Genomic DNA, 107,179 nt, shown 5'->3' on the forward strand with positions numbered 1-107,179 from the left:
ATTGGGCTGGCTGAACTGCTGTGCCCATTTCTCGGCTTCTTGTTGCTCATGCCCCATGAAGCTTTTGCGCTCGCCGCTGCCGCCGCCCTCTTTGCGGGGCGGGCGCGGCTTGGATGAGAGGCCGAGCTGCCTGGCCGCCCATTGGCCGAGCGCCTTTTCGTCCGGGATAAGTGCGGGGTCGACGGCAATGTCCATCGCGCTCACTTCCACCGGCTCCCCGGTTTCGATCTTCATGATGCTGCGGTGGTTGAGCAGTACGCCTGACAGGCCCAGCATGAAGAACAGAATGGCGCCCCAGAAACCGGTCCAGGCATGAACCCTCTTCAGCCAGCGGATAAAGACCGCCCGCTGCCATTTGGAGGGGACGAAGAGCAGGCCGGATTGATTGAGGCGAAAGGTCGTCAAAGGTCGGCCCATTTTCTGAGAAGATTATGGTAGGTGGCGGTGAGGCCCAGCACTGACGGGTGACTGTCGCCCAGTTCGGCGCGGGTGAGGGTGATGGAACGGTCAAAGCGGTAGAGCAGGGCCCGGTCGCCATCGTCGCGGACCATTGACTGGGTCCAGAAGAAAGCCGCCCAGCGGCTGCCGTGCGTTACGGCTTCGACCCGGTGCAGACTGTCGGCCGGGTAGAGCACCAGGTCTCCGGCATCGAACTTGACCCGCTGCTCGCCATAGCTGTCCTCGATGACCAGCTCGCCGCCTTCATAATCGGCGGGATCGCTGAGGAAGAGCGTGGAGGAGACGTCCGTCCGTACCCGCTGCCGCGCGGAGGAAATATACCGGATGGCGTTGTCGACATGGGCGGTGAAGCCCATTCCCGCATCATAGCGGTTGAACAGTGGCGGAAAGACCCGCAGCGGCAGGGCGGCGGCGTTGAAGGTCTCGTTCGACCCCAATGCGCGCAGGATGATGTCCTGCAGCGCTTTCGCCTCGGGTGCGTCCTCCGGCACCTGAAGGTTGTTCTTGGCGATGGCCGACTGCACGCCCGCAGTGACGCGGCCATCGACCCACTGGGTCTCCGTCAGAACCTTGCGGCAATGAGCGACTTCATCCGCAGAAAGCAAGGCGGGGATTCGGATCAGCATTGGCAAGCCCTTTCCGGCAACAGGACAGGACCGGCGGCTGTCGCCACCGGCCCTGCCGCCTTCTGCCGGGTCACAGCGTCAGAAGGCAATGCCAAAGCTCGCGACGAAGGTCCGGCCGGCTGCCGGCAGCACGCGACCGCCATTTACCTGAGCGTAATAGCGCTTGTCGGTGAGATTGTAGCCATTGAGCGCAATGCGGTAGTTGCTGAAGCTGTATCCTAGCAATGCATCGAACACGACATAGGAGGGCGCGACCTGCGTGTTGAGGTTGTTGAGATAGACTTTCGACTGATAGTTAAGACCGCCGCCGATCTCGAGGCCCTTGAGTGAGCCGTCCACCGGCTTCCAAGTCGCCCATGCGGAGGCGGCATGCTTGGGCACATAGCGGACCTGATTGCCGACGGTGTCTTCCACCAGACCACTGGAGAAGGATTCGCGAATCTCCGCATCGATATATGAATAGTTGGCGGTGAGCAGCAGTTCCTCGTTGACCGCGCCACTCACGCCCAACTCGAAGCCGCGAAGGCGCTGCTTGGGTTCGGTGGAGACGACCGTCGTATTGGTGGCCAGATCTGTCTCTTTCGCATTATCGCGATTGATCTGGTACACCGCAGTCTGAACCAGCAGCTTGTTGTTGAACAGCCCGAATTTTGCGCCGATGTCGAATGTCTTCGTTTTTTCGGGATCGAGATCAGCGCTACTGATCGTGCCGTTGGCGGCCAGCGCGGAAAGCGCGTCGCCATTGCCGATGGAATTACCCGGCGGCACGGCGGCTTTGCTGTAGCTGACATAGAAGCTCGCCTGCTCCGACGGTTCCCAGATGGCCGAAATCTTTGGATTCCAGAGGCTATGCTTCGCCTTGCGCGTGAAATCGCATTCGGCAAAGGTTCCGCTGACCCCGTTGCAGGTGGTTGCGGCAAAGCTGGTCTGATCCTGCTTGTTGGTGAAATGCTGGAAACGAAGCCCGGCGTTGATTGAAAATTGGGGGGTCAGCCAGAGGCGTTCGTCAATGAAGAAGGAGATGTCCGTACCCCGCGTGTCGCGGATATTGTTGAGCGTGGCCGAGAGGGCGGGCGAAGGGCTGTGGACCGGATTGAACAGGTCCTTGGGAGCCCTTGTGCCTTCATAGTTGGCCTGCGTCCGGTCGTTGGTCTGGTAGGAAAAGTCGACGCCCAGCACCAACTCGTTCCGCATTCCGCCCACCGGTTTCGTGATGAGGGCGGTCGAGACATTTTGGACGCCCTTGGTGGTCTGGTCATAGGGCCCGGGACCACCCATTGTTACCAAGGGAACAGTCGCAGCATTTCCATCGAGCAGCAGATCGCCGCAGGTGGCAGCCGGACAGGATGCCACCGTCTGCCGGAAAAAGCGCTTGTACGCACCGAGCTTTGTGTCGCTGGTAAAGGTCAGCCAATCATTGGCCTCGTGCCGGAACCTCGCGGTGAGGGTATTCACCGTCACCTTGTCGGTGTCCGCGGTATAGCCATAGAAATTGGAGCGCGGAACGCCAAGCTCGGTCACCGGGACCTCGATATCGGGAACCGCAACCCCGTTTATGGCCGGATCCGTCGTCACCGCAATCGGCACGCCATAGTCGGGAACCCGGGTTTCTTCCTGATGGAAGTAGATAAGGGTGAGGCTGGTGCGCTGGCCAATCCCAAAGCCGATGGCTGGAGCAAAACCCCAGCGCCGAGCTTCCACCGGATCACGATCCGGTGAGTCATTGGTGTGCGCCATGAAATTGAGGCGAAGCCCGACGCTGTCGGTGAGCGCCTTGTTTGCGTCGACGGTGATACGGCCATAGTTCGCAGACCCCGCCGATCCGGTCATGCTGAAGAAGTCGGTTGTCGCGGGCGCCTTGGAAACGGTGTTGATCGCTCCTCCCGACACGCCCCGGCCAAGGGCCGTGGACGACGAGCCCTTCAGGACCTCTACCGCCTCATAATTGAAGCTGTCGCGCGTAAACGCGCCGAAGTCGCGTAGCCCATCGGTAAAGATGTCATTCTTGGCGGCCTGTCCGCGAATGAAGAACTGGTCGCCATTGACGATGCCCCCTTCACCGATCTGCGTTGTCACACCCGCGACGTTGCGCAGGGCCTGCTCAAGAGACACTACCTGGCGGTCGCGAAGGGTTTCGGACGAGACGGTGGTCACGATCTGCGGCACGTCAATGACCGGCCCCCGGATCGTTGGCAGTTCCATCTTCCGCCGCTCACCGTTGACCTGAATGCCTTCTTTGGCGCGGGCCGCTACTTCGGCGTCTGCGGCGGCTGCATCGCCATCGGCGGCAAAGGCAGGTCCTGCCATCAGCATGGCGGCGGCAATGGAAGTGGGTGCGATGAAGTTTGCGGCCAAACGCGAATTATTTGACATGAATCCCCCTTTATGTGGTTGGGGACTCACTATTGCGAATCACTATCAGTGTCAACACTATTGCGAATGAGTATCAACTGAGTCTGTGAGACTATGGAAAAGCCAGAGACGTATGGCGCTCGCGAGGTTGGGAGGGTCGTCTGCCCCGATCCGCTCCAGGTCGATCTGGGCGATAAGGGCATTGACCGGAAGGTTACGCCGCTGGGCTTCCGCCTTCAGCGCCCGCCAGAAGACGGGCTCCAGGCTGATGGAGGTTTGGTGGCCGGCGATGGTGACGCTGCGCTTGACCGGGCCGGCAAGATAATCGGTCAAAACAGCTTTGCCTGCGCCGCCTCGGGCTTGAACGCTGCTCCTTCATGTTCGAGCAGCCATGCTTTTCGCGCGGTGCCTCCACCATAGCCGGTGAGCCTGCCATTGGATCCGATCACTCTGTGGCAGGGGACAACAATGCCCACCGGATTGGCGCCATTGGCAAGCCCCACGGCCCGCACGGCCTTGGGCTTCCCGATATGCGCTGCAAGTGCCCCGTAGCTCATCGTGCTACCCGGCGGAATATCGCCCAATGCTGCCCAGACCTGACGCTGGAACGGCGAACCGTTGGTTTGCCACTTGATGCGGGATAGCGCCTGATAGTCTCCGTCGAAATAGGCGTCGAGCGCATCCCTGATCGCCGTCGGCGCTGGAACGGGAAGCGTTTCGTCAGTGCCATAATGCAGGCGGAGCAGACGGCGCATTCGGGCCTCATAATCCTGGAAGTCCAGCGCCCGCAATCGCCGATCCTCGTCCGTCACCAGCAATATCGTTCCAACGGGGCTTTCATAGTGATCGAGGAAGAGGGTGGGCATGACTCTGGTCCTTTTGACGGCCTCCTTCAAAGGCGCCCTTGCGCTCGCGCAAGAAGGATAGCGTAATAGCAGCGGCAAGGGCACCCATGCTCATGAAAATTGCGACTGCCTGCAGGCCGTAGCCGGCGCTGAAAAGGAAGCCTGGGATTATCGGGGCGATGGCCGCGCCGCCCCGCCCTACGCCGATGGCAAAGCCGGTGCCGGTCGCGCGGACGTGAGTGGGGAATGCCTGAGCGAAGATGGCGTAGAAACCGACCACGCCTGCATTGGTGAACACCCCGGCAATCCCCGCCGCCAGCGCCAGTTGTGTAAGGTCCGACTGCCCCATGCCAAATATCGAGACCAGCGCCGTTGAGGCAAGAAGCACCCCGATGGTCAGCCATTTGAGTGGGAGAAAACGGCTAAGGACGCCGAATGTTATGCCTCCGGCGGCGCCCCCGACATTGGCCCATACCAATACCCCCGCCGCCGACGATGGATCAAAACCCATGTCGACGACGATCTTTGGAATCCATTTGAGGATGAAATAGAAGGTGCCGATGTGCAGGAAATAGGCCAGCGTCAGGATCAAGGTCGTGCCTATGAGGCCCGGCCGCAAAATGTCCCGCACCGAATATTTTTTTTCCGCGCTTTCCTCTGGTGGTAATGCGACGGCGGGCTCATGGCCCAGGCGGGCCAAGATGCGGTTGATCTTCTGCAGCGCGCCTTGGGGCCGCTTCCTGACCAGAAAGGCTATTGTCTCGGGAAGTGCCAACAACACCAACGGGATGAATAGCGCGGTGACTGTACCGCCGAAGAGGAAAACAGTCCGCCAATCGTGGGTCTTCAGCAGCATTGCCGCCACCGATCCGCCGATGATGGCGCCCATGGGATAGCCTATTGCCACGAGCGCCACGCAGAGGTTGCGGTTGCGGCTGTTGGAATGCTCGGCCACGGCCGCGGTGAGGGCCGCCACCATGCCGCCAATCCCGAGACCGGTGAGAACGCGCCAGACGGAAAGCGCCGCTATGCTCGACGCTGTGGTGGTCAAGAACATGCCGGCCGCCATGACGGTAAGGCAGGTCAGGATCGTCGGCCTTCTTCCCACCCGGTCGGCGACACCACCAAGAAAGATCGAGCCAAGGGCCATGCCGATCAGTTCCATGGACAGGACTATGCCTAGAGCGGCCCTGTCTATGCTCCATTCGGCCGCGATGCCGGGAGAGGCAAAGCTGATGGCTAGTACGTCGAAGCCGTCAAGCGCGTTCAGCCCGATTATGAGGGCGACGGCCGTAATCTGGCGAGCAGTCATTCTGGATTCGGCTACAATAGTCCGCGGATCGGCGGTCATTGGCATCCCCTTTTTGTCATTTGGTTTTATTCTGTTCCGGCGTCAGCGATTTTGGCGAGTAATTGAATGACTGTCCGGCGTTCCTGGGCAGTCAGGGCCGCGAGCAGCGCGTTTTCATGTTCGTCGATCAAAGCCTTCGCAACGTGAAGTTTCGCCTCGCCTGCGCTGGTGGGGTAAAGTTCCAGCACGCGCTTGTCCTCGTCCGAGGGCTCGCGTCTCAGCAGTCCATCCTCGATCAGGCTGGCGAGCAGCGGGACCATATTGGCCCGTTGGACGCCGAGGCTGCGTCCAAGCTGTGTCTGGCTGATACCCGGATTGGCGCCGACGACTGCCAGAATGGAGACCTGCACTGATCGGAGGCCGGCGGTCTCCTTAACCCTAGCTAAATAATCCGTGGCGATCACATGAGAAGCGCGACGCAACCAATAACCCACCACGCCATCCAGGAAGCTCGTGTCGATTTCGTCAGCCCGCCGCGGCTCCGTGGCAACGGAATGCGCCTCCATTTGAACCTCTCCCTTATTGTTATGATACACAGCATCTTGGCTGAGTAACGTCAATGGGAAGCAGGCAGCTTCTACTCCTAAATAGCAGGCAAGAAGCCCGCGGTCGCCTGCCTGATAGGCCGGGAAGCTGGATCGTTACGAAGTCTCATCGGTTCTGGAAGGCGGTTATCCGAGAGGCGGTACCCACTGTGGCTGATTTACAAACACTTAGCCCTATTCCAAGCTCGCTTGCACGATTCAGCCTTGTGAGACCCGCGTTTCTTAAAGCCATATGCGAGTCGGCAGGCAGGTGACATGCTCTTCAATTCCGCCACCTTTTTGTTCTTTTTTTTGCCGACGGTATTTGGCGGCTTTCTGCTGCTCGCGCATTTCGGGCTGAAGCGTCTGGCGGGATTATGGCTGACGCTTGCCTCGCTAGCCTTTTATGGCTGGTGGAATCCGCAATATGTGCCGCTGCTGCTGGGCAGCATGGCCTTTAACTATTGGGTGGGCGGCCAGTTGATGCGGCGGCGCAATCGCGCCCTGCTGCTGTCCGGGATCGCCGCCAATGTCGCGCTGCTCGGCTATTTCAAATATACCGGCTTCGCGGTGCAGACGATCGTGGATGTGACGGGGGCGGGATGGGCGGCGCCGCATATCATTCTTCCGCTCGCCATTTCCTTCTTCACCTTCCAGCAGATTGCCTATCTGGTGGATGCGAATGACAGAGAAGTGACGGAGCATGGCTTCCTCAACTATTGCCTGTTCATAACCTTCTTCCCCCACCTGATCGCCGGACCGATCACGCATCATCGTGAAATGCTGCCGCAGTTCAGCAATCCCGACCGCTTCCGTCCCAGATGGGACCTGGTAGCGGTGGGCGTGACGCTGTTCTTCATCGGATTGTTCAAGAAAGTCCTGGTTGCCGATCCGTTCGGCACCTATGCCCGGCCCGTGTTCGAGCAAGCGCGTTCCGGCGGCGTGCAATTTATCGAGGCCTGGAGCGGGGCGCTTTCTTACACGCTCCAGATCTATTTCGATTTTTCCGGCTATACCGACATGGCCATTGGCCTCGGGCTGCTGTTCGGCATTTCGCTTCCGCCGAATTTCAATAGCCCGTTCAAGGCTCGCAACATCATTGAATTCTGGAACCGCTGGCACATGACGCTGACCCGGTTCCTGACGGCCTATATCTATAATCCGATCGTGGTGGCCATGACTCGCCGCCGCGCGGCGAAGGGCAGACCGCTGCCGCGAAGGGGGAAGATGTCGTCGGAGACATTTCTTGTCCTGGTGGCTTTCCCGACGATCTTCACCATGTTCATCTCGGGCGTATGGCATGGCGCAGGATGGCAGTTCATCGTCTTCGGCCTTTTGCACGGCGTCTATCTGGTCATTGCGCATGCCTGGCGGCAATGGAAGGTGCAGCGCGGCATTCCGCTGGAAAGCAGCAATCCGGCCAAGATCGCGGCATCTGTGGGGCTTACCTTCCTGTGCGTGATGATCGCCCTCGTCTTTTTCCGCGCCGACAATGTGCCGGCAGCGATGAATATCCTTTCTGGCATGGCGGGCCTTAACGGCATTACATTTCCGCAGCGGGTTGCGGAGCTCCCATTGCTTGGATCCCTCGTTGCCCAATTGGGTCTGCCGGTTGGCGACCTGCAAGCTTTCACGCCCTCTCATGCGGTGCGGATATTCATCTTCCTGGTGGTTGTCTGGTCTCTTCCCAATTCGATGCAGTGGCTGCGCAGCTTCCCGACCGCGCTCAACCTGCGTCCATCCGCCTCATGGCTGGAGCGCTATTCGCGGCTCTTCCGCTGGCGGCCCAGCATTCCCACAGGAATGGCGTTGGGAGCGGCGTCGCTCGTCGTGATGCTTTATGCAACCTCGGTCGCGCCCACGGAATTTCTCTACTTCCAGTTTTGAAGGCGTGAGGAATGTTTCAGATGCTTGACTGGCTTCCGGCGGCAGATGACCTGTCCAGCAGGATCAAGGACGTGCTCCGGATGGACGCGTCACCGGCCGGGCAGCTCTCCGCCATACTAGCTCTGACGCAGTTCAACCGGGACATGACCGAGACCGACCGCATCGACCGGCTGCTTAACGGCTGGCTCGGCAAATGGCCAGAGGTGGACGCCGCTTCGCTGGGGCTGTCATCACTGCGCCTTGCTATTTTGGCATCGCACAGCGTCGGGCATCTCCTTCCGGCCATCCGCGTTTCCGCGCTCGGAAGGAACCTGCTCGCGAGAGTGCATGCCGGTGCCTACGGCTCTTTTCGCCAGGCCCTGCTTGGCGATGATGCGGAGCTTCGAGAGTTCAAGCCTCAGGCCATTCTTCTCGCTCTGGATAGCCAGGCGATCCTATCCAGAATAGCCATCGGCGCCGATCAGGAGGCGGAACGGCATATCGCTTCGGCGGTTCTGGAACTGCGCCATCTTTGGCGTCAGGCAAGGGAGAAATATGGCGCTCAGGTCATTCAGCAGAGCTTTCTGTCCCTCACGCCGCCGCTTTTCGGATCGTTCGACGCCCTTGTGCCGGCCTCTCCGGCGGCCATGGTGCTGGCGCTCAATCAGGCTGTCCGTGCCGCCGCGCGCGAAGACCATGTCGCATTGCTCGACGTCGAGGCAAGATTGCCGCCCAACATCGGCGGCATCGACAGGGTGGACATGGTGCGCTGGCATCACGCCAAGCAACTCATCAATCCGCTGTTCGCGCCGCTCTATGGCGATCATGTGGCGCGCATCCTTGCCGCAATCGCAGGGCGTACGCGCAAATGCCTGGTGCTTGATCTCGACAACACCTTGTGGGGAGGGGTGATCGGCGATGATGGTCCTGCGGGCATTCGTCTGGGACAAGGAAGCGCTGAAGGCGAAGCCTATCTCGCCTTTCAGCATTATGTGGACCAGCTTCGAAGCGCAGGCATCATATTGGCGGTGTGCAGCAAGAATGATGACAGCATCGCTCGCCAGGCATTTGAGGAGCATGGCGAGATGGTGCTGAAATATGCCGATATCGCCTGTTTTCGCGCCAACTGGTCGGACAAGGCGGAAAATATCCGTTCCATCGCAGGCAGCATCAATATCGGCCTGGATAGCCTGGTATTCGTCGATGACAATCCGGCGGAACGGGCCATCGTCCGGCGTGAATTGCCCGAAGTGGCGGTGCCCGAAATGCCGGCTGATATTGCCCATTACCCGGCAAGCCTGGCGGCAGCGGGGTATTTCGAGGCCGTCTCCCTAACGGCGGACGATCTCGCGCGCGCGGGCAGCTATGCCGCCAATGCGCAGCGGGAGGCGCTTTCCGCCACCACTGATCTTGAGGGTTATCTGAAGAGCCTGGAAATGACCATGCTGGCGCGGCCGGTCAGCGCAACCGATCTGCCGCGCGCCGCTCAACTCATCAACAAGACCAACCAGTTCAATCTCACCACCCGGCGCCGAACCGCTGCCGAGCTTGAGGCGTTCGTCGCCGATGCGCAAAGCCTTGGCTATTGCTTCCGGCTTCGCGACCGTTTTGGGGACAATGGCCTGATCAGCGTCATCCTCGCCCGTCCCGATCCCGCACTTGCCGCCAATGAGTTGCTGATCGATAGCTGGCTGATGAGCTGCCGGGTCCTGGGCCGGGGTGTCGAAACGGCGGCCTTCGAGATACTGCTGGAAGCAGCGCGAGAACGGGGATTCTGCGCGCTTGTGGGCGAATACCGGCCAACCGAACGCAATGGCCTCGTGGCACAGCATTATGAAAAACTGGGCTTTGTTCCCATGCCCCCGCTTCCTGGGGCGGCAGAGGGAACAGCTTTCTGGCGACGGCCAATTCCGGGGGCGGAAACGGGGACACATCATATCGCGCTGGAGGCAGCATGACCGAAGCTGAGATTTACGAAACGCTTACTGAATTGATGCGTGACATTTTCGATGAAGACGATCTCGACATCGGACCGGCCACTCGCGCCGATGATGTGGAGGGCTGGGATAGCCAGTCCCATATCTCGCTCATTGTGGCGGTGGAGCAGCGTTTCGGCATCCGTTTCCTGACATCGGAATTCGAAAGCCTTCACAATGTCGGGGAATTTGTTTCCCTGATCGAAGACAAGCTGAACCGGTCATGTTTATCGCATTAGGAAGCGCGGAGGCCGCCTCTCCCGCCATTGCGCCCCGGCGCTACATGCGGCGCTATATCGTGGCCATGGCGATCGGGGCGATATTGATGGCGGCGATGATGGTGGGCACGGCGGCCTTTCTCCACTCCCGCAACGCCCTGCCGCCGCCGCAATTCTCCAACAGCATCTGCATCGACGAGAAATTGCGGATCATGCGGGAAATGCCGCCGCAGTCGCCCAATCTGCTGGTCGTCGGGTCTTCCGTGGCCTGGCGGCACTTCAACAGCACTGCAGCCATGGCATTCGATGCCTCGCTGCGGCCCTATAATGCGGGGCTTTGCGGACAGGCCATCAATCAGACGACGGAAACAACGCGCTGGCTGTTGGGACGATTGCCGTCGGTGCGCCATGTCATGCTGCTCGCTTCCCCGCTCGATTTTGAAGATTGCGCCTCGGAGGCGAATAATCTGAACTTTTCAGATGTGGATGCCTATGTCTTTGGCGGCCAATCGGCCTGGCGCTATTATCTGCGCTACTTTGATCCAGTGACGTTCCTTTCGAACGCCCATGGTCTTGCAGCGCGGCGGAGCGATGCGGGCAGTTTCGGCACTTTGGTGATCGACCGCTTCGGTGATGGTCCCATGGAGCCCAGGCATGACCGCGGTATGTTCTACAAGGAAATGGGCTCTCATGATCCGGCCTGTTTTGCCGCACTTGGCCAGCTCGCCGCGCTTACGGGCGCTCAGGGTCAGACATTGGACGTTGTCCTTACCCCCGTGAGCCCCGATTGGGTCCAGCTTTACGACCCTGAGCGCCAGAACCTGGGTCAATTGCAGGACTCCATCAGGCGGGCATCAAAGCGTTCTGGCATTCGCTTTATCGACATGCATGACGCCTTCAGTGACGAGCAACAGTTTGTCGATGCCATTCACTTGCGCTGGTCAGCGACAGCGGAGTTCACCCGCGCTATTTTGTGATTGAGCCGTACAATCGGGAAATGGCTGCTCTTCAAAGAGCGGCCATCACTCCGCCGCCAGCAGCTCCTCTGCTCCCCCAAGGTCAACGGATACCAGCCTGCTTACGCCCTTTTCGATCATCGTGACCCCGAACAGGCGGTGCATGCGGCTCATGGTGACGGCGTTATGGGTGACGATCAGATATCGGGTGCGCGTATCATGAACCATCTTGTTGAGAAGATCACAGAAGCGCTCGACATTGGCATCGTCGAGGGGCGCGTCGACCTCATCCAGCACGCAGATCGGAGCCGGGTTGGTGAGGAAAAGGCCGAAGATCAGCGCTACCGCCGTCAAAGCCTGCTCGCCGCCCGACAGAAGCGTCAGGGTCGAGAGCTTCTTCCCCGGCGGCTGCGCCATGATCTCCAGACCGGCTTCGAGCGGATCGTCGCTGTCGATCAGCTTCAAATGCGCCTGTCCGCCATTGAAGAGGGCAGTGAAGAGCCGCTGGAAATGGCCGTCCACCGCCTCGAAAGCGGCGAGCAGGCGGGTGCGGCCTTCGCGGTTCAGATTACCGATCGAACCGCGCAGCCGGTGAATGGCCTGGGTGAGTTCCTCGCTTTCGGCCCGGCTTTTCGCCTGTTCGGCTTCCAGTTCGGCAAGTTCCTGTGCGGCGACCAGGTTCACTGGGCCGATGCGCTCGCGGTCCTGTGTCAGCTTCTCGAGCGTGTCGGATTCCTGCGGCGCGTCCTGCACGTCAGCGCTGCTGAAACAGAGCTTTTCGGGAAGGACTGGCGCAGGGCATTCAAAACGCTCGCCTGAAATCCGGCCCATTTCGACCCGGCGCTGTTCCTGATTTTCGGCACGCGCTGCCGCACCGGCGCGCGCCTCGCGGGCTGCCGCCAGCGCCTCCCCCGCCTGCGCATGTTTGACTTCGGCCTGACGCAGGCTTTCCTCCGCGCCCCGTTCCGCCGCCTGCTGCGCTTCAGCGGTTTCGAGAAGCTTATGGCTGCTTTCGTCGAGAGCGCGAATGGTGCGGGCGATGGCCTGAGGCTTGCCCTCGAGCGTCTCGCGCTGCCCGGTAATGTCTGCGGCGCGCTTGCTCATGTCCTCCATGCGGCGAGCGGCTTCGCCGGCGCGGGCACGCCAGCTACGGATTTCTGACTGCGCAGCGTTGAGGCGGTCCCGGTCAGCGCCCAAGGCGCGGTCGGTCATCGCCTGCTCTGTCTGGAGCTGGCCAACGGCAAGGCGTGCCTGCTCACTTGACTGCTTGAGCGCGGCAACCATCTGTGCCGTTTCGCCACCGTCAGGAAGGGAAGCGCGGCTACCCTGGGCGGCCTCGAATTCCGCTCTGGCAGCGGCCTCATCCTTCCGCGCTTCGGCGAGGCGAGCATCCAGCTCATCCCGACGGTCGTTCAGGCGGTCGAGCTTTGCCGAGGCTTCGTCTGCGGCGCGCAATGCTTCGCGCAGCGTCTGATCGGCGCGGCTGAGGGCGCTGCGTCCCGCCGCCAGTTTTTCGCTCGCGGCTTGCGCTGCTTCCGCCGCGGCGGAAAGGCCGGCCGCGGCGCATTCCACCTCGTTCGCGGTGTCGGGACGGGCTGCCTCAATGGCCTCCAGCCGGTTAAGGCGGATCAGCCGTTCGGCCGCCGCCGCGCCGCCCTCGACGGCGATATATCCGTCCCAGCGGCGGAGCTTGCCGTCGAGCGTGGCGAGCCGCTGACCCACCGCCAATGGCTGCCCCTCATCCACCTCGGCAACCGCGATCTGCGCAAGGCGGCGTGCCAGTTCTGGCGGCGCCGTCACATGAGAGGCGAGGGGCGTACAGCCGTTCGGAAGGGCAGGGTCGCTTTCCAGCGGCACAGCGCCCAGCCAATGCCGCTTGCCCTCGCAACCAATGGGCGCTTCCAGATCGTCGCCCAAGGCGGCGGCGAGCGCCCGTTCATAGCCCGGAGCCGCCTTGATCCGGTCAAGTGCGCGACTGCGGCCGGTGCTGCTGTCCAGCGCCTTGCGCAAGGCCGCCGCTTCGCTGTCGAGTGCGGCGAGGGCCGCTTTGGCGGAGGAAAGGGCGGACTCGGCGGAACTGCGGGCTTCGGCTGCGTCGGTACGTTCTGCCTCGGCTTGCGCAATGGCCGCCTCCGCCTGCTCGCGGTCCGCGCGGGCACGGCTCTGCAGGTCGAGCGCTGTATCGCGCGCCGCTTCCAGCGGACCAGGCTCGGGAAGGGTGGAGAGTTCCTGCGTAAGCCGCCCCACGTCCCGCTGCGCCCTGTCGAGCCGCCCGCGAGCTGCGTTCAGTGCGGCATCAGCCACACGCAGTTCGGCCTGCTCGCTCGCCTGCCTGGCCATCGCCCTGGCAAGCGCCAGTTCCCCATCGCGAGCAGCGCTTTCCGCCTTTGCAATGCGCGCGTCAAAATCGGGGCGGCTGGATTCGCTTTCCTTGACCCGTGCAGCGATCTGCCCGGCCTCGGCGGTCAGCCGCTCGATGGCTTCAGCCGCGTCATGGGCGAGCGATCCTTCCCGTGCCTTGTCCTCCTCCAGCCGGGCCGCCTGCGCCTCAAGGTCGGTGAGGCGCTGGAGGATGGAGGCTTCCTCGCTTCTGAGGACGGCCAGCCGGTGTCCAGCTTCATTCGCCGCGTCCCGCGCCTTTTGGGCTTCGCTGCGGCGGATGGCTAACTGCTTTACCGCCTCATTCTGATAAGCGGCCGCGGCCTGCTGCGCCTCATGCGCTTTTGTCACCAAAAGCTCAGCCTGCCTGGCCTCCGCGCGAGCGGCCTCGGCGGCCTTGGCGGCGTCCCGCCAGCGGGCATAGATGAGGCGCCCCTCGGCCACGCGAATCTGGTCGGTCAAGCGGCTGTAGCGTTCTGCTGCCTTGGCCTGGCGGCGAAGCTGGCTGGCGCGGCCGTCCATGTCGGCAAGAATATCATCCAGCCGCGTCAGATTGGCCTCGGTGGCACGCAGCTTCTGCTCGGCATCCTTTCGTCGCACATGAAGACCGGCAATGCCCGCCGCCTCTTCAAGCATCATGCGGCGCTCGGAGGGTTTGGCGGCGATGACGGCGGCAATCTTGCCTTGGCTGACGAGTGCAGGACTGTGCGCCCCTGTGGCGGCATCGGCGAAGATCAGCGCCACGTCCTTGGCGCGCACATCCCGGCCATTCGCCCTGTAGGCACTGCCTGCGCCGCGCTCGATGCGGCGCATGATTTCCAGTTCGCCATCCTCGCCAATCGAAATTGGGCCGGTCAGCTCATCGGATTGGCGCTCGGTGAGGATCGAGACTTCGGCAAAGTCCCGCTGCGGGCGGGTGGCGGTGCCGGCGAAGATCACATCCTCCATGCCCCCGCCGCGCATCGACTTGGCACTCGATTCGCCCATGACCCAGCGAATGGCTTCAAGCAGGTTGGATTTGCCGCAACCATTGGGTCCGACGATGCCGGTCAGGCCAGGCTCGATGCGCAATTCGGTCGGATCGACAAAGCTTTTGAAGCCGGAGAGCTTGAGGCGCCTTATCTGCATGGGGTTCTAACCCCCCGGCCACCAGCCGTCTGCCTTGCTAAGGCAGGGGCCCTGCTTCCTGCCGGTAGCATGGTTATGTGAAGCGGGGTCCCTCCCTCTGCAGGGACGACGGCAATTATCGATGCCGAGCCTCGCCCAGCATAGCCGTGCCCTGAGATGGTCCCCCCCTCCGCCAATTAGGCCCCTGCTTCGCGGAGCTTGGCCTCCAGCGCGGGCCAGGCCGACACATTGTCGAGCTTCTGCCCGTTCATGATGAAGGTAGGCGTTCCCTCAATCTCATAGGCCGTTCCAGCCTTCTGGACATTTTCCGCGAGCTTTTCGGCATTCTTCGCGTCGGCCAGGCACTGTTTCGCCTGATCCTCGGCGATGCCGCGCTGCATGACGAATTCGACAAGGCCCGTCGCTTCGCCCAGCTTTACGAAGCGTTCATTGGCAGGGGATTCCAGCGCCGCCTTGTATCCAGCCTCGCCCAGCCCCTGCGCCTTTTCAAACAGGGTCGGCTGATAGCCGAAAAGCTGATCGGACAAGGGGAAAAAGGGTTCCGCCCCGCCGCACCGGGCGAGCAGTGCCGCGGTCATGTCCAGCGGGTCGCGGATATAATTCCGCAATTCGAAGCTCACTTTGCCGCTGTTCACATATTTGTCGCGGAGAGACGGAAAGCCCTTTTCGGAAAATTCCGCGCAATGGCTGCAGGTCAGGGAGGCAAATTCAACGATCTTTATGGGGGCGTCGGGGTTGCCCATGACAAAGCCGCCATCCGCGGTGGGCTTTACCATATCCGACCAGTTGGTGCCCGCAGGGGCCGGAACCGCAGCGATAGGCTCACCACTCAGCTTGCCGTCGGAGGCGGCATCCTTGTCGCCGCAAGCGGTGAGCACGAGGGCAAGGGCCAGCGAGGACATCAGGGTCAATTTCGTCATGGGAATATGAGGCTCCGGCGATTTTTCTGCTTCTGCGCGATGCATTTACTTCAGTTGCGGGCGGGCGGCAATGCGGCTTCCAGCGCCTTCCATTCATGTACGTCCGGCAGCAGCCGGCCATTCACCGCAAAGCTCGGCGTCCCGCCGATCTTGGCGCCTTCCCAGGCGTCCTGGGTCATCGCCAGAACCTTTTCGCGGGAGGCGCGGTCGGCAAGGCAGGCCTTGAGCTGCGCCCCGGTAAAGCCGCGCTTCTGCATCAGGGCGTAAAGGCCTGTGCTCGAAGCGATATCCTCCATCGCGGCATCGATCGTCGCTGCCGGGCGTTCCTTTGAGTCATAGGTCTGCACCTGCTTCATCCAGGCGTCGTAATTGGCGAAAAGGGTATGATGATTGCCGAAGAATTTCGTCGGTCCCCCGCAGCGCGCGAGCAGGGCCGCAGTCAAGTCGTAGCGGTCACGCACGGCATTGCGGATCTCCACATTAAGCGTGCCCCTCGAAATCCAGTTCACTTTCAGCGGCGCTTCGGCGGTGTTGGTGAAATCTGCGCAATGGCTGCAGGTGTAGCTGATATATTCGACAAGCCTGGTTTTCGCGTCAGGATTGCCCTGGATATATCCGCCGATGGTCGAGAGGGACGTTCGCTTTGTCCAATCCACCTTCTCCGCAATAGCAGGCGCCGTGGCGAGAGCGAGGCCGAGGGCGGCAAGATGTAGTGGTTTCATTTGACTCTCTAACTGTATCTTTCCTCGCCGTCCCTGCCTGCGCAGGGACGACGGCGAAGGGCAATGTGATTTATGCAAGGTCCTGATTTTGTAGCGGCGATGAGCATAGGTAGGAAACCTCCCATTACCCGACCCTGGGCGGGCCGCTGGAATTGGCCAGCCCCTGCGCCAGGGATTCGAGCACCGAACGAAGCTCAGGATCGCCGATCTCGCGCAGCCCTTCGCCCATCTCCATGGGGATGGGCTTCAGCATCTTTGGCGGCGGGCGTCGCTCGGCGTCGCGGCGTTCGATCATGCCCTGCTTCATCGCCACCTTGGCGACTGCGTTATAGCCGAAAAAGCGATTCACCCGCTCGACGATTTCCGGCAGGACATGCTGCATCATCGGAGCGAAGCCGCTGGCGACGATCAGGTTGAGTGTCCCGCTGGATTTCTGCCCGACGGGGAAGCGGATGGATTCCGGGGCGGAAACCTCAGCATATTTGCTGCCGACAATGTCGCCCCAGCGAGTGACGATGCTGCTCTGGACGAATCCGAAGCGGCGAAAGGCGGCGCGGCCGATATTGGGTACGATATCGGCTATATTGCGGGCGGGCCCACCGCGCGGGCGCTCTTCCTCCTCCTGATTCTTTCCGGGGCGTTTCGTCATGATGCCCTTCATGGCATAGCGGAGGGATGCTGGTCGATGATTCAATTGATTGCGTATTCTGGAACTGTTTGCCTTGAGCCTGTCAAAGGGCTTTCCTGCCTTTGAAAGAAAGGGGCTTTGCCAAGCTCGGCCCGGCCAAATCAATGGACAATATCGCTTCGAAACTTCTCGCTCATTATGACCGGCACGCCCGCAACCTTCCCTGGCGCGCCATGCCGGGAAGCAATGCCCCCGATCCTTATCGCGTATGGCTCTCTGAAATCATGCTGCAACAGACAACCGTGGCGGCGGTGAAGCCCTATTTCGAGAAATTCACGGCGCGCTGGCCCGATGCCATGGCGCTTGCCGGTGCCGATGATAGCGAGTTGATGGCTGCCTGGGCCGGGCTTGGCTATTATGCCCGCGCGCGCAACCTGTTGGCCTGCGCGCGGAAGGTAGCGGCGGACCACGGCGGGCGCTTCCCCGGCAGCGAGGCGGAATTGCTGAAATTGCCGGGGGTGGGAGCCTATACCGCCGCCGCCATTGCCGCGATTGCCTTTGGCGCGCGCGCCGTTGTCGTGGATGCCAATGTGGAGCGGGTGGTGGCGAGGGTTTTTGCCATCGGCACACCCTTACCCCAGGGCCGTGCGGAGATTCGCGCTGCGGCCGATCGGATCACACCAGATGTCCGGGCAGGAGATTTCGCTCAAGCGATGATGGACCTGGGCGCCACTATCTGCACGGTCCGCAATCCGCTCTGTTCCCTTTGTCCTCTCACGGAAGATTGTCGGGGCAAGACGGATCCCGCTGCCTATCCGGTCAAGCCGCTGAAGAAGGCGCGGCCTGCCAAGCGGGGATATGTCTGGTGGCTGCAGGACGGTGATCATGTCTGGCTGGTACGGCGGCCGGGCAAGGGACTGCTGGGCGGAATGCGGGCGCTGCCGACCTCCGACTGGGTAACGGCGGAACCCCATTATCTGCCGCCCGTCGCTGGAGACTGGACCCGGCTCAATGCCTCCGTCTCTCATGTTTTCACCCATTTTTCCCTGACAATTCAAATAGAGTGGCTGCAGGTGGAAAGGGATTGCATGACGGATCAAGCTGGGGAATGGTGGCCAATCGAAGGGATTGAGGCGGCAGGGCTGCCGACGCTTTTCGCCAAGGCCGCCAAGGCCATAAGAGAGGAGATGCCTGATGCCGCTCGCTACCCAGCGGATAGTGTTTGACCGCCGCCACGTTCTAAGGGGCGGGCTGGCGCTCGGTCTTGCGGGGGCGCTACCGGGGATCGCTGGCGCACAGCCGGCCGGGATGCAGGACCTGCTCCCCTATCCGGCCTCCCTCTCGCTGATCATGAATTATCTGGACCGGAAGAGCTTTCCGGGAGGCGTGGTTTCGATTGGCCGGGGCGCTGAGGAACCCGATTATGTGACCGCCGGAACGCTCGCTTTCGATAGCGCCGCAGAGACGGATGAAAACACGCTCTGGCGTATTTACTCCATGACCAAGCCCGTCACCGGCATGGCCGCGATGATCCTGATCGATGAGGGCAAGCTGAAGCTGGACCAGCCGGTCGCCGACTTCATCCCGGCCTTCGCCAAGGTGCGGGTACTGGTCGATCCGGCCAAGGGGCTGGAGTCGCAGCCAGCGAAGAATGTCATGACGATCCGGCATCTGCTGACCCACAGTTCGGGGCTCGGCTATCATTTCTCCGTCCCGGATGCCCTCAAGGCGGAATATCTTCGCCTGGGCCTCATTCCAGCGCAGATATCCCGGCAAGATTTTGGCGATGACCTTATTCTCGCTCCGCCCGTGCCGCTAGCGCCGAGCCTGGAGGCGTTTGCCGACCGGCTGGCGACCGTGCCGCTGGCGGCAGAGCCCGGCACCAAATGGATCTATTCGGTAAGCCTCGACCTGCTGGGCCGGATTATAGAGCTGGCGAGCGGCATGGCGTTGGACGGGTTCCTTGCAAAACGGATGTTCGAGCCGCTGAACATGACCAGCACCTTTTTCCGCGTCCCGCAGGCGCGCAAAGCCGAACTTGCCACCAATTATGCAATGATCGGCACCGAGTTGAAGCCGGTCGATCAGGGCGCCGACTCCATCTATCTGGACGAACCCGCCTTTCCCTTCGGCGGGGCTGGCCTTGTATCTACAGCGCGGGACTATGACCGCTTCCTCGCCATGCTGGTGGGGCGGGGGGCGCTTGGCAAAACACAGATCATGTCGCCCCAGGCCGCCACTCTGGGCATGTCCAATCTGCTGCCGGAGGGAGTCAGCCTTGACCAGGAAATGGGTGCCGGCTGGGGCTTTGGCGCAGGCGGGCGCGTCGGATTGAACGGTGTGTTCAAGGGCTTCTTTGGGTGGGCCGGCGCGGCTGGCACCGTCGCCTGGGCGGACACAGTTCGGAAGGTGCGGGGCGGCGGCTATGCGAATTTCATTGCGCCCGAAAACCGGAAGTTCCAGGAAGCCGTACCTCAAGCTGTGTACAAGGATCTCAAATGACCGGAACGCCGGTCCTGGGCTTTGCCGGCGGCGTTCTGGACCGGGCGGACCAGATCCGCACCAATGCTCAAAGACTCGCTGAATCCTTTGCCGATCCGCGCGCCCGGCTGCTTGTGCTGGATCGGCTGGACCCGGTTTTGGGCGAGGAGGACGGTCTTGCATGGACCGTTCTCCCGCCTGGACAGGACCTGGGCAATTTCATCCTCCTTGGCGTCGATCAGGAGGGCCCGGCTTTCGTCGAGATAGCGGGCGATATTCCTCACGGCGGAGCCTTTGCCCCAAAGGTGTGGGAAATCGCGCCCCTGTTACAGCCCCAGGCGCTTGCGCTCTATGGCTGCGCCCGCAGTCTCGTCGACTGGCACAAGCGGCATGGCTTCTGCGCCAATTGCGGCGCACCGACTGGGGTAGCCAAGGGCGGATGGTCCCGCCTGTGCCCAAGCTGCGGCGCGGAACATTTCCCGCGCGTCGATCCGGTCACCATCATGCTGGCCGAGCATGAAGGAAAAATCCTGGTTGGGCGGCAGGAAAGATTCCCGCCCGGCCGTTACTCCGCTCTGGCGGGCTTTGTGGAGCCCGGCGAGACCATCGAGGAAGCGGTCGCACGGGAATTGTGGGAAGAGGCGGGCATCCGGACCCATAGCGTCCGCTATGTGATGAGCCAGCCCTGGCCATTCCCGTCTTCCCTGATGATCGCCTGCATCGGCCGGACCGACGACCCGGCCCTTACGCTCGACCTGACCGAGCTGGAGGATGCCAAATGGGTGGACCTTGCAGGCGTCCGCGCTGCGCTGGCAGGGGAAGCGGACGCGCCATTCCGTGCGCCCCCGCCCATGGCCGTGGCACATTGGCTCCTGCGGCATTGGGTTGAGGAGCAGGGCTGAACCCGGTCATCGAACGGCCTGAAGCAATGATCCTTGTCGCCGTAACTCTTCCACAAGTCAGCCCGATTTTCCCCCGGCCCGCAAAGTTTTTCACCGCCAGCCGCTTTCCCCATGCACAAAGCTTGCCAAATCGGCTAGAGCTGCCTCTTGTTTACGCATGGTTAATGGCCTTCATGCCAGCTAGGTGACGAACAAGGACCAAGAATGAACGACATCGGCATCATCGACCGGCCCGACGCCGCTTTGACCGCAGAGGCGCAGACCAGCGGCCTTTCCGTCGTGTCGATCGCCAAAAGCTATGACAAGCGCGCGGTCCTTACCGATGTTTCGCTGTCAGTGGCGAAGGGCGAAGTGGTGGGACTGCTTGGACCCAATGGCGCTGGCAAGACGACCTGTTTTTATTCCATCATGGGGCTGGTGAAGCCCGATTCAGGGCGCATCCTTCTGGACGGCGACGATATAACGCCGCTGCCCATGTACCGGCGGGCGATATTGGGCCTTGGCTATCTGCCGCAGGAAACCTCCATTTTCAGGGGCATGACGGTAGAGCAGAACATCATGGCGGTGCTTGAGCTTGCCGAACCGGACAAGACGGCACGCGATGAACGGCTGGAAGAGCTTCTGGGCGAATTCGGCCTAACACGGCTTCGTTCGGCCTCAGCCATGGCTCTTTCCGGCGGTGAGCGGCGTCGCTGCGAGATTGCCCGGGCGCTGGCGGCCAGTCCCTCCATCATGCTGCTCGACGAACCATTTGCCGGCATCGATCCGATTTCGATCGCCGACATTCGCGATCTTGTCTGCCAACTGAAGGAGCGGGGAATCGGAGTGCTCATTACCGACCACAATGTCCGGGAAACGCTCGACATCGTGGACCGCGCCTGCATCATCTATGACGGAAAGGTGCTGTTTGCGGGCAGCCCGCAGGCACTGGTCGCCAATGAGGATGTCCGCCGCCTCTATTTGGGCGAGGGCTTCGAGCTGTAGAATGAGTAGGGGGGCTTCGACAGGCTCAGCCCGAACGGCTTTTGCGGCTTGTAAGGCGCGCCTGCCAAAGCGGGACCGAGACTGATGGCGCTGGCTCCGCGTCTCGACCTGCGGCAGAGCCAGTCGCTGGTGATGACGCCGCAGTTGCAGCAGGCCATTCGCCTGCTTGCGCTGTCGAATCTGGAAATCGAAGCCTATATTGCCGAGGAACTGGAAAAGAACCCGCTGCTCGAGGCAGGGGATGCCGGCCCGGAGATGGAGGCAGCCCCAGCGCCCGCCGATCCTTCGGAGAATCGTCCGGACCTTCCCGACAATGCGTCGACGGACCTTTTGCTGGAGGGCGGCCATGGCGACACGGAAAATCCGCTCGATGTCGAATATGACAGCTCCGCCTTCAGCGACGACGGCACCTCCGACACTGCGGCGGCGGCCGCTGAACGGGGCGGCGGGCTGGACATGGGCGATTATGGCGGGGGCGGTTTTGGCGAGGAAGGGCCGGATTTCGATAGCTTTTCTGCGCCGGACGTATCGCTGCACGAACATCTTCTGGCGCAGGCTGGATCGGCACTCACCGGCCAGCAGATGGTGATTGCGACGCAGCTCATCGGCCAGATCGACGAGGCCGGCTATCTGGAGGCCAATCTTCTTGAGACCGCCTATCGCCTCAATGTTCCGCTGAATGAAGTGGAAGGGGTGCTGGCGGTCGTCCAGACCTTCGATCCCACTGGCGTGGGGGCACGCAACCTCGCCGAATGTATTGCGCTGCAGGCGAAGGAGGCCGACCGCTATGATCCGGCCATGGCGCGCCTCATTGATAATCTAGAGCTGCTTGGGCGCGGCGCGCTGCCGCAGTTGAAGCGCATTTGCGGCGTCGATGAGGAGGATTTCGCGGACATGATCCGCGAGCTTCGCAGCTATGATCCAAAGCCCGGCCTCAAATTCGGCGCTGATGTCAGCCAGGCGGTTGTACCCGATATTTTCGTGGTCGAACGCGGCGATGGCTGGGGAATAGAGATCAACAGCGCGACCCTGCCGCGCCTGCTGGTCAACCGCAGCTATTATGTGGAGCTGGCGCACGGTCAGCATGACAGGAATTCGAAAGCCTGGCTCGCCGATTGCCTGGCGAGCGCCAACTGGCTGATCAAGGCGCTGGACCAGCGGCAGCGCACGATCATCAAGGTGGCAAGCGAGATCGTGAAGCAGCAGGAGGATTTCTTCCGCCACGGCGTTGCCCATCTGAAGCCGCTTACCCTGCGCATGGTGGCGGAGGCCATCGAGATGCATGAATCGACGGTGAGTCGCGTCACCAGCAACAAATATCTGTCGTGCGCGCGCGGGCTATATGAACTCAAATATTTCTTCACCAGCGGCATCCAGAGCAGCGATGGTGGAGAGGCAGTGTCCGCTGAAGCAGTCAAAAGCCAGATCAAGGCCATGATCGCCGCCGAGGACCCAAGGAAAATCCTGTCGGACGATACGCTGGTCGAAATGCTCCGCGAAAAGGGCTTCGATATTGCCCGGCGCACCGTGGCCAAATATCGCGAGGCCATGGGGATTGGCTCGTCGGTCCAAAGAAGGCGGCAGAAAGCGCTGCAAAACCGCGCGGCTTAGCTGACGGCTATATACGACGCCGCTCCTGCGAAGGCGGGGGCCCCGCTCATTTCCTCGGCACCATAAAGCAAAAAAGCGGGGTCCCTGCCTGCGCAGGGACGACGGAAGGAGCAGATCACCTTCTGCACCTAATCCAATATTAACCATTGTTTGCGACACTGCCCTCTGGATCAAACTTCCGAAAGGCAAGAGCGTGTACCAAGCTCCGCGCAGCAGCGCGTGGCAGTGGGACCGTCGCGCCGCCAGACTGGCGGGCGCGGGGGTCATCAAGCTGCACCGTGTGAAACCCCTTGGCGTGGTGGCCTTCGGGACATTTCTCGCCACCTCTATATTCTATTTCGCCTACCGGCTGCCCTTGTGGAATCCGGAAGCGCCCATATTGGCGAGCCTTCTGCTCCTTGCGGAGTTGTTTGGCGTCTTCACGCTGGTCCTGCATGTCTTCTCGACATGGACGCTGGTGGAAAGGCAAGCCCCTCCACCGCCTGCGGGCTATGAGGCGGATATCTTCATCACGACGTGGAATGAATCGGTCGATATCCTGCGCTGCACGCTGCTTGCCGCAAAGCAGGTATCGCATGCCCGCGCCATCTGGCTGCTCGACGACGGCTGCCGCCCGGAAATGGAGGCGCTCGCCCGCGAGCTTCAGGTCAAATATGTCGCGCGGCAGGACCGGTCCCATGCCAAGGCCGGGAACCTCAACAATGCCCTCACTCTGTCAGATGCGCCCTTTGTCGCGATCTTCGACTGCGATCATGCGCCTTCGCCTGACTTTCTTGAGCGCACTCTCGGCTATTTCATGGACCCTTCCGTGTCCTTCGTTCAGACACCGCAGGATTTCTACAATGTGGACTCGTTCCAGCACCGCGGCTCTGCGGGCTCGAAAGAAGCCTGGCATGAACAGACCTTGTTCTACCGTGCGATCCAGCCTGGCAAGGACCGGTGGAATGCCACCTTCTTCTGCGGCAGTTGCGCCGTTATCAGACGCGAGGCGCTGGAGGATATTGGCGGCTTTGCGACCGGCACCATCACTGAGGACATGCACACCTCGCTCCGGCTTCATAAAAACGGCTGGTCTGCGGTCTATCATGCCGAAGCGCTCGCCTTTGGTCTTTCGCCTGCGAACCTGGAGCAATATTCGACCCAGCGCCTCCGCTGGGGCCGCGGGGCCATGCAGGTCTGGGCAAAAGAAGGGATACTCTTCCGGGGCCGCCTGACGCTTCCGCAGCGCATCGCTTACCTCACCTCCACCATCACCTATTTCGAAGGGTGGCAGAAGGCGATCGTCTATATATTGCCTATCCTCGTGCTCGCGACCGGCTCCATGCCGATCATCTGGACAGGCTGGCAGTTCCTCCTGGTCTTCGCGACCTGGCTGCTTTCCGGCATGGTAGTCAACGAGATCTTCAGCCGGGGCTATGCCAAGACGGTCTGGACCGAGGAATATAATTTTCTTCGCTTCGCCACCTTCATCAAGGCGACACTGGCGCTGATCCTGCCGATCAAATGGCAGTTCTCGGTCACGCCCAAGGGGCTTCAGGGGGACCTGCGCCTGCCCATCAGCCTTTGGCCGCAGATGCTGGTGGCGGTGGGCGGCATCCTCTCCATGCTGATCGGTGCCTATCGCTTCCATGAGCATCATTACATGCCCGACGGCGCTTTCGTCGCCAATATTTTCTGGGTGGCGATCAGCTCGGTGCTGGCGATCAAGGCGCTTCGCTTCGCCACGGGCAGACTGTCGCAGAGGCGTTCCGAGCATCGCTTCCCTGTCCCGCTGATCGCGCGGGTGACCAGCCGCGACGGGTCCGGCCGCGCCAAATCGCGCTATTGCATTGCGCGGGATGTGTCCTCGCTCGGCATGAGCCTGGACATCCGCCGGGGTCACAGCCAGGGCGATGTGGTGGAGGGTGAACTCATCCTTCCTGCAGGACCAATCTCCTTCCGGGCGAAGGTCATGCGCCGCTTTGCCAAAGCGTCTGGCCAGAACGAGATATTGGGGTTGCAATTCGACTGGCCAAATCCTGCCGCGGCCGATGCTCTCAACGCATGCCTCTATGGCAACGCGCTGCAATGGGATGTGAACGGCTGGGCCGAAACCCGCCGCAGGCCATGGCGATCGCTCTGGCCTTTCGCCGGCCGGAACAGTCAAGCTATTGAAGAGACGTGGGAAATGGGGCATCTCGCGATTGAAGGTAAGGCTGGAGCGGTTTGCCTGGTCCGCAATGAAGATGGGATATATCGCGTGCTTTCCTATGCAAATCTGCCCGCCACTTCGCACTTGAAACTTCGGGTGGATGGTCATTGCGCCGCGAGCGATCTGCAGCTTGCAGGTTATCGCCAGTACAGCATCGGCGGTTCGCCGCTTCAAATGGCCGTGCTTGCGGACAGCCGCGACATCCCGGCCTTATTCCATAGGGAACCCGCATGGACCGCAAACTGATGCAACTTGCCAAAGTGGCCCTTGCCGCTGGCTTGTCCCTGGCGAGCGTTCAGCCCGTTCGGGCGCAAGCCGACACGCCCACTGGCGTCTGGTTCGCAGGCGGCACTGTGAGCGATACGATCTCGGCCTATGGCGGCGCGATCAAGGCGCTTCCCGGCGCGCGCCTTGGCAAGGGGCTGGCGTTGCGGGGCAGCGTCAATGGGGGCACCTATCATTATGATGGCGCGACAGAGATCGATGCCAGCTATGCCGGGGCAGAGGCGGCGCTGGTCTATCAAATCTCGGGACCCTGGGGATGGGCGAATGTCGCGGCGGGACCCCGCTATACCTACACCGACCTTTCGCCTGATGATCCGGGCAACAAGCGGCAGGGTTCCCGCTGGGACGTGGGATTGCAGACGGACGGCGCCTTCGACGGCCCTGCCTGGCGGCTTGGCTGGATCGCCTCTGTCGGGCCATTTGACGGAGCCTATGAGGCGAGGGCCCAGCTTGGAAGGAAATTGGGCGGGCAGAAATACCGGCTTGGAGTTGAAGGCGGGATCACCGGCAATCCTACCTATTCGAAGACAATGGCGGGCGCCTTTGTGGCCGCCTCTGTAGCGCCGAATATGGACCTTCAGCTAGGAGCTGGCGCGACTTTTCAGGAGGGGCGCAAGGCGCGGGCGTACGGATCGATTGGACTGAGCAAGGTTTTTTAGTCCAGCGGCCAATTTCGGCCCTTGGAATTTTGCTGCCAGATTCCCGTCGTCCCTGCCTGCGCTGGGACGACGTGGGTTTGTCTCCTGCCGAGCCCTAAAATTCCGGGCGCCCTGCCATGACATTGCCATTATCTACCATAATAATCGAGATATGCTCTCCCAAAGGACCCGATACGCGCTCCGGGCGCTGCAATATCTCGCTGATCGCTATGGGCGGGGCCCTGTCCAACTCAAGGAAATAGCGGAAGCGCAGAATATTCCCGCCAAGTTCCTGACCGTCATTCTTTCCGAAATGTCGCGCGAAGGGCTGGTGGGTACGCAGCGCGGACGCGATGGGGGCTATTGGCTGCTGCTGCCGCCCGTCGATATCCGGTACGGCGACATCATAAGGATTACCAGGGGATCCCTGGCGCTGGTCCCCTGTGCCAGCCGCTTCGCACATGAAAGATGCGAGAACTGCGTGCCGGAAGAAGAGTGCAAGTTGCACCAGATCATGCTGAAGGTGCGCGACGAAACCGCCGCCATTCTGGATGGCATTACCCTGGCGGATCCCGTGGACCGGCTGGAGCTTACGACGCTGCCGTAACAGATTGCCGCATTTGCGCCACATTTGGACAACATTCTCTTGTCAACTGAAAGAGTAGAAATAAATTGAGGCCATGAAATGGGCGATTCGCCCCCTTCAGGAGAAGTGTCATGGCATCCTATTCGGCGTTCGAGCGGCATAATCCCCTGATCTTGACGGTGCCGGGCCTGAACAATTCCGGACCCGGCCACTGGCAGACCATCTGGGAAGCGGTTCGCAATGATTGCGAACGTGTCGATCTGGGCATGTGGGATCGTCCGCATCGCAACACCTGGGTGAACAAGCTGAATGCCGCCATTCGGCAGGCGGACCGTCCTGTCATCCTGGCCGCGCACAGTCTTGGCTGTCTCGCCGTGGCATGGTGGGCTGCGCTTGAGCGGCCACCCTTTGGCCACCCTGTTGCAGGAGCCTTGCTGGTGGCGCCTCCGGATGTGGACACGGCGACGCTTGACGGACGGCTGACCGCCTTTGGTCCTGCGCCCAAGGGATTGCTACCCTTTCCCTCGATTGTCGCCGCCAGCCGGAATGACCCCTATATCTCCTTCACGCGCGCGCATACGTTGGCGAAATTCTGGGGCAGCCATTGCGTTGATGCGGGCGAGGTGGGGCATATCAACGCCGAATCCCGCCTGGGTGAATGGGAATATGGCCAATATCTGCTAAACCAGTTGGTCGCCATTGCCAGCGAAGCCGAACCGTTGCACCCGCGCCAGTCCGCGGAAAGCATGGTCCGGACGCACGCAGTGGAGGATAAGGTCGTCCGCTTTCCGGGCAACAGCCTTTGACATATTTCGGTGTTATTGCCAGAGCCGCCCGGCATCCTTTCAATGGGACGCCGGGCGGACTGCATAAAGTTTCTTTTTGCGTTACAAAATTAGCTTTCTTGTCTATCGTTTTAGTAGAGATAGACCAGGGACATTACAGAGAAGGGGGAAGCAATGAAAAAACGCACATTCATCCTGTCGGCCGCTGCTTTTGCGGGCCTGCTGGCACTTCCCGCATGCTCGGGCGAAGCCGGGAAGGACGGCAAGACGCTGACGCTGATGAACGTGTCCTATGACCCGACGCGTGAGCTCTACAAGGAAGTCAACGCCGCCTTTGCCAAGAAATGGGAAAGCGAAACCGGGCAGGCGATCGATTTCAACATGAGCCACGGTGGTTCGGGCAAGCAATCGCGCGCCGTTATCGACGGGTTGGAAGCCGACGTTGTAACCTTGGCGCTGGCCTATGACATTGAAGCCATTGCCGAGCGGGCAAAGCTGCTTCCGGCAAACTGGCAGGCCCGGCTGCCCGACAACAGCGCCCCCTATACCTCGACCATCGTGTTCCTGGTGCGCAAGGGCAATCCCAAGAAGATCAAGGATTGGGGCGACCTTGTGAGGCCTGGCGTCCAAGTGATCACGCCCAATCCGAAGACCAGCGGCGGTGCGCGCTGGAACTTCCTCGCCGCCTGGGCCTATGGCAAGCACAAGGGCGGCTCCGATGCTGCGGCCGAAGCCTATGTGACCAAGCTTTTCTCGCAGGTTCCGGTGCTGGATAGCGGCGCGCGCGGGGCTACGACCACCTTTGTGGAGCGCGGCATCGGCGACGTTCTTCTCGCTTGGGAGAATGAAGCCTTTCTCGCGGAAAAGCAACTCGGCGCCGGGAAGTTCGAGATCGTCGCGCCCTCCATCTCCATCCTGGCCGAGCCCCCGGTTGCGGTCGTGGATGCCAATGCGAAGAAGCATGGGGCTGAAAAGGCAGCGGAAGCCTATCTCCGCTTCCTCTACACGCCCGAAGGTCAAACGATCATCGCCCGGAATTTCTATCGCCCGCGCGACCCCAAGGTAGCTGAAAAGTATGCCGCCGTGTTCCCCAAGCTGAACCTCGTCACTATTGACAAGGACTTTGGGGGCTGGAAAGCCGCGCAGGCCCGATTCTTCGACGACGGCGGCATATTCGACAAGATATTCGCCGCGACGAAGCGTTAGAGGCGCCCAAATGGACGTAGCATTGAGCAGACAACTGCAGATCAGCCAAGCCCCTCCCAAAACGGCAAGCCGTCGGCGCAAGTCGGTCATCCCCGGCTTCGGCCTTACCTTTGGATTCAGCATTGTCTGGCTTTCCCTGATCGTTCTTATTCCGCTGAGCGCAGTCTTCATTCGCGCGGCGGGAATGGGCTGGACCGACTTCGTTGCGGTCGGCCTTTCGGAACGGGCGCTGGCGGCCTATCGGCTGAGCTTTGGTGCGGCGGCCGCAGCGGCGGCTGTCAATGCAGTCTTCGGGCTGCTCATCGCCTGGGTGCTGGTGCGCTATGATTTTCCGGGGAAGCGCGTGATCAATGCATTCATCGATCTGCCCTTCGCCCTGCCGACGGCTGTTGCAGGCATTGCGCTCACCGCACTTTACGCTCCCAACGGCTGGATCGGACAATATCTGGATCCGCTTGGGATCAAGGTTGCCTTCACCCCGCTCGGCGTGGTCGTGGCGCTGATCTTCATTGGTCTGCCCTTCGTCGTGCGGACGGTGGAGCCGGTGCTCTCTGACCTCGGGAAGGATGTTGAGGAGGCTGCCGCGACTCTCGGCGCCACCAGGATACAGACTTTCAGCCGCGTGATCCTGCCCGCGATCTCGCCAGCGCTGATTACGGGCTGCGCCATGGCCTTCGCGCGGGGCGTGGGCGAATATGGATCAGTGATCTTCATCGCGGGCAACATGCCCTATGTGTCCGAAATCGCTCCGCTGCTGATTGTGACGCAGCTTGAACAATTTGCTTATGCAGGCGCCACGGCCATTGCGACCGTCATGCTGATCGCTTCCTTTGCCGTGCTCCTGTTCATTAACCTGCTTCAATATTGGAGCCGCCGCAGGATGTCCGGCCAATGAACTTCGCGCTTCAGGAGACAAAGCCCGCTCAGCTTGCGCTGATCGGCATTGCGCTCGCCTTTATCGGTCTTTTCATTCTGCTGCCTCTGGTGGCCGTCTTTGCCGAAGCGTTGAAGCAGGGCTTCCTGGCCTATGCCCAGGCGCTGGTGGAACCGGATGCCTGGTCTGCAATCCAGTTGACCCTGATCGTCGCCGCGATCAGCGTGCCTGCCAATGTGATCTTCGGCCTCGCCGCTTCATGGGCAATCACCAAGTTCGATTTTCCCGGCAAGAGCCTGCTCATCACCTTCATCGACCTGCCTTTCTCGGTTTCCCCGGTTGTTTCGGGTCTGATCTTCGTGCTGCTGTTCGGTGCGCATGGCTGGTTCGGCGCCTGGCTTGCCGAGCATGATGTGCAGATCATCTTCGCCGTGCCGGGTATCGTGATTGCGACGATCTTCATCACCTTTCCCTTCGTCGCACGGGAACTCATTCCGCTGATGCAGGAGCAGGGGCGGGATGATGAGGAAGCGGCGATCTCGCTCGGAGCCTCGGGCTGGCAGACCTTTTGGCATGTGACCTTGCCCAATGTGCGCTGGGGCCTGCTCTATGGCGTGCTGCTTTGCAATGCGCGGGCCATGGGGGAATTCGGCGCGGTATCGGTGGTTTCGGGACACATTCGCGGCCTGACCAACACCATGCCGTTGCATGTCGAGATTCTCTACAATGAATATAATTTTGTCGGCGCCTTCGCCGTCGCCTCGCTGCTGGCCATGCTGGCGCTGGTGACGCTGGTCGTGAAAAGCGTGCTTGAATGGCGGTTCGACTATCAGCGCGGGAGTGCGGGGCATTGATTAAGCTTGAGGATATCAGCAAGGATTTCGGAACATTTTCCGCGCTCCGCAATGTCAGTCTTGAGGTGCGGGATGGTGAGTTCCTGGCGCTGTTGGGCCCTTCCGGTTCAGGCAAGACGACCCTGCTCCGCATCATTGCGGGCCTGGAATTCCCGGATACCGGTCATGTGACCTTCGATGGGGAGGATGTGACGGGCCTTCGCGTTGCTGACCGGCATGTGGGCTTTGTGTTTCAGCATTATGCGCTTTTCAAGCATATGACGGTCGCGGAGAATGTCGCCTTCGGCCTTTCCGTGCGCAAGCGCCGCCTGCGTCCTGCCAAAGCGGATATAAAGGCGCGCGCCCAGGAGCTGCTGGAACTGGTGCAGCTTGGTCAAGTGGGCGATCGCTATCCGGCGCAGCTTTCCGGTGGTCAGCGGCAGCGCGTGGCGCTTGCCCGCGCGCTCGCGGTTGCGCCCAAGCTGTTGCTGCTCGACGAACCTTTCGGCGCGCTGGACGCGAAGGTGCGCAAGGATTTGCGCCGCTGGCTGCGCGAATTGCACGAACAGATGGGGCTTACCTCCATCTTTGTGACCCATGACCAGGAAGAGGCGCTGGAGCTTGCGGACCGCGTTGTCGTCATGGACCATGGCGTTATCGAGCAGACCGGCACGCCCGAGGAAATCTACATGGCCCCGCGCAGCGCCTTTGTCTCCGACTTTGTGGGTGAGACCAATTGCGTGCCCGTTTCCGTATCAGGCGGGAAAGCCATGTTCTTCGACCGTGCCATTGAGGTGCCGATGGACCGCCTGCCAGAGGGCAAGGTCGATCTGCATTTCCGCCCGCATGATGCGGTGATCTGTGACGATAATGGTGCCGGCAGCCTGCCCCTGCTGGTTACCAACGTGTACCGCAAGGGCGGAAATTGGAGGGTGGAGGGGCACTTCACCGGCGTCGCTCGTCCAGTGGAGGTCGATCTGTCCTCGCAGGGCGACGCGCCCATTCCGGGCAGACGGGTGGGCGTTCGCCTGTCCCGCGTCATGGCTTTTGCCAATGGAGGCTGATGATGGTGGTAAACAACGGACGGGTGGCTGGTCCCGATAAGCAGCTACATGTGGAGGAAAGCTTGCGAAGCGTGCGCGACGCGCTGATGAGCCTGCGTTACGGCACTATTTCCCTCACCATCCATGAGGATCGGGTGGTTCAGATCGACGTGACTGAGAAGAAGCGGCTGCGTCCCGCTTGACTTGATTGGCCGGTAACGTCCCGGTCCAAAAAATTTCCGGCCTTCCGGCATGTCCCGGACCGCCAACTGCAAAGCGCCGACCAGGCAGATGGAGGCGCGATTTTATCCCAAGACATTGATGACAAGCTGACCGGTCGACCGGAGGCGTCATGATCCAACCCAAAGGGGAATTTATGATCAGACGTTTTCTGTGGCTGGCCACAGCTTCTGCGGCCGCGCTCTCACCCCATGCCTTTGCTGCCGACGATGTAGCGGCGGCCGATGGCGCGTCGCAGAGCGATAGCATCATCGTCATGGCGCGGCGGCGAGCCGAGGACATTCAGGATGTGCCGGTCGCCATTTCGGTGGTCGATTCAAAGACGCTGGAATCCACCGGCAGCTTCAATGTGGCGCGGCTGACGCAGCTTCAGCCTTCATTGCAGTTCTATTCCACCAACCCGCGCAATTCGGCGGCGAACATCCGCGGCCTTGGCGCTCCCTTCGGGCTCACCAATGACGGGATCGAGCAGGGTGTCGGCGTCTATATCGATCAGGTCTATAACAGCCGCATCGCAGCAGCGACCTTCGACTTCCTGGACGTGGAACAGGTCGAGGTGCTGCGAGGACCGCAGGGCACGCTCTATGGCAAGAACACGACCGCTGGCGCGATCAATATCACGACGCGCAAGCCCAGCTTCGAATTTGAAGGCCGGGCGGAGGTTTCGGTCGGCAATCTTGGCTATGTCCAGGCCAAGGCATCGATTTCGGGACCGCTCATAGAGGACAAGCTGGCAATCCGTCTTGCCGCCTCCTCGACCGACCGGCGCGGCACGATCTACAATGTCACGACGCAGAATCGGGTGAACGAGCAGGACAATCTCGGGCTGCGCGGCGTGCTGCTGTGGCGGCCGACCGAGGCGCTCGATGTCACGCTGTCTGCGGACTATAACCGCCAGGATCCGGAATGCTGCGCGCAGATCTTCGTTCGCACCGGTTCCACCCAGCGCCCCCTCAACCGGCAGTTCGCTGCCCTGGCCGCCGCCTTCAATTATGCGCCGCCCAGCACCAACGCCTTTGACCGCGTGACTGATCTTGATACGTCGCTGGATGCCTTTCAGGAGATTGGGGGCGTATCGCTCCGCGCCGAATGGCAGTTGGGGCCGGGCACCCTGACCTCTGTTTCGGCGTGGCGCTTCTGGAATTGGGGCCCTTCGAACGACCGTGACTTTACCGGCCTTCCGATCACCACCGTTTCGGCGAACCCGTCGAAACAAAATCAATATTCGCAGGAATTCCGCTACGCCGTTGAGGGCAATCGCTTCGACTATGTGCTAGGCCTCTTTGCCTATCATCAAAAGCAGCACACGACGGGCGCGCAGGAACAGGGCGCGGCGGCGAGCCGTTGGCTGCTCAATCCCACCAGCGCCAATGCCAGCAATCCCGCTGTTCTGGACGGGTTGCGCTCGGAAAATGACATTCATCTCAAGACCACCAGCATCGCCGCTTTCGGCCAGCTTAGCTGGAAGGTCACTGACCGGCTGACGCTTCAGCCGGGCCTGCGGGTCAATTATGACAAGAAGTCGGGCCGTTATGTTGCGACGGTGACGGATGGCGCGGGCAATCTGGTCATCTGCAACCCCACGCCCACCAGCAGCGTCGTGCGCGACCAGTGCGCCACGCTGCCGCCGCAAAGCTATGACCCGAAGTTCAGCGACTGGAATGTCTCGGGTGACTTCACCATTTCCTATCAGGTCACGGACGATATTCTTGCCTATGCAACCTATGCGAAGAGCTTCAAGTCCGGCGGTATCAATCTTTCCGGCCTGCCGCTCGATTCCAGCAACAATCCGATCCTCAGCGTCACGACGGTCAAGCCGGAGGATGTGAATCATTATGAGGTGGGCCTCAAGACCACATTGCTGGACCGGAGAGCGACGTTCAATCTGGCGGGCTTCTGGACCGAAATATCCGACTATCAGGCGCTGGTGAACAGCGGAGCCATCAGCACGGTTCGCGGCTATCTCGCGAACGCAGACAAGGTGCGCGTGCGCGGTATTGAGGCCGATCTGGCGTTCCGTCCCTCCGATCGCTTCAATGCCTATGCGAGCGGCACTTTTACCGACCATGAATATGTGAAGTTCACCGGCGCTCCTTGCCCGCCCGAGCTGTCCGGTGGCACGACCGTGGCGGCCGGTCAGACGCCCAGTCCCGCCGGCACGCCAGGCGGTCTCAGCCCTGCCAGTTGCGACATTTCGGGCCAGTGGCTGCCCGGCATATCTAAATGGGCTTTCTCCTACGGCGCGGAATATAATATTCCGGCCAAGCTGCTCGGCCTTGACGGAGAGGTTTATGCCGGGGTCGAGGGCAGTTACCGCTCCAAATTCTCGTCCAACCCGTCGCGTTCGGCCTATATGGACGTCAAGGGCTACGCCTTGACCAACTTCCGCGCGGGCTTCCGCGTCGAGGGCAAATGGGACATTTACGGCTGGGTGAAAAATGCCTTCGCCGAGAAATATTATGAACTGCTCGCGCAGCAGTCAGGAAGCACTGGCCTGATCGTTGGTCAGCTTGGCGATCCGCGCACCTATGGCCTGACCGTGAAGGCCCAGTTCTAACTTTTGCCAGGCGGCTTCCGCCGTTACGACTATCTGGGCGTAACGGCGGGGGATGCTCCACCCTGGCCCACCGCCATCATCTTTCCAGCGGTGATGATCACGCGGTCGCCGGGCTGGGCCTGTTCAAACAGCAGCGCGGCGAATTCCGCAGGAACGCCAATGCAACCATGGGTCGCCGATCCCCATTCCACATCGCTGCCGTGGATCGCCACACCGTCATTGGTCAGACGCAACATATAGGGCATGGGCGCGTCATAGAGGTTGGACACATGATCGGCGTCCTTTTCCAATATTGGAAATGTGCCGAGCGGTGTCGGCTTATCATCTGCGCCATATAGAATCACGGCCGCACCGATTTCATAGCCGCCCCGAAAGACCGACAGCGTCTGGGCCTTGAGATCGATGGTGATGACGACCGGCCCCGCGGGTACATCCTTGTCGTCCCAGACATAGCTGCCATGGGTGAACGGACCCTCGATATTCAGCACACGCTTGACGATGAAGGGATCATCCAGCGGAACGGGTTTTGTCACCACAGAGGCTTTCTCGACCGGCAAGGCTGCCGCCGGGCGCGGCCTGCTCTTTGGCGCTTCAGGAGAATGGCCGGGCAGCCCCGTCACGGACAGGAGCAGAGCGAGCGGTATCGCAGCCAGAAGCGGCTTGGTTCCCGCCGTTGCCATGATCCTGCGAATCCTGCCTGCCATTGTCCTGCCCTGTTTGACGGACTGTTAGCCAATCAAGCGGAATGTGCCAGACGGCTATTTTGGCTGTTCCGGTTCGGCACGGCGGGCAGGGCAAAAGTTAACCGCCTGCCGGGCTCCCATGAAGCGCGCTCACCGCTTCCATCGCAATGCTGTAGGATCGTTTGCGCGCCTCATGGTCGAACATCTGGCAGGTAATGATGATTTCGTCGGCGCCGGTCTGGCCGATGAAATTTCGCAGGTCCTTCTGGACTGTTTCGCGCGTCCCGATGGAGGCGCAGCGCAGGAGGCCATCGGTGATTTGCCGCGCATGGGGAGCAAGGCTGTCATAATAGCCCGACACCGGCGGGGGCAGTTTACCGGGCCTCCCTGTGCGGAGCGCTACCATTGCCTGCTGCCAGGAGGAGGCGAGATGATGCGCCTCCTCTTCGCTTTCCGCGGCGAATATGCCGTAGCCCAACATGACGCGGGGCCTGTCGAGCTGCGGCGAAGGCCGGAATTTCTCTCGATAGAGCGCGATCGCCTCATCCAGCGCGTCGGCAGCAAAATGCGAAGCGAAGGCATAGGGCAGGCCAAGCAGCGCCGCCAGATGCGCGCCGAAAAGGCTTGAGCCCAGTATCCAGATTTCCACTTCCTCTCCGGCGCCCGGAACGGCAGTGATGCCAAGCTTGGGATCGTCGGCGAAATAGGCCTGCAGTTCCATCACATCGCGTGGAAACTGGTTGGGATCGGTTTGAAGATTGCGGCGCAGCGCCATGGCGACCCGCTGATCGGATCCGGGTGCCCGGCCAAGCCCCAGATCGACGCGGCCGGGGTACAGCGCTGCCAGCGTGCCGAACTGTTCGGCGATGACCAGCGGCGCGTGGTTGGGCAGCATGACGCCGCCCGCTCCGATGCGGATAGTGGACGTGGCCGCTCCGGCCTGCGCGATCACCAGCGATGTTGCTGAGCTGCCGATCCCGGGCATGCCATGATGTTCCGCCACCCAATAGCGCTTGTAGCCCAGCGCCTCGACATGACGGGCAAGATCGGCGGCGTTGGCGAGGGCAGCGGAAACATTGCTGCCCTCCGTCACCGGTACGAGATCGAGAACGGAAAAATCGGTCATCGGGCCGATATTGGGAAGAGGCGCCTCTCACGCAAGCCGAAAGGCGCACTGGAGCAAACCATGAGGTCAGGATGGCACGAAAGCGCGACTCATGTTAATCTCCATTCCTTCCCGGAGCATTGAAGGAGAGGTGCTATGGCCCTGCGCATTGGCGACGTTGCTCCCGATTTTCATGCGGAGACAACGCACGGTCCCATCAATTTCCATGATTGGCTGGGCGACTCATGGTGCGTCCTGTTTTCGCACCCAAAGGACTTTACGCCGGTCTGTACGACCGAGCTTGGATATCTGGCGAAGCTGCAACCGGAATTTGAAAAGCGCAATTGCAAGGTGATCGGCCTTTCGGTGGACCCGGTCACCGACCATCGCGTCTGGCTCAATGATATTGAAGAAGCCACCGGCGGGCATGTCGATTATCCGCTGATCGGCGATCATGACCTTGCTGTCGCAAAGCTCTATGACATGCTGCCCGCTGATGCAGGCACGACGTCGGAGGGGCGCACTGCAGCCAATAACCAGACCGTCAGAACCGTGTTCCTGATCGGCCCGGACAAGCTCATCAAGGCGATGCTGGTCTATCCCATGAGTTCGGGACGCAATTTCGATGAAGTCCTGCGTCTGCTCGATTCCTGCCAACTGACGGCCGAGCATAAGGTTGCGACGCCCGTGAACTGGAAGGAAGGCGAAGACGTCATCATCGTGCCGGCGGTCAGCAATGAGGAAGCGCGCGAGCGGTTTCCCGAAGGCTGGACGACAGTGAAGCCCTATTTCAGGGTCGTGCATCAGCCCCATCGCTGATCTCTATCCAGGAATTGACCGGCCGGTAATGGACATCGGCCGGTCAGCCGGTCACAAATTCAAACGGGCTCAAACCCCGTTCGCGCTCGCTGAAGGTCAAGGTCCGGCCCCTGGGCGGAGAAGACCGTTGCGGGCAGGCGGAACGGGTACATGCGGGACAACCAAGGCCGATGGGCATCGCCCTGCCGGATTCAAGGTCAAGGCCGCTCGCATCGACCAACGGGGAGGCAAGATTTGCCTTCAGGCCCAGGCCAATGGCGAACATGGCATTGATGCCCGCTCCAAATCCATGGCCTTGCACTGTTCGCGACAGGGTGAACCAGCGTTCTCCGCTCTCAAGCTCGACCAATTGCCTGCGAATTTCGCCGGGCCGCTCAAAGGCTGCATGGATTGCCCAAAGCGGGCAGCGTCCTTCCGCCTCTGCGAGTTCCGCGCCCGATGCGCCGGCATAGCGTTTCGATACCTGCCCCGCCCGGTCGATGCGCAACATGAAGAAGGGCAGCCCGCGCGCGCCCACGCGCTGGAGCGTGGTCAGACGGTGCGCGAGTTGTTCAAAGCCTGCGCCAAAGCGGCGCTGAAGCAGAAAGAGGTCATAGCCGCTTGCCTCGCAAGCCCGGAGAAAACGGGCATAAGGCATCATGATCGCCGCGGCGAAATAGCTGGTCAGATGCCGGCGGAAGAACCGCTCTGCCGTCCGTTCGGCAAAGCCCGCGCCACCGACGAGCGCCTCGATTTCCTCTCGAGCTTCAATCTGTCCAAGGAGGAAGGCGGCCTGGAATGTCCGCGATGCCGGGTCGAGCATCTCGGAGAGCTGCAATTGCCGCGCGTGCAGGTCCAGCCGCCGCAGCCGGTCCGGCATGACTTCGGCGGGCAGGATGCGGATGGCAAGCTGATGCTTGATGCGCAGGCGTTCGGCAATCGCGCCATAGAGGTCGCCAGCCCCAAGGCGCAATTCGTCCGCGAGTGCTTCGGCCTGGGCGTCGAGGTCAGCAAAATGGTTGCGCCAGCGTTCGATCTCCTTGCGCACCAGCGTGACTGGCCCCGTTTCGCCAGTGCCTTTCGATGGCGTCCCGCCTTCCGCCATGCGGTCGAACAGGCGCGCAAAGGCTTCTGCTCCGCCCGGCGCGGCCGCCAGCCATTCCTCAATTTCGGTGCGATCGATCTGAAGATCGGCGAAGATGGGATCGGCGAGGCGGCGGCGAAGCCCGTCTATGCCTCCGCCCGGCACATCGTCCGTCAGCGTACGGGGATCAAAATCGAAACGCTCCGCCAGCCGCAGCATCAGGGCCGCGCTCAAGGGCCTTTGATTGCGCTCGATGAGGTTCAGGTAGCTGGGGGAGATGTCCAGCGCGTCGGCCAGTGCGATCTGCGTCATCGAAGCCCTGCGGCGAAGGCGCTTTACGGCATGTCCGGCGAAGAGTTTCTGATCGGCCATTTTTTGGTTCCGGCACTTAACTGATTGGAGATCCGTCGCTCTTGCAGTGGCAGCGGCCCCCCGCTTTTCTCTCAAAGCTTAGGGAGAGAAGCGGGCCCCCTGCCTGGGCAGGGACAAGGAGATTTGCGCGACAAGTGGATAGCATCCTGTTTCTTCTTTGTAAATAATTTACAACATTACTAAGGCGTAGCGGAATTTGAACACCATCTCTCCACAATTTTTTACAAAACTGATGGCGCGAATCCCTCCGCGGCCGCATTTCTCTTTCAACGCCACCGCACAACGCGGCAGCGAAGATGCAAGGAGAAACAAGATGACCGAGCAGCAGGAACGACCCCGCGCCGTCTTCTCCACGGAAGACTTCGCGCTGATGAAGCAGGCCGTGGCCCATTATCTCAAGGAAGTTCAGGATAAGCCTGAATCCAGCAAATACAGCGCCCTTTATCATCGTCTGGGGCGCTTGGCCTGATCCAAAATCATTTCCGGGAGGAAAGTCGATCCGCCGCCTGGCCTCGGGCGGCGGGTCCGTCTACGCGAAGGAGCATATTGTGAGCTATTCCGATCAGATCGCCCATCTCAGCCAGCTTATTAAGGGGTTCAACGGCACCTGGGACGGTATTGACGCCGAATCCGCCGCCCGCATGCAGTTGCAGAACCGGTTTCGCACCGGCCTCGACATTGCCCGCTATACCGCAAAGATCATGCGCCAGGACATGGCGGCTTATGATGCCGATCCCGCCAACTACACCCAGTCGCTGGGTTGCTGGCACGGCTTCATCGCGCAGCAGAAGATGATTGCCATCAAGAAGCATTTTGGCTCAACCAAGCAGCGCTACCTTTATCTCTCCGGCTGGATGGTGGCCGCGCTCCGCAGCGACTTCGGTCCGCTGCCCGACCAGTCGATGCATGAGAAGACGTCGGTACCGGCTCTCATCGAGGAGCTTTACACCTTCCTCAAGCAAGCCGACGCCCGTGAACTCGGCATGATGTTCCGCGATCTCGACGCCGCGCGCAAGGCCGGCGATCAGATCAAGGCAAAGCAGCTCCTGACCGCCATCGACAATTACGAAACCCATGTTGTCCCCATCATCGCGGATATCGACGCGGGTTTCGGCAATGCGGAAGCGACTTACCTGCTCGCCAAGAAGATGATCGAAGCGGGAGCTTGCGCCCTCCAGATCGAAAATCAGGTGTCGGACGAAAAGCAGTGCGGCCACCAGGACGGCAAGGTCACTGTGCCCCATGAGGACTTCCTGGCGAAGATCCGCGCCTGCCGCTACGCCTTCCTTGAAATGGGTGTTGAGGACGGCATCATCGTCGCCCGGACCGACTCCCTTGGTGCTGGCCTTACCAAGCAGATCGCCTTCAGCCGCGAGCCCGGCGACATTGGCGACCAGTATAACAGCTTCCTCGACTGCGAAGAGATTGCTGACATTGCCCAGGCCAATGGCGACGTCATCATCAATCGCGGCGGCAAGCTGATGCGCCCGAAGCGCCTGCCGAGCAACCTTTTCCAGTTCCGTCCCGGGACCGGCGAGGACCGCTGCGTGCTCGACTGCATCACCTCGCTTCAAAATGGCGCGGACCTGCTCTGGATCGAGACCGAGAAGCCGCATATCGAACAGATTGCGGGCATGGTCGATCGCATCCGCCAAGTCATTCCCAATGCGAAGCTGGTTTACAACAACTCGCCTTCCTTCAACTGGACGCTGAACTTCCGCCAGCAGGTGTTCGACCGCTGGCAGTCGGAGGGCAAGGACGTGTCGGCCTATGACCGCGCCAAGCTGATGAGCGTCGACTATGACGGCACCGATCTGGCCGCCGAGGCCGATGAGAAGATCCGCACCTTCCAGCGCGACGCAGCGAAGCGGGCGGGCATTTTTCACCACCTCATCACGCTGCCGACCTATCACACCGCTGCGCTGTCGACCGACAATCTGGCGCGGGAATATTTCGGCGAGGCCGGGATGCTGGGCTATGTCCTCAATGTCCAGCGCCAGGAAATCCGCCAGGGCATCGCTTGCGTCAAGCACCAGAACATGTCGGGTTCCGACATCGGCGATGACCATAAGGAATATTTCGCGGGCGAAGCCGCCCTCAAGGCTGGCGGCATCCATAATACGATGAACCAATTCGCAGCATAGCTCCCGCTGCATCCGAACTTTCCTGGGGAGGAAAGACCTGCCCGCCGTGAGGACACTCGCGGCGGGTATTTTTTGGTCGCATCATATCGGCAAGGAATGCATTCGCGCACTGGCCTTTTCCGGCTTTGCACCCCATATGGCTCCTCAGCAATGGGATTGACCGGACGAGGGGACAGCAGCCTTGGCTTATTCAGTCAACGATGAGGATGGCGATATTGTTGAAGCGCCAGCGAAAATTCCTGTACCCGGAGAGGTTCAGGATGCTGTTCGAACGTTGATCCGTTGGGCAGGCGACGATCCTGAGCGGGAGGGCCTGCTGGATACGCCCAAGCGCGTGGCGCGTGCCTGGAAGGAATATTGCCAAGGCTATTCCGAAGATCCTGCGCAACATTTGAACCGGGTGTTCGAAGAGGTCGGGGGCTATGATGAAATCGTCCTGTTGAAGGACATTCCTTTCCAGTCGCATTGCGAACATCATATGGCTCCGATCATCGGCGTGGCCCACATCGCCTATTTGCCCCGCGATCATGTGGTCGGAATCTCGAAGCTCGCCCGGGTTCTTCACGCTTTCGCGCGCCGTCTGCAGGTGCAGGAGCGGCTGACGGCGGAGGTGGCGGACTGCATCTGGGACTATCTGAAGCCGCAGGGTGTGGCCGTCGTCATTGAAGCCACCCACGCTTGCATGACCGCGCGGGGCGTCAGGACTCCGGGCGTCACGATGAAGACGAGCCGCATGATGGGCGTCTTCCGCGAGGATGAGAAAAGCCGCGAGGAAGTGCTGGCGCTGATGGGCGTGGGCTGAGCCATGACGGGAGCGGACAGACCGCTCAAATATGTGCTGGTTACCGGCGCGGCACAGAGGATCGGAGCCGTTATCGCTAGGACCCTGGCCGCGCAGGGCTATGGCGTGGTGATCCACTATCGCCGTTCCGCCACCGCAGCGAAGGCCTTGCAGGCGGAGTTGCTGGCCGCTGGAGGTCGTGCCGTGCTGTGCGATGCCGATCTTGCCGATCCGGCTGAAGCGGAAACGCTCATTGACCGTGCAGCGATCGCCCTTGGCGAACCACTCTACGCTTTGATCAATAATGCTTCCCTTTTCGAGTTCGACCGCGCCGGAACGGTAAGCAGGGGCAGCCTGGAACAGCATTTCCGCACCAATTTGATGGCTCCGGTGCTGCTGGCGAGACAATTGGTGGAGCAGCTGCCGCAAGGCGTGACAGGCGCTATCGTCAACCTTCTCGACCAGAAACTGGCCAATCCCAACCCGGACTTTTTCAGCTACTCGCTCAGCCGCTATGCGCTTGCAGGCGCGACCACCCTGATGGCCCAGGAGTTTGCGGGACGATGCCGGGTAAATGCCGTCGCGCCGGGCATAACCCTGCCGAGTGCCGGTCAGAGCGAAGCAGAATTCCAATCGGTCGCCGCCTATAATTTGCTTGGGCGGGTGTCTTCGCCCGAGCATGTAGCCGCGGCGGTAGGGATGTTGCTAAACAGCCCGGCAATCAACGGACAATGCATTTGGGTGGATGGAGGACAGCGCTTCATGGATCAACGCCGCGACGTCATGTTTCTGGGCGGGCAAGCATGAGCCTCTTGTTCCGTTTCCTGCCGCAGGGCGTCGATATTGCCCATGCCTATGTGACGCGTCTGGAAAATTACACGGTCGGCATGTTCCTTGGCATTCACGCCCATGAGCTTGAACGGCCGCAGCCGGTGCTCATCACGGTGGAAATGCTTTCCTTATATGACGGGCCGGTGGGGGATGAGATCACACAAGTGGTCGATTATGATTTCCTGCGGCTCGAAATCGGAAAATTGGCCAGCGCGCAGAAATTCGCGCTTCAGGAACATTTCTGCGACCGGGTGGCGGCGCTGTGCTGGGCTTTCCCGCCGGTCATCGCTGTGGCGGTCGAAAGTACGAAGCCCGATATCTATCCGGATGCCGCGGTCGGATGCCGTATTGTTAGATTAAGGGACGCTATCGCCTCCAGTCAGTAAACTGGGATCAAACCGGCATTCCCAGTCCCTTATTATTATAGTGATGCCAGGCCATGATGGCGGCGGCGCCGCGATGCGGGCGCCAGGCTTCGGCCAGTGCTCGAGTGGCCTTTTCACTCGGCCGTTCCGGTAAGCCCAGGATACGGCCCACTTCGATCTGGACGGCCAGATCGCCCGCGGGCCAGATGTCGGGCCGCCCCTCGGCGAACAGCAGGTAAATCTCCGCCGACCAGCGGCCGATTCCCTTGACTGCTACCAGGGCGGCAATGGCCTCCTCGTCATCTTCCGGCAGACTGTGAAGGTCAAGCTCACCTGAAGTCACCAGTTCTGCAAGGCTCCGGGCATAGCCTTGTTTCTGCCGTGACAGCCCGCAGGCTCGTAGACAGTCGAAATCCGACGCCAGCAGACGATCCGGGGCGCAACCGGTGCCAAGCAGCGCCTCCAGCCTGTCCCAGACTGCGGACGCCGCTTTGACGCTGACCTGCTGGCCGACAATGGTGCGAAGCAGGGTCTGGTAACCGGGAGGACGGATTCGCGGCTCGGGATAACCGACGCGGCCCAGAGCCGCGCCGAATCCCGGTTCCAGCGCGGCAAGTGCATCCATGGATGTCCTCAGTTGTTCCTGGCTCAATCCCATAAAATCCCTCGTTTCAGCCAAGTCAGGTGAAGGCCGCCACTTTGGCTTGATTTATGCGCATCGCCCCCTATTAGCGGCTGAGTGCGAATTTAGGAGGGCTTAATGCCGAAAATAACGGTGGTGACCCGTGAGGGTGAGGAAAAGACGATCGAGGCCGAAGCTGGTCTGTCACTCATGGAAATCATTCGTGACAATGGTTTTGACGAGCTGCTGGCGCTGTGCGGCGGATGCTGCTCCTGTGCCACTTGTCACGTCCACGTCGATCCGGCTTTCGCGGACAAGCTGACTGCCATGACCGATGATGAGAATGATCTTCTGGACAGCTCCGATCACCGCAACGAATATTCCCGCCTGTCCTGTCAGATCAATTTCGGTGAGGAACTGGATGGCCTGAAGGTCATCATCGCGCCGGAAGACTGAGTTCCTTCCCTTGAGGAAGAAAGGGGAGCGGCGGTTTCGCCGCTCTTTTTTTGTGCCCTGCGTATTGGCTGTGCTCTTGTGAGGACGGGAACCCGCCCCTCCAAAAGCAACATCGCCCGACGCCAACAGTTTGCCCCAACAAAAAAGCGGCCCCGAAGGAGGCCGCTTTCCTGTCCATCCCGGAAAATCCGGTCAGCGCGAATAGAATTCGACGACCAGATTGGGTTCCATCCGCACGGGGTAAGGGACCTCGTCCAGCGTCGGCACGCGGACATAGCTGACCTTGGCGGTGCCGTCCGGCGCCACATAATCGGGAATGTCGCGCTCAGCGAGGCTCTGCGCTTCCATCACCAGGGCCATTTCCTGCGCCTTCTTGCCAAGGCTGATCTCGTCGCCCGGCTTCACAAGGCGGCTGGCAATGTTGCACTTGACGCCATTCACATAGATGTGGCCGTGCGAAACGAGCTGACGCGCGGACCAGATGGTGGGCGCGAACTTGGCGCGATAGACGACCGCGTCCAGGCGGCGCTCAAGCAGGCCGATCAGATTCTGGCCGGTGTCGCCCTTCATGCGGGCGGCCTCGATATAGGCCTTCTTGAACTGCTTTTCGGTGACGTCGCCATAATAGCCCTTAAGCTTCTGCTTGGCGCGGAGCTGAATGCCATAGTCGGACATCTTGCCCTTGCGGCGCTGTCCGTGCTGGCCGGGGCCATATTCACGCTTGTTGACGGGAGATTTCGGGCGGCCCCAGATGTTTTCACCCATCCGGCGGTCGAGTTTGTACTTGGCGCTGGTGCGCTTCGTCATCGGTAATTCCTTACAATTGCCACAACGTCTTATCGCCTTCCTGTTCCGAAAACCGTCCGGCTTCGGGAAAGGCAATGGTTCTTCCCGGTATTCCGCGCTACCCGAGCCAGGTCAGGCAGGGCCACCGCTTCACCGGGGTGCGGGGCCAATTGCGAAGGGGTGCCTATGACGGGGGAGGGCACTGGAGTCAAGTCCCATCCCCTCGGCCATTTCCCGGCTCGACAGGGGCGCAGGCGATGCTAAGGCGGCACCATGCAGAATGAGCCCGTCATTGCCGCCGATCAATGTCAGACCATGCGTGAAGTCCGCGCCGGGGTGGACGCACTGGACCGCGAGCTGATGCTGCTGCTTGCGCAGCGCTTTGGCTATATGCGGGCCGCGGCCAGGATCAAGACCGGCCGCGATATGGTGCGGGATGAAGCGCGCAAGGCAGAGGTCATCGCCAATGTTCGCGCCGAGGCGGTTGGACTGGGCCTTCCCGGGGATCTGGTGGCCGACCTCTGGGAGAGGCTGGTTGAAGCATCCATCGCCTACGAACTCGAAGCGTTCGATAGCAATGGCAGGCGAGGCTGATCAGCTATTTTGGAACCCGTGCATCCGCCGGGACCATTGGAAAGCGATCACCGCGCCCTTGGCTGGCTGAATCATCAGCAGGGCCAGCACTGCCGTCAGGGCAGGCCAGAACAGCATCTGTGCCCACAGGGGCACGTTGAAGATCATGTTCACCTCAATGAGAACCGGCACGATGATGTGCCCGAGCAGCAGGATGACGAGATAGGCCGGGAAATCGTCCGCCTGATGCCCCTCCCAGTTCTGGCCGCAATGATCGCAACTCTTCACGGGCTTCAGGAAGCGGGAAAAGAGCGGCGCCTCGCCACAGGAGGGGCACTGGCCGCGTAATGCGCGTTGCAATATCGGCAGGAACGGGCGATCTTGAGCCTGGGTCATGGCGCTTGCCATAAAGCAATCGACGGGATATATCAACGTGCATAATTGATGTATAAAACATCAATATGGATGCTTGAATGATAACATCGGGACAGCTTCGCGCGGCACGGGCGCTGCTGGGTATTGACCAGCGGGGGCTGGCTGCGCTGGTGGGCGTGTCGCTGCCCACGGTGCAACGCATGGAGGCGTCGGGCGGCATTGTCAGGGGAAATGTCGACACGCTGACGAAGATCGTGACTGGTCTGCGGGCGGCAGGAATCGAGCTGATCGGTGACGATGTGCCCAGCAGTGGCGGCGGCCGCGGGGTTCGCCTGATCATGCCTGGAGGAAGGCAGAATGCCGATTTTTGAAAGCTGGCTAGACCGAACGGGCCGCGCTCACCCGCCGGATCCTTCCCCGGCGCAGTCTGTCCGCGCTTCTCATGAACGCTTCCTGCCCAAATTGGCGACTGTCCTGGCGGAAGGATATGGGTGGAGGCAGTTGCAAGCCGATGCCATGGCCGGTTTGACGGTAGCGGTCGTGGCCCTGCCTCTTGCCATGGCTCTCGGAATTGCGAGCGGGGCGTCGCCGGACAAGGGCCTGATCACCGCCATAGTCGCGGGCTTCCTCATTTCCCTCTTGGGCGGTTCCCGCGTCCAGATCGGAGGCCCCACCGGCGCCTTTGTGGTCGTGGTGTTCAGCGTCATCGCGAAACATGGCTATGACGGGCTCGTGCTGGCGACGCTGCTCGCCGGGATCATCCTGGTCATTGCCGGCTATTCGCGGCTGGGCGGGCTTATCCGCTACATTCCAGCGCCGGTCGTGACGGGTTTTACTGCTGGCATAGCCGTAATTATCGCTACCACTCAGATCATGGATCTGGCTGGGCTTTCCATCCCCGATGCTCCAGCGGACTTCCTGCCCCGCTGGCAGGCCTATTATCAGACGGCGTCCACCTTTGACGGACCGACGCTGCTGCTGGGATTGGGCTGCCTTGCCATGATCCTGTTGCTGCGCCGATTCGCGCCGAAATTGCCTGCCTATCTGCTGGTCATCATGATGGCGGTCCTGGCCGTGCGGCTTGGCGGGCTGGACGTCGCAACCATCGGATCCCGCTTTCCGGCCTTGCCAGCGGGTATTCCCATGCCATCCTTGCCGAGCTTCGGCTTGGAGAAGCTGGTTGAGGTGCTTCCGGCCGCCTTCACCATAGCCTTCCTGGCGGGAATAGAGGCGTTGCTTTCGGCGGTGGTAGCGGACGGCATGACCGGATACCGGCACCGCTCCAATCAGGAACTGGTGGCGCAGGGCGTCGCCAATGCGGGATCGGCGCTGTTCGGCGGCTTGCCCGCTACCGGAGCAATTGCCAGGACCGCGACCAATGTCCGCAGCGGCGGCACGAGTCCCATTGCGGGCATGGTTCATGCCCTTGCGCTGCTGCTCTTCGTCCTCTTTGCGAGCGATCTCATGAAGCTGGTGCCGATGGCGGCGCTCGCCGCAGTCCTGCTGATGGTCGCTTGGGGCATGAGCGAGGCAGGCCGCTTCGTCAGCCTCCTGCGGATCTCAGCGGATGACCGGGCAGTGCTGCTCATCACCTTCGGACTTACGGTGCTGGTGGACCTCACGGTGGCGATTGGCGTCGGTGTGACCTTGGCCTCGCTCATGTTCATGGCGCGCATGGCCCGCACAGTGCAAATCAGCACTTTGTCCGATGATATTGCGGAAGAACCGGGGCAACGCGAAGGGCTTCCAGAGGGGGTCGAAGTCTTCCGTATCACTGGCCCGTTCTTTTTTGGCGTTGCTGGCGAGCTGGTCGAGGTGCTGAAGCGGATCGACCGCCCTCCCCGGGCGATCATCCTGCGGATGGAGGAGGTGCCCTATCTGGATTCCAGCGGCCTTGTGGCCCTGGCGGAACTCCGCCGCCAATGCGCGCGGCTTGGAAGTGCTGTGATCCTGTGTACCAGCGAGGACGATCTGCTGGGGAGGCTGGCGCATATCGAGGCACATGGACCAGCGGCGCCGCTTGTGCTGGCGGAAAGTTTTGAACAGGCGCTTGTGCTGGCGGCGGGGGTTTAGGGCGTCATGCGTTTAATCTGAACCAAGCCCGCTCAGGACAGGCTTCGACAAGCTCAGCAGCCGTGTTGGGTGTCAAGGCCGCCAAGGTCTCTCTTGTTGGATTATCGTCCTTGGGATGAATCCATCCCGGCGTGGAGCGCGAACGAAGCGCTACCCATTCCCGCAAAAAAGCCGCCCATCCGAAGGTGGGCGGCTTCTTCATGCGACCCTGAACAAGGCTCAGGCTTCTTCGGAACGCTCCTCGAACACCTCGGCGGCAATTTCGCCGGGTTCCGCATTCGGGTCATATTCTTCGGTGAAGCCGGCTGTCTCCTTCTCGAACAGCTCTGCCATCACATCGACGCCTTCCTTCTGAAGCTCTGCTTCCTCAGGCGAACGGGCGACGTTCACCTGAACGGTGACGGCGACTTCCGGGTGCAGCGCGATGCGCACGTCGAAGAGGCCCAGCGTCTTGATCGGGCGCTCCAGCACCACCATCGACTTGTTCACCGCCGCGACGCCATCGGCATGCAGCGCGTCGACAATGTCACGAACCGAAACCGAACCGTAAAGATGGCCCGCGTTCGATGCCTGGCGGATCAGGACGACCTGCTTGCCCTCGACGTCCTTCGACGCGGTCTGGGCGTCGGTGCGCTTGGCTGCATTGTCGGCTTCGATCTGTGCCCGGTTGGCTTCGAAAACCTTGCGGTTCGCCTCATTGGCGCGCAGCGCCTTTTTGTTGGGGAGCAGATAATTGCGCGCATAACCGTTCTTCACGGTGACGACATCGCCAATGCCGCCCAGCTTCTCAATGCGTTCGAGCAAAATGATTTCCATGGGTTCTGCTCCTCACTTCACGATATAGGGAAGCAGGCCGATATGGCGCGCGCGCTTGATGGCCTGCGCCAGTTCGCGCTGCTTCTTGGCGGAAACCGCGGTGATGCGGCTGGGAACGATCTTGCCGCGTTCAGAGACAAAGCCCTGAAGCAGGCGGACGTCCTTGTAATCGATCTTCGGCGCATCCTTGGCGGCGAAGGGGCAGCTCTTGCGGCGGCGGAAAAATGGGCGTGCCATGGTGCAGGATCTCCTTATTCGGCGTCAGCGTCGCGGCTACGGCCGCGGCCTTCGCCATCACGTCCACGGCCTTCGCCGTCACCGCGCGGGCGGCGCTCGCCGCGCTCGCTCTTGCGCATCATGACCGAAGGACCGGCTTCCAGTCCCTCGACCTTCACGGTCATGTAACGGATGATGTCTTCGTTGATCTGGGTCTGGCGCTCCAACTCGGCGACCACGCCAGCGGGCGCGTCGATGTTGAGCAGCACATAATGTGCCTTGCGGTTCTTCGCGATCTTGTATGCGAGGCTCCGCAGGCCCCAATTCTCGGTCTTCATGACCTTGCCCTGATTGCTTTCCACAATCTGGGCTGCCTGCTGTGCGAGCGCGTCCACCTGGGCCTGAGCCAGGTCCTGACGCGCAAGAAATACATGCTCGTAAAGCGGCATGGTTTCATGCTTCCTTTATTTGGCCGATCGCTGACGCCGCCCCATGCGGACGTCCCTCCGGCTATCGTCTTCATTCAATAAATCAGGGGCGAAGAGTCGCGCCCTTCACCCCGGATCGGCGGCCTATGACGGAATTTGGCGGGAAAGGCAAGAGCTGCCCTGATTTCCCAATCGGCCAGATGATTCCATCTGGCTCCAAATCACTCCAGGCCCTATCACTCGGCCCATGGAAACCGTGACCCTGATTGCACAGACCATCCAATTGGCGGTCGCGCCTGTCTTTCTTCTCGCCGGTATCGGCGCGTTCCTGAATGTCTGCGCGGGCCGGCTGGCGCGGGTGATCGATCGCGCCAGAATAGTTGAAAAGCTGGTGCTTCAGACGGCAGGGGAGGAGCATGATCGCCTGGTAAATGAAATAAGGAAGCTCGACTGGCGCATGTCTGTGGTGAACGGCTCCATCTTCCTCAGCGTCGCCAGCGCCATCGCCGTCTGCCTTGTCGTCGTGCTGCTGTTTTCGGCGCAGCTTTTCGACGTTCACATGGGGCAGGCGGTGGCACTGCTTTTCATCATCGCGATGCTGCTGATGATCACCGCGCTATGCACCTTCCTCGTGGAAATCCGCCTTGCTTCCCGGACCATCCATATCCGCAGCGAGGTGCTTTACCATCAGGCTGCGGAATGACCGGATAGGAACGGGGCCGTGCAGCTTCACATCATCGCGCGCGGCAAGATTGGCCGCTGCCCCGAAGCGGAGTTGGTCGACCGCTATCTAAAACGCATAAGCTGGCCCGTGAAAATCAGCGAAATGCCCGACAAGGGGGGCAAGGTCCCTCCGGCCCCGCCCGCTTGCGTGACTGTGATGCTGGACGAGAAGGGGGAGCAGCTTTCATCGATGGCCTTCGCCAGGAAGCTTGAAGGCTGGCGCGACCAGGGAGTGCGGGAATGCCGGTTCCTGATCGGCGCAGCCGACGGCTTTGATGATGCCGAGCGGAAAGGGGCAGACCTGCTCATCGCCTTTGGCCGCGCCACCTGGCCGCACATGCTCGCAAGGGCAATGCTGACCGAGCAATTATGGCGCGCGACCAGCATCCTTTCCAATCACCCCTATCACCGCGAAGGATAGGGGTATGAGGTGCCCGCTTTTCTTGCTGATGCTGGCCGCACTGGTCATCGCCGCGCCCTCTCATGCTCAAAGCCTCGCCGATGAGCAGCAGGCGCTGATTGCAGCCAAGAAGCAGGCGCAAGCCGCCCGGCAGCGGAGCCAAAGGCTGAAGCGCGAAGCGGGAGAGGCGCGTGAGGAGGCGGAGCGGGCGCGGCGACAGGCGGCGGCGCTGGCGGCGGGCATTCAGGCGGCGGAGGCCGACATTCAGGCGGCGCAGGCCCGCGTCGCCATCATTGCACGGCTGCAGCGCGCCCAGAATGCGCGGCTGGCCGAGCGGCAGGAACCCATTGTCCGCCTGACGGCCGCGCTGCAATTGATGGCGCGGCGGCCACCGGCAACGGCGCTGGTGCAGCCGGGGTCGATTTCGGATCTGGTGCATTTGCGCGCTGTCCTTGCCAATGTGCTGCCTTTGATCCGGGCACGCACGGCCGGCCTTCGCGCTGAATTGGAAAAAAGCCGCCAGTTGCGCGCAGACGCCGATCAGGCGCGCGCCTCGCTCGTCGCTGGACGCTTGGCGCTCGCTGCCCAACGGACGGAGCTGCACAAAATGGAAATGCGCAAACGCTTTGCCGCGCGCGCCCTTGCCAGCACCGCCAATCTTGAAGCGGACAGAGCGGTGGCTTTGGGCGAAAAGGCCCGTGACATCGTCGACCTGATGGACCAGTTGCGTGTCGCGGGCAATGTCCGTGAAGAACTCGCCCTGCTGCCGGGGCCATTGCTTCGCCCCTCAAGACCGGGGACAATGGGGCTGCCTAAAGCAGGGATGCAGACGGTGCGGCGGGGACCGCCAGCCTATCGGATGCCGGTGATGGGTGAGGTAGTGACGGGTATGGGCGAACTATCCGAAGCCGGTGTCCGGGCGCGGGGGCTCACCATCGCAACGCAGCCGCTGGCGCAAGTCGTGGCGCCTACAAGGGGCCGTATTGCCTTTGCCGGCAAATATCGCGGCTATGGGGAGATCGTGATCATCGACCATGGCAATGGCTGGACCAGCCTGTTGGCAAATCTGGACCGGCTGAGCGTGGATGTCGGTACGGTGGTCCGGCAGGGGGATCCGATTGGTTCAGCAGGACAGGGCCGCCCCAGGGTCCTTGTAGAACTTCGCCGCAACGGCCGCCCGGTGAACATCGCTGCGCTGCTTGGGTGAGAGGGACCGGGCGAAAGCGAGGGCTTTCGTCTGACCTGATTTCCGTCGTCCCTGCCTTCGCAGGGACGACGGTATTTCCTGTCAAACGCAGCAAAGACCAACGCACGCCGCTGTCACCGTTCGGTTCGGGTGCGGCACATTATTCATTAGACTGAAAGCCGCGCCCGGCTATAAGCTGCGGCGTGGATCAATTGGGACCGAAAAGATGAGAAAAACCGTTGTAGTCGCAGCTCTTTCCATCGCCATGACGCTGCTTGCCGCCTGCAATACGGTGAAAGGCGTAGGACGAGACATCGAGTCCGTTGGGCAGGCCGGCGCGGAGGCTATTGACTAGGCCCGCCGGGTTTCAGACCAACCCCAATAGCTGCCCCGCCATCCAGGCAGGAATAGCTGCAATCGCCAGAAAAGTGCCAAGCGGCACATGGGTGGTGGAGGTCACTTCGCCGCCTCGCAGGGCGTGCAGCAAGGCTGTGAGCAGTGCGGCAAGGCTGGCGATGAGCAGCACCAGGGGCAGAACCTGCCAGCCAAGCCAGGCGCCCAGGGCTCCGAGCAGCTTTGGGTCGCCTCCCCCCATGCCTTCGCGGCCGCGTAGCCAGCGATAGCCAATGGCGATCAGCATAAGGCCGCCATAGCCTGCCAGCGCTCCGATGATCCTGTCCGTCAACGGCACGGGATTGACCCACATCGCCAGGGTGAAGCCCAGAAAGGCGAGCGGCAGCGTGAGTGCGTCGGGCAGCCAGAAATGGCGATAGTCCAGCACGGCAAGGGTGATGAGCAACCAGGCAAGGATAGCCCAGCCCAGCCCCTCTATACCCGGCGCCAGCCCCAGCAGGATGGCGCCCGCCGCCGCGCAGCCCAGCTCAACCTTGAGGTGGAGGAAGTCGATCGGCGCCGCGCATGTCCGGCACTGTCCACGCTGCACCAGGGCGCTGAGCAGGGGAACAAGCTCAATGGCGCTCAACGTACGGCCGCAGGCATCGCAGGCCGAACGGCCGGTCAGAACCGAGCGCCGCTCTGGCCAGCGCAGGATCAATGTGGCGAGAAAGCTGCCGATGATGGCTCCCAGGACAAAGCCGCAGAGCGGCCAGAACCAGAGCGGAAGCTGATGGGGACTCACAATCTGCCGCTGAGCCTCAGCACATAGCCGCCCGGCGCCTGGACGAAGCCGTTGCCGGTAAGGGCCGTCACCTGATTGGGGTCGCTGGCGCGCACCAGCAGTTCCGCGCTGTAGCTGCCATTGCCTTCGACACGCAGGTTCAGCTTTTCCATTCCCGACTGGCTGACGAGCGGCAGCAGCAGGGCGGTCCCGTCGCAAATCGCCTCGCCCGACAGGCCTTGAGGCAGATCAAGGCCGGGGATCAATGAAGCGACATGCGCGGTCACCCGTCCTTCGGCATGGATGCAAGCGTTGCCGGCGAAACGGACGCTGACATCCTGAAATCCAAGCCCGCTGACGGGCAGGGGAGCAAAGCTTTCGCCAGCGCCGATATTGGCCGTGACATCGTCGATGCCGAAGCTGCTGCTGTTGACGCTGACCGCGCCCTTCAGATCATCGGGTCCGCCGGTCTGCCGCTTGAAATCCATGCGCGTGCGCCCGGCAAATAGTTGGAGCGGCGAAAGCCGCGCCTCCACATTGCCCAATGGAATATCGCCCAGCTTCAACTGTTCGATGCTGCCCAACCACACGCCTCCGTGAATGGCGCGTGCGGACAGGCCATTTTCCTGAAGCGCCAGCATGTCGAAGGCAAGGCGCAGCGGAAACAGAGCCAAGAGCGCAAAAAGGAAGGCCAGCAGCAGGAAAAGGCGGCGGCGGGCCGGCAGAAGGAGCGCCATCATCGCGCCGCCACCCTCAATATGCCGGTGGCGCTGACGATATTTCCGCCCGCGGGCTGAACGCTCAGCGATTCCACTTGCACTCCCTGCGCTTCCAGAGAGGCGAGCCAGCCGAAAAAGGCCGTTGGCCGCGCGGACCCAATGGCGATGCTGACCCGGCCTTCGCCCTGCGGTTCATTGCGGTCCAGCGTGAAGCCGGTCTCGGCGGCGCTCTGGCTGATCAGCACGTCAAGCGCGGCATTTTGCGATGGCTTGCGATGCCCCGACAGGCCTTTGATCGCATCCACCCGGGCGCGAATGGCTCCGTAGCGCTCAATAGCGGCGACGTGGTTCGCCTTGGCGGAGGCAAGGCCGCCTTGGACCGGACGCAGAATGCCAAGCCACAAGAGCACAAAGGCGAGCAGCACCAGCATGGTGCCGACCAGCCATTTCTCGCGGGTGGAAAATGCTTCCCACCTTTCCCGAAGCCGGCCCATCATAGCGCGCGCACCGTCACATCGGCGAGCACCTGCCCGCCCTGGCCCTGCTGGGATGTGGCCGTGATCGTGAACCCTGACTCCTGCAAGGCGATCAGCACGGGGTTGATGTCCTCCGCCCTGGGGGCTGAGAGGGTGACACGAAGGGTTCCATCGGCGGCCTGGTTCATATTGGCGATGCTGACATTGGAAGCTCCCCGCATCGCCGCATAAAGACCTGCGGCAGGGCCGGAGAAAGCAAGTCCGCCGCCGCCCAGTTCGGCAAGGCGAGCGTCAAGTTGCGTTTGCGCTGCCGTCGCGTCCGTGACGCTGGGCAGCACAGTCTTGGCGAGAGCTTGGCTTTCCGCATCCACTGCGCCTGCGGCAAGATTATATTTCATGATCATGATCACCGCGATCAGCAGGCTGCAAAAGGCAATGAAGCCGATCATCGCCGCCAGCCTGCGCACCAGCGCCCAGTCGAGCGGCCGTTTGCCGCGCTTGGCGAAATCGCCCTGGCGCAGATTGAGCGCCGGGGCGGCAAGCGCGGCTAGGGCTGCGCGATTGATGACCTCGGGCGTTATGTCCCGGACCGCGGCTTCCTCCATGATCAATGGTGCCAGCGGGTCGGCGGCCGCAAAGGCGCTGTCGGGGCCACGGACGACCTCTTCACCTCCAATGATCCCCCGGACAAAGCCCTCTTCCGGGTGCGGCAGCAGCAAGGCGGCGGGAAGGATGACGTCCGGGTCCACGCCGCGATGCTGGGCCCAGAGCAGCCAGTGTGCCATCTGTTCCCTGGAAACGACAGCAACGTTGTGACGCTCCTCGGCATCCCCCGATTCCGCCGTCGCGACATGAAGCGTTTCGGGCGAGCCAATGCTGTTGTCGAGCGCCAGCAGGCGCGCCGCCGCTCGTCCCTGGCGGGGGGGAAGGTCAGGAAAATCCGCCCAATGCAGCGTGGTGCGACCCACCGGCGCGACCAGCATGACGCGGGCGTCGGCCGGCATCTCCGAAAGGCCTGTGGCGCTCAGCCAGTCATTGCCGGCGCCATGCTGCACCATTTCCCCATTGACGACGCGCATCCAGAGCGGGTCAGCCTTTTCATGTTCGGGAATGGAAATGATAAAACCGTCGGCCCCGCTCAACCTGCTTCCCCCCATTGGCGCAGGATCAGCCTTGCCGGTTTCTCTCCTGCATCGATCAGCGCCTGTTCGGTCAATTCGGCGTCCCCCAGCTCGACCAATATGTCGAGTCGAAAATAGCGGCTTGTCAATTTTACCTGAGCCGAAGCTTCGGCGTCGGGCACGATCTTCACCCTCGCCGGCAAAGCCCAGAAACTGACGGTGCTCCCATAGCCCTCGGACGGCCGCTGCGCCAGCATTTGACGCGCGTTTTCGAGCGTCAGTTTTCCCGGTATCAGCATTGCAAAGAGCGGTGCTTGCTCCGGCATCAAAGTGTTCACATTGAGGGGGGACAGGTCGGTCGTGGGCAGGGCGCAGACCCAGGGGCGAAGGGCCGCATAAATCTGCGGCGTGACGCCGTTGACGGTGCGCAACTCGCTGGCCTCCAGAAGCGGCCGGTTGGGTGTGCGGTAGGGCTTTGCAAGACGTGCATAAAAGTCGTCCTCGGCTCCGCCCGGAATCGCCTGACTGTCGCTATCGATCCAGTCAGCGAGCGAAGCAGCCACCAGGGCAGCCTCCTGCGGAGCGATGCCGAGCAATTCCATCAGCGCCGTGAACTGACTGATGCCCAAGGGCCGTATCTTCAGATTGTCCGCCTTGTCCCCGGCCACAACGCTGTTCAAATTGAAGCAATTGCCCCCATCCACTACGCGCGCCGTTGCGATCCCGCCGGGTATCGGCAAACGATTGGTGCGGCCCTGCCAGTCCCCTTCCAGCGTGGTTCTCGCCTTGTTGCGGTTCACCAAATCCTCGATGCGCGCGATGGATATGGTCTCTGCCGCAAAGGCATAGGCCCGCCCCTGATCAAGCGCGCTGCTGTTGCTGGCAAGGCGCGTGGCGAGTGTCAGCCGCTCGAGCGCCGCCGCTGCAATCACGGACATGATCGCGACGAGCAGCAGTACGGTGAGCAGCGCCGCACCTCGCTCGTTCCGGGAAGGAAAACCGTTCATTCGGCCGCCTCTATGGGCTCGGCCTTCGCTCCGGGTCCGACCAGGAACATCAAGGTCAGCGGCGGCTGGCCTTCCCGGGTGACACGCATCTCCACCGCCCGGGGGAGCAGGTCGGCCTGGCTCGGCTGCCAGTCATCCCTCCAGGCCCCACTCTCATCGCGATAGCGAAAGCCGAGCTGCGTCACGCCTTCCAGCAGGACGGCCGGCTGGTCCGGTTCGCTGCCGTCGATCATGGGATAAGTCAGGCGCTCAAGGCGGCCCTGCGACAGCCAATATTCCACCTTCTGCAAGGTGGAGCGGGGGGCATTGTCGAGATTGCTCCAGCCGCTGCGCACAAACAGCAGAAGAGCGCGGCCTTCATCCCGCTGACCCCAGAAGGCGGGGACGTTCATCCCTTCTGCATTGCGGCTGATGCGCGGCAGCGCCTGGGCAAGGTCCGCGCTCATGGCCGCGCTGGCGCGCTGGACCACCGCCATGTCATCGAGATGCCGCTTGACCGCGCCTTGCGCGTTGACGCTGCCGCTGAGCAGCATCACGCCGGCAGAGGCGAGCAGTCCGAAGATCAGCAGCGCCACCATCAGCTCGATCAGCGTAAAACCACGTTGACCCTTCACTTGGCGGGCCTCACGATGGTCAGGACATTGGGCGACCGGCCGAGCGGCCCGTCAACGCGGAGGTCGATCTGCATGATCCGGGGATCGTCCGTCATCTTGGCTTCACGCGTCCAACGCCAGCTCTGCCCGGCATTTTCCACCTGGCCCTGTGCCTCACCAAGGCTCGGCGGTGCAGGGTCGGACAGCAACTCGACCGCCAGGTTACGGGCGACGATCTGGCCTAGAAGTTTCTGGTCGAGGTCTGCCGTGGAGGAAAGGGTGAAGCCCTGGAGCCGCAACAGGGCGAGCGCGGCTAGGCTGAAAACCGCCAGCGCCACGAGCATTTCGATGAGGGTGAAGCCTCTCTCTTTCCTGAGCCGCCCGTCATCCCCGCGAAAGCGGGGATCCATTTCCTTTCCATCCTCGGCCTCGATCCGAGGGACAAGATGGGTTCCCGCTTCCGCGGGAATGACGAAGACATGGCGTTTACGCACCGATCTCGACCTTTCCATTAAGGCCGATGCTGATCGAAACCTGCTGCCCGCCTCTCACCAGCCTTATTGTCAAAGGCTGGCTCGCCAGCCCGGTGCTGTCGAAATAAAGCCGCTCGCGCCCTGCCTGGCCGACTATGGCTGTCGTGCCCTCTCGCCAGTTTGCAGCAGTAAAGGGCGTGTCGCGCATTTCCAGCCATTGCCCGCGACTTCGCTCAGAAAAGCCATAGCCCGAGGCCGAGACCCAGAGCGACATCGGGCGCGACTGCAAGACGGCGTTGTCGCGAGCGGCCAAGGCTCGCGCCGCGAACCGCTCAGCGTCATTCATGACGCGCCCGCGCTGGTCGGGGATGGTGAGAACGACGGTGGCGGACATGAGACCGATGATCACGATCACCACCATCAGTTCGACCAGGGTAAAGCCGCGCTCGCCCGATGCCGCCGTTCCATTTTTCTCAGGAGTTTTGCTCAGACATGAAACCTTAGTCCGTTTGGGCTGAGCCTGTCGAAGCCCTTCTCCTTTTCTTTTCCGATCTGCGAGGAAAAAAGGGACAAGCTCATGGCAAACAGCTTCGTTATGCAAGGGGCCCGCTTTCGCAAAGGCGGTTCCCTTAAATATCGCTGGAATAGATATCGGCATTCTCATTCTCGCCGCCCGGTGCTCCGTCGGCGCCCAGCGAATAGATGTCGAAGGCGCCCTTCCGCCCCGGATTGGCATATTGATAGGCACGGCCCCAGGGATCGGCTGGCAGCTTCTTGATATAGCCACCGCTCCGGTAACGCGCAGGTTGCGACAATGCGGCGGGCGGCGCCACCAGCGCCTGCAGACCATCAGCGGTGCTTGGATAGGTAAGATTGTCGAGGCGGTACATCTCGAGTGCCTGGCTCAATGTGGAAATGTCAGCCTTTGCCTTTTCGACCATGGCCCGGTCCTGGCTCGGAAGCACATTGATGACGACGACAGTCGCCAGAAGGCCGATGATGACGATCACCACCATCAACTCGACCAGGGTGAAGCCGTTTTTCCGCAAGTCCTTCGCCGTCCGGGCGGAGCTTGCCGAAGTCTTTTCCTGTTCTTCAAAGGCATGGGAGGGCTTCGGCAAAAACAGCCCGAGCGGAAATCTGGAACGGTTCATAAATTCCTCAAGCACCTGTAAGGCTTTGCAATTGCAGGATCGGCAGCAGGATCGATAGCACGATCAGCGCCACAATGCCGCCCATCACGACAATGATGGCAGGCTCCAGCAGCGAAAGGGCGGTCGCCGTGAAGCGGTCGAATTCGCGCTCCAGATAATCGGCGGCGCGCTCCAGCATGGTATCGAGCCGTCCTGCGGCTTCCCCGCTCGCTGCCATATAGACGAGCAACGGCGGGAAAACGCCGGCCCGGCGCATTGCCGCAGACAGGCTGCCGCCTCCGCGGATCGCTTCCACAATGTCATCCGACGCATGGCGGAGGACGCGGTTGTGTACAGTCTGGGCGGTGAGTGCGAGACCCTCGAGCAGCGGCAACCGGCTCGCAACCATTGTGGAAAGCGTGCGGGCCATGCGCGCAGCGTGCAGGTCGCGAATCAGCCGTCCGATCAGGGGCAGCCGAAGCAGGAAGCGGTCGACGCTGTAGCGGATCGACTCCTCCTTGAGTGCACGCCAGCCGATCACGCCCGCAAGCGCCAGGAGTAGCAGCAGCGCCCACCAATAGCCTGCCAGCAAACCTGAAATGCCCATGACGATGCGGGTCAGCAGCGGCAATTGCTGTCCCACCGTATCGAATTGCTCGACAACCTTCGGAACCACGAAGACCATGAGCGCAGTGACCACGCCGATGGCGACCAGCGCCAGGACCACCGGATAGGCGAGCGCGGTGATCACCTTGCCCCGGACCTGCGCCTGCCGTTCCAGCAACTCGGCCAGCCGGTCCATGATGAGCGGCAAGCTTCCCGAGCTTTCACCCGCTGACACCATGGCGCGGTAAAGCGGCGGAAAGCTTTTGGCTTCCAGCCCCATGGCGTCCGCCAGCCGCCGCCCTTCCGTGATCCCGCCATGGACGCGCGTGATGATGGCGCGGACATGATCCTGTTCGCTTTGCCGGCTGATCGTGCGGAGCGCTTCCTCAAGCGGACTGACTTCGATCAGCGTGGAAAGCTGCCGGGTAAAAAGTGTCAATTGCTTGGCGTTGAGACGGCTGCGCCCCATGGAGAGCAGCGGCCGGCCTTTTTCCGCCTTGGGCTTGCCCGACTCCAGCTTCACCACGAACATCTTGCGCTGGTCGAGCCGCAGCCGCGCATCATCCATGCTGTCGGCACTCACTGACCCGCGCCGCTCCTTGCCCGCTGGATCGATGGCAAGATAATCGAATTCAGGCATCGCCCAAAACCTCGGAGGCTTCGCGGCGGGAAATGCGGATGGCTTCTTCCGCAGTGGTCTGGCCGTCCCGCACCAGCGCGCGGGCGGCAGAACCCAGGTTGGGCGCATACATGAAGGCGTGACGGGCAATGATCGATTCATCGCCGCCATCATTGATCAGGCGCCGGATGGTATCGTCGACGCGGACAGCCTCGAACACGCCGATGCGGCCCTTATAACCCGTGCCATTGCATTCGCTGCAGCCGCGCGCCTGCCACACGACTGTGCCGGGATCAAAGCCCAGCAAGGCGCTGACGGACTTTTCCGCTTGCACCGGCTCGCGGCAAGTGGGGCAAAGGCGGCGCACGAGGCGCTGGGCGATCACCGCGCGCAAGGTCGACGCCAGCAGAAAGGGTTCCACTTTCATGTCCCGCATGCGGGTGATGGCGCCCACGGCATCATTGGTGTGGACGGTCGAAAGCACGAGATGCCCGGTGAGCGACGCCTGAACCGCAATCTCGGCGGTTTCCCGGTCGCGAATTTCGCCGACCATGACGACGTCGGGGTCCTGGCGCAGGATTGCGCGAAGCCCTGCGGCGAAGGTCAGGCCGACCTTTGCATTGACCTGGGTCTGACCCACCCCCTCGATCGCATATTCCACCGGGTCCTCGACGGTCAGGATATTGCGGGTGCCGTCGTTGAGCTGCCGAAGGCCAGCATAAAGCGTCGTCGTCTTGCCCGATCCGGTGGGGCCGGTCACCAGGATGATGCCATTGGGTTCGGCCAGGGCATCGCGGAAAACCTGATCCGCAATGCCGGTCATGCCGAGCACATCCAGCGCGATCCCTGCATTATCCTTGTCGAGGATACGAAGAACCACTCGCTCGCCCGCGCGGCTGGGCAGGGTCGAGACACGCACGTCCAACAGCTTCCCGCCAAGCGTCAGGCCGATACGCCCGTCTTGCGGCACGCGCCGTTCGGCAATGTCGAGCCTCGCCATCACCTTGATGCGGCTGACCACCACGGGGGCGACATGGGGCGGCATGCGCAGCGTTTCCCGCAGTACGCCGTCCACGCGCATGCGGACCACAAGCCCCGTTTCATAGGGCTCGATATGGATGTCCGACACGCCCTGCCGCGCGGCTTCGGCGATGATGCCGTTGATGAGGCGTATGGCGGGCGCGTCATCCGCGCTGTCGAGCAGATCGTCCGCCGTAGGAAGGTCGGTGGCGAGCAGGTCAAGCTCATCGGCCGGAACGCCCATGGCGCCAGCGACCGCGGCCGCGGTGCCGTCCATCGCATAATGTTGGGAAAGATATTTGTCGAAAGTGGCGGAGTCGGCGAACTCGACCTCAAAGCTCTGTGCAAGATGGCGGCGTACCTCCAGCAATATTCGCGGGTCACCACCTTCGCGCATGGCGACCGCCAGCCGCTCGCCCGTCCCGCTCAACAGGACGACGCCGAACTTGCGGGCAAAGCCATAGGGGATGTCAATAAGGCGCGGTAGGGATTGGGCGTCTTCCTCGCCTGTTTCTTCCGTCATCGCTGCTGTGCCTCGCTTGCGGGAAGTGCGTGCGGCTTCACGACCGCCTGCGATTCCCTGACCTCCGGAATGATGACGCCGCCCTGGATCACCTGATCGCTGGGCTTGGGCTGGGTGGCCGCCGGTGGAACAGTGCCCATATAGTCGCGCACCAGTTCGTCGATGCTTGGCTCGCTCTTGGGATCCTTGAGGAGCTGTTGCCCGCGGATATAGCCATAGCGCTGCGCTGCCAGCCTTTGGCTGTCCTCCTTGCTGCGAACGATGGTGGGTCGGATGAAGATCATGAGGTTGGTCTTGGTCCGCGATTTCGACCGTGACTTGAACAATTCGCCAAGACCAGGAATGGAAGAAAGCAGCGGCACCTGCTCGATCGTCTTGCGCTGATTGTCGTCCAGCAAACCGCCCAATGCGACGATTTCGCCATCATCCACGGTAATGGTCGTGTTGATTTCGCGCTTGTTGAGGATGAGATCGCTCGATTTTTCCGACACCGGTCCTGAAATCGAACTGACCTCCTGCCGAAGGAACAGCTTGATCGCGCCGCCCGTGTTGATCTGTGGCTTCACCTCTAGCTGAATGCCGACATTTTCGCGTTGAACGGTGCGAAAGGCATTGTCGAAATTGTCGCTGAGCGCTTCGCCGGTGGTGACGGGGATTTCCTGTCCCACCAGGATCTTCGCTTCCTGATTGTCGAGGGTATAGATCCAGGGCGTGGAAAGGACGTTGGAATTGGTGTCGCTCTTGACCGCGTTCAGGATCGCGCCAAGCACATTGCCATTGCCAAGGTCGGCCGCCATGCCGAACAAGCCGCCCTGCGCTCCTTGCACTGCCGCAAGGCCCCCCTTGACGAGATCGTCCTGCAACGAGCTGCCGGAAGTCGTGGTCGTGGTGGTGCCGGTTTCGCTGGTTGTCGTCGTTGTGGATCCTATTTCGTCCGCCACCAGCGCGCCGCCGACCGTGATGATATTGGGCGCTGCATTGGAATAGTTGGTGACGAAGCCGCCTTGCTTTCCGCCGACCAACCACTGCACGCCCAACTTCTTGGCAACTGTGTCTGAAATTTCGACGATAATCGCTTCGATCAGAACCTGTTCGCGGCGGGTGTCTATTTGGCGGATCACTTCGCCTAGCATTCGCTGCACATCATTATTGGCGGCGATGATCACAGCATTGGCGCCTTCGTAGCGCGTTACGATCGCCGGGCCTCTCGATGCGATGCCGTTGCCCATCGCCGATCCGGCAGGCGCCGCGGTGGCGACTGGCGCTGGACCTGGGGCACTGCCGCCATTGCCTGGCCCGTTCCCGCTATCCCGCGAGGAGGAGTTCATGAAGGCAGGGGCCGAGGAAGCGGAAGAAGCGGACGCTGTCGGCTGCTGTCCCAGCATCTGCTGCAGCACTGGTACGAGCTTTTCCGCGTCTGCATGCTCAAGCCAGTACACCCGGATTTCCGTGCCGGAAGCTGCCCGCTGGTCAAGCTCCCGAGCCATGGCGACAAGGCGGGAGACTGTGGCTGGATCGCCACGAAGCGCAATGCTGTTGCTGCTGTCGATAGGGACGACCGACACGGCTATGCCCATGCCGCCCTGTGCGCCCTGGCCCACCAGGGTCTGAAGGGACTCCGCGATCTCGCGCGCCCCTGCATTTTTGAGATTCACGATCTGGGTCGCGGCGCCATCCCGGTCGATCTGGGCAAGGAGCTGACGAATCCGAGCGACATTATCCGCAAAATCGGCAACGACAATGCTGTTGCCCGCGCGATTGGCGGTGATCGAGCCTTCCTTGCTGACCAGCGGTCTTAGCGTTTCCAGTGCGGACGCGGCATCGATGGAGCGCAAGCGGAAAACCTCGGTCACGAACTGGTTTCGGGCCGCCGATGCGCCACCCACGCGGCTTGGCTGGGCAGCGGCCGTGTCAGCAGGCAGAATCCGGTACGCTCCGCCGGGCGCGGGTACGGCGACGAGCCCATTGGCGCGCAGGGTCGAGAGGAAAATCTCGAAATATTCCGACTTGCTGAGCGGACGGTCGGTGACCACCGACACCTTGCCCTGCACCCGCTGGTCGATGATGAAGGTCCGCCCGGTAACGCGCGCCGCATCCTGGATGAAGGCGCGAATATCGGCGTCGCGGACATTCAGCGTATGCTGCGCCTGCACGGGGCTGGAAAGGACAAGAGCGACCGCGGCGCTGATTTTTAGGAATGTTTTTGTCATTGGCTCGAAAGAATTAAAGCGATGGGTACGATATTGGCGCCGCGTTCAACCTGAAGCGAAAGGCGGGCGCCGGGCTTCATCTGGCCGGAAAGCGTCTGAATGTCACCGGCCGAAGCAATGCCGCGTCCATTGACCTGAACGATGACATCCCCCGGCTGGAAACCGGCGGCGCGGAAAATTTCCTCCTGGCCAGTGGGGCTGACGAGGATGCCGGTCACCCGGCCTCCTTCTGAGCGCGGGGCAAAGCTGATGTCACTGCGCACATTTTCCGCGTCGAGCGTGCCGGAAGCTGGTCTGCTTGCGGGGGAAGCAGTTTCTGATGAGCCCTCCGGCTGCGCGACGGGAGCCAATTGGGACTGATCCAGGAATAAGGTCTCTTCGCGCCCGCCCCGGTCGATCACCACATGGTCGAACGCCACGGATTTGAGCGTTACGCCCGGCAAAATCTCGTCGCCAGGCGCATAGCTGCCCTGCATCTGATCGGGCGTCGCGATGATGGCCGAGCCGCTACCGGAACCTTCATTGATGCGCGTGCCGAACAGCTTCAGGTCAAGCGACGTCACGACTTGCTGGCCGCCACCTGCCGTGGTGCGGAAAAAGGGATCGAAGGATGAGAAGAGCGCCTGCCGCACTTCGGCCGAAGGAATGGCGGCCTGACGCGGCCGCCAATCGCCGAACGGTCCCACAGGCGTAATGACCGTCCACACCAGGCGCGCCAACTGAACAGCGATGAGCGCGAGCAGAAAAAGCTCGATCCAGGTAAACAGATCGCCCCGCGGCAACCGCGACATCCATTTCCGGTCCAGTCTCAAGCGCATTTTTGTGATTGCCCCCTTATCTTGCGACCGCCTGCTAGGGCGATTCATTTACGCTTACATGACCTTTTTGTGACCGTTTGATTGCAGTCGCGGCATGTTTGAGCACAGTACACCGCCTTTTTGAAGCAGGGACTATGCAAACCGCATTCAGAGGGTTAGCGGCTCGCCGATTCCTTCCGAGAGACTTGCCATGAGTCATGCCGCCAATGCTTGCCCCGACGTGCTGATGACCCGTCCGGGCATACAGCGCTTTCCGAGCCGTGCCCTGACCCTGTTCATCAAGCGGGACTTCCTTGATGCCGCCGAATGCGCCGAGATCATTGAGCGTATTGACGCTCGCCGCCGCCCGTCGACGATCGCGGACGCCAATGGCGACGCCTATTACCGGACCAGCGAAACCTGCGACCTTGAACCTGCCGACCCGTTTGTCGCGATAATCGACAGCAAGATCAGCGCCTTTGCGGGAATTGATCCGCGCTATGGCGAGCCGATCCAGGGGCAGCGCTACGATGTCGGGCAGGAATTCAAGATGCACACGGACTATTTCGAACCCAGTGGCGCTGATTTCATGAAATATTGCGCTGTCGCAGGACAGCGGACCTGGACCTTCATGATCTATCTGAACGAACCGGAAGCCGGTGGCGCGACGCGGTTCAAGACTGTGAACAAGATCATCCAGCCCGAACGCGGTAAGCTGCTCTGCTGGAACAATATGGACGAGGCGGGCAAACCTAATCCCGCCACCATGCATCAGGGCATGAAGGTGCGGAAAGGCGCCAAATATATCATCACTAAATGGTATCGCGAGCGGGCGTGGGGGTGAGGATCGCGTGGGATCTTTGTGCCGTTGACGAAATACCGAGCCGTCGCCCCTGCCTGCGCAGGGACGACGGAATATAGTCTCACTTCAGCCCGAAGCGACTGCCCCGGTCAGGGCTGATAGGCCCGCCTGGTATAGGAAAGGGTCACAGGGGCAGTTGTGAACAGAACGAAATCCAGCGGCACCGAGTAGCTCATCGAAACATCGACAAAGTTCACCCCGTTACTGGTGCCATGAGCAACCGTCGGGCCGGTGATGCGGCTGGCGACCAGCCCGAATTGGCGGTCGGATACCCTGGTGGTGATCTGGGTATCGGTGGGGCTAGGAAAGATGGTGGCGTAGCGCGCGCCTTCCTCTACCGCTTGCCGCAAACCAGCATTGGCGGAGAAGAGGACGCCGAGCTGCAATATGCCGATGATGAAGATCATCAGCACCGGAAATGCGAGCACGAACTCGACCGCGGAAGCGCCCTTTTCGTTCTGCAGGAGCCCCCTCGATCTTGCCATCACTGCACCCTTACCGAGGAATAGCCGCTGAGCGGGATCGCCCCGTTTGTCAGGCGGGACCGGGGGATGAGGAAAGAGAACATCGGCGTATAGCTGCCATTGATGCTGACCGATGCGAAGCGGGCGATCTGAGCGCCGGCGCTGCATGAAGCACCGATCGAACTTTGCCGCACGGTGTCGCATTCGAGCCAGCTATCCACCGTGACATTCGACGTCGAAACCTCTGCGGCGCTGGCGGCCTCGGATTGCAAAGCAGTGAAGGCGGTGCTCCCGAGGCCAGCGGTCGTCACCATTTCAATGGACCGCGTCGCCGCCTGCTGCACCTTGATTTTCTGGGCATAGCCCATGGCCATGTCCGTCGCTCCGGCGACGAAAACGGCCAGCGTCGGAACGACCAGCGCGGTCTCCATGATGCTCGCGCCTTTGCTGTCCCGCCGTAAGCAGCGCAAGGCACGGATGATGTTGGTCAGTTTCATATTATCCTACCAGCCGGACGCGCGTCCCAGTGAAGGAATCCGCCCCGGAATCCTCATCGCATTGATTAGTGATGTTGTTGTTGCCCGTGAACTTTACCTTTCGGCTGACAATTTGCAGGCATTTGGTGTTCATGCCGGAGGTGCCGGAAAATTCCACGGCCTGGCTCGGCACGTAAATGGCGCCCTCTAATATGGAATTGGCATTGCCATTGATCTTGTTGGTGTCGGAATTGCCGGAATATGTGGCCCGTTCGTCCTGATAGAAGATCACCCCAGCATAAGTACCGGTGCTGGGGGCTGTCAGCTGGATATTGGCTCCACCGTTTATGTCGATCTTGGCTATGGTGCTGGGGCTGTTGGCGGCGGTCTTGCTTGTTAGGATGATCGTGACGTTCGTGCCGGTGACTGTTGCTTGAGACCCAACGCTGAATGAGCCCCCGTCAATAACATAAACGCCAGCCGCCAATGAGACGGTGCCCTTCAAATCCATACCCTTATAGCACGCCACGCCTCCGGCAGGCATGCTCACCGGAAAAGTTATGTTAGGCCCCACGGTGAGCTTGTTATTGCTGTTGCTGCTATTGCAGAGCGTAGAAACGTCGGGCGTGGGCAAATCGGCAAACGGATCGGCTTGCGGGATCGTATAGGGCAGCAACGTTGTCGGGGAGACATAATTGCTGCTGGATTGTAGGCCGCCCACTGCAGCAACCGGTGTCGCCTTGACCTGGCTGCTCCCGCCAGCGCTGACCGCATTGCTGGCTTTGGAATTGGTTATGATGCCGCAGCCCATATCGACTGAAGCGTTGCCATCGATTTCTACGCCGACAGCGTCGGTGGTTTCCAGCGAAACCACGCAATATTCTCCCCCAGCCACTACCCTCGCTGTCGCCTCAGCGGTGATTACCGGAGGTGAGCTCAGGAAGAAGCTGGAGAAGGGCAGGGTCTGGCTTGTCGACAGCACCACCCGCACTGCTGACGTGTCGCCCGCAAAGGCGCCGGTGGTGGGGGCGTTCTGGATAACTGGCGATCCCGTCAATGTGACCAGATTGTAGCGGTTGATCTCGGCCGTGGCGCTATTGTTGACGTTGGCGCCTTGCGCCAGCGCATAGGCGCCCGCCAGTGCGGCGGAGTCGGCCTGGCGCTGGAGCTGCCGCTTCCACAGCGTCCATTGGATGGTGTCGGTGGCGAGCCCGCTCGCGCCCACCAGCACAGGCATGGCAAAGGCGGCAATGAGCATCGCATTGCCCTTCCGGTCCCGCAGAACCGCGAATAATCTATGAAAGGTGCCCACCGCAGACCCAACCTCTACAGGTATGTGCTCTCTGCGCCCAATATGGGACAGCCTTTCCTAGTTTCGCGTTAATGAAAAAGGTTAATGCCCGCCCACGGGCGGGTTTATACCCAAAGCCGTAAGGGAAGTTATAACTAAAGTATAAAGAGGGCGCCAAGGCCGGGCCTGCCGGAACGCGCCCCGGTGAGCGCTTGAACGTCGGTGCAGCTCTCGCTTTGCAACGCCGCTCCAAAGCGCCTATATCTTCGGAAAATATGCCAAGGACGCCGGACTCGATGAAGAATAGCCTGATCAAAGCCGCACTGCTGACCGGCGCACTGGCGCTTGTGCCGATGACTACTGCGGCGCTCGCGGAAGCGGAAGGGAACAGCTACCGCACGCTTGATGAGTTCATGGACGTGTTCCAACGCGTCCGTGCCGACTATGTCGACAGGGTCGATGATGAAAAGCTGATCAAGGGCGCGATCGACGGCATGCTCTCCAGCCTTGATCCTCATTCCAGCTTCCTTGATGCACGCGACTTTGAAAATCTGCGGACCCAGACCGACGGCGCTTATGGCGGTCTTGGCCTTTCGGTCACGATGGAGGATGGCGCGGTCAAGGTGATCGCTCCCACCAAAGACACGCCGGCCGACCGGGCGGGCATCAAAGCGGGCGACTATATCACTCATCTTGACGGCGAACTCATCTATGGCGGCACGCTTGATGATGCGGTTGACCGGATGCGCGGTGATCCGGGCACGAGCATCAAGCTCAGCATCGTCCGTCCGGGGCGCGACAAACCTTTCGACGTCACGGTCACCCGTGAGATCATCGAACTGAAGCCGGTTCGATGGGAAGTGAAGGACAATATCGGCGTCATCAACATCATCAGCTTTTCCGCCAATACCGGGGCCGATGTGCGTGCGGCGATCCGGGGCGTTGAAAAGTCGCTGGGCCATAAGCCGACGGGTTATATCCTCGACCTGCGTTCCAACCCAGGCGGGCTGCTGGACGAGGCGGTGAATGTTTCCGACATCTTCCTTGAACGCGGTGAGATCGTGTCGCAGCGCGGGCGGAAGAAGAGCGATATCGAACGTTATTATGCAAAGGCGGGCGACGATACGGGTGGCTTGCCGGTGATCGTGCTGGTCGATTCCGGGTCAGCCTCTGCCTCCGAAATTGTGGCTGGGGCGCTTCAGGACCAGCGCCGCGGCCTCGTCATGGGCGAACGCACATTCGGCAAGGGCAGCGTCCAGACGCTCCTGCCGCTCAGCAACACGACCGCCCTGCGCCTTACCACCGCGCGCTACTACACGCCCTCGGGCCGGTCGGTACAGGAAGGGGGCATCGATCCCGACATTCGCGTGCCGCAGCTATCCGATCCCGATTTCAAGACCCGTCCGCGCTTCCGTGAGTCGGACCTGCGCCGCCACCTGATCAACGAGGCCAAGGTCGACAACAGCATCCTTGAAGACGATACGAAGGAAGATCCGCGCTTCAAGGCGACGGCCGAGGAGTTGAAGAAGAAGGGAATCGAGGACTTCCAGCTTCACTATGCCCTGGAAACGATTGGCCGCATCGCGAAATCGCCGGTTCGCATGGCTGCTAGCCGCACTAGCGACAAGAAGCGGAAATAGGGGCAGCAGCGGCATGCGCGGTTTGACGCTGGCGCGGCTTATCGCGCTTATCGCCCCTGCGGCGCTGCTCGGGGGTGCGCTGCTTTCCGAATATGTGGGCGGCCTTGCGCCTTGCGAGATGTGCTATTGGCAGCGCTGGCCCCATGCCGTGGCCATCGGCTTTGCGCTGTTTGCTATCCTCTTCCGCGGGACAGGAGCCCGGTTCTTTCTGCTTCTCGCCGCGCTGGCCATTGCCACCAGCGGGGCGATTGGAATTTTCCACGCCGGTGTAGAATATGGCTGGTGGGAGGGCCTCACCGCTTGCTCCACCACGGGCATGGCCGGCAGCACGCAGGACGTGCTCGACAATATCATGGCGACGCCGCTCGTCCGCTGCGACGTGCCGCAATGGACGCTGCTTGGTATTTCGCTCGCAGGTTTTAACGCCATCTTGTCACTTGGCGCCGCTGCCGCCATCTTGATCCTGACCACCGGCCGCAAAGGAAGACAGGCATGACATTGCGCCGCCCCGGAGAAAGAAAGGCTGATCGCGCCGCCATGCTGCGTGTCGATCAGGCGGGGGAATTCGGCGCGACGCGCATCTATGCGGGACAGCTTGCCGTATTGGGCGACCGTCATCCCATGGCGCGGGCCATTGCCGGAATGGCGGCTCAGGAGGAACGGCATCGCGTCCATTTCGACGCCATGCTGAACCGCCGGGGCGTAAGACCGACCCTGCTTGCGCCTTTATGGGATCGCGCAGGCTTTGCCCTGGGCGCCATCACCGCCGCCATCGGACCCGAAGCCGCCATGGCCTGCACCGCCGCCGTCGAAACCGAAATCGATCATCATTATGACGAGCAGCTCGGCGAACTGGGCGATGGCGATCCAGAACTTGCCGAAGCGGTTCGTGAGTTCCAGGCGGAGGAAGTCGAACATCGGGACATCGCCTTTGCCTCGGGCGCGGAAAATGCTCCGGCATACCCCTTGCTTTCCGGTCTTATCCGCTTGGGCTGCCGGACCGCCATTGCCTTGTCGAAGCGCATCTGAAGACCCCGGCCCGGGGCGGAAGGATTGGACATGAAACGCCTTATAATCATAGCCGCCGCTGGCTTCGCGCTTTCACACCCGGTGATGGCGCAGGAAAGGGAGCCAGCCGGAGCGGTCGACGACGGATCGGTGAAGATCAACCAGCTTATCGTCTATGGCGACGATCCCTGCCCTGAAAGCACCTCCGATCAGATCACCGTCTGCGCCCGCAAGAGCGAGCGGGAACGTTTCCGCATTCCAGAGGCGCTGAGGGATGATCCCAACAAGCCCGCGAACCAGAGCTGGACCAATCGCGCCGAGGCACTGGAATATGTCGGGCGCAGCGGCACCGACAGTTGTTCGCCGGTCGGGGCAGGGGGCTTCACCGGCTGCTTTGCCCAGCTAATGCGGGAAGCACGCGCCGAACGCATGGGTTCCGACAATGTGAGCTGGGCGCGGCTGGTGGAAGCGGAGCGCCAGAAACGGCTTGAGAAGCTAGATGCGGAAGCCGAAGCGATCGAGCAGCAGTTGCGTGCGCAGGAGAAGAGCGGCGGCTAAGGCATGGCCGGGAATCATAAATCTTGCAGCTTTAGTTCCGCAGTCCTCAGAAACGTCCGCTCAAGGTCACGCGCCAATTGCGCGGCGTGCCGGGCATGGTCCAGACGTTGGCGTAGCTGCTGGCGATGTAATATTTGTCGAAAATATTATCGATATCGGCCCGCACCGTGAACTGATCGTTAAGCGCGAAGCTCACGTCCGCCCGCGCAATCGCATAGTCCGGCAGGCGATAGCCCGTGCCAAACGGATCGCCGGTACGTTGGCCGACATAGCTCGCGCCCGCACCGATGGCCACGCGCCCCATCTGCTGTTTGACATAGATGCTGCCGAGATGCTTCGGCACATTGGAAAGCCGGGTGCCGACCAGTGCGGCATTTTCGTCCTCACGGATGGTGGCGTCGGTGTAGCTGTAGACGGCGGTCACGAAAAGGCCGCTGGAAAGGTCGGCAGTCAGCTCGGTTTCGAAGCCGCGCGAACGCTGGCGGCCGATCTGGCTCTTGAGAAAGGGATCGACGGCATTTGGGTTGAGTACGTTGCGCTTGGTCATGAGGAACACAGCCGATTGCCCCGTCAGCGCTCCGTCGAGCAGCTTGTATTTCGCGCCGATCTCGGCCGATTCGCTTTTCTCGGCATCGAAGGTGGCAGTGCCGTCGGAGGGGTTCAGGCGAAGCGATTCCCCCCAGCTGGTGTAGAGAGAAAAGGCAGGCGACACGGCCCAGGTCAAAGCCGCGCGTGGCGTCACGCCCTTGTCGGCCGTCCATAGTTGCGCGTCGCCAGCCAGGTGATCGGTCAGCGTTTCGCGGAAGGAATTCCAGCGCGCGCCCAGCAGCAGGGTGAAATCGCCCGCTGTGATCACATCCTGCGCATAGACGCTCTCGCTGCGGAAGGACACGCGGCGATCGGTAAACGCGCCAGGTTCCGGCAGGGCCTGGCCGTAGACAGGTTTGAACAGGTCGATGAGAAGAATGGGCGCGCCGACGCTGCCGCGCACCCGCCTCATTTCGAAATCCATGCCGTGGCGCACGCGGTCGACGCCCAGCCGCAAGTCATGATCGAGGCCCAGAAACCGCATCTTGGCGGTGAGTTCGGCCCGCAGCGACAGGTCCTGCCAGTCGTAATTGTGATAGCGCCGCTGGCGCCCGACCGTGCGCAGGTCCGGCTGGAGCCCCCGCGGTCCGAAATCGGCCATGGTCGCATAGCCGCGCAAGCTGCCGTCCCGCTGCGAAAAGCCGAGCTCCAGCGAAACACTTTCCGACAGGGCTGCGTACATGCTGCCCTGCTGCCAAAAGATGCGTTGATTCATCCGGCCATCCCTGGGCTCGCCCAGGAAGGTCGAGCGGTCCATGGCGCGTGCGTCGCCGCCGATTGCGACGATGCCGCGATCCATCGGCGCGCGGTTGCGCATATATTCGGCCTGATAGAGGAACCGCAGATTTTCGTTTGGCGTGAAGGAGACAGAGGGAGCCACCAGTTCGCGGTTGGAATGGACATGGTCGCGGAAGCTGCCCTTGTCTTCGACGACGCCGATAAGGCGCACCGACAGGGACCGCGTAAGCGGGCCGCCCAAATCGCCGACGAGGCGGACCGCATCCCATCTGCCGACGCTCAGGCTGGCCGCCGCATGGGCTTTGTCCTGCGGCTCCTTGGTCACGATGTTGAGCGATCCACCCGGTTCACCGCGGCCGGAAAGCGCCGCCGCCGCGCCCTTCAGGAACTCGAATCGTTCGACAGTGGCTGCATCGATGGGTGCGTTGAAGCCCAGATTGCTGCCGAACCGGTTGATCAGGATGTCCGGGCCGGAATTTTCGTCACCGGCAAAGCCGCGGATTGAATATTTGTCCCAAAGGCCGCCGAAATCGTTCTGCCGCGCAACGCCGCCAGCGAGATCGATGATGTCATCCAGACGCTCGGCGCCGAGCCGCCTGATCGCGCTTTCGTCGATCACGCGCACGCTTTGCGGGTACCGCTGAAGATCCGTGCTCGTGCCGGCAATGCTGGCGCTGCTCTCGCGCAACCCAGCTACGACGATGTCCGATGAGGGCTCTTGCGACGGTTCTGGCTGTTGCGCGAAGGCAGCTTGGCTGAAGGTCAGCATGCTGGCGGCAAGCAGCATCGATCCGATCGAGATATGTTTCATTGGTCCCCTGAACGCCGAAATAATAATGAAAATCATTATTGATTGAGGGAGGCTGTAGCAGCGCGCTACGACCTGTCAATAAGAAGAGGCGGGATGATGCCTTGGTAATCACAGCCTCCAGCCCGCTTCTATGAGAAAGGTGCGCTGCGGATAGGGATGGAATACCCAGGCCTTGTCATTGGTGATGTTGTCCACCCCCGCCGAAAAACGAAAATGGTCGTTGACGGCCCAGTTTAGCCGCGCATCGAGGGCGAAAAGTTCGGATGTAAAGCCAAAGCTGTCCCCGCGCTGGAGGCCCAACAGGTCGGTATTGGGCCGGCTTGCATAGCGCATGCCGAGCGAGCCCTGCAGAGATCGGGTAAGGTCATAGCGCATATTGGCGTTGATCCGCCATTTGGGGATGCGCGGGAACTGCACGCCCTCCGCCGCCGGATTGGAGGCGTTCTTCAAGGTCTTTGAGTCCGTATAGGCGGCATTGGCGTCGATGTTCATTCCCTTGAGCGGCCAGTCATGCGTTTCCCCGATCAACTCGAAGCCGAATTGCCGCATCCGGTCTATGTTCTTGAAATTGCTGGTAGTGGTAAGAACGCCATCGACCAATTGGGTGCCGGTGAAGGAAAAAATCGTGTTGTTCACCCGCTGGAAGAAGGCTGAGCCGGTCAGCTTCATCCAGTTAAAATCATGCGCGATCAGCAGATTGGCATCTTTGCTGCGCTCGGGCTTCAGATCGGGATCGAAGCTCTTGGGATCGAAGCTGCCATCGCCTCTCAAGCTGCCCTGGAACAATTCGCCGGCGGTTGGAAAACGGGTCGCCATGGCAAGGCTAAGCTGAAGCTGGGTGCGTGCGCCGAGACCATATTCGAGCGTCAGGCTGGGACTGACCGCCTCTTCCTTTCGCGGAGCAAAGCGATTGCCCACTTGCTGCCCCGCCAGGGCGTCGGTGCCAAGTACGGCCATTCCGCCGTCGAAAGCCCGCCAATTGTCATAGCGCGCGCCCATGGTCACGGTCAGCGGATCGAGCAGCCAGCGGGCCTCGGCCCAAGCCGAAAGCTGGCGGGTCCTGCCGAATGTGCGGGTGGAAAAATCCTTCCCCGCAGCACTGGTCCAATCGCGCAGGCTATAGCGCGTCTGGTCGGTTTGATAATGATTGGCAGTTAGGCCAAATGCCAGCTCATTCGCCTGGTTCTTGTGCTCGATGATGAGGTCACCGGTCCACCAGCCAGTCGGCCCCTGCGCCGCCAGCGTACCGCCGCCATGGGCGAGGCCCTTGGCGTAGCCGTCTGAGGTGAACCCATCGGAACGGGCCACCTGATAGGTTGAGATCGCGAGGCGGGCGGTGGTGTTTTCCGCAATCGGCGCCGCCAGCTTCAATCCGGCCAGATATTCATCGCGCACCGTTTTCGAGAAATTCGGCCCCACGCCCGCGGAATAGGTCTGCGTGCCGATGGTAACCCGTCCAGCACACACCACGTTGCCTACCCCGTCGCGCAGATAGCAGCCGGGCCGGTCCTGCTCGTCCTCATTATGCCAATAGGCGAAGAGGAACTCGCCGTTCACAAGGCCGTCATCATAGCCGACCTTGAGCTTTCCCTGCTGCTGCGTGATCCGTGCGGGGGACTGGGCGGCATAATAGGGATTGCTGGCATTGCCCGGTGCGCCGGGAATGCCCGTACCGGCGGCTGTCGCGCGGACATGCTCCGGATCGACCACCGCTCCGGTCACTATGGTCCCGGTCGCTCCGGTCACTGGCACTAGGCCAAGGAAGCTCTGCGGCTGCCCGTCATTGCGGAAGAAGCGGCCGGTCAGCCGGACCGAAAAGGGCCCCTCCTTCTGTTTCCAGCCAAGACCCGCCTCGCCGGAAAAACCATAATAATCATCCCGGGTGGAAAACTGGCGGTAGGGCTGACCGAAGCCTTGCACGGTCGCGAATGCCTCGGTCTTTGTCGGATCACGCGTCGTTATGTTGACGAGGCCGCCCATGGAGTTGCCGGAGTAACGCGCCGAATATGGGCCATAGACGATGTCGAACTGCTCAACCTCCCCGGGACCCACCACGCCCCATTTGGGCGCGAAGCTGAACGAATTGCCCAGGAAATTGGAAACCACGAAACCGTCCACCATGACGAGCGTCCGTGCACTCTGCGTGGAGTGGGTGCCGCGAAAACCGGGCACGCCATTGCTGTCACCAGAATAACGTTTGCGCACGAAAAAATTGGGCGCGTATTTCATCAGGTCTTCGGTGTTGAAGGCGTTCACCGCCTCCATCTGCTCAGCGCCAAGCGAAACGGCGAGGCCGCGGGGCGCAATCTCAATGGGCGCGTCACGCTGGCCGATGACGAGGATGGTTGCGCCTTCGGACTCAAGCGCCTCGTCGGCGGAAGCAGGAGTGATGGCGGTGCAGGAGACGAGGGCGGTCGCGACCGCCATACGGGAGATGGACATGAAAAATGGGCCTTGAATCAGGCGTGCATCGCTCGCTGGACAAAACGGGACGCACAGGAAAGCCGCGCTGCGGGGAATATGAACTGCGCACTAAGCCGTGCATCAGTTCATGAAGCCTCCAGCGATGGATGAAAATTCAGATTGAGAGCGGCGGCCCGCGCAGGGGAGGGCGCAGATAGGCGGGTTCCGCAGGCAGCGGCGCGGCGGATGGCGCCAAGCCAAGCGCCAGAATGAACAGCAGCGCCATCGCCAGAAGCGGAGCGTCTGCGCCGCCCAGCGAGACCATCGACAATGCCGTGAAGGCGCAGGGCGTATCGGTTTTTCCGCCTTCGCTATCCTGATCCTGCGATCCGCCCTCCTTATGGATGGCGATGGTCGCCGTCTTGGGCGCATCCAGCCCTTGAGAGCAAAGCGCGACCGTCAGCAACTCGGTGGTGCCGGACCGGACCATATATCCTGCTGGGACCAGCGCCTTCACGCACAGCGCCAGTGCCATGACAAGCATGACGAGCTTTGGCTGGCGTTGAAGCAAGGCACGCGGCGCGGACATGGGTGCGCCCATATCGGCCTGTCTGGCAAAAGTCACCATCGGAATGCGACAGGCGGGCAAGCCTGGCTGTGTTGACAGAAATTTTCCGGTGAACGACAATGCCGCCCAGGTCATGGCCTTCAAAGCAGGCCATAGATATTGCTGCTCCTGCGCAGGCGCGAAGGACCGGAGATGAGCACGCAGCCTGACACTTCCGCCAAGATGATAAACGCAGCCGCGCTGATCGTTCGCCAACTGGAGACGCAGGGGATCGATCATCTGTTCTGCGTGCCGGGAGAGAGCTTTCTGGCGGTGCTCGATGCGCTGGTGGACTCTTCCATCAAGGTTACGGTCTGCCGGAACGAAGCGGGCGCGGCGATGATGGCGGAGGCGCATGGCAAACTCACCGGCAGGCCCGCGGCCTGCTTCGTCACGCGAGGGCCGGGCGCCACCAATGCCGCCCATGGCGTGCACATCGCCCATCATGATTCGACCCCGATGCTCATCTGTATCGGCCAGGTTGCACGTCATGTGCGCGGGCGCGGCGCGTTTCAGGAACTGGATTATCGCTCCGTCTTCGGCTCGATGACGAAATGGGTGACAGAGGTCGAGGAAGCCGACCGGATACCGGAAATCCTGTCGCGAGCTTTTTACCTCAGCATGTCGGGGCGGCCGGGGCCGGTGGTTATATCGCTGCCCGAGGACATGCTTCGCGATCCAGCATCCGCGGTGCCGGCTCCTCGGGTTGAACCGGTTCCGGCATATCCGGGCGCGGAGCAGATGCGCGAGCTTGAGACGCGCATGGCGCGCGCCGAGCGGCCCATTGCCATACTGGGCGGTCCGCGCTGGACGGCAGAGGCCGTATCCGGCTTTGCGCAATGGGCAAAGGGGTGGTCGCTTCCTGTGGCGGTATCGTTCCGCCGGCAGATGCTGTTCCCGGCGGACCATCCCTGTTTTGTCGGGGACCTTGGCTTGGGCGCCAACCCAAGGCTTGCCGCCCATGTGCGGGATGCCGATCTCGTTCTGCTCGTCGGCGGCAGGCTGCCTGAAGTTCCCAGCCAGAATTACACGCTGTTGGATGTTCCCAGCCCGCGGCAGGAACTTGTTCATGTCTATCCTGACTCGGCGGAACTCGGCCGCGTCTATCGCCCCCATCTGGCGATCAGGGCCGACCCGGATCATTTTGCCGCAGCGCTGGTGCCTCGGGCCGATCCGCAGCCACGGGCTTCCCTTGCGAAGGCGCGCGAAGATTATCTTGCCTGGAGCGATCCCCGGCAGATCACCCATGCCGGAAAGTTGCAGATGCCTCAGATCATTCGCTGGCTGGGCGAGAACCTTCCGCCCGACGCGATCCTGTGCAATGGCGCGGGCAATTACGCCACATGGCTGCATCGCTTCTTTCCGTTCCGCCTTTTTGGAACGCAGCTTGCCCCGACCTCCGGCTCAATGGGCTATGGAGTGCCCGCTGCCGTCGCCGCCAAGCGGATATGCCCTGGGCGGACGGTGGTCGCCTTCGCCGGTGATGGCTGTTTCCTGATGAACGGCCAGGAATTCGCCACCGCCGTTCAGTATGATCTGCCGATCATCGTTATCGTCATCGACAATGGCATGTATGGCACGATCCGCATGCATCAGGAGCGCGAACATCCCGGCAGGGTCATCGCCACCAGCCTGCGCAATCCCGATTTTGCGGCCTATGCGCGAAGCTTTGGCGGGCATGGCGAGCGGGTGGAAACAACCGGACAATTCGCGCCCGCATTCCAACGCGCCAGGGAATCGGGCCTCCCGGCAATCATCCATTGCCTGCTCGATCCAGAGGCAATCACACCTGACGCAACTCTATCGCAAATTCGCGAGAGCGCCTTGGCCCGGCACCGGAGCTGATGTCATTTGGGTTTACTGCCAGAAAGGCAGCGGGGTCCCTTGGCCTGGCGCAAGCGGGTCTCGACTGGTTTATCCAGAGCGCCTGCCTTGCCGGTAGTTGAGGGGCTCGACACGAACGGAATGTGGCGCAGATTAAGAGCAGGTTGCCTTAAGGAATCGCGAAAAGCTGCTCCAGCGCCTGTTCCACCGTGGACATGGTAAAGGGCTTTTCAAGGCGCGGGCATGACATGAAACGCTGGGGCACGTCTTCGGAACTGCCGCCGGTCACGAACAGGAAAGGGACCTTCTTTTCCATCAATATATCGGCGGCGGGCCAGACCAGTTCCCCGGCCAGATTGACATCCAGGATTGCGGCATCGAACCCGCCCAGTCGCGCGTGGCGGCAGGCGGTGATCAGGCCGTCGGCAATGCCCGCGACGGAATAGCCAAGGCTGTCGAGAAAATCTTCCAGCATCAGCCCGATCATTGGCTCGTCCTCGACAATCAATATGGTCTTGCGGTCCTGCATCTGTTCCAAATTTGCCCTAACCGATTGAATTAGCGGCTATCCCAAATAATTCAGCCGTTGCCAAGCGCGTCGCGGGCAGCCTCGGCAAGCTGCGTCACCGAAAAGGGCTTGGGAAGAAAATGCACATTGGCAATGTCGATGGACTTGCGCAACTGCTCTTCCGCATAGCCCGACATGAACAGCACCGGCAACTCGGGCCTCGCTTCGCGGGCCTGACGTACCATGGTGGGGCCGTCCATGTTCGGCATCACCACATCGGAAATCATGAGGTCTATTTCGTCGCCGCGCGCCAGCACCTCCAGAGCTTCCTCACCGTCATTGGCGGTAAGGACCTTGTAGCCCTGGCGGGTGAGCGCCCGTTCGGCGACGGAACGGACCATGTCCTCATCTTCCACGAGCAGGATCGTGCCGGTGCCCCAAAGCTCGCTCTTCTTGTCCGGCGCCTTGGCCTTTGCGGCGGGCGTAGGGGCGGGCGCTGAATAGACGGGCATGTAGATCGTGAAGCTCGTTCCCTTCCCCGGCTCCGAATCGGCGAAAATGAAGCCGCCCGACTGCTTCACGATGCCGTACACCGTCGAGAGGCCAAGGCCGGTGCCCTTGCCGACCTCCTTGGTGGTGAAGAAGGGTTCGAATATCTTGCCCAGGATTTCCGGCGGAATACCTGTCCCCGTGTCAGTGACGCGGAGCGCCGTATAGTCCCCCACGGGCAGGAATTCGGTCCGCATCTCGCGCACCTGGCCAGCCGTAACGGCGAAGGTCTGTATGAGGAGCTTGCCTCCATCCGGCATTGCGTCCCGGGCGTTGACGGCAAGGTTCACGATGACCTGCTCAAGCTGGCCGGGATCGGCGCGAACCGCGCCCAGATTGCGGCCATGGCTCACCTCCAGCGTGACTGTGTCTCCCATCAGGCGGCGGAGCAGGTTGGACACTTCGGAGATGACGTCGGGTAGCTGCAGGATCTGCGGGCGCAGTGTTTGCTGACGTGAAAAGGCAAGCAATTGGCGCGTCAGGCTGGCCGCCCGGTTGGAATTTCCCTTGATCTGCTGAATATCGTCATAGTCGCTGTCGCCCGGCGTATGACGCATCATCATCAGGTCGCAATGCCCGATGATGGCCGTCAGGATATTGTTGAAATCATGCGCCACGCCGCCCGCAAGCTGGCCGATCGCCTGCATTTTCGTTGCCTGCGCCACCTGGCGCTTCAGCTTCGATTCCTCGCTATTGTCCTTGAGACTCAGCAGCACCGCTGCCTCGCCCAGACCCCGTACGCCCGCCAAGCTGAGCGCAATGGGCTCATCGGGCTGGGCGCGCATGCGCACGGCTACGTCCCCTGAAAGTTGCTGGCCCACGGCATAGCGGCGGATGGAATCAGCGACCGCGGCCTGATCCTCGCGCACAACAAGATCGCCGGGATAAGAGGGCTTCTCATCCTCCCTGACCCCGGCGGCGCGGGCAAACGCCTCATTGTAGAAGAGGAAACGGCCGTCCCGATCGGCCATGGCTAGACCGAATGGCAGGAGCGAGAGCAGCGTTTCGATATAGGAAAGCGCATTGCCTCCGTCGCCGCCGCCCGCCTGCTCATCCAGCATCAGCAGCAGCATGGGGCCGTCCTGCCGGTCGCGACGCACCGGGATCTGAAGCAGCCGGATCGGTATCGCGTTCCGTTCTTCCCGCGCGAAAAACACGCGGCCCTTATTGTCCACCCGCATGAAGGATGCAAAGTCGCGCCCGGTTATGGTGGCGTCATGACGCCCTGTCGCGCGCAGGAGGAAAGCCGGATTGGCCGCCCGGATGCGCCCCTCGCCGCCGATCAGCACACCCATAATCCCGGCATCGGTGAATTGCCGCCCCGCTTCCCCTAGCAGCAGCTTCATATAATCGTCGATGATGTTCGCCTGCTTGACCGGCGTGAAGCGCCAGAGCAGATAGTCCTCCGAACGGCCGGTGCGGGTGATCTCCACATCCACCCGAAGCGCGCCCTTGGCAAGGCCGCTGATCCGTCCGGCGCCGTCGCGCCAGGCAGCTCGCCCGGCTGTCGCCAGCTTTTCCGCGCCATTGCCGTCGAGCGGCAGGCTAGGGGGCGTCGGATAGCCCTCAAACCATTTTCCGAAAAGGTCACTGGCGCAGACAAGCCGACCGGCCCGGTCGGTCACTGCTATGGCGACATTGGAGCTGTCCGCCGCCGCCCGCGCAATGGTCCAGTCCGGCATCTCGCCATGCACCACGGGAGCCGCCGGGAAGAGCTTGCGGAGGTAAAAGGCAAGAAAGGCCGCGCCGATCAGGGCGGCGCCGAAGCCTGCCGCAAAGGCAGGCTCGCCAACTATCCAGTAAAGCAGCGCCGCCGTGAGAAGGGCGCCGAGCCCGATCAGCGGAACGAGACCGCGCAGAGAGGCCTGCCCCACCAGCATGGCCACTTCGTCCCTGTCATGCGCTATGTCCTGCGCTGGCACCCGCAACACCTACAAAGAAAACGCCCCACCCGCATAAAGGGCCAAAGGGCGGATGAGAACAGAATTGTGAAAAGGCGACAGAAATGCGCCGGGTTGTATCGCTGCAGCGTCCAGTCAATCAATGTGCACTCAGGATCAAGCAAGCCCGTCGTCCCTGCTTCCGCAAGGACGACGCTATTTCCATAATATTAGGACGGCAAATATCCGGCTCACATCCGCGCCGTTTCAGGATGCGGCGCATGCCGCCTGTGCCGGTGCCGCCTACGCCACTTGCGGGCGATCCATGCCCTCCAGCCCCATCCCGCAATCAGATAGCCGATGGCGCTGAACACGACCGCCAGTACGATGAGGCCGAAAGCCGTCACCGAAAAGGCGCCTGTGAGCCATTGCAGCCAGCTTCCCGGATCGCTGCGCAATTGCGTGTTGATCGGCTGGCCATAGGTCATGGCATCGAGGTGCAGGATCCAGTCCCCGACCTTGTAGGCGACGACCCAAAGGATCGGCGTGGTGATCGGATTGGTGATGAAGGTGGTCAGCGCCGCGACCGGCACATTCGCGCGGCAGCTAAGCGCCAGCAAGGCCGCAAATACGATCTGCGCAATCGGAATGATGATGCCGACCAGCATGCCCAATGCCACGCCCCGCGGGACCGAACGCCGGGTAAAGCGCCACAGCTCCGGCGCCAGAATCCGGTTTGCAAAGGGCGCCAGGAACCGGTTTCCGCGGATCGTGTCATGCGTGGGCATGTGGCGCGTCAGCCAATGGGGCTTTCTGTGGGGCATTATCCTGGCTCAGCCCCTCTCACGCAGCAGGCGGCCCTGCTCGCGCTTCCAGTCGCGTTCCTTCTCGGTCTCGCGCTTGTCGTGCAGCTTCTTGCCCTTGGCGAGGGCCAGCTCGACCTTTGCCCGGCCCCGGCTGTTGAAATAGATGGAGAGCGGAACCAGCGTCATGCCCTGCCGCGCCACAGCCCCATGCAGCTTCGATATCTCGCGCTGGTTGAGCAGCAGCTTCCGGGGCCGCTTGGGTTCATGGTTGTAGCGGTTGCCATGGCTGAATTCCGGGATGTTGCTGTTGACCAGCCACACCTCGTCGCCCTTCACCTCGGCATAGCTTTCGGCAATCGATCCTTCGCCGAAGCGGAGCGACTTTACCTCCGTACCGGACAGGACGATTCCCGCCTCGTAGACGTCGTCTATGGCATAGTCGAAACGCGCCCGCCGGTTCTCGGCGACGGTCTTTACCTTGTCGAATGTGGCGTGACGCGGGCGGGCCATTTCTCTTTTTCTAACAACACCCGTTCCGGCTCCACTTGTCGAAGCCCAAACGGTAGCAATGAATATGAAGTCATGCCAACCCGGCAATCTCCAGAGCCCGGTCAACCGCCGACCGGCTCGCTTCCGAGGGCGGGGTGATCGGCAGGCGAACCTCATCCGGCATGTCGGGACGGACTCGGTTCAATGCATATTTCACCGGACCAGGTGAGCAATCGCTGAACATTGCGTCGTGCAGCGGATACAGCTTGTCCTGCAGGTCCAGCGCCTTCGCCCAGTCGCCGGAAGCGCAAGCCGCCTGAAACTCTGCGCAAAGGCGCGGAGCGACATTGGCGGTCACTGAAATGCAACCCCGGCCGCCCATTGCATTGAAGCCAAGCGCCGTCTCGTCATTGCCGGACAGCTGGCAGAACGCGCTGCCGCAGGCAAGGCGCTGTGCGGTGACACGCCCCAGATTGCCGGTCGCGTCCTTCACGCCGATAATGGTGGGATATTGGCGCAGCCGGCGCATCACATCCACGCCGATGTCCGTGATGGTCCGCGAGGGCACATTATAGAGGACGATGGGCAGCGAGCTGCGCTCCGCCAGATAAGCAAAATGCTGGAACACGCCCTCCTGATTGGGCTTGTTATAGTAGGGCGCAACCACCAGCGCGGCATCCGCGCCAGCGGCCTCGGCGGCCTTCATATGCTCGAGCGCGGTCATCGTGTCGTTGGACCCGCAGCCTGCGATCACCGGCACGCGCCCCGCCGCCTGTTCGACGCAGATCTCGATGACGCGATTATGTTCCTCTATGGACATGGTCGCGCTTTCGCCCGTCGTGCCGCAGGGGACGAGCGCGGAACTGTTCTCCTCGATCTGCCAGTCCACCAGCGCCCGGAAAGCGGCCTCGTCCAGTGCACCGTTGCGAAAAGGTGTCACCAGAGCCGGAATCGACCCAGAAAACATCAAAATACTCCTTCAAAGCTGCGCGCGCACAAGGCATAATGATCGCACGAAGCGGCATTTGCGGCGTCCTATAGCGCGGCGTTCAGCGCCTGATAAGGATCGAATGGGCATTATGTCCAGCATGGTATCAAGAATCCCACTTTTGGCGGTGTTGGCCGCCAGTACTTCCTTCACCATGGCGGCAACCTCCGAAACGCCGCAACAGGACTGGGAAAGGGTCAAGCAGACACTTTCCACGCCCGTTTCCCAGGACGCGCAAGTGAGTGCCGCAGTCAATGAATGGCGCCGCCTGAATCAAAGCGATACGCTCAGCTTCCTGGAATATGCGAGCTTCTTGTCGGCCAATCCTGGCTTTCCGGGTGAGGAGCGGATGCGCAAGGTCGCAGAACAGGCGATCAATCCGCTAAGCTACTCGCCGTCGCAGGTCGTTTCCTATTTCGCCAAATATCCGCCGCTCACCAACACGGGCTGGGCGCGTTATGCGATCGCGCTGTCGGCCAGCGGGCGGCCGGCCGATTCGGCCCTGGCGGTGGACGCGGCGCGTAAGGCCTGGCGGGGCGGTGCGCTGGGCCCTGATGATGAGGCGCGGCTGTTCAGCCTCTTTGGCCGTTCCTTCGGCCAGGGCGATCATGACATGCGCATGGACGCGCTGCTTTGGTCCAATGTCACCAGCGGGGCTGACCGACAGCTCGCCTATGTGTCTCCTGCTCGGCGCCCGATTTTCGAGGCGCGGCTGGCGCTGAAGCGAAAGGCGGTAGACGCATCGGCGAAGATGCAGCTTGCTGACGCGGCGGGTGCGGCTGATGCGGGTTACCTGGCGGACAAGGCGATGTGGCTGCGCGACAGCGGCAATAGCTGGGCAGCGCGCGACCTGCTGGCGAAGCGGGCGAGCGTGGCCGTCCCGCCCGCCAATGCCGAAAAATGGTATGAGGCGCTCCTCACCAATGCGCGGGGGGCCGCCAACGACCGTCAGTGGGCCATTGCTTATGCGATCGCCAGCAAGGTGGACGACGCCTACATCCCCGGCACTGACATCCGCGACCGCCCGATTGGCGAGCGCGACGATTATACCAGTCTCGTCTGGCTGGCTGGTACGGCCGCCTATTATGAATTGAAGCAGCCGCTTGACGCTGCCGGGATGTTCCGCCGCTATGCCGAGGCCGCGCGTTCGCCGCAGACGGTGTCGAAGGGCTATTATTGGGCGGGGCGGGCTGCTCAGGAGGCGGGCAATGCAGCGCTCGCGAACAGCTATCTTGAGCGGGCCGGCGCTTATGCGGATCAGTTCTATGGCCAGCTCGCGCTTGAACGGCTGGGGCGGGATCTCCCCGTTCCCGCGGCGGCGGCTCCCGTTCAGGTGGCTGATGCCGAGCGGACGGCGTTCTATAACCGGGCTGTCGTCAGGGCGGCGCGAACGCTAGGGCAGCAGGGCTATTGGCAGGACCAGAGCAAATTTGTCCGCGCAATCGGAAATGGCGCCGCCACGCCGGCAGACGCCATATTGGCGGCTGAACTTTCAAAAAGCATCGGTCGGCCGGACCTCAGCGTCATGGCCGGGCGCAAGGCTGGCTCGATCGGGCTGTTGAGCTACAGCGAATCAAGCTACCCCCGCATTTCAATCCCCGGCGGTCATCAGGCCAATTGGACGATGATCCACGCCATCGCCCGGCAGGAAAGCCAGTTCGACCGCCAGGCGGTCAGCCATGCGGGCGCACGCGGCCTGATGCAGCTCATGCCTGGAACGGCGCGGGAGACCGCTGGCAAGATCGGTCTTTCCTATGACGCCGCCTCGCTTAACGATCCAAGCTACAATATCCAGCTTGGCAGTACCTATTTCCAATCGATGCTGCGCTATTATGGCGGCAGTTTTCCGCTCGCGGTGGCGGCCTATAATGCCGGGCCGGGCAATGTGAACAAATGGATCGCCGCCAATGGCGACCCGCGCCTTCCAGGTGTCGACATGCTGCGTTGGATCGAGAATATCCCGATCTACGAGACCAAAAATTATGTGCAGCGGGTGCTTGAAAATGCCGTCGTCTACGACCTCATGAACCCTGCGCAGGTGCGCATGGGCGGGAAGGCGCCGCTCAGCCGTTATCTTGGGAAGCAGCAGCCGGGCTGATACTGGCGGTCATCCGCGCAGGCAGGGATTCGTGGTTCATTCCTCGCCGTCCCCCTTGTGAGATGGGTTCCCGCCGTCGCGGGAACGCCGTAGATAGAGAAGGCAATGAACCGCCACAATTACATCACTCCTGCCGGCTTCGCTGCGCTACGTGCGGAATATGAGCGGCTGTTCGCCGTCGAGCGGCCGCAGGTGGTGGAGATCGTCAGCTGGGCGGCCGGCAATGGCGACCGCAGCGAGAATGGCGACTATCTTTATGGCCGCAAACGGATGCGCGAGATCGACGGGCAGCTACGCCGCCTGTCGAAGAAGATGAAGGACGCCAAGATCATCGACCCGGCGCAGCAGCCTGACAAAAGCCGCGTCTATTTCGGCGCGACCGTGACCATTGCCGATGAGGACGATAACCACCGTACCGTGACCCTGGTAGGCGACGATGAGGCCGATGCCGCGGCGGGCCGCATCGGCTGGAACGCTCCCCTCGCACGCGCCTTGCGCGGAGCGGCCATTGGCGACCTGCGCAAGGTGCTGCTGCCTTCGGGTGAGAAGGAGTATGAGGTCTTGGGGATCGGTTACCCGGCCTGATGGGCTGGCCCTGGGGACCCGTTACCATTCAGGAAGCCATCGCTCCTGCGACGGCAGGGGCCCCGCTGTTCTCTAACCATGCCAAAGAGAAGCGGGGTCCCTACGCAGGGACGACGGAAATAAGGTCAGATGGAGGGCTCCAGCGATTTTTGCCACATGGACGCGGGGTAGCGCTTATTCGACGTCATCGTTCGCATCAGGGCCGGACATCATCGCCTCAGCAACGCTTTCGGTCTTGCCGCGGATTGCCTTTTCGAGCTTTTCGCAGAGTTCCGAATTTTCCCTGAGGAAATTTTTCGCATTTTCGCGGCCCTGACCGATGCGAACCGAATCATAGCTGAACCACGCGCCCGATTTCTCGACCAGCCCCGCCTTGACACCAAGGTCGAGGATTTCGCCGATCTTTGAAATACCCTCGCCATACATGATGTCGAATTCGACCTGCTTGAAGGGCGGGGCGACCTTGTTCTTCACGACCTTCACGCGCGTCGTATTGCCGACAATATCGTCGCGGTCCTTGATCTGGCCGGTGCGGCGGATGTCGAGGCGGACCGAGGCGTAGAATTTGAGCGCGTTGCCGCCCGTGGTCGTTTCCGGATTGCCGTACATGACGCCGATCTTCATGCGAACCTGGTTGATGAAGATCACCATGCAGCGCGAGCGGCTGATCGAGCCAGTCAGCTTGCGCAGCGCCTGGCTCATCAGGCGGGCCTGCAGGCCGACATGGCTGTCGCCCATCTCGCCCTCAATCTCCGCCCGGGGAACAAGCGCGGCGACCGAGTCCACGACCAGCACATCAATCGCGTTGGACCGCACCAGCGTGTCGCAAATCTCCAGCGCCTGTTCGCCAGTGTCGGGCTGCGAAACGATCAACTCGTCAATATCGACGCCCAGTTTCTTGGCATAAATGGGGTCAAGCGCATGTTCGGCGTCGATGAAAGCTGCGGTACCGCCCGTCTTCTGCGCTTCGGCAATGGCATGGAGCGCAAGCGTCGTTTTGCCCGAGCTTTCCGGGCCGTAAATCTCGATGATGCGGCCGCGGGGCAGCCCGCCGATGCCAAGCGCGATATCAAGGCCCAGCGAGCCGGTGGAGATCGCCTCGATCTCGATCTTCTCACGGCTCCCCAGCTTCATGGCGGAGCCTTTGCCAAAGGCGCGATCAATCTGTGACAACGCGGCTTCAAGAGCTTTTTGTCTGTCCATGTTGGATTTCTTGTCCTCGGAATCGATAAGTTTGAGCTGTGCAGCCATAGCCCCGTTCCCTCGTAGGTTGATCGCGCGTTTCAATCAACGCGTGACTTGGCTGTACCGCATTTGTTCCATGTGAACAATAGGAGAACGAAGTTTTTGTTTCGCAGCCGACGGGGGGCGCAGCTAGCCGCAGCTCGCCTGCGTTATGATATAGGCGGCATCATAGGTGACCGTCAGCCGGTCCTCGCGGAAATCCATTGTTACAGCCATTCCGGGCGCGACCCAGCGCAGCACCCTGGCACCGGAAACCTCCAGCATCTTCGCGCCGGTTGCAGCGTCGGCCTTTTGCCCGACGAACTGATTGAGCTGCTCGCTCCGGCATGCGCCCTTCCCGGCTTGCCTTGGCACTTCGCCAGACTGCGCGGTCGTACAAGCTGCCAGCATCGATGCTCCTGCAATGGCAAAAACCAACTGCCGAATTTCCATCGCTTTTCCGCTCCTCAGGTCCGCGTCATGCGTAGCTTGCCGTCCTTCACGGCGAAGGCCATACGTCCTTCGACCAGGTCAACGGCGTCGCGGCCGAATTGTTCAAAGCGCCAGCCCTCAAGGATCGGCAGCTCATCGCGCACGCCCGCCGCCAGCATCTCCAGGTCATCCGACCGCGCGAGCAGCCGCGATGCCACATTGATCTCCTTCGCCCTGATCTTGAGCAGCAGCTTCAAAAGGTCCGCCACCAGGGCGCTGTCCTTGGTGAGCCCCGGCCGGCGGGGATCGCGCTCGGGCATTTCTTCCCGCGACAGGGGCACAGCTTCAGCCACCGCCGCCATCAGCCGCGCGCCGATATCATTGGTCTTCCACGCAGCGGAAAGCCCGCGCACCTTGCTCAGATCCTCCTGCGCGCGCGGCGGGTGGGAGGCAAGGTCGGCGAGCGTCTCATCCTTCGCGATCCGCCCGCGCGGCAGATTCTTGTCCTGCGCCTCTCGCTCGCGCCAGGCGGCCAACGCCTTCAGTCGCCCCAGCACATCCGGCTTGCGGCTGGCGATCCGCACGCGTTTCCAGGCGTCGTCCGGCAAAGTCACATAATTGGACGGATCGCTGATCCGTTCCATCTCCTGATTGAGCCAGCTTCCCCGTCCGGTCTTTTTGAGTTCCTCCAGCATCAGCGGGAAAATGCTGGCCAGATGGGTCACATCGCCAATGGCATAGTCGATCTGCCGCTTGTCGAGCGGCCGCCGCGCCCAATCGGTGAAGCGCGCGCCCTTGTCGAGGCTGATGGAAAGATAGGCGTCGACGAGGTTGGAATAGCCGATCTGTTCCCCCTGGCCCAGCGCCATGGCCGCGATCTGGGTATCGAACAGCGGATGAGGCGTCTTCCCCGTCAAGTTATGGACAATCTCTATGTCCTGCCCGCCCGCATGAAAAACCTTCAGCACCTCCTCATTCCCAGTGAGCAGATGGAGCAGCGGCGCCAGGTCCAGGCCCGGCGACTTGGGGTCGATGGCGGCAGCTTCCTTGTCGTCCGCGATCTGCACCAGGCAGAGGTCGGGCCAATAGCTGTTTTCCCGCATGAACTCGGTATCGACGGCAACAAATTCGGATTTTGAGAGGCGGGCGCAAAGCTCGGCAAGGGTATCGCTATCGGTAATCAACGGATGGATTTGCATATGGGCTTCGATCTTATTATTGGCTGGCCCCTCCTAACAGGCCAGGGCGGGTTGACAATGGCTCGGACCTCTCCTTGTTACGCGTTTTCTTGATTTAACCGTCAATATAGCGGGAAAGAAATAGTTTATGCACGCCTATCGTTCGCACAAATGCGCGGAACTTCGCGCAAGTCATGTTGGAGAGACCGTCCGCGTCTCCGGTTGGGTGCATAAGAAGCGCGACCATGGCGACCTGGTTTTCATCGATTTGCGCGACCATTATGGCCTTGTCCAGATCGTTACGGAAGTTGATGGGCCCGCTTTCAAGGTCATCGAATCGCTGCGCAACGAAAGCGTGGTGACTGTCACGGGGAAGGTCGTCTCCCGCGCGCCAGAGGCGGTGAACCCCAATCTACCGACTGGCGAGGTCGAGATTCGCGTTGAGCACGCCGTCGTCCAGTCGGTGGCGCAGGAATTGCCGCTGCCGGTCGCCGGGGAGCAGGAATATCCTGAGGACATCCGCCTGCGCTACCGCTTCCTCGATCTTCGGCGGGAGCGGGTGCATGCCAATATCATGTTGCGCAGCGCCGTGATCGCGTCGCTCCGCCGCCGCATGACCGATCAGGGCTTTACCGAATTCCAGACGCCGATCCTGACCGCCAGCTCGCCGGAAGGCGCACGGGACTATCTGGTGCCGAGCCGCGTGCATCCGGGCAAATTCTACGCGCTGCCGCAGGCGCCGCAGATGTTCAAGCAGCTCCTGATGGTGGCGGGTTTCGACCGCTATTTCCAGATCGCGCCCTGCTTCCGCGACGAAGACGCCCGCGCCGACCGCTCGCCCGGCGAGTTCTACCAGCTCGATTTCGAGATGAGCTTTGTCACGCAGGATGACGTCTTCAACGCGCTGGAGCCGGTTCTGCACGGCGTGTTCGAGGAATTCGGCAAGGGCAGGGCGGTGACCTCCACGCCCTTTCCGCGGATCGCCTACAAGGAATCGATGCTGAAATATGGTTCGGACAAGCCGGACCTTCGTAATCCGCTCGTCATCCAGGATGTGACGGAGCATTTTCGCGGCTCGGGCTTCGGCATCTTTGCCGGCATCGTCGAATCGGGCGGCGTCATTCGCGCCATTCCGGCGCCCGGCGCAGGCGCCGGCAGCCGCAAATTCTTTGACGACATGAATGTCTGGGCGCGTGGAGAGGGCCATGCGGGCCTTGGCTATATCAACATAAAGGATGGCGTGCCCGGCGGACCCATCGCCAAGAATCATGGCGAGGAAAAGACCGCGAGGCTGATCGACGCGCTTGGCCTTGGCCCCAATGACGGCGTGTTCTTTGCCGCTGGCAAGGAGCTTCAGGCCGCCAAGCTCGCGGGTGCGGCGCGCACGCGGGTGGGCGAGGAACTTGGCCTTATCGAGCAGGACGTCTTCAAATTCTGCTGGATCGTCGACTTCCCGATGTATGAATATGACGAGGAGAACAAGAAGATCGACTTCTCCCACAACCCATTCTCCATGCCGCAGGGAGAAATGGAGGCGCTGGAGACGAAGGATCCGCTGGATATCCTGGCATGGCAATATGACATCGTCTGCAATGGCGTGGAGCTTTCCTCGGGCGCGATCCGGAATCACAAGCCGGAAATCATGTACAAGGCGTTCGAAATCGCAGGCTATAGCAAGGAAGAGGTCGAACAGAATTTCTCCGGCATGCTGAACGCCTTCAAATATGGCGCACCGCCGCACGGCGGCTCGGCCCCTGGCGTCGATCGCATCGTCATGCTGCTCGCCGATGAACCCAATATCCGCGAAGTGGTGGTCTTCCCGATGAACCAAAAGGCCGAGGACCTGATGATGGGCGCGCCGAGCGAGGTTTCGATGAAGCAGCTTCGCGAACTCAACATCCGGATTGTCGAACCGCAGAAGGGGTGACATTGTGGGGTGGGCGTTAATTCCCACCCGTTCGTGTCGAGCGAAGTCGAGACACGCTGCGCTGTTTCAATGTCCCTCGACTTCGCTCGGGACAAACGGCCATAGTGAAGGGGTTCGGTAGCAATATGACCATCAACCTCGGCGACTATGAAGACGGCAAGAAATATGACGGCGACTATAATGCCGATCTGAAGAACCTTCAGGAACGCCTCGCCCGCATACAGGTGGCCCATATCGTCCACCGCCGCCGCAGCATGGTGTTGCTGGAGGGGTGGGACGCTTCGGGTAAGGGCGGCATCATCCGCCGCATGGTCGCTGAATGGGACCCTCGCTATTTCGAGGTCTGGCCGATTTCCGCGCCGACCCACGAGGAAAAGGATCATCATTTCCTCTGGCGCTTCTGGCAGAAACTTCCCGCTTGCCAGGACATCAGCGTGTTCGACCGTAGCTGGTATGGCAGGGTGCTGGTCGAGCGCGTGGAGGGCTTTTGCTCGCAGGCCGAATGGAAGCGCGGCTATGACGAGATCAATGAGTTCGAGGCCCAGCAGATCGACAGCGGCACTCATGTCGTGAAGCTGTTCGTCCATGTGACGCAGGAAGAGCAGGACGAACGCCTCGCTGCCCGTCTTTCAACGCCCTGGAAGCGCTGGAAAACCGGCCCGGACGACTATCGCAACCGCGCCCGCCGCGACGATTATCTCGCCGCCGTCCACGACATGTTCCGCCAAACCGATACGCGCTGGGCGCCCTGGCAGGTGATTGACGGCAATAACAAGAAAGCGGCGCGGATTGCGGCCCTTTCCCACATCGCCGACCGCCTGGAGGCGGCGGTGCCGATGGAAATGCCCGAGGCCGACCCGGAGGTGGTGAGGCTTGCGAAGGAAGCATTCGGCTACAAGGGGGAGTGATCGGGGCAGCTTGGGTTGGAGTGAGAGTTTCCCTGCGGCGCTATTTCCGTCGCCCCTGCCTCGGCAGGGGCGACGGGTGGTTTTCCTCAACGCCAACTTTGAGGACGTTACAAAACCCGCCCTTTCACCCACTCAAGGCCGAAGCCAGGCGCTCCATCAGCCGCTCCAGGCCAGCTACATCTTCCTCGTCGAACCGGGCGGGGAGGGGGCTGTCGAGGTCCAGCACTCCAGCCAGCCGTCCCTCATGAATGATAGGCACGACAATCTCGGACCGGGAGTCCGCATCGCAGGCGATATGGCCGGAAAAGGCGTGCACATCCGCCACGCATTGCGTCCGGCGGCTGGCCGCCGCGGTGCCGCATACGCCCTTGCCCAGCGCGATGCGGATGCAAGCGGGCTTGCCCTGAAATGGTCCCAGAACCAGTTCATCGCCGGTCAGCCGATAAAAGCCCGCCCAATTGAGGTCCGGCAGGAACTGCCACACCAGCGCCGCCACATTGGCCATATTGGCAATGGCGTCTTGCTCTCCCTGCGTGACCGCTTGCGCTGCGTTCAACAGGTCGCCGTAAAGCAGCGGCTTGGGCGCGCCGCGATCAAGCCCGAACGCGAACATGTCTATTCTCCTTCAGTCCAGCCGCACCCGGCCCCGGTTCTTCTTGACCGCACCCCGCGCGACCTTGCCTTCAACGCGTTTTGCCTTGGCGGTCTTGCTGGGCTTGGTCTTTATGCGGGGCGCTTGCCGTTCATGCGCCTTGGCGATCATCTCGACGAGGCGCTGACGGGCATCCTGCCGGTTTGCCTCCTGCGTGCGGAAACGCTGGGCGGTCAGCACCAGCACTCCCTCTCCAGTGACGCGCGACCCGGCAAGCGCCTTTAATTGCCGGAAGGCATAGGGCGGCAGGCCCAGCCGGTACAGGTTGACTCGCAACTGAACCGCTGTTGCCACCTTGTTGACATTCTGACCGCCGGGACCGCTGGCGGTAATGAACCGCTCCTCCAGCGCATCGGCGGGGATTTCATAGCTTTCCGGGTCAAACATCCAGCAGTTCCGGTCCAAAGCCCGCCATTATAAACCGCTCTGGCAGCGGCGCGGTTGCCTCGACCGGCGGCTTTCCCGCTCGTTGCAGGGACAGGAAGTGGCTGTGAAGCAGCATCGGCCCCTTGGTCCGGCCGCTTCCATAAACGGGGTCGCCGACAATTCCCGCGCCCAGCCCATAAAGCGCATGCGCCCGGATCTGGTGGGTCCGCCCCGTCTCCGGGAAAAAGCGAAGGAAAGCGCGTCCGTCCTTTTCCGCCAGCTTTTCCCAGCGCGTGACCGCTGCCTTGCCGCGAGGATCGGCGACCATGCGCCATCCCTCCTCGGCGCTGCTGACCTTGAACAGCGGCAGGTCGATGACCCCGGATGCCTCGGCGGGCACGGCTTCGATGACGGCGACATAGCCCTTCACCACTTGCCGCGCCTCGAAGGCAGCGGCAAAGCGCTTGTGCGCCTTGGGATTGCGCGCGAGCAGCAGGCAGCCGCTCGTGTCCCTGTCGAGCCGGTGCACGGCGGTCGGCCAGCGCTTGAACCCAAAGGTCAGGCTCGCAAGATGGTTCTCCAGGCTGATGCCGCCATTTTTCGGCGGGTCGACCGCAAGACCAGCAGGTTTGTCGAGGATCAGGGCCTCGCCGTCACAGAATATCACGCGATCCGAAAGCATGGCGCCGCTCTCGCACCGCAGCCCTTCTTGCGCAATGCTCAATTGCGCAGGCGGATTACTAACGCTGCTTCACGATACAGTCGGCGGCGGCCTTCCGCACGGTTGTGCAAAGTTTGAGCGCCGCCGCCTGGCTCGCGAGCGGACCGGCCTGCAGCCGCGTGACCGCATTTTCCTTCACCAGATAAGGCTGATAGGCGTCCAGCCCCTTTACCCGGGCGAGGAGATTGGTCCAGAGCGTCCGGGCCTTTGCTTCGTCGCTGAAGGCGCCAAGCTGTATTCTCCAGTTGCCAACGGGGAGCGCGGCGGTCTTGACCGCCGGCTTGGGCGCTTGCGCCTTGGCTGGCGCCGGCTTTTCCACAGGCTTTGCTGGCGCGGCAGGAGCGGGAGCGGGGGCCGGTGCAGGAACGGGCTGAACCATGGGCGCGCTTGCCACTGCCGAGGGCGGCAGATCGGTTGGCAGAATGGGCTTGGGCTTGCCCGATGGGGCGGGGGCGATGGAAGGCTGCGGCGGCATCGGCGTGGCGGCGAGGGCATTGCTGCGCTCCTGCTTTTCGAGGTCTGCGGCGAGCTTGGTCGCCTGCTGCCGCTGCTCCATCGGAATATATTGATCCATGAGAGACAGGCTGGTGGTCGCCTGCGGCAATCCCTGCGCCACGGCACGGGTCATCATCGCATAGGCGCGCACCCAATCCTTCTGGACATTTTCGCCGTTGAAGAGGGCCGTCCCCAGAATATATTGCGCGCGGGGCTCACCCCGTGCAGCGGATTTCTGGATATAGGGCATCGCCTCGACCCGCTTGCCGGAGCGGAAGAGCAGCAGGCCATAATTGTCCTCCGCGCGGATATGGCCCTGGGCGGCGGCCTTGCGGAACCATTCGGCCGCTACGGGCAGGTCCATGGGCACACCCCAGCCGAGCTTGTAAGCCTGTCCCAGATTGAACTGCGCATCAGGATCGCCGGTATTGGCCGCTGGCCGCCATTTGGCGACCGCCGTTGCATAATCGGCTTTCTCCCAGGCCTCGACGCCCGCCTTGACGTCGGCAGCGCTATTTTTCACCTGCGCGGCAAGGGGCATGGCCGACGCCAGGCACATGCTTCCAATCGCTGAAACAAGAAACTTCACGTCAACGGCCTCCCACCCCCAAAGCCCGGTTCATAAAGCTTTATATATCAGCAGCTAGTTAATTCCACATCGACCATTAGGGCCTTCACGGAATTGCCACCGCGCCTCTCCGCCGGTGTTAACCAGATATTAGCGGGCACCATGCCAATCATTCTCCAAACTCCGCAATTTCAAGGGGAAGATTGTGCGCGTCCTAGCTTTGGCATCACAAAAAGGCGGGTCCGGCAAGACCACATTGTCCGGGCATCTCGCCGTCCAGGCGCAAAATGCGGGGGCTGGCCCGGTTGTCCTGATCGACATCGATCCGCAGGGCTCGCTTGCCGACTGGTGGAATGAGCGCGAAGCGGAATATCCCGCCTTTGCCCAGACAACGGTTGCACGCCTTGCCTCCGATCTGGAAATCCTGCGGCAGCAGGGCTTCAAGCTGGCCGTCATCGATACGCCCCCCGCCATCACCATGGCGATCCAGAGCGTCATTTCCGTGGCCGAGCTGATCGTCGTGCCGACGCGTCCAAGCCCCCATGACCTGCGGGCGGTGGGCGCTACGGTCGATCTGTGCGAACGGGCGGGCAAGCCTCTGATCTTTGTCGTGAACGCCGCGACGCCAAAGGCGAAGATCACCTCCGAAGCCGCCGTTGCGCTTTCCCAGCATGGGACGGTCGCGCCCGTGACGCTCCATCACCGCACCGATTTCGCTGCTTCCATGATCGACGGCCGCACCGTGATGGAGGTCGATCCGAACAGCCGTTCGGCCCAGGAAGTAGTGGCGCTCTGGAGCTATGTCTCCGACCGTCTCGAAAAGAATTTCCGGCGCACCGTGTTCGCCACGCCCCAGATGGCGAACGGACATCTGGGCGCGCCGCGTCCCTTGGGCGGCTTCGGCCGTCGTGTGGTTGGCCAGTAAGTGGGGAACATGACCATGGGTGAACCAAAGCCATTTGCCTCCCTCACCTCCGGCCTTTTGGCGCGAAAGGGAACCGCCAAGCCCGCCATGCGCCGCCAATATCTGGGCGGCGGAGTGGCCCTTGGCCATGAGGATCTGGGCTGGAACGACATGGGCGAGGATATCGCCCCTGCCCAGCAGCATCCACATGCAGGGCTTTCGCCCTTGCCGAGCCATCCGCCCGTGCTTGAGCCGCAGCCGGCGCGGCTCGCTGCGCCCAGCGAAGCGAGCGAGACCGCCATTGCGTCTGTCGAGGTGCCAGCCGTCGTCGAGCAGCGCCAGATGCTGGCTGAAAAAGTAGCTAATGGACAATTCGAGGAAGAACCCGCTGCCCCCAAGGCGAAAGCGGGCAAAGCCAAGGCGCGGCCCGTTGGCCTCAAGCAGCGCAAGTCCAAGGCGGCCTTCACTCTCCGTCTGGACGCCGAGCGCCATCTGAAGTTGCGCCTCGCCTGCGCGGTTTCCAACCGCTCGGCACAGCAACTGGTGACGGAAGCCCTCGATGAGCTTCTGGAACAATGGCCGCATGTCGAACAACTCGCAGAGCAGTTGCCCCAACGGCGCGTCGCCGGACAGGCCTGATCGGAGAATAGGAAAATGAAGCGTTCCGCCTTCCTAAAATTCGCGGCTTCCTCCTTCATTCTGGGCTCGACCATGGCGGGATGCGCCAGCACCGCTCCGGGCACCGGAGGTCCCGCGGCGATGCGGCCCGCCCCATCGGCCGGCAGGGCGCTGGCCTCCGCCGAGGCAGCGGTAGCCGCCAGTCCCAATGACGCGCAGCTCCGCGCGCAACTGGGGCAGGCTTATCTCGCCGAGGGCCGTTTCGCATCGGCCGAACGCAGCTTTGAAGACGCCATGTCGCTCGGCCAGGTGGACGCCCGCGTGGTGATCGGCCTTGCCATGACACGGATCGCCGGCGGGCGGAGCGAAGCCGCCCGCTCGCTTCTGCAAGAGCAGATGGATGTGCTTCCGGCGGCCGATTATGGCCTGGCCATGGCGCTCGCAGGCGATGCGGACGAAGGGCTTCGCGTACTGCTGGCAGAGGCGCGGCAGGCCGATGCCACGGCCAAGGTAAGGCAGAACCTTGCTTATGCCCTGGCTCTTGCCGGTAACTGGCGCGAATCGAAGCTGGTAGCGAGCCAGGATCTTTCTCCCGCCGAGGCTGCAAAGCGAATCACGGAATGGGCCATGCTCAACCGTCCGGGCGCCAAGGCCGAGCAGGTGGCGCAATTGATCGGTACGACTCCGCAGGCCGACCCCGGCCTGCCCGTGGCGCTGGCACTGAATGCGGCGCCTGCGCCGGTCGAAATGGCGGCGGCTCCTGAGTTGACGCCGCCCGCCTATGTTCCTGAAGCGCCAGCGGAAGCGGAGAGCTTTGCGGAGGCCGCTCCGGTCGCAGAGCCAGCAAGGCCCGCACCGGCAATGATCCAGCCCGTCGCCATTCCTGCTGCAGCGCCAGTTCAGAAAAAGACCGGATCTTACCATCTTGCGGGTAGCTATGCCGTTCAGCTTGGCGCGTTCAGCAGTGCCGAGGGAGTAGATCAGGCATGGCGGAGGCTCAGCAGCCGCTATCAACACATCCGCACCTTCGCTTCGATTGCCAACAAAAGCCAGATCAGGGGCAAAACTTTCCACCGCCTGGCACTTTCCGGTTTCGACAGCCGGGCCGAAGCCGAGCGGCTTTGCGCCAGCTTGAGGGCCAAGGGTTCCGCCTGTTTCGTGCGGCGGATCGAGGGCCCGGCGAAGAGCCAGTGGGTGTCTCGCGACGTGCGGCAACTGGCCTATCGCGGTTCCTGAAGCGAACAGAACAACCCTGCGGGGAGCATGATTGGGGGCGGCTAGTTAAGGAACTGGCCGCCCTTCATGATTCTGCGGACCCGGCCCTGAACGGGCATGCGGTCAAAGGGTGTGTTGCCCGCTTGGGCCGCCATCCTGTTTGAATCCACCTGCCAGGGCACCTCAGGATCGATGAGAATGATGTCCGCCGCCGCGCCTTGGGCGAATGTCCCGGCATTGATACCCAGAATATGCGCCGGATTGGTGGTCAGCATGGAAAAGAGGCGGTTCATTCCCACAATGCCGTCGCGGGCGAGGTTGAGCGAAAGCGCCAGCAGCGTTTCCGCGCCCGCCATGCCCGGCGCGGCGTCGGCGAAGGGCAGGCGCTTGTCCTCTGGCCCGCGCGGGTCATGGCTTGAGGAAATGACGTCGACCGTGCCGTCGCCAACGGCAGCGATGGCCGCCTTGCGGTCCTCTTCGCTCCGCAGCGGAGGAGAGAGCCGGGCGAAGGTGCGGAAGTCAGAGACGGCGTTGTCCGACAGGAACAGATAAGCGGGGCTGACGCCGCAGGTGACCTTGAGACCCTCCGCCTTCGCCTGCCGCACAAGATCGAAGCCCTGGGCGGTGGTCACATTGCGGAAGTGGATGGCGGCATCGGCTTCGCGCGCCAGCATGATGTCGCGGGCGATCGCTATGGCCTCAGCGCAGGCTGGCGCGCTCGGAAGGCCCAGCCTTGTCGAGGTTTCCCCGGATGTGGCGACGGCATTGCCCGCAAGTCCATCATCCTCGGCATGGGCAATCACGACGAGGTCGAGGGCCGCCGCATAGCGGAGCACGCGGAACATGACGCCGGAATCAGCGATCCAGCGGCGGCCGGTCGCCACGGCGCGGGCTCCCGCGGCCTTCATCATGGCCATTTCGGCAAGCTCGCGGCCCTCGAGCCCTTTTGTCGCCGCCGCGAGGGGATGGACCCAGAAGTCGGGCTTTCCGGCGCGCGCTGCATGCTGCACGAGACCCGGATCATCGAGCACCGGCGACTGGTCAGGCATCAGAGCCGCGCGAGTGATGCCCCCGAAAAGAAAGGCGGGCTTGTCGGTCTTGAATACGCCGAGGTCAATGATCCCCGGCGCCACCAGCAGGCCCTTGGCATCGACGGTTTCCGCATCGGCGGGCACTTCCACGGCCCCCGCGGCAAAAATGGTTTCGCCCTTCAGCAGAAGCGTGCCCGCTTCGGCCCCCGTCCGCGCCGGATCGACCAGCTTTCCATTGGTGATGGCAATGAGCCCGTTCACGCCCATCCTTCCACCCCCCGTGCGGCGCGCGTGAGGACGTCAAGGCAGGCCATCCGCACGGCTACGCCCATTTCCACCTGTTCGGTAATGGCGGAACGCTCCGGATGATCGGCGACGCCGCTGGTGATCTCGACACCCCGGTTCATCGGACCCGGATGCATGACCAGCGCATCTGGCTTTGCCTTCGTCAGCCGCTCGGGCGTCAGGCCGTAGAGCATATGATATTCGCGCGGCGAGGGGATGAAGCCGCCGTCCATCCGTTCATTCTGAAGCCGCAGCATCATCACCACGTCGGCGCCCTTCAGCCCTTCGTCAAAATCCGTGAAGGGGATGGCGCTCATCCGGTCGATGGCCTCCGGCATCAGCGTGGGCGGCGCAATGACGCGCACTTCCGCACCCAGAGTGGAAAGGCCGATGATATTCGACCGCGCCACGCGGCTGTGAAGCACATCGCCGCAAATGGCGACGGTCAGCCCTTCAATACGGCCCTTGCGGCGGCGGATGGTGAGAGCGTCGAGCAGCGCCTGCGTCGGATGTTCGTGCCGCCCGTCGCCTGCGTTCAGGACGGGGCAGTCCACCTTGTCGGCGATGAGCTGCACCGCGCCCGAGCTTTGATGGCGGATGACGATGACGTCGGCCCGCATGGCGTTGAGCGTCACCGCCGTGTCGATCAGCGTTTCGCCCTTCTTCACGCTGGATTGGGCGGCGTGCATATTGACGACGTCCGCCCCCAGCCTTTTTCCCGCCACTTCGAAGGAGAGCAGCGTCCGGGTGCTGTTCTCGAAAAAGGCATTCATCTGGGTGAGGCCAGCCAGCCGGTCGTCATGCTTGGCCGACCGCCGGTTGAGGGCGACCCAATTTTCAGCTTCGTCGAGGAGGAAGCGGATTTCCCAAGGCTGGAGATGTTCCATCCCCAGCAAATGCCGATGCGGAAAATTCTCCCGGCCGGAAAGACCGGACTTGCTCGTCTTTGAGGGCGGGGAGGACTGCATTGCCGCCCCGCTTATTCCAGCCGGGGCGGAAGCTCAAGAGCGGAAAGGGGGACAGGGGGCATCGAACACGCATTAAGCAATATACACCCGTCGTCCCCGCGCAGGCAGGGACCCAGCTTTTTCCTCAGTCTTGTTAGAGAGAAGCGGGGTCCCTGCCTGCACAGGGACGACGGAAGATAAGGATGACGAAGATGGTGCCTATTATTACCCACCGCAGAGCGCATCGATCGCGCCTTGCAGGATGTAGCTGGCGGCGAGCTTGTCCACCAATTCTCCGCGGCGGGCGCGGCTGGCGTCTGCGTCGATAAGGGTCCGTGTCACCGCCTGCGTCGACCAGCGCTCGTCCCAGAGCAGGATCGGCAGGTCAAGGTCCGATATGTTCCGCGCAAAGGCGCGGCTGGACTGGCTTCGCGGAGATTCGCTGCCGTCCAGGTTGAACGGCAGGCCGATGACGATGCCCTTCACCTGTTGCTGCGCGATGAACTGTGCCAGGACCGCCTTGTCCTTGCTGAATTTGCTGCGTGCAATGGTGTGCGCCGGGCTGGCGATCGACCAGCCCGCATCGCACAGGGCAAGGCCGATTGTCTTCGTGCCGACATCAAGCCCGATCAGCCGCCCGCCCGTGGGCAGCGCGGCCCTGAACTCGGCCCTGTCGGTGGTGATCAGTGCGCCAGGAATGTCTTCAGCCTTTCACTCGCATCCGCGCGCACATTGGCCCAGAACAAGGCATAATCATAGACATGGTAATTATTGCCGGGCAGCACATAGGGCCCAAGGTCGGGCGGGTCGCCGACCAGAAGGAAGCCGTCCCGGTTGCAGCGGGCGGGAACAGCCGCCCGGACCAGTGTCGCCTCCGCCATTGCTTCGTCAGGCTTCAGGGTGCCGAGATTCCGGCTTGCCGCTGCCGCGCTGTCGGGTGCGCCGGTGAGCGGGTTCACGCAAAGCATGCGTGTCCCTTTGCGTGTCTTTCCGGTAAGGCCGACGCTTTCATTATAGACGTCCCATATGGCCTTTGGGTCGGCGGGTTCCGCAAAGCTCTGCCAGCTTAAGATGCAGCGGGCCTGCGACCTGCTGTGGCAGGCGGGTAGGCCAAGGGCGGGCAAGTCGCTTTCAACGGAAACCGGCCAGCCGACCACATAGGCAGCGACAATCCGATCCGCGATCGAGGTGCCCGCGACCCGTTCCTTGAGAAGGCGGACAAGGTGCAGCGAACCCTGGCTATGGGCCGCGAGGATCAGCGGCCGGCCGGGATTATGCGCAAGGAACTGGTTGAAGGCGGCGACGACATCCTCATAGGCCGCGTCAAGCGCACGCCTCGCCTCTGCCTTGCCGGTCAGAAAGGCGCCGAAGGTCGCCTGGCGGTATCGCGGCGCCCATATTTCACCCAAGCTATTGAAGGCGCTCGCCTGGCTGCGGATGAACAGCCGCGCCCGGTCGGCCGATTCGGCATCATCGAGGGGCGCGTTCCAACTGTTCCGCTGAAGATAGGAGGTGGGATGGATGAAGAAGATCGCCGCAGGCCCCACTTTTCCGTTCGGCACGCCGGCAGGAATCCAGAGCGCGGGGTTTTCTCCGTGAATGTCCGGCCGCGCATACCACATGGCGGGCGCCGCATAGGCGCTTTGGGGGAGGGGCTTTAGCGGCACATAGTTGGTGCTCGGGACCATGGCAGCCGTCATCAACTGCTCTCCCCAGAGCCGGTAGACAAAGGCGGCGGCCACGGCCAGCATGGTCAATATAGCAACGACATAAAGAAATTTGCGGGCCAAATGGCTCTCCGATGGTGCAGTGCAGCATAATGAAAGGGACACGCAAGCGCGAGTGCGTTTTCTGCATGCAAGATGAGCGGATTGGCAATAGGGTTGGAAGGAAAGAGGGGGAGGGCAGCTACTGGCCGGACCGCGCATAGATAAAATAATGCCGTCGTCCCCGCCTGCGCAGGGACGACGGCATTGCGCCTCGATTAAGATCTTCAAATAGCCTTTGTGGACAGGGAGGACGAATGGCAACGCAAGCAGATCATCAGGACTGGCCCGCCAGAAGCTGGCTTCTCTTCCTGCTCGGCGGGGCGGCGGGACTCCTCGTGCACTGGCTGGGCGATACGGCAGGGGCGCAGGCGGACAGTCTGCGCTTGGCGATGGCGACTTTCATTGGGGTTGCGGCGACTGTGTTCGGCTTCACGCTCGAGCGGCGGGAGGAGGTTTCGACCATTATTTTCGCACTGGTGGCGGGCATCGTCGTGGCATCGGTCATCTACTGGAATGGCGGTCCTGACGATTGGGATGCCGCCAATGGCTGGAGACTGCTCTGCGCCGCCATAGCGGTGGCGATTGCAGCGCCGCTGTTTCAGGTGTGGCGGGAAAGACCGGCTGGAGCGCCGGGCTGGCGCGCCGCCTTTCCCTATCCGGCGGTGCATGACCGGGCCTGGACCAACATCGTCCTGTGGTGCCTCGCCTGGGCCTTTGCGGGCGTCGTCATGCTGCTGGCGCTGCTGCTTTCGGAGTTGTTCCAGCTTATCGGCATCGGGCTGTTGAAGGATGCGCTTCGTGAGGACTGGTTCATTGCCGGGCTTCTTGGCGCGTCGCTGGGTGCAGGGGTGGGCCTGCTTCGGGACCGTGATCCCATGCTGGCGCTGTTGCAGCGGGTGGCGATGACAGTGCTGTCCGTGCTCGCCCCGATCCTGGGTGCAGCGTTGCTCCTGTTCGTGTTGGCCTTGCCCTTTACGGGACTTGCGCCGCTATGGGATGCGACGCGTTCGACCACGCCTATATTGCTGTCGACGATTGTAGCCGCGATCCTGCTGATCAACGCGGTGATCGGCGATTCGGCGGGGGATGAGGCAAAGCTGCCCGCGCTTCGCTGGGGTGCGATGGCGCTCAGCGCAACATTGTTGCCGCTGGCGGTGATCGCTGCGGTGTCGACGGGCCTGCGGATCGATCAATATGGCCTGACGCCCGACCGGCTGTGGGCGGTTGTGTTTACCGCAATCGCCATGGGCTTTGCCATTGCCTATGCGGTGGCGCTCGTGCGGCGTCGGATGGAGTGGGCTGGCCCCGTCCGGCGCGCCAATCTTGTCCTGGTCTTTGTTCTTTGCCTTCTGGCTTTCGCTCTTTCCACGCCGCTGCTGAGCTTTGGCGCATTGTCGGCGCGCGATCAGGTGGCGCGGCTGAACGACGGGCGGACACGCCCCGAGACCTTTGACTGGGCCGCCCTGTGGTTCGATTTCGGTCCGGCAGGCAAGCGGGCGGTGCGGGATCTCGCCGCAAGCGGGAACAGCGCCGAAGTCAGAAAACGGGCGAGGGAGATCCAGCAGGTCAAAAATCGCTGGGATGCGGTCAATCTGGACCAGCGCCGGATGGCCGCCGAAACCCTGGACCGGCGGCTCACCATCTTGCCGGAGAAGGTGGCCCTGCCAGAGGATTTGAAGGTTCGCCTTTCGGGCAGTGACATGTGTGGATCGTCGGAGGCTTGTGTCCTGCTCTACCGGCCGGGGGAAAACAGCGCGGTGCTGATCAACACTCCGTGCCAGAATTGCGATCCCATGATCCGGCCCGTCTATGCGGTGCAGGGCAGATGGCAGGAACGGCAGGGCATGATGCCAGTGGCGGTTTCGCCTGTCACAGCGCCGGGGCGCTATCCCAACGAGACGGAACGGCGCACCGTTGCGGAAGCCATAAGGCAGGGGAAGCTGGAAATCCGGCCTGTCGAACGTCGCCAGTTGTTCATTGACGGGAAGCCTGCTGGACAGCCATTTGAATAGCAAAGCCGCTTGAAGCCGCCCCGCGCGGGTGCTAGCGGCTGCCTATGTCTGTCGATCATGCAACCGTCAAGAAAATCGCCAGCCTCGCCCGTCTCGCGATCAGCGATGCAGAGGTGGAGGCGCTGGCGCCTGAGCTCAACAAGATTCTCGGCTTTGTCGAGCAATTAGGGGAGGTGAACGTCAGCGGTGTCGAGCCGATGACTGCGGTCATTCCCAACAAGCTGCGCCTGCGCGAGGATGTGGTGACCGACGGCAATGTGCGGGAGAAGGTCCTCGCCAATGCGCCCCAGGCGGAGCATGGCTTTTTCGCGGTGCCGAAGGTGATCGAATAATGGCGGAACTTACCAACCTCACCGTGGCGGAAATCCGCGACGGCTTCCGCAAGGGCGACTTCACCGCACGCGAAGTGGCGGAGGCGTTCAACGCCAATGTCGCGGCCGCCAAAGCGCTCAACGCCTTCATTGTCGAAACGCCCGACCATGCGCTCGCCGCCGCTGACGCTGCCGACAAGGCACGGAGCGAGGGCAAGCTGCTGCCGCTTTCGGGCGTCCCCATTGGTATGAAGGACCTCTTCTGCACGCAGGGGGTCCAGACCACCGCTGCCAGCCACATTCTCGAGGGGTTCACGCCCACCTATGAATCCACCGTCTCGCGCCATCTGTTTGAGGCGGGGGCCGGGATGCTGGGCAAGCTGAACCTGGACCAGTTCGCCATGGGTTCGTCCAACGAGACCAGCTATTTCGGCAATGTCATCTCGCCCTGGCGGCGCAAGGACGGCGGTAATGCGGACCTGGCGCCGGGCGGAAGCTCCGGGGGCAGCTCGGCGGCGATTTCGGCGCGCCTCTGCCCCGCTGCAACGGGCACGGACACCGGCGGCTCGATCCGGCAGCCCGCAGCTTTTGCTGGAATTTCCGGCATCAAGCCGACCTATGGCCGCTGCTCCCGCTGGGGCATTGTCGCCTTCGCCAGCTCGCTGGATCAGGCGGGACCGATGGCGCGCGACGTGCGCGATTGCGCGATCATGCTGGAGAATATGGCCGGTTTCGACCCGCGCGATGCGACGTCGCTCGACCTTCCCGTGCCCCAATGGGAGGCGGGGCTTGCCAGCGATCTTTCTGGCAAGCGCGTCGGCATTCCCAGGGAATATCGCGTCGATGGCATGCCTGCCGAGATCGAGGCGCTTTGGCAGCAGGGCATCGCCTTCCTGAAGGACGCAGGTGCGGAGATTGTCGACGTCTCCCTTCCGCACACGCAATATGCGCTGCCGACCTATTATATCATCGCTCCTGCGGAGGCATCGTCGAACCTCGCCCGCTATGACGGCGTCCGTTACGGACAGCGTGAACTTCCAGAAGGCGCGGGCCTGCAGGACATGTACGCAGCCACGCGCGCCGCCGGTTTCGGTGCGGAGGTGAAGCGCCGCATCATGATCGGCACCTATGTGCTCTCCGCGGGCTTCTATGACGCTTACTATACCCAGGCGCAAAAGGTCCGTGCCCTCATCGCCCGCGATTTCGAGAAGGCTTGGGAAAGCTGCGACCTGCTGCTGACCCCTACCGCGCCGAGCGCCGCCTTTGCGTTGGGCGAGAAGCAGGACGATCCGCTGGCGATGTATCTGAACGACGTCTTCACCGTCCCCGCCTCGCTCGCAGGCCTTCCGGCGATGTCGGTGCCCGGCGGTCTGGATGCGCAGGGCCTTCCGCTCGGCCTCCAGATCATCGGCAAGCCGCTTGACGAGCAGGGCGTGCTGAACGCGGGCCTCGCGATCGAGGAACGGGCGAGGTTTGAGGCGCGGCCGGGCAAGTGGTGGTGAGATGGGCTTGACCAACGCCGCAGAGTGGATTGCATGGGCGGGAGTTGTAATTCCTTTGGCAGCGCTTGCCTGGTCGGCCGTTTTTTATACATTATCTAAGCGTCGAGAAATTCTTCACCAAGAATACCAGCGATTTTTCCAGATCATGGATCATCTTGGAAAGGATGGTGGGAGCATCGCTTCAAAAATGGCTGCAACGGCTGAGTTTTTGAGGTCGAAAGCATGATCAAGCGTTTTCGAAAATCGACGGTCATGGATCAGCAGGGCAGGATATTCGTGAATTCAGATTTACGAAAGGTCATGGGCCTTCAAAATGGCGGTCCAGTCGAATTTTTTATCAATGGACAGGGTGAGGCCGTCATACGAGCCGCAAACCGTAAATCAGCCGGACGCAAATTTAATGACTGAATCAACCTACCGAATCCAGGGCGCAACCGGCGAGTGGGAGGTCGTGATCGGCCTTGAGGTGCATGCGCAGGTGACGAGCCAGGCGAAGCTCTTTTCCGGCGCCGCGACTGCTTTCGGCGCCGAACCTAATACCCAGGTGAGCCTAGTCGACGCCGCCATGCCGGGCATGCTGCCTGTCCCCAACCGGGAATGCATCCGCCAGGCGGTGCGCACCGGGATGGCGATCAATGCGGTCATCAACCAATGGTCGCGCTTCGACCGGAAGAATTATTTTTACGCCGACCTGCCGCAGGGTTACCAGATCAGCCAGCTTTACCATCCCCTGGTGGGTGAGGGCGAGATCGAGGTGACGCTGGACGAGAAGGACCCGGACAGCCCCACCAAGCGCATCGGCATTGAGCGTATCCATGTTGAGCAGGATGCGGGCAAGCTGATGCACGACCAGCACCCGACGCGCTCTTATGTGGACCTCAACCGCTCGGGCGTGGCGCTGATGGAAATCGTCAGCCGCCCCGATATGCGCTCTCCGGTCGAAGCGGGGGCCTATCTTCGCAAGCTCCGCACCATCCTGCGTTATGTGGGCTCGTGCGACGGCAATATGGAGGAAGGGTCCATGCGCGCGGACGTCAACGTCTCCGTCCGCAAGCCCGGCGAGCCCTTTGGGACCCGTACGGAGACGAAGAACGTCAACTCCGTGCGCTTCGTCATGCAGGCTATTGAATATGAAGCCAACCGGCAGGTGGACGTGCTCGAATCGGGCGGAAAGATCGTGCAGGAGACGCGCCTGTTCGACCCCGACAAAAGCGAAACCCGCTCGATGCGGTCGAAGGAAGACGCGCATGACTATCGCTACTTCCCCGATCCCGACCTGCTGCCGCTGGAACTGGACGAGGATTTCCTCGCCGAATGCCGCAAGTCGCTGCCGGAGCTTCCAGACACCAAGCGCCGCCGCTATGAAACGGAACTCGGCCTCTCCTCCTATAATGCAGCCGTTCTGACCGCCGAGGCTGAAACTGCCCGCTGGTTCGAGGCGCTGCTGGCAGAAGGCGCGCGCATTCAGAAGAAGAGCGAGGCGGAGGTCGCGAAAGCCTCCGCCAACTGGCTGCTCTCCGAACTGTTCGGAGCGCTCAACCGCCTCGGCAAGACGCTGGAGGACAGCCCCGTCAGCCCGCAGCAGGGCGCCGAACTGCTGGCGCTGGTGGCGGATGGCACCATTTCCGGTACGCTCGCCAAGCAGGTTTTCGAGATCATGCTGGAGACCGGCGACAATCCGGAAAAGATCGTCGAGGAAAAGGGCCTTAAACAGACGAGCGATACTGGCGCGATCGAAGAAGTGATTGCGGGTGTTCTGTCGGCCAATGCCGACAAAGTCGAACAATATCGCGGTGGCAAGGAAGCGCTGTTCGGCTTCTTCGTCGGACAGACAATGAAGGCCATGGGCGGCAAGGCCAATCCGAAGGTGGTTAATGAATTGCTGAAGAAGGCGTTGGGCTGAGGGCTGTCATATAGTCTTTCCCTCAAGAGTGAAATTCTGCTTTTCTAATTTGCATCATTCGTTATTTTGGACATCAGCGGACCAGTTGACTGATTTCGCAGGGGGAATTCAATGTTCAAATGTATAATTGCTATGCTCGCGGTCTGCGCCAGCGTGCCTGCATTCGCTGGCGATGCGCCAAACGCCCTTACCCACGGCATGGTGCAAATGACATTGAAAGTTGGTGAGACGACTCAGGCGCAGGTTCTGGAAACTTTCGGCGCGCCTAATATTACGACCCTTGACGGCGCGGGTCGGGAAGTATGGGTGTATGAACGTAACGCGACGGTCACGTCCGATAGCAGTTCGGGGTTCTCTATTGGAATGCTGCTTGGAGGGGGCGGAAGCGATGTCGGAGGTGGTGCGGGTCTGGGTTTCGGCAAGCGAAAAAGCAATGCCAGTTCATCGTCGCGCAACATGACAATGATCATCAAGTTCGGGCCTGATAAAAAGGTCGCGGATTTCAAATCGAGAACCAGTTCGTTCTAGATTTAATAGGGGGTTATCATGAAGAGGATTTTTTCAGCGGCACTGATGATGGGGTGCATGGCTTTTTCTGCGCCTGTCGAGGCTGCCAAGAAGCCGAAATTATCTGGACTGGAACTTCAGCAAATCCAATCAAAAGATTTTGAGGTTGGAAAGGATGTGAGTTTTCCAGCAGTCATGAGTGTGTTGCAAGATGAGGGCTATCGAATTTTATCAGCCGACAAGGATACTGGCCTAATCACGGGGCAGGGTTCTTCGAAGGGAAAATTAACGTATAACATACTTTGGGGTTTCGGTAACAAGAAGCGTTCTCCTGTGGTTTCGGCCTTTATTGAGTCAGTCAGCGAGAATGTTTCACGAATTCGTTTAAGCTTTGTAATGGCGGTTACGAAGGGTGGAATTTACGGTCAGCGATCGGCCGATGAAGAGCCGATAACTGACGCTGCCGCTTATACTGATGCGTTTGAGAAGATTAGCAAGGCCATATTCGTCCGGCAGGCGATGGATTCGTCTGGCGCGGGGAACGTGCCAGTGCCCGCTACTGACTCATCGATTTCGCCAACTTCTCAACCCGTCGCTGCCACGAAAGCTGAAAATGCCGGGCAGGACAATTGAGTAAGAGTAAGGCTGCAGGCGCTCTATTCGCTGTCAGCTTGGGGTTGGGGCTTTTCGGTTACCCGCAAGCCTCTTGGGGGCAGCATCGGACCGATGCTCAGGTTAAGGTGATATATAACTATACCCCTTTTTCCGTCATCGGACGGAAAAAGGCGGGGTTCCTCTGCGCTCCTAACGGCAAACTCGTGTGGAGTGATATTGCGCCGCCAGTCCCTGCAATGATGAACTCCATAATGGAAAAGGTCGTTTTAAACGAAATTCAGAAAAATGGCCTAGATATGGGAAACACACAGATCACCGCGTATGTTGCTGCTGTAGAGTTCTCCCTTTGTGCAAAAAATTGGGCGTTTGGTGAGCAGGACATCTTCAAAGGACGAGGAACTCTTGCGGTTGAGTGGAAGTTCACAGGTCACAATTCTGTTTGGAACGATGGCTTGGCCAATACCCATAGCATTGTTGAACTGGATGGAACGAAACCGCCTCTTGAAGCGGCCTTCGAGG

At 61.6% G+C, this 107,179-nt stretch carries 109 protein-coding genes; 54 read left to right on the forward strand and 55 right to left on the reverse strand.

Annotated features, from left to right (window positions below):
- From VJS46_RS13670 to VJS46_RS13700, 7 genes are all read right to left on the reverse strand, one after another.
- A partial coding sequence (locus VJS46_RS13670) for a hypothetical protein (RefSeq protein WP_324060619.1) occupies window positions 1-405 on the reverse strand: 405 nt, incomplete at its 3' end.
- A complete protein-coding gene (locus tag VJS46_RS13675) occupies window positions 402-1,085 on the reverse strand; it encodes a Fe2+-dependent dioxygenase (protein ID WP_324060620.1) in 684 nt (227 codons plus the stop codon). The genes VJS46_RS13675 and VJS46_RS13670, both read right to left, overlap by 4 nt.
- Before the next feature lie 78 nt (window positions 1,086-1,163).
- A complete protein-coding gene (locus VJS46_RS13680; protein ID WP_324060621.1) occupies window positions 1,164-3,458 on the reverse strand; it encodes a TonB-dependent siderophore receptor in 2,295 nt (764 codons plus the stop codon).
- 57 nt (window positions 3,459-3,515) lie between these two features.
- Window positions 3,516-3,770: a ribbon-helix-helix domain-containing protein gene (locus tag VJS46_RS13685; RefSeq protein ID WP_324060622.1), complete on the reverse strand. Its 255-nt coding sequence runs from the start codon at window positions 3,768-3,770 to the stop codon at window positions 3,516-3,518.
- Complete coding sequence (locus tag VJS46_RS13690) at window positions 3,767-4,303, reverse strand: methylated-DNA--[protein]-cysteine S-methyltransferase (RefSeq protein WP_324060623.1); 537 nt, start codon at window positions 4,301-4,303, stop codon at window positions 3,767-3,769. The genes VJS46_RS13685 and VJS46_RS13690 overlap by 4 nt, the downstream gene beginning before the upstream one ends.
- On the reverse strand, window positions 4,275-5,633 hold the full coding sequence (locus VJS46_RS13695) for an MFS transporter (protein ID WP_324060624.1): 1,359 nt from the start codon (window positions 5,631-5,633) through the stop codon (window positions 4,275-4,277). The genes VJS46_RS13690 and VJS46_RS13695 overlap by 29 nt, the downstream gene beginning before the upstream one ends.
- A 26-nt stretch (window positions 5,634-5,659) precedes the next feature.
- A complete protein-coding gene (locus VJS46_RS13700) occupies window positions 5,660-6,139 on the reverse strand; it encodes a MarR family winged helix-turn-helix transcriptional regulator (protein ID WP_324060625.1) in 480 nt (159 codons plus the stop codon).
- Between the two features lie 330 nt (window positions 6,140-6,469).
- On the opposite strand from VJS46_RS13700, the gene VJS46_RS13705 reads away from it, so the two are divergent.
- From VJS46_RS13705 to VJS46_RS13720, 4 genes are read left to right on the forward strand one after another with little or no spacing between them, the layout of a single operon-like run.
- Entirely contained in the window at window positions 6,470-8,044 is a 1,575-nt protein-coding gene (locus tag VJS46_RS13705) for an MBOAT family O-acyltransferase (protein ID WP_324060626.1), read from the forward strand.
- Window positions 8,045-8,055: 11 nt separating this feature from the next.
- On the forward strand, window positions 8,056-9,981 hold the full coding sequence (locus tag VJS46_RS13710) for an HAD-IIIC family phosphatase (protein WP_324060627.1): 1,926 nt from the start codon (window positions 8,056-8,058) through the stop codon (window positions 9,979-9,981).
- Window positions 9,978-10,238 (forward strand): acyl carrier protein, encoded by a 261-nt coding sequence (locus VJS46_RS13715; RefSeq protein WP_324060628.1) that lies wholly within the window; start codon window positions 9,978-9,980, stop codon window positions 10,236-10,238. Before VJS46_RS13710 ends, VJS46_RS13715 begins: the two co-directional genes overlap by 4 nt.
- Window positions 10,223-11,194, forward strand: a complete 972-nt coding sequence (locus tag VJS46_RS13720; protein ID WP_324060629.1) for an SGNH/GDSL hydrolase family protein — start codon at window positions 10,223-10,225, stop codon at window positions 11,192-11,194. The genes VJS46_RS13715 and VJS46_RS13720 overlap by 16 nt, the downstream gene beginning before the upstream one ends.
- Before the next feature lie 45 nt (window positions 11,195-11,239).
- On the opposite strand, the gene smc is transcribed toward VJS46_RS13720, so the two are convergent.
- The 4 genes from smc to VJS46_RS13740 all read right to left on the reverse strand — a co-directional run bounded on the left by smc (window position 11,240) and on the right by VJS46_RS13740 (window position 16,971).
- Window positions 11,240-14,680 (reverse strand): chromosome segregation protein SMC, encoded by a 3,441-nt coding sequence (gene smc / locus VJS46_RS13725; protein ID WP_324060630.1) that lies wholly within the window; start codon window positions 14,678-14,680, stop codon window positions 11,240-11,242.
- 176 nt (window positions 14,681-14,856) lie between these two features.
- Window positions 14,857-15,600 carry a DsbA family protein gene (locus VJS46_RS13730; RefSeq protein WP_324060631.1) on the reverse strand — a complete coding sequence of 248 codons (744 nt, stop codon included), beginning with the start codon at window positions 15,598-15,600 and terminating at the stop codon, window positions 14,857-14,859.
- Window positions 15,601-15,650: 50 nt separating this feature from the next.
- Window positions 15,651-16,322 carry a DsbA family protein gene (locus VJS46_RS13735; RefSeq protein WP_324060632.1) on the reverse strand — a complete coding sequence of 224 codons (672 nt, stop codon included), beginning with the start codon at window positions 16,320-16,322 and terminating at the stop codon, window positions 15,651-15,653.
- Window positions 16,323-16,446: 124 nt separating this feature from the next.
- The gene (locus VJS46_RS13740) at window positions 16,447-16,971 is read right to left on the reverse strand and encodes a DUF721 domain-containing protein (RefSeq protein ID WP_324060633.1); all 525 of its coding nucleotides are present in this window, start codon (window positions 16,969-16,971) and stop codon (window positions 16,447-16,449) included.
- A 143-nt stretch (window positions 16,972-17,114) separates the two neighbouring features.
- Between VJS46_RS13740 and VJS46_RS13745 the strand changes: the two genes are divergently transcribed.
- From VJS46_RS13745 to VJS46_RS13815, 15 genes are all read left to right on the forward strand, one after another.
- Window positions 17,115-18,176: an A/G-specific adenine glycosylase gene (locus tag VJS46_RS13745; protein WP_324060634.1), complete on the forward strand. Its 1,062-nt coding sequence runs from the start codon at window positions 17,115-17,117 to the stop codon at window positions 18,174-18,176.
- Window positions 18,145-19,452 (forward strand): serine hydrolase domain-containing protein, encoded by a 1,308-nt coding sequence (locus tag VJS46_RS13750; RefSeq protein WP_324060635.1) that lies wholly within the window; start codon window positions 18,145-18,147, stop codon window positions 19,450-19,452. Before VJS46_RS13745 ends, VJS46_RS13750 begins: the two co-directional genes overlap by 32 nt.
- Window positions 19,449-20,333: an NAD(+) diphosphatase gene (gene nudC, locus VJS46_RS13755; RefSeq protein ID WP_324060636.1), complete on the forward strand. Its 885-nt coding sequence runs from the start codon at window positions 19,449-19,451 to the stop codon at window positions 20,331-20,333. The genes VJS46_RS13750 and nudC overlap by 4 nt, the downstream gene beginning before the upstream one ends.
- A 204-nt stretch (window positions 20,334-20,537) precedes the next feature.
- A complete protein-coding gene (gene lptB / locus VJS46_RS13760; protein WP_324060637.1) occupies window positions 20,538-21,317 on the forward strand; it encodes an LPS export ABC transporter ATP-binding protein in 780 nt (259 codons plus the stop codon).
- Between the two features lie 84 nt (window positions 21,318-21,401).
- On the forward strand, window positions 21,402-22,928 hold the full coding sequence (gene rpoN / locus VJS46_RS13765; RefSeq protein WP_324060638.1) for an RNA polymerase factor sigma-54: 1,527 nt from the start codon (window positions 21,402-21,404) through the stop codon (window positions 22,926-22,928).
- A gap of 193 nt (window positions 22,929-23,121) precedes the next feature.
- On the forward strand, window positions 23,122-25,365 hold the full coding sequence (locus tag VJS46_RS13770) for a glycosyltransferase (protein ID WP_324060639.1): 2,244 nt from the start codon (window positions 23,122-23,124) through the stop codon (window positions 25,363-25,365).
- Entirely contained in the window at window positions 25,350-26,063 is a 714-nt protein-coding gene (gene bcsS / locus VJS46_RS13775) for a cellulose biosynthesis protein BcsS (protein ID WP_324060640.1), read from the forward strand. Before VJS46_RS13770 ends, bcsS begins: the two co-directional genes overlap by 16 nt.
- 151 nt (window positions 26,064-26,214) lie before the next feature.
- Window positions 26,215-26,649, forward strand: a complete 435-nt coding sequence (locus VJS46_RS13780) for an Rrf2 family transcriptional regulator (protein ID WP_324060641.1) — start codon at window positions 26,215-26,217, stop codon at window positions 26,647-26,649.
- A gap of 110 nt (window positions 26,650-26,759) precedes the next feature.
- Window positions 26,760-27,434, forward strand: coding sequence for an alpha/beta hydrolase (locus VJS46_RS13785; RefSeq protein ID WP_324060642.1), 675 nt, complete (start codon window positions 26,760-26,762; stop codon window positions 27,432-27,434).
- 153 nt (window positions 27,435-27,587) lie between these two features.
- The gene (locus VJS46_RS13790) at window positions 27,588-28,619 is read left to right on the forward strand and encodes a sulfate ABC transporter substrate-binding protein (protein WP_324060643.1); all 1,032 of its coding nucleotides are present in this window, start codon (window positions 27,588-27,590) and stop codon (window positions 28,617-28,619) included.
- Between the two features lie 22 nt (window positions 28,620-28,641).
- Window positions 28,642-29,514 (forward strand): sulfate ABC transporter permease subunit CysT, encoded by an 873-nt coding sequence (cysT, locus tag VJS46_RS13795; RefSeq protein ID WP_324060644.1) that lies wholly within the window; start codon window positions 28,642-28,644, stop codon window positions 29,512-29,514.
- Window positions 29,511-30,347 carry a sulfate ABC transporter permease subunit CysW gene (gene cysW / locus VJS46_RS13800; RefSeq protein ID WP_324060645.1) on the forward strand — a complete coding sequence of 279 codons (837 nt, stop codon included), beginning with the start codon at window positions 29,511-29,513 and terminating at the stop codon, window positions 30,345-30,347. Before cysT ends, cysW begins: the two co-directional genes overlap by 4 nt.
- Entirely contained in the window at window positions 30,344-31,390 is a 1,047-nt protein-coding gene (locus tag VJS46_RS13805; protein WP_324060646.1) for a sulfate/molybdate ABC transporter ATP-binding protein, read from the forward strand. The genes cysW and VJS46_RS13805 overlap by 4 nt, the downstream gene beginning before the upstream one ends.
- Window positions 31,390-31,572, forward strand: a complete 183-nt coding sequence (locus tag VJS46_RS13810) for a YezD family protein (protein ID WP_324060647.1) — start codon at window positions 31,390-31,392, stop codon at window positions 31,570-31,572. The genes VJS46_RS13805 and VJS46_RS13810 overlap by 1 nt, the downstream gene beginning before the upstream one ends.
- A gap of 173 nt (window positions 31,573-31,745) precedes the next feature.
- Window positions 31,746-34,166 carry a TonB-dependent receptor gene (locus tag VJS46_RS13815; RefSeq protein ID WP_324060648.1) on the forward strand — a complete coding sequence of 807 codons (2,421 nt, stop codon included), beginning with the start codon at window positions 31,746-31,748 and terminating at the stop codon, window positions 34,164-34,166.
- A gap of 29 nt (window positions 34,167-34,195) precedes the next feature.
- Here VJS46_RS13815 and VJS46_RS13820 read toward each other — a convergent pair whose 3' ends face one another.
- Complete coding sequence (locus VJS46_RS13820; RefSeq protein WP_324060649.1) at window positions 34,196-34,870, reverse strand: L,D-transpeptidase family protein; 675 nt, start codon at window positions 34,868-34,870, stop codon at window positions 34,196-34,198.
- A 97-nt stretch (window positions 34,871-34,967) separates the two neighbouring features.
- Window positions 34,968-35,975 carry an LLM class flavin-dependent oxidoreductase gene (locus VJS46_RS13825; RefSeq protein ID WP_324060650.1) on the reverse strand — a complete coding sequence of 336 codons (1,008 nt, stop codon included), beginning with the start codon at window positions 35,973-35,975 and terminating at the stop codon, window positions 34,968-34,970.
- 135 nt (window positions 35,976-36,110) lie between these two features.
- Between VJS46_RS13825 and VJS46_RS13830 the strand changes: the two genes are divergently transcribed.
- Window positions 36,111-36,773: a peroxiredoxin gene (locus VJS46_RS13830; protein ID WP_324060651.1), complete on the forward strand. Its 663-nt coding sequence runs from the start codon at window positions 36,111-36,113 to the stop codon at window positions 36,771-36,773.
- Between the two features lie 43 nt (window positions 36,774-36,816).
- Here the strand turns inward: VJS46_RS13830 and VJS46_RS13835 are convergent, their stop codons facing one another.
- Entirely contained in the window at window positions 36,817-38,208 is a 1,392-nt protein-coding gene (locus tag VJS46_RS13835; RefSeq protein ID WP_324060652.1) for a helix-turn-helix domain-containing protein, read from the reverse strand.
- A 196-nt stretch (window positions 38,209-38,404) separates the two neighbouring features.
- Here VJS46_RS13835 and VJS46_RS13840 point away from each other — a divergent pair, with 196 nt between their 5' ends.
- The 5 genes from VJS46_RS13840 to VJS46_RS13860 all read left to right on the forward strand — a co-directional run bounded on the left by VJS46_RS13840 (window position 38,405) and on the right by VJS46_RS13860 (window position 42,350).
- The gene (locus VJS46_RS13840; protein WP_324060726.1) at window positions 38,405-38,677 is read left to right on the forward strand and encodes a hypothetical protein; all 273 of its coding nucleotides are present in this window, start codon (window positions 38,405-38,407) and stop codon (window positions 38,675-38,677) included.
- 79 nt (window positions 38,678-38,756) lie between these two features.
- Window positions 38,757-40,352: an isocitrate lyase gene (locus tag VJS46_RS13845; RefSeq protein WP_324060653.1), complete on the forward strand. Its 1,596-nt coding sequence runs from the start codon at window positions 38,757-38,759 to the stop codon at window positions 40,350-40,352.
- A 181-nt stretch (window positions 40,353-40,533) separates the two neighbouring features.
- Window positions 40,534-41,154, forward strand: a complete 621-nt coding sequence (folE, locus tag VJS46_RS13850; protein WP_324060654.1) for a GTP cyclohydrolase I FolE — start codon at window positions 40,534-40,536, stop codon at window positions 41,152-41,154.
- 3 nt (window positions 41,155-41,157) lie between these two features.
- Window positions 41,158-41,940 carry an SDR family oxidoreductase gene (locus tag VJS46_RS13855; protein WP_324060655.1) on the forward strand — a complete coding sequence of 261 codons (783 nt, stop codon included), beginning with the start codon at window positions 41,158-41,160 and terminating at the stop codon, window positions 41,938-41,940.
- A complete protein-coding gene (locus VJS46_RS13860) occupies window positions 41,937-42,350 on the forward strand; it encodes a dihydroneopterin aldolase (RefSeq protein WP_324060656.1) in 414 nt (137 codons plus the stop codon). The genes VJS46_RS13855 and VJS46_RS13860 overlap by 4 nt, the downstream gene beginning before the upstream one ends.
- 7 nt (window positions 42,351-42,357) lie before the next feature.
- Here VJS46_RS13860 and VJS46_RS13865 read toward each other — a convergent pair whose 3' ends face one another.
- Window positions 42,358-42,987, reverse strand: a complete 630-nt coding sequence (locus VJS46_RS13865; protein WP_324060657.1) for a DNA-3-methyladenine glycosylase 2 family protein — start codon at window positions 42,985-42,987, stop codon at window positions 42,358-42,360.
- A gap of 102 nt (window positions 42,988-43,089) precedes the next feature.
- Between VJS46_RS13865 and VJS46_RS13870 the strand changes: the two genes are divergently transcribed.
- Complete coding sequence (locus tag VJS46_RS13870) at window positions 43,090-43,407, forward strand: 2Fe-2S iron-sulfur cluster-binding protein (RefSeq protein ID WP_324060658.1); 318 nt, start codon at window positions 43,090-43,092, stop codon at window positions 43,405-43,407.
- A 192-nt stretch (window positions 43,408-43,599) separates the two neighbouring features.
- Here the strand turns inward: VJS46_RS13870 and rpsD are convergent, their stop codons facing one another.
- Window positions 43,600-44,214 (reverse strand): 30S ribosomal protein S4, encoded by a 615-nt coding sequence (gene rpsD / locus VJS46_RS13875; protein ID WP_324060659.1) that lies wholly within the window; start codon window positions 44,212-44,214, stop codon window positions 43,600-43,602.
- Between the two features lie 252 nt (window positions 44,215-44,466).
- Between rpsD and VJS46_RS13880 the strand changes: the two genes are divergently transcribed.
- A complete protein-coding gene (locus VJS46_RS13880) occupies window positions 44,467-44,787 on the forward strand; it encodes a chorismate mutase (RefSeq protein ID WP_324060660.1) in 321 nt (106 codons plus the stop codon).
- On the opposite strand, the gene VJS46_RS13885 is transcribed toward VJS46_RS13880, so the two are convergent.
- Window positions 44,788-45,162: a DUF983 domain-containing protein gene (locus VJS46_RS13885; protein ID WP_324060661.1), complete on the reverse strand. Its 375-nt coding sequence runs from the start codon at window positions 45,160-45,162 to the stop codon at window positions 44,788-44,790.
- 77 nt (window positions 45,163-45,239) lie between these two features.
- Here VJS46_RS13885 and VJS46_RS13890 point away from each other — a divergent pair, with 77 nt between their 5' ends.
- Both VJS46_RS13890 and VJS46_RS13895 read left to right on the forward strand, forming a co-directional pair.
- Window positions 45,240-45,512: a helix-turn-helix domain-containing protein gene (locus VJS46_RS13890; RefSeq protein ID WP_324060662.1), complete on the forward strand. Its 273-nt coding sequence runs from the start codon at window positions 45,240-45,242 to the stop codon at window positions 45,510-45,512.
- Window positions 45,499-47,214: a SulP family inorganic anion transporter gene (locus tag VJS46_RS13895; RefSeq protein WP_324060663.1), complete on the forward strand. Its 1,716-nt coding sequence runs from the start codon at window positions 45,499-45,501 to the stop codon at window positions 47,212-47,214. The genes VJS46_RS13890 and VJS46_RS13895 overlap by 14 nt, the downstream gene beginning before the upstream one ends.
- Window positions 47,215-47,433: 219 nt before the next feature.
- Here the strand turns inward: VJS46_RS13895 and rplI are convergent, their stop codons facing one another.
- From rplI to rpsF, 3 genes are read right to left on the reverse strand one after another with little or no spacing between them, the layout of a single operon-like run.
- A complete protein-coding gene (rplI, locus tag VJS46_RS13900) occupies window positions 47,434-48,030 on the reverse strand; it encodes a 50S ribosomal protein L9 (protein ID WP_324060664.1) in 597 nt (198 codons plus the stop codon).
- 12 nt (window positions 48,031-48,042) lie between these two features.
- Window positions 48,043-48,267 (reverse strand): 30S ribosomal protein S18, encoded by a 225-nt coding sequence (gene rpsR, locus VJS46_RS13905; protein WP_157217603.1) that lies wholly within the window; start codon window positions 48,265-48,267, stop codon window positions 48,043-48,045.
- 14 nt (window positions 48,268-48,281) lie between these two features.
- The gene (gene rpsF, locus VJS46_RS13910) at window positions 48,282-48,695 is read right to left on the reverse strand and encodes a 30S ribosomal protein S6 (RefSeq protein WP_324060665.1); all 414 of its coding nucleotides are present in this window, start codon (window positions 48,693-48,695) and stop codon (window positions 48,282-48,284) included.
- Window positions 48,696-48,921: 226 nt separating this feature from the next.
- Here rpsF and VJS46_RS13915 point away from each other — a divergent pair, with 226 nt between their 5' ends.
- The 4 genes from VJS46_RS13915 to VJS46_RS13930 all read left to right on the forward strand — a co-directional run bounded on the left by VJS46_RS13915 (window position 48,922) and on the right by VJS46_RS13930 (window position 51,338).
- On the forward strand, window positions 48,922-49,377 hold the full coding sequence (locus VJS46_RS13915) for a DUF2721 domain-containing protein (RefSeq protein WP_324060666.1): 456 nt from the start codon (window positions 48,922-48,924) through the stop codon (window positions 49,375-49,377).
- A gap of 18 nt (window positions 49,378-49,395) precedes the next feature.
- The gene (locus tag VJS46_RS13920) at window positions 49,396-49,818 is read left to right on the forward strand and encodes a 23S rRNA (pseudouridine(1915)-N(3))-methyltransferase RlmH (protein WP_324060667.1); all 423 of its coding nucleotides are present in this window, start codon (window positions 49,396-49,398) and stop codon (window positions 49,816-49,818) included.
- Between the two features lie 4 nt (window positions 49,819-49,822).
- Window positions 49,823-51,004, forward strand: a complete 1,182-nt coding sequence (locus tag VJS46_RS13925; protein WP_324060668.1) for a murein hydrolase activator EnvC family protein — start codon at window positions 49,823-49,825, stop codon at window positions 51,002-51,004.
- A gap of 205 nt (window positions 51,005-51,209) precedes the next feature.
- Complete coding sequence (locus VJS46_RS13930; RefSeq protein WP_324060669.1) at window positions 51,210-51,338, forward strand: entericidin A/B family lipoprotein; 129 nt, start codon at window positions 51,210-51,212, stop codon at window positions 51,336-51,338.
- Window positions 51,339-51,350: 12 nt separating this feature from the next.
- On the opposite strand, the gene VJS46_RS13935 is transcribed toward VJS46_RS13930, so the two are convergent.
- The 13 genes from VJS46_RS13935 to VJS46_RS13995 all read right to left on the reverse strand — a co-directional run bounded on the left by VJS46_RS13935 (window position 51,351) and on the right by VJS46_RS13995 (window position 63,391).
- Complete coding sequence (locus VJS46_RS13935) at window positions 51,351-52,121, reverse strand: A24 family peptidase (RefSeq protein WP_324060670.1); 771 nt, start codon at window positions 52,119-52,121, stop codon at window positions 51,351-51,353.
- On the reverse strand, window positions 52,118-52,840 hold the full coding sequence (gene gspN, locus VJS46_RS13940) for a type II secretion system protein N (protein ID WP_324060671.1): 723 nt from the start codon (window positions 52,838-52,840) through the stop codon (window positions 52,118-52,120). The genes VJS46_RS13935 and gspN overlap by 4 nt, the downstream gene beginning before the upstream one ends.
- Window positions 52,837-53,316 carry a type II secretion system protein GspM gene (gspM, locus tag VJS46_RS13945; protein WP_324060672.1) on the reverse strand — a complete coding sequence of 160 codons (480 nt, stop codon included), beginning with the start codon at window positions 53,314-53,316 and terminating at the stop codon, window positions 52,837-52,839. Before gspM ends, gspN begins: the two co-directional genes overlap by 4 nt.
- Window positions 53,313-54,437 (reverse strand): type II secretion system protein GspL, encoded by a 1,125-nt coding sequence (gene gspL, locus VJS46_RS13950; protein ID WP_324060673.1) that lies wholly within the window; start codon window positions 54,435-54,437, stop codon window positions 53,313-53,315. The genes gspM and gspL overlap by 4 nt, the downstream gene beginning before the upstream one ends.
- Window positions 54,434-55,423, reverse strand: coding sequence for a type II secretion system minor pseudopilin GspK (gene gspK, locus VJS46_RS13955; protein WP_324060674.1), 990 nt, complete (start codon window positions 55,421-55,423; stop codon window positions 54,434-54,436). Before gspK ends, gspL begins: the two co-directional genes overlap by 4 nt.
- Window positions 55,420-56,037, reverse strand: a complete 618-nt coding sequence (gspJ, locus tag VJS46_RS13960; protein ID WP_324060675.1) for a type II secretion system minor pseudopilin GspJ — start codon at window positions 56,035-56,037, stop codon at window positions 55,420-55,422. The genes gspK and gspJ overlap by 4 nt, the downstream gene beginning before the upstream one ends.
- Window positions 56,034-56,510 (reverse strand): type II secretion system minor pseudopilin GspI, encoded by a 477-nt coding sequence (gene gspI / locus VJS46_RS13965; RefSeq protein ID WP_324060676.1) that lies wholly within the window; start codon window positions 56,508-56,510, stop codon window positions 56,034-56,036. Before gspI ends, gspJ begins: the two co-directional genes overlap by 4 nt.
- Complete coding sequence (locus tag VJS46_RS13970) at window positions 56,503-56,979, reverse strand: GspH/FimT family pseudopilin (RefSeq protein ID WP_324060722.1); 477 nt, start codon at window positions 56,977-56,979, stop codon at window positions 56,503-56,505. Before VJS46_RS13970 ends, gspI begins: the two co-directional genes overlap by 8 nt.
- Window positions 56,980-57,118: 139 nt before the next feature.
- Window positions 57,119-57,643 carry a type II secretion system major pseudopilin GspG gene (gspG, locus tag VJS46_RS13975; RefSeq protein ID WP_324060677.1) on the reverse strand — a complete coding sequence of 175 codons (525 nt, stop codon included), beginning with the start codon at window positions 57,641-57,643 and terminating at the stop codon, window positions 57,119-57,121.
- Window positions 57,644-57,650: 7 nt separating this feature from the next.
- Entirely contained in the window at window positions 57,651-58,868 is a 1,218-nt protein-coding gene (gspF, locus tag VJS46_RS13980) for a type II secretion system inner membrane protein GspF (RefSeq protein WP_324060678.1), read from the reverse strand.
- Window positions 58,861-60,390 carry a type II secretion system ATPase GspE gene (gspE, locus tag VJS46_RS13985; protein ID WP_324060679.1) on the reverse strand — a complete coding sequence of 510 codons (1,530 nt, stop codon included), beginning with the start codon at window positions 60,388-60,390 and terminating at the stop codon, window positions 58,861-58,863. The genes gspF and gspE overlap by 8 nt, the downstream gene beginning before the upstream one ends.
- Window positions 60,387-62,600 (reverse strand): type II secretion system secretin GspD, encoded by a 2,214-nt coding sequence (gspD, locus tag VJS46_RS13990; RefSeq protein ID WP_324060680.1) that lies wholly within the window; start codon window positions 62,598-62,600, stop codon window positions 60,387-60,389. Before gspD ends, gspE begins: the two co-directional genes overlap by 4 nt.
- A complete protein-coding gene (locus VJS46_RS13995; protein WP_324060681.1) occupies window positions 62,597-63,391 on the reverse strand; it encodes a type II secretion system protein N in 795 nt (264 codons plus the stop codon). The genes gspD and VJS46_RS13995 overlap by 4 nt, the downstream gene beginning before the upstream one ends.
- A gap of 217 nt (window positions 63,392-63,608) precedes the next feature.
- Between VJS46_RS13995 and VJS46_RS14000 the strand changes: the two genes are divergently transcribed.
- The gene (locus VJS46_RS14000; RefSeq protein WP_324060682.1) at window positions 63,609-64,241 is read left to right on the forward strand and encodes a 2OG-Fe(II) oxygenase; all 633 of its coding nucleotides are present in this window, start codon (window positions 63,609-63,611) and stop codon (window positions 64,239-64,241) included.
- A gap of 107 nt (window positions 64,242-64,348) precedes the next feature.
- On the opposite strand, the gene VJS46_RS14005 is transcribed toward VJS46_RS14000, so the two are convergent.
- From VJS46_RS14005 to VJS46_RS14015, 3 genes are read right to left on the reverse strand one after another with little or no spacing between them, the layout of a single operon-like run.
- Complete coding sequence (locus VJS46_RS14005) at window positions 64,349-64,744, reverse strand: TadE family protein (protein ID WP_324060683.1); 396 nt, start codon at window positions 64,742-64,744, stop codon at window positions 64,349-64,351.
- Window positions 64,744-65,220 (reverse strand): TadE/TadG family type IV pilus assembly protein, encoded by a 477-nt coding sequence (locus VJS46_RS14010; RefSeq protein ID WP_324060684.1) that lies wholly within the window; start codon window positions 65,218-65,220, stop codon window positions 64,744-64,746. Before VJS46_RS14010 ends, VJS46_RS14005 begins: the two co-directional genes overlap by 1 nt.
- Before the next feature lies 1 nt (window position 65,221).
- Window positions 65,222-66,511, reverse strand: a complete 1,290-nt coding sequence (locus tag VJS46_RS14015) for a pilus assembly protein TadG-related protein (protein ID WP_324060685.1) — start codon at window positions 66,509-66,511, stop codon at window positions 65,222-65,224.
- A 275-nt stretch (window positions 66,512-66,786) separates the two neighbouring features.
- Here VJS46_RS14015 and VJS46_RS14020 point away from each other — a divergent pair, with 275 nt between their 5' ends.
- From VJS46_RS14020 to VJS46_RS14035, 4 genes are read left to right on the forward strand one after another with little or no spacing between them, the layout of a single operon-like run.
- Window positions 66,787-68,130 carry a S41 family peptidase gene (locus tag VJS46_RS14020; protein WP_324060686.1) on the forward strand — a complete coding sequence of 448 codons (1,344 nt, stop codon included), beginning with the start codon at window positions 66,787-66,789 and terminating at the stop codon, window positions 68,128-68,130.
- Between the two features lie 13 nt (window positions 68,131-68,143).
- Window positions 68,144-68,626 (forward strand): disulfide bond formation protein B, encoded by a 483-nt coding sequence (locus VJS46_RS14025; RefSeq protein ID WP_324060687.1) that lies wholly within the window; start codon window positions 68,144-68,146, stop codon window positions 68,624-68,626.
- Window positions 68,623-69,159 carry a demethoxyubiquinone hydroxylase family protein gene (locus VJS46_RS14030; protein ID WP_324060688.1) on the forward strand — a complete coding sequence of 179 codons (537 nt, stop codon included), beginning with the start codon at window positions 68,623-68,625 and terminating at the stop codon, window positions 69,157-69,159. The genes VJS46_RS14025 and VJS46_RS14030 overlap by 4 nt, the downstream gene beginning before the upstream one ends.
- Before the next feature lie 30 nt (window positions 69,160-69,189).
- Window positions 69,190-69,696, forward strand: coding sequence for a hypothetical protein (locus VJS46_RS14035; protein ID WP_324060689.1), 507 nt, complete (start codon window positions 69,190-69,192; stop codon window positions 69,694-69,696).
- A 46-nt stretch (window positions 69,697-69,742) separates the two neighbouring features.
- Here VJS46_RS14035 and VJS46_RS14040 read toward each other — a convergent pair whose 3' ends face one another.
- The 3 genes from VJS46_RS14040 to VJS46_RS14050 form a co-directional block, all read right to left on the reverse strand.
- Entirely contained in the window at window positions 69,743-71,833 is a 2,091-nt protein-coding gene (locus tag VJS46_RS14040; protein WP_324060690.1) for a TonB-dependent siderophore receptor, read from the reverse strand.
- A 108-nt stretch (window positions 71,834-71,941) separates the two neighbouring features.
- Window positions 71,942-74,275 carry a TonB-dependent receptor gene (locus VJS46_RS14045; RefSeq protein WP_324060691.1) on the reverse strand — a complete coding sequence of 778 codons (2,334 nt, stop codon included), beginning with the start codon at window positions 74,273-74,275 and terminating at the stop codon, window positions 71,942-71,944.
- Between the two features lie 136 nt (window positions 74,276-74,411).
- Window positions 74,412-74,864: a DUF2946 family protein gene (locus tag VJS46_RS14050; RefSeq protein WP_324060692.1), complete on the reverse strand. Its 453-nt coding sequence runs from the start codon at window positions 74,862-74,864 to the stop codon at window positions 74,412-74,414.
- Window positions 74,865-74,996: 132 nt separating this feature from the next.
- Here VJS46_RS14050 and VJS46_RS14055 point away from each other — a divergent pair, with 132 nt between their 5' ends.
- Entirely contained in the window at window positions 74,997-76,688 is a 1,692-nt protein-coding gene (locus VJS46_RS14055) for a thiamine pyrophosphate-binding protein (protein ID WP_324060693.1), read from the forward strand.
- Between the two features lie 148 nt (window positions 76,689-76,836).
- Here the strand turns inward: VJS46_RS14055 and VJS46_RS14060 are convergent, their stop codons facing one another.
- The 5 genes from VJS46_RS14060 to dapA all read right to left on the reverse strand — a co-directional run bounded on the left by VJS46_RS14060 (window position 76,837) and on the right by dapA (window position 81,866).
- Window positions 76,837-77,196: a response regulator gene (locus VJS46_RS14060; protein WP_324060723.1), complete on the reverse strand. Its 360-nt coding sequence runs from the start codon at window positions 77,194-77,196 to the stop codon at window positions 76,837-76,839.
- 50 nt (window positions 77,197-77,246) lie between these two features.
- Entirely contained in the window at window positions 77,247-79,604 is a 2,358-nt protein-coding gene (locus tag VJS46_RS14065; RefSeq protein WP_324060724.1) for a hybrid sensor histidine kinase/response regulator, read from the reverse strand.
- Between the two features lie 251 nt (window positions 79,605-79,855).
- The gene (locus tag VJS46_RS14070; RefSeq protein WP_324060694.1) at window positions 79,856-80,392 is read right to left on the reverse strand and encodes a DUF2062 domain-containing protein; all 537 of its coding nucleotides are present in this window, start codon (window positions 80,390-80,392) and stop codon (window positions 79,856-79,858) included.
- Between the two features lie 45 nt (window positions 80,393-80,437).
- Window positions 80,438-80,920: an SsrA-binding protein SmpB gene (gene smpB, locus VJS46_RS14075; RefSeq protein ID WP_324060695.1), complete on the reverse strand. Its 483-nt coding sequence runs from the start codon at window positions 80,918-80,920 to the stop codon at window positions 80,438-80,440.
- Window positions 80,921-80,990: 70 nt separating this feature from the next.
- Window positions 80,991-81,866 (reverse strand): 4-hydroxy-tetrahydrodipicolinate synthase, encoded by an 876-nt coding sequence (gene dapA / locus VJS46_RS14080; RefSeq protein WP_324060696.1) that lies wholly within the window; start codon window positions 81,864-81,866, stop codon window positions 80,991-80,993.
- 175 nt (window positions 81,867-82,041) lie between these two features.
- Here dapA and VJS46_RS14085 point away from each other — a divergent pair, with 175 nt between their 5' ends.
- The gene (locus VJS46_RS14085; RefSeq protein WP_414708026.1) at window positions 82,042-83,985 is read left to right on the forward strand and encodes a transglycosylase SLT domain-containing protein; all 1,944 of its coding nucleotides are present in this window, start codon (window positions 82,042-82,044) and stop codon (window positions 83,983-83,985) included.
- 105 nt (window positions 83,986-84,090) lie between these two features.
- Window positions 84,091-84,570, forward strand: coding sequence for a transcription elongation factor GreB (gene greB, locus VJS46_RS14090; RefSeq protein WP_324060698.1), 480 nt, complete (start codon window positions 84,091-84,093; stop codon window positions 84,568-84,570).
- A 174-nt stretch (window positions 84,571-84,744) separates the two neighbouring features.
- On the opposite strand, the gene recA is transcribed toward greB, so the two are convergent.
- From recA to rnd, 3 genes are all read right to left on the reverse strand, one after another.
- A complete protein-coding gene (gene recA, locus VJS46_RS14095) occupies window positions 84,745-85,821 on the reverse strand; it encodes a recombinase RecA (protein WP_324060699.1) in 1,077 nt (358 codons plus the stop codon).
- A 123-nt stretch (window positions 85,822-85,944) separates the two neighbouring features.
- Complete coding sequence (locus VJS46_RS14100; RefSeq protein ID WP_324060700.1) at window positions 85,945-86,205, reverse strand: I78 family peptidase inhibitor; 261 nt, start codon at window positions 86,203-86,205, stop codon at window positions 85,945-85,947.
- Window positions 86,206-86,261: 56 nt separating this feature from the next.
- On the reverse strand, window positions 86,262-87,425 hold the full coding sequence (gene rnd / locus VJS46_RS14105) for a ribonuclease D (protein ID WP_324060701.1): 1,164 nt from the start codon (window positions 87,423-87,425) through the stop codon (window positions 86,262-86,264).
- A gap of 127 nt (window positions 87,426-87,552) precedes the next feature.
- Between rnd and aspS the strand changes: the two genes are divergently transcribed.
- Window positions 87,553-89,331, forward strand: coding sequence for an aspartate--tRNA ligase (gene aspS, locus VJS46_RS14110; RefSeq protein ID WP_324060702.1), 1,779 nt, complete (start codon window positions 87,553-87,555; stop codon window positions 89,329-89,331).
- Between the two features lie 125 nt (window positions 89,332-89,456).
- Window positions 89,457-90,239, forward strand: a complete 783-nt coding sequence (locus VJS46_RS14115) for a polyphosphate kinase (RefSeq protein ID WP_324060703.1) — start codon at window positions 89,457-89,459, stop codon at window positions 90,237-90,239.
- Window positions 90,240-90,363: 124 nt separating this feature from the next.
- Here the strand turns inward: VJS46_RS14115 and VJS46_RS14120 are convergent, their stop codons facing one another.
- The 4 genes from VJS46_RS14120 to VJS46_RS14135 are packed head-to-tail and all read right to left on the reverse strand — an operon-like array spanning window position 90,364 to window position 93,032.
- Window positions 90,364-90,852 carry a GAF domain-containing protein gene (locus VJS46_RS14120; RefSeq protein WP_324060704.1) on the reverse strand — a complete coding sequence of 163 codons (489 nt, stop codon included), beginning with the start codon at window positions 90,850-90,852 and terminating at the stop codon, window positions 90,364-90,366.
- Between the two features lie 12 nt (window positions 90,853-90,864).
- Window positions 90,865-91,278: an alternative ribosome rescue aminoacyl-tRNA hydrolase ArfB gene (gene arfB, locus VJS46_RS14125; RefSeq protein ID WP_324060705.1), complete on the reverse strand. Its 414-nt coding sequence runs from the start codon at window positions 91,276-91,278 to the stop codon at window positions 90,865-90,867.
- Window positions 91,271-91,939 (reverse strand): RNA pseudouridine synthase, encoded by a 669-nt coding sequence (locus VJS46_RS14130; protein WP_324060706.1) that lies wholly within the window; start codon window positions 91,937-91,939, stop codon window positions 91,271-91,273. Before VJS46_RS14130 ends, arfB begins: the two co-directional genes overlap by 8 nt.
- A 58-nt stretch (window positions 91,940-91,997) precedes the next feature.
- Window positions 91,998-93,032: an SPOR domain-containing protein gene (locus tag VJS46_RS14135; protein WP_414708028.1), complete on the reverse strand. Its 1,035-nt coding sequence runs from the start codon at window positions 93,030-93,032 to the stop codon at window positions 91,998-92,000.
- 214 nt (window positions 93,033-93,246) lie between these two features.
- Between VJS46_RS14135 and VJS46_RS14140 the strand changes: the two genes are divergently transcribed.
- The 3 genes from VJS46_RS14140 to VJS46_RS14150 are packed head-to-tail and all read left to right on the forward strand — an operon-like array spanning window position 93,247 to window position 95,799.
- Window positions 93,247-93,966: a ParA family protein gene (locus VJS46_RS14140; RefSeq protein ID WP_324060708.1), complete on the forward strand. Its 720-nt coding sequence runs from the start codon at window positions 93,247-93,249 to the stop codon at window positions 93,964-93,966.
- A gap of 15 nt (window positions 93,967-93,981) precedes the next feature.
- The gene (locus VJS46_RS14145; RefSeq protein WP_324060709.1) at window positions 93,982-94,584 is read left to right on the forward strand and encodes a hypothetical protein; all 603 of its coding nucleotides are present in this window, start codon (window positions 93,982-93,984) and stop codon (window positions 94,582-94,584) included.
- 15 nt (window positions 94,585-94,599) lie between these two features.
- A complete protein-coding gene (locus VJS46_RS14150; protein ID WP_324060710.1) occupies window positions 94,600-95,799 on the forward strand; it encodes an SPOR domain-containing protein in 1,200 nt (399 codons plus the stop codon).
- Window positions 95,800-95,840: 41 nt separating this feature from the next.
- On the opposite strand, the gene VJS46_RS14155 is transcribed toward VJS46_RS14150, so the two are convergent.
- The 4 genes from VJS46_RS14155 to VJS46_RS14170 all read right to left on the reverse strand — a co-directional run bounded on the left by VJS46_RS14155 (window position 95,841) and on the right by VJS46_RS14170 (window position 99,831).
- Window positions 95,841-97,070 carry a dihydroorotase gene (locus VJS46_RS14155; protein ID WP_414708027.1) on the reverse strand — a complete coding sequence of 410 codons (1,230 nt, stop codon included), beginning with the start codon at window positions 97,068-97,070 and terminating at the stop codon, window positions 95,841-95,843.
- Complete coding sequence (locus tag VJS46_RS14160) at window positions 97,067-98,062, reverse strand: aspartate carbamoyltransferase catalytic subunit (RefSeq protein ID WP_324060712.1); 996 nt, start codon at window positions 98,060-98,062, stop codon at window positions 97,067-97,069. The genes VJS46_RS14155 and VJS46_RS14160 overlap by 4 nt, the downstream gene beginning before the upstream one ends.
- A 204-nt stretch (window positions 98,063-98,266) precedes the next feature.
- Window positions 98,267-98,728, reverse strand: coding sequence for a Holliday junction resolvase RuvX (gene ruvX, locus VJS46_RS14165; RefSeq protein ID WP_324060725.1), 462 nt, complete (start codon window positions 98,726-98,728; stop codon window positions 98,267-98,269).
- Window positions 98,725-99,831, reverse strand: a complete 1,107-nt coding sequence (locus tag VJS46_RS14170; RefSeq protein WP_324060713.1) for a DUF3089 domain-containing protein — start codon at window positions 99,829-99,831, stop codon at window positions 98,725-98,727. Before VJS46_RS14170 ends, ruvX begins: the two co-directional genes overlap by 4 nt.
- A gap of 233 nt (window positions 99,832-100,064) precedes the next feature.
- Here VJS46_RS14170 and VJS46_RS14175 point away from each other — a divergent pair, with 233 nt between their 5' ends.
- The 8 genes from VJS46_RS14175 to VJS46_RS14210 all read left to right on the forward strand — a co-directional run.
- Window positions 100,065-101,822, forward strand: a complete 1,758-nt coding sequence (locus VJS46_RS14175) for a DUF4153 domain-containing protein (RefSeq protein WP_324060714.1) — start codon at window positions 100,065-100,067, stop codon at window positions 101,820-101,822.
- Window positions 101,823-101,866: 44 nt separating this feature from the next.
- Window positions 101,867-102,154 carry an Asp-tRNA(Asn)/Glu-tRNA(Gln) amidotransferase subunit GatC gene (gatC, locus tag VJS46_RS14180; RefSeq protein WP_324060715.1) on the forward strand — a complete coding sequence of 96 codons (288 nt, stop codon included), beginning with the start codon at window positions 101,867-101,869 and terminating at the stop codon, window positions 102,152-102,154.
- Entirely contained in the window at window positions 102,154-103,635 is a 1,482-nt protein-coding gene (gatA, locus tag VJS46_RS14185) for an Asp-tRNA(Asn)/Glu-tRNA(Gln) amidotransferase subunit GatA (RefSeq protein WP_324060716.1), read from the forward strand. Before gatC ends, gatA begins: the two co-directional genes overlap by 1 nt.
- A 7-nt stretch (window positions 103,636-103,642) precedes the next feature.
- Complete coding sequence (locus tag VJS46_RS14190; RefSeq protein ID WP_324060717.1) at window positions 103,643-103,861, forward strand: hypothetical protein; 219 nt, start codon at window positions 103,643-103,645, stop codon at window positions 103,859-103,861.
- 174 nt (window positions 103,862-104,035) lie between these two features.
- The gene (gene gatB / locus VJS46_RS14195; protein WP_324060718.1) at window positions 104,036-105,538 is read left to right on the forward strand and encodes an Asp-tRNA(Asn)/Glu-tRNA(Gln) amidotransferase subunit GatB; all 1,503 of its coding nucleotides are present in this window, start codon (window positions 104,036-104,038) and stop codon (window positions 105,536-105,538) included.
- 111 nt (window positions 105,539-105,649) lie between these two features.
- Entirely contained in the window at window positions 105,650-106,066 is a 417-nt protein-coding gene (locus VJS46_RS14200; RefSeq protein WP_324060719.1) for a hypothetical protein, read from the forward strand.
- 18 nt (window positions 106,067-106,084) lie between these two features.
- Window positions 106,085-106,678 (forward strand): hypothetical protein, encoded by a 594-nt coding sequence (locus VJS46_RS14205; protein WP_324060720.1) that lies wholly within the window; start codon window positions 106,085-106,087, stop codon window positions 106,676-106,678.
- 233 nt (window positions 106,679-106,911) lie between these two features.
- On the forward strand, window positions 106,912-107,179 hold a 268-nt coding region (locus VJS46_RS14210; RefSeq protein ID WP_324060721.1), incomplete at its 3' end, for a hypothetical protein.

The organism is Rhizorhapis sp. (genome assembly GCF_035276005.1).
GTDB lineage: Bacteria > Pseudomonadota > Alphaproteobacteria > Sphingomonadales > Sphingomonadaceae > Rhizorhapis.

Excerpts from the sequence above, each read along its gene's own strand:
- VJS46_RS13675 (WP_324060620.1), bottom strand. The coding sequence starts at position 1,085 with ATGCTGATCCGAATCCCCGCCTTGCTTTCTGCGGATGAAGTCGCTCAT.
- VJS46_RS13680 (WP_324060621.1), bottom strand. The coding sequence starts at position 3,458 with ATGTCAAATAATTCGCGTTTGGCCGCAAACTTCATCGCACCCACTTCC.
- VJS46_RS13690 (WP_324060623.1), bottom strand. The coding sequence starts at position 4,303 with ATGCCCACCCTCTTCCTCGATCACTATGAAAGCCCCGTTGGAACGATA.
- VJS46_RS13695 (WP_324060624.1), bottom strand. The coding sequence starts at position 5,633 with ATGACCGCCGATCCGCGGACTATTGTAGCCGAATCCAGAATGACTGCT.
- VJS46_RS13700 (WP_324060625.1), bottom strand. The coding sequence starts at position 6,139 with ATGGAGGCGCATTCCGTTGCCACGGAGCCGCGGCGGGCTGACGAAATC.
- VJS46_RS13710 (WP_324060627.1), top strand. The coding sequence starts at position 8,056 with ATGTTTCAGATGCTTGACTGGCTTCCGGCGGCAGATGACCTGTCCAGC.
- VJS46_RS13715 (WP_324060628.1), top strand. The coding sequence starts at position 9,978 with ATGACCGAAGCTGAGATTTACGAAACGCTTACTGAATTGATGCGTGAC.
- VJS46_RS13720 (WP_324060629.1), top strand. The coding sequence starts at position 10,223 with ATGTTTATCGCATTAGGAAGCGCGGAGGCCGCCTCTCCCGCCATTGCG.
- smc (WP_324060630.1), bottom strand. The coding sequence starts at position 14,680 with ATGCAGATAAGGCGCCTCAAGCTCTCCGGCTTCAAAAGCTTTGTCGAT.
- VJS46_RS13730 (WP_324060631.1), bottom strand. The coding sequence starts at position 15,600 with ATGACGAAATTGACCCTGATGTCCTCGCTGGCCCTTGCCCTCGTGCTC.
- VJS46_RS13735 (WP_324060632.1), bottom strand. The coding sequence starts at position 16,322 with ATGAAACCACTACATCTTGCCGCCCTCGGCCTCGCTCTCGCCACGGCG.
- VJS46_RS13740 (WP_324060633.1), bottom strand. The coding sequence starts at position 16,971 with ATGACGAAACGCCCCGGAAAGAATCAGGAGGAGGAAGAGCGCCCGCGC.
- VJS46_RS13745 (WP_324060634.1), top strand. The coding sequence starts at position 17,115 with ATGGACAATATCGCTTCGAAACTTCTCGCTCATTATGACCGGCACGCC.
- VJS46_RS13750 (WP_324060635.1), top strand. The coding sequence starts at position 18,145 with ATGCCGCTCGCTACCCAGCGGATAGTGTTTGACCGCCGCCACGTTCTA.
- nudC (WP_324060636.1), top strand. The coding sequence starts at position 19,449 with ATGACCGGAACGCCGGTCCTGGGCTTTGCCGGCGGCGTTCTGGACCGG.
- lptB (WP_324060637.1), top strand. The coding sequence starts at position 20,538 with ATGAACGACATCGGCATCATCGACCGGCCCGACGCCGCTTTGACCGCA.
- rpoN (WP_324060638.1), top strand. The coding sequence starts at position 21,402 with ATGGCGCTGGCTCCGCGTCTCGACCTGCGGCAGAGCCAGTCGCTGGTG.
- bcsS (WP_324060640.1), top strand. The coding sequence starts at position 25,350 with ATGGACCGCAAACTGATGCAACTTGCCAAAGTGGCCCTTGCCGCTGGC.
- VJS46_RS13780 (WP_324060641.1), top strand. The coding sequence starts at position 26,215 with ATGCTCTCCCAAAGGACCCGATACGCGCTCCGGGCGCTGCAATATCTC.
- VJS46_RS13785 (WP_324060642.1), top strand. The coding sequence starts at position 26,760 with ATGGCATCCTATTCGGCGTTCGAGCGGCATAATCCCCTGATCTTGACG.
- VJS46_RS13790 (WP_324060643.1), top strand. The coding sequence starts at position 27,588 with ATGAAAAAACGCACATTCATCCTGTCGGCCGCTGCTTTTGCGGGCCTG.
- cysW (WP_324060645.1), top strand. The coding sequence starts at position 29,511 with ATGAACTTCGCGCTTCAGGAGACAAAGCCCGCTCAGCTTGCGCTGATC.
- VJS46_RS13810 (WP_324060647.1), top strand. The coding sequence starts at position 31,390 with ATGATGGTGGTAAACAACGGACGGGTGGCTGGTCCCGATAAGCAGCTA.
- VJS46_RS13815 (WP_324060648.1), top strand. The coding sequence starts at position 31,746 with ATGATCAGACGTTTTCTGTGGCTGGCCACAGCTTCTGCGGCCGCGCTC.
- VJS46_RS13820 (WP_324060649.1), bottom strand. The coding sequence starts at position 34,870 with ATGGCAGGCAGGATTCGCAGGATCATGGCAACGGCGGGAACCAAGCCG.
- VJS46_RS13825 (WP_324060650.1), bottom strand. The coding sequence starts at position 35,975 with ATGACCGATTTTTCCGTTCTCGATCTCGTACCGGTGACGGAGGGCAGC.
- VJS46_RS13830 (WP_324060651.1), top strand. The coding sequence starts at position 36,111 with ATGGCCCTGCGCATTGGCGACGTTGCTCCCGATTTTCATGCGGAGACA.
- VJS46_RS13835 (WP_324060652.1), bottom strand. The coding sequence starts at position 38,208 with ATGGCCGATCAGAAACTCTTCGCCGGACATGCCGTAAAGCGCCTTCGC.
- VJS46_RS13855 (WP_324060655.1), top strand. The coding sequence starts at position 41,158 with ATGACGGGAGCGGACAGACCGCTCAAATATGTGCTGGTTACCGGCGCG.
- VJS46_RS13860 (WP_324060656.1), top strand. The coding sequence starts at position 41,937 with ATGAGCCTCTTGTTCCGTTTCCTGCCGCAGGGCGTCGATATTGCCCAT.
- VJS46_RS13865 (WP_324060657.1), bottom strand. The coding sequence starts at position 42,987 with ATGGGATTGAGCCAGGAACAACTGAGGACATCCATGGATGCACTTGCC.
- VJS46_RS13870 (WP_324060658.1), top strand. The coding sequence starts at position 43,090 with ATGCCGAAAATAACGGTGGTGACCCGTGAGGGTGAGGAAAAGACGATC.
- rpsD (WP_324060659.1), bottom strand. The coding sequence starts at position 44,214 with ATGACGAAGCGCACCAGCGCCAAGTACAAACTCGACCGCCGGATGGGT.
- VJS46_RS13880 (WP_324060660.1), top strand. The coding sequence starts at position 44,467 with ATGCAGAATGAGCCCGTCATTGCCGCCGATCAATGTCAGACCATGCGT.
- VJS46_RS13885 (WP_324060661.1), bottom strand. The coding sequence starts at position 45,162 with ATGACCCAGGCTCAAGATCGCCCGTTCCTGCCGATATTGCAACGCGCA.
- VJS46_RS13890 (WP_324060662.1), top strand. The coding sequence starts at position 45,240 with ATGATAACATCGGGACAGCTTCGCGCGGCACGGGCGCTGCTGGGTATT.
- VJS46_RS13895 (WP_324060663.1), top strand. The coding sequence starts at position 45,499 with ATGCCGATTTTTGAAAGCTGGCTAGACCGAACGGGCCGCGCTCACCCG.
- rplI (WP_324060664.1), bottom strand. The coding sequence starts at position 48,030 with ATGGAAATCATTTTGCTCGAACGCATTGAGAAGCTGGGCGGCATTGGC.
- rpsR (WP_157217603.1), bottom strand. The coding sequence starts at position 48,267 with ATGGCACGCCCATTTTTCCGCCGCCGCAAGAGCTGCCCCTTCGCCGCC.
- rpsF (WP_324060665.1), bottom strand. The coding sequence starts at position 48,695 with ATGCCGCTTTACGAGCATGTATTTCTTGCGCGTCAGGACCTGGCTCAG.
- VJS46_RS13915 (WP_324060666.1), top strand. The coding sequence starts at position 48,922 with ATGGAAACCGTGACCCTGATTGCACAGACCATCCAATTGGCGGTCGCG.
- VJS46_RS13925 (WP_324060668.1), top strand. The coding sequence starts at position 49,823 with ATGAGGTGCCCGCTTTTCTTGCTGATGCTGGCCGCACTGGTCATCGCC.
- VJS46_RS13930 (WP_324060669.1), top strand. The coding sequence starts at position 51,210 with ATGAGAAAAACCGTTGTAGTCGCAGCTCTTTCCATCGCCATGACGCTG.
- gspN (WP_324060671.1), bottom strand. The coding sequence starts at position 52,840 with ATGATGGCGCTCCTTCTGCCGGCCCGCCGCCGCCTTTTCCTGCTGCTG.
- gspM (WP_324060672.1), bottom strand. The coding sequence starts at position 53,316 with ATGATGGGCCGGCTTCGGGAAAGGTGGGAAGCATTTTCCACCCGCGAG.
- gspK (WP_324060674.1), bottom strand. The coding sequence starts at position 55,423 with ATGAACGGTTTTCCTTCCCGGAACGAGCGAGGTGCGGCGCTGCTCACC.
- gspG (WP_324060677.1), bottom strand. The coding sequence starts at position 57,643 with ATGAACCGTTCCAGATTTCCGCTCGGGCTGTTTTTGCCGAAGCCCTCC.
- gspF (WP_324060678.1), bottom strand. The coding sequence starts at position 58,868 with ATGCCTGAATTCGATTATCTTGCCATCGATCCAGCGGGCAAGGAGCGG.
- gspE (WP_324060679.1), bottom strand. The coding sequence starts at position 60,390 with ATGACGGAAGAAACAGGCGAGGAAGACGCCCAATCCCTACCGCGCCTT.
- gspD (WP_324060680.1), bottom strand. The coding sequence starts at position 62,600 with ATGACAAAAACATTCCTAAAAATCAGCGCCGCGGTCGCTCTTGTCCTT.
- VJS46_RS13995 (WP_324060681.1), bottom strand. The coding sequence starts at position 63,391 with ATGTCGCGGTTGCCGCGGGGCGATCTGTTTACCTGGATCGAGCTTTTT.
- VJS46_RS14000 (WP_324060682.1), top strand. The coding sequence starts at position 63,609 with ATGAGTCATGCCGCCAATGCTTGCCCCGACGTGCTGATGACCCGTCCG.
- VJS46_RS14005 (WP_324060683.1), bottom strand. The coding sequence starts at position 64,744 with ATGGCAAGATCGAGGGGGCTCCTGCAGAACGAAAAGGGCGCTTCCGCG.
- VJS46_RS14010 (WP_324060684.1), bottom strand. The coding sequence starts at position 65,220 with ATGAAACTGACCAACATCATCCGTGCCTTGCGCTGCTTACGGCGGGAC.
- VJS46_RS14020 (WP_324060686.1), top strand. The coding sequence starts at position 66,787 with ATGAAGAATAGCCTGATCAAAGCCGCACTGCTGACCGGCGCACTGGCG.
- VJS46_RS14025 (WP_324060687.1), top strand. The coding sequence starts at position 68,144 with ATGCGCGGTTTGACGCTGGCGCGGCTTATCGCGCTTATCGCCCCTGCG.
- VJS46_RS14030 (WP_324060688.1), top strand. The coding sequence starts at position 68,623 with ATGACATTGCGCCGCCCCGGAGAAAGAAAGGCTGATCGCGCCGCCATG.
- VJS46_RS14035 (WP_324060689.1), top strand. The coding sequence starts at position 69,190 with ATGAAACGCCTTATAATCATAGCCGCCGCTGGCTTCGCGCTTTCACAC.
- VJS46_RS14040 (WP_324060690.1), bottom strand. The coding sequence starts at position 71,833 with ATGAAACATATCTCGATCGGATCGATGCTGCTTGCCGCCAGCATGCTG.
- VJS46_RS14045 (WP_324060691.1), bottom strand. The coding sequence starts at position 74,275 with ATGTCCATCTCCCGTATGGCGGTCGCGACCGCCCTCGTCTCCTGCACC.
- VJS46_RS14050 (WP_324060692.1), bottom strand. The coding sequence starts at position 74,864 with ATGGTGACTTTTGCCAGACAGGCCGATATGGGCGCACCCATGTCCGCG.
- VJS46_RS14055 (WP_324060693.1), top strand. The coding sequence starts at position 74,997 with ATGAGCACGCAGCCTGACACTTCCGCCAAGATGATAAACGCAGCCGCG.
- VJS46_RS14060 (WP_324060723.1), bottom strand. The coding sequence starts at position 77,196 with ATGCAGGACCGCAAGACCATATTGATTGTCGAGGACGAGCCAATGATC.
- VJS46_RS14065 (WP_324060724.1), bottom strand. The coding sequence starts at position 79,604 with ATGCTGGTGGGGCAGGCCTCTCTGCGCGGTCTCGTTCCGCTGATCGGG.
- VJS46_RS14070 (WP_324060694.1), bottom strand. The coding sequence starts at position 80,392 with ATGCCCACGCATGACACGATCCGCGGAAACCGGTTCCTGGCGCCCTTT.
- smpB (WP_324060695.1), bottom strand. The coding sequence starts at position 80,920 with ATGGCCCGCCCGCGTCACGCCACATTCGACAAGGTAAAGACCGTCGCC.
- dapA (WP_324060696.1), bottom strand. The coding sequence starts at position 81,866 with ATGTTTTCTGGGTCGATTCCGGCTCTGGTGACACCTTTTCGCAACGGT.
- VJS46_RS14085 (WP_414708026.1), top strand. The coding sequence starts at position 82,042 with ATGGCGGCAACCTCCGAAACGCCGCAACAGGACTGGGAAAGGGTCAAG.
- greB (WP_324060698.1), top strand. The coding sequence starts at position 84,091 with ATGAACCGCCACAATTACATCACTCCTGCCGGCTTCGCTGCGCTACGT.
- recA (WP_324060699.1), bottom strand. The coding sequence starts at position 85,821 with ATGGCTGCACAGCTCAAACTTATCGATTCCGAGGACAAGAAATCCAAC.
- VJS46_RS14100 (WP_324060700.1), bottom strand. The coding sequence starts at position 86,205 with ATGCTGGCAGCTTGTACGACCGCGCAGTCTGGCGAAGTGCCAAGGCAA.
- rnd (WP_324060701.1), bottom strand. The coding sequence starts at position 87,425 with ATGCAAATCCATCCGTTGATTACCGATAGCGATACCCTTGCCGAGCTT.
- aspS (WP_324060702.1), top strand. The coding sequence starts at position 87,553 with ATGCACGCCTATCGTTCGCACAAATGCGCGGAACTTCGCGCAAGTCAT.
- VJS46_RS14115 (WP_324060703.1), top strand. The coding sequence starts at position 89,457 with ATGACCATCAACCTCGGCGACTATGAAGACGGCAAGAAATATGACGGC.
- VJS46_RS14120 (WP_324060704.1), bottom strand. The coding sequence starts at position 90,852 with ATGTTCGCGTTCGGGCTTGATCGCGGCGCGCCCAAGCCGCTGCTTTAC.
- arfB (WP_324060705.1), bottom strand. The coding sequence starts at position 91,278 with ATGTTTGACCCGGAAAGCTATGAAATCCCCGCCGATGCGCTGGAGGAG.
- VJS46_RS14130 (WP_324060706.1), bottom strand. The coding sequence starts at position 91,939 with ATGCTTTCGGATCGCGTGATATTCTGTGACGGCGAGGCCCTGATCCTC.
- VJS46_RS14135 (WP_414708028.1), bottom strand. The coding sequence starts at position 93,032 with ATGTGCCTGGCGTCGGCCATGCCCCTTGCCGCGCAGGTGAAAAATAGC.
- VJS46_RS14145 (WP_324060709.1), top strand. The coding sequence starts at position 93,982 with ATGGGTGAACCAAAGCCATTTGCCTCCCTCACCTCCGGCCTTTTGGCG.
- VJS46_RS14150 (WP_324060710.1), top strand. The coding sequence starts at position 94,600 with ATGAAGCGTTCCGCCTTCCTAAAATTCGCGGCTTCCTCCTTCATTCTG.
- VJS46_RS14160 (WP_324060712.1), bottom strand. The coding sequence starts at position 98,062 with ATGCAGTCCTCCCCGCCCTCAAAGACGAGCAAGTCCGGTCTTTCCGGC.
- VJS46_RS14175 (WP_324060714.1), top strand. The coding sequence starts at position 100,065 with ATGGCAACGCAAGCAGATCATCAGGACTGGCCCGCCAGAAGCTGGCTT.
- gatC (WP_324060715.1), top strand. The coding sequence starts at position 101,867 with ATGTCTGTCGATCATGCAACCGTCAAGAAAATCGCCAGCCTCGCCCGT.
- gatA (WP_324060716.1), top strand. The coding sequence starts at position 102,154 with ATGGCGGAACTTACCAACCTCACCGTGGCGGAAATCCGCGACGGCTTC.
- gatB (WP_324060718.1), top strand. The coding sequence starts at position 104,036 with ATGACTGAATCAACCTACCGAATCCAGGGCGCAACCGGCGAGTGGGAG.
- VJS46_RS14200 (WP_324060719.1), top strand. The coding sequence starts at position 105,650 with ATGTTCAAATGTATAATTGCTATGCTCGCGGTCTGCGCCAGCGTGCCT.
- VJS46_RS14205 (WP_324060720.1), top strand. The coding sequence starts at position 106,085 with ATGAAGAGGATTTTTTCAGCGGCACTGATGATGGGGTGCATGGCTTTT.